95 protein-coding genes and 1 pseudogene (1 of these 96 cut by a window edge) are annotated in these 87,815 nt (G+C 52.9%); 38 read left to right on the top strand and 58 right to left on the bottom strand.

The window, feature by feature from the left end:
* Positions 1–126: 126 nt before the first annotated feature.
* The 7 genes from chbG to osmE form a co-directional block, all read right to left on the bottom strand.
* On the bottom strand, positions 127–876 hold the full coding sequence (gene chbG, locus M2433_RS09735) for a chitin disaccharide deacetylase (RefSeq protein WP_429057167.1): 750 nt from the start codon (positions 874–876) through the stop codon (positions 127–129).
* An 11-nt stretch (positions 877–887) separates the two neighbouring features.
* Entirely contained in the window at positions 888–2,243 is a 1,356-nt protein-coding gene (locus M2433_RS09730; protein ID WP_429057165.1) for a 6-phospho-beta-glucosidase, read from the bottom strand.
* A 110-nt stretch (positions 2,244–2,353) separates the two neighbouring features.
* Positions 2,354–3,172 (bottom strand): transcriptional regulator ChbR, encoded by an 819-nt coding sequence (chbR, locus tag M2433_RS09725; RefSeq protein WP_429057162.1) that lies wholly within the window; start codon positions 3,170–3,172, stop codon positions 2,354–2,356.
* Positions 3,173–3,201: 29 nt separating this feature from the next.
* The gene (gene chbA / locus M2433_RS09720; protein ID WP_047348879.1) at positions 3,202–3,549 is read right to left on the bottom strand and encodes a PTS N,N'-diacetylchitobiose transporter subunit IIA; all 348 of its coding nucleotides are present in this window, start codon (positions 3,547–3,549) and stop codon (positions 3,202–3,204) included.
* 47 nt (positions 3,550–3,596) lie between these two features.
* Positions 3,597–4,955: a PTS N,N'-diacetylchitobiose transporter subunit IIC gene (gene chbC, locus M2433_RS09715; protein WP_047348880.1), complete on the bottom strand. Its 1,359-nt coding sequence runs from the start codon at positions 4,953–4,955 to the stop codon at positions 3,597–3,599.
* Positions 4,956–5,035: 80 nt separating this feature from the next.
* Entirely contained in the window at positions 5,036–5,353 is a 318-nt protein-coding gene (gene chbB / locus M2433_RS09710) for a PTS N,N'-diacetylchitobiose transporter subunit IIB (protein WP_008500676.1), read from the bottom strand.
* 281 nt (positions 5,354–5,634) lie between these two features.
* A complete protein-coding gene (gene osmE / locus M2433_RS09705; RefSeq protein ID WP_010430142.1) occupies positions 5,635–5,979 on the bottom strand; it encodes an osmotically-inducible lipoprotein OsmE in 345 nt (114 codons plus the stop codon).
* Between the two features lie 232 nt (positions 5,980–6,211).
* On the opposite strand from osmE, the gene nadE reads away from it, so the two are divergent.
* Together nadE and cho are read left to right on the top strand one after the other, a co-directional pair.
* Positions 6,212–7,039: an ammonia-dependent NAD(+) synthetase gene (nadE, locus tag M2433_RS09700; RefSeq protein WP_429057158.1), complete on the top strand. Its 828-nt coding sequence runs from the start codon at positions 6,212–6,214 to the stop codon at positions 7,037–7,039.
* A gap of 150 nt (positions 7,040–7,189) precedes the next feature.
* The gene (gene cho / locus M2433_RS09695) at positions 7,190–8,068 is read left to right on the top strand and encodes an excinuclease Cho (protein WP_429057155.1); all 879 of its coding nucleotides are present in this window, start codon (positions 7,190–7,192) and stop codon (positions 8,066–8,068) included.
* On the opposite strand, the gene ves is transcribed toward cho, so the two are convergent.
* From ves to astC, 7 genes are all read right to left on the bottom strand, one after another.
* Positions 8,037–8,603, bottom strand: coding sequence for an environmental stress-induced protein Ves (gene ves / locus M2433_RS09690; RefSeq protein ID WP_429057153.1), 567 nt, complete (start codon positions 8,601–8,603; stop codon positions 8,037–8,039). The two genes, cho and ves, sit on opposite strands and share 32 nt — an antisense overlap.
* Before the next feature lie 297 nt (positions 8,604–8,900).
* Positions 8,901–9,395, bottom strand: a complete 495-nt coding sequence (gene spy / locus M2433_RS09685) for an ATP-independent periplasmic protein-refolding chaperone Spy (RefSeq protein ID WP_429057151.1) — start codon at positions 9,393–9,395, stop codon at positions 8,901–8,903.
* A 338-nt stretch (positions 9,396–9,733) separates the two neighbouring features.
* On the bottom strand, positions 9,734–10,699 hold the full coding sequence (gene astE / locus M2433_RS09680) for a succinylglutamate desuccinylase (protein WP_429057150.1): 966 nt from the start codon (positions 10,697–10,699) through the stop codon (positions 9,734–9,736).
* 9 nt (positions 10,700–10,708) lie between these two features.
* Positions 10,709–12,034, bottom strand: a complete 1,326-nt coding sequence (astB, locus tag M2433_RS09675) for an N-succinylarginine dihydrolase (protein WP_429057148.1) — start codon at positions 12,032–12,034, stop codon at positions 10,709–10,711.
* On the bottom strand, positions 12,021–13,508 hold the full coding sequence (gene astD, locus M2433_RS09670) for a succinylglutamate-semialdehyde dehydrogenase (protein ID WP_429057146.1): 1,488 nt from the start codon (positions 13,506–13,508) through the stop codon (positions 12,021–12,023). The genes astB and astD overlap by 14 nt, the downstream gene beginning before the upstream one ends.
* Positions 13,505–14,539: an arginine N-succinyltransferase gene (astA, locus tag M2433_RS09665; protein ID WP_059310976.1), complete on the bottom strand. Its 1,035-nt coding sequence runs from the start codon at positions 14,537–14,539 to the stop codon at positions 13,505–13,507. The genes astD and astA overlap by 4 nt, the downstream gene beginning before the upstream one ends.
* Positions 14,536–15,756 carry a succinylornithine/acetylornithine transaminase gene (astC, locus tag M2433_RS09660; protein WP_429057143.1) on the bottom strand — a complete coding sequence of 407 codons (1,221 nt, stop codon included), beginning with the start codon at positions 15,754–15,756 and terminating at the stop codon, positions 14,536–14,538. Before astC ends, astA begins: the two co-directional genes overlap by 4 nt.
* Positions 15,757–16,189: 433 nt before the next feature.
* Here astC and xthA point away from each other — a divergent pair, with 433 nt between their 5' ends.
* The 6 genes from xthA (at position 16,190) to M2433_RS09630 (ending at position 22,365) form a co-directional block, all read left to right on the top strand.
* Positions 16,190–16,996 (top strand): exodeoxyribonuclease III, encoded by an 807-nt coding sequence (gene xthA, locus M2433_RS09655; protein WP_032645347.1) that lies wholly within the window; start codon positions 16,190–16,192, stop codon positions 16,994–16,996.
* Between the two features lie 6 nt (positions 16,997–17,002).
* Positions 17,003–17,686 carry a TVP38/TMEM64 family protein gene (locus M2433_RS09650; RefSeq protein WP_429057140.1) on the top strand — a complete coding sequence of 228 codons (684 nt, stop codon included), beginning with the start codon at positions 17,003–17,005 and terminating at the stop codon, positions 17,684–17,686.
* A gap of 15 nt (positions 17,687–17,701) precedes the next feature.
* Positions 17,702–18,862 (top strand): ABC transporter substrate-binding protein, encoded by a 1,161-nt coding sequence (locus M2433_RS09645; protein ID WP_429057182.1) that lies wholly within the window; start codon positions 17,702–17,704, stop codon positions 18,860–18,862.
* Entirely contained in the window at positions 18,835–20,364 is a 1,530-nt protein-coding gene (locus M2433_RS09640) for a thiamine ABC transporter permease (protein WP_429057138.1), read from the top strand. Before M2433_RS09645 ends, M2433_RS09640 begins: the two co-directional genes overlap by 28 nt.
* Positions 20,364–20,984, top strand: a complete 621-nt coding sequence (locus M2433_RS09635; protein ID WP_429057136.1) for an ATP-binding cassette domain-containing protein — start codon at positions 20,364–20,366, stop codon at positions 20,982–20,984. The genes M2433_RS09640 and M2433_RS09635 overlap by 1 nt, the downstream gene beginning before the upstream one ends.
* Positions 20,985–21,057: 73 nt before the next feature.
* Positions 21,058–22,365, top strand: coding sequence for a rhodanese-like domain-containing protein (locus M2433_RS09630; protein ID WP_429057134.1), 1,308 nt, complete (start codon positions 21,058–21,060; stop codon positions 22,363–22,365).
* On the opposite strand, the gene M2433_RS09625 is transcribed toward M2433_RS09630, so the two are convergent.
* Both M2433_RS09625 and M2433_RS09620 read right to left on the bottom strand, forming a co-directional pair.
* Entirely contained in the window at positions 22,362–22,979 is a 618-nt protein-coding gene (locus tag M2433_RS09625) for a CDP-alcohol phosphatidyltransferase family protein (RefSeq protein ID WP_429057131.1), read from the bottom strand. The two genes, M2433_RS09630 and M2433_RS09625, sit on opposite strands and share 4 nt — an antisense overlap.
* The gene (locus M2433_RS09620) at positions 22,972–23,541 is read right to left on the bottom strand and encodes a carboxymuconolactone decarboxylase family protein (RefSeq protein WP_429057128.1); all 570 of its coding nucleotides are present in this window, start codon (positions 23,539–23,541) and stop codon (positions 22,972–22,974) included. Before M2433_RS09620 ends, M2433_RS09625 begins: the two co-directional genes overlap by 8 nt.
* A 75-nt stretch (positions 23,542–23,616) precedes the next feature.
* Here M2433_RS09620 and M2433_RS09615 point away from each other — a divergent pair, with 75 nt between their 5' ends.
* A complete protein-coding gene (locus tag M2433_RS09615; RefSeq protein WP_429057125.1) occupies positions 23,617–24,033 on the top strand; it encodes a pyrimidine (deoxy)nucleoside triphosphate diphosphatase in 417 nt (138 codons plus the stop codon).
* On the opposite strand, the gene M2433_RS09610 is transcribed toward M2433_RS09615, so the two are convergent.
* Complete coding sequence (locus tag M2433_RS09610; protein ID WP_429057123.1) at positions 23,993–24,271, bottom strand: DUF1496 domain-containing protein; 279 nt, start codon at positions 24,269–24,271, stop codon at positions 23,993–23,995. The genes M2433_RS09615 and M2433_RS09610 overlap by 41 nt on opposite strands.
* A 228-nt stretch (positions 24,272–24,499) precedes the next feature.
* Between M2433_RS09610 and gdhA the strand changes: the two genes are divergently transcribed.
* Positions 24,500–25,843 (top strand): NADP-specific glutamate dehydrogenase, encoded by a 1,344-nt coding sequence (gene gdhA / locus M2433_RS09605; protein WP_429057120.1) that lies wholly within the window; start codon positions 24,500–24,502, stop codon positions 25,841–25,843.
* A gap of 115 nt (positions 25,844–25,958) precedes the next feature.
* Here the strand turns inward: gdhA and M2433_RS09600 are convergent, their stop codons facing one another.
* The 3 genes from M2433_RS09600 to M2433_RS09590 form a co-directional block, all read right to left on the bottom strand.
* Positions 25,959–27,869 carry a DNA topoisomerase III gene (locus tag M2433_RS09600; protein WP_429057118.1) on the bottom strand — a complete coding sequence of 637 codons (1,911 nt, stop codon included), beginning with the start codon at positions 27,867–27,869 and terminating at the stop codon, positions 25,959–25,961.
* Between the two features lie 4 nt (positions 27,870–27,873).
* Positions 27,874–28,917 carry a selenide, water dikinase SelD gene (gene selD, locus M2433_RS09595; protein ID WP_429057117.1) on the bottom strand — a complete coding sequence of 348 codons (1,044 nt, stop codon included), beginning with the start codon at positions 28,915–28,917 and terminating at the stop codon, positions 27,874–27,876.
* Positions 28,918–29,033: 116 nt separating this feature from the next.
* Entirely contained in the window at positions 29,034–29,585 is a 552-nt protein-coding gene (locus M2433_RS09590) for an NAD(P)H nitroreductase (RefSeq protein WP_063432173.1), read from the bottom strand.
* A gap of 167 nt (positions 29,586–29,752) precedes the next feature.
* Between M2433_RS09590 and sppA the strand changes: the two genes are divergently transcribed.
* From sppA to M2433_RS09570, 4 genes are all read left to right on the top strand, one after another.
* Positions 29,753–31,609: a signal peptide peptidase SppA gene (gene sppA / locus M2433_RS09585; RefSeq protein ID WP_429057116.1), complete on the top strand. Its 1,857-nt coding sequence runs from the start codon at positions 29,753–29,755 to the stop codon at positions 31,607–31,609.
* 62 nt (positions 31,610–31,671) lie between these two features.
* Positions 31,672–32,688: an asparaginase gene (ansA, locus tag M2433_RS09580; RefSeq protein ID WP_429057113.1), complete on the top strand. Its 1,017-nt coding sequence runs from the start codon at positions 31,672–31,674 to the stop codon at positions 32,686–32,688.
* A gap of 9 nt (positions 32,689–32,697) precedes the next feature.
* Positions 32,698–33,339 (top strand): bifunctional nicotinamidase/pyrazinamidase, encoded by a 642-nt coding sequence (gene pncA, locus M2433_RS09575; protein ID WP_429057111.1) that lies wholly within the window; start codon positions 32,698–32,700, stop codon positions 33,337–33,339.
* A gap of 220 nt (positions 33,340–33,559) precedes the next feature.
* Positions 33,560–34,816 carry a glycoside hydrolase family 18 protein gene (locus M2433_RS09570; RefSeq protein ID WP_429057109.1) on the top strand — a complete coding sequence of 419 codons (1,257 nt, stop codon included), beginning with the start codon at positions 33,560–33,562 and terminating at the stop codon, positions 34,814–34,816.
* 192 nt (positions 34,817–35,008) lie between these two features.
* Here M2433_RS09570 and M2433_RS09565 read toward each other — a convergent pair whose 3' ends face one another.
* Complete coding sequence (locus M2433_RS09565) at positions 35,009–35,272, bottom strand: YeaC family protein (protein WP_196239757.1); 264 nt, start codon at positions 35,270–35,272, stop codon at positions 35,009–35,011.
* 56 nt (positions 35,273–35,328) lie between these two features.
* Positions 35,329–35,742, bottom strand: coding sequence for a peptide-methionine (R)-S-oxide reductase MsrB (msrB, locus tag M2433_RS09560; protein ID WP_029739831.1), 414 nt, complete (start codon positions 35,740–35,742; stop codon positions 35,329–35,331).
* Between the two features lie 340 nt (positions 35,743–36,082).
* On the opposite strand from msrB, the gene gapA reads away from it, so the two are divergent.
* Positions 36,083–37,078 carry a glyceraldehyde-3-phosphate dehydrogenase gene (gapA, locus tag M2433_RS09555; RefSeq protein ID WP_020884442.1) on the top strand — a complete coding sequence of 332 codons (996 nt, stop codon included), beginning with the start codon at positions 36,083–36,085 and terminating at the stop codon, positions 37,076–37,078.
* 74 nt (positions 37,079–37,152) lie between these two features.
* Positions 37,153–38,037 carry a D-hexose-6-phosphate mutarotase gene (locus M2433_RS09550; RefSeq protein WP_429057106.1) on the top strand — a complete coding sequence of 295 codons (885 nt, stop codon included), beginning with the start codon at positions 37,153–37,155 and terminating at the stop codon, positions 38,035–38,037.
* 96 nt (positions 38,038–38,133) lie between these two features.
* Here M2433_RS09550 and M2433_RS09545 read toward each other — a convergent pair whose 3' ends face one another.
* Positions 38,134–38,880, bottom strand: a complete 747-nt coding sequence (locus M2433_RS09545) for a MipA/OmpV family protein (RefSeq protein ID WP_047348908.1) — start codon at positions 38,878–38,880, stop codon at positions 38,134–38,136.
* Positions 38,881–39,311: 431 nt separating this feature from the next.
* On the opposite strand from M2433_RS09545, the gene yeaG reads away from it, so the two are divergent.
* The 3 genes from yeaG (at position 39,312) to M2433_RS09530 (ending at position 43,204) form a co-directional block, all read left to right on the top strand.
* Positions 39,312–41,246, top strand: a complete 1,935-nt coding sequence (yeaG, locus tag M2433_RS09540) for a protein kinase YeaG (RefSeq protein ID WP_047348909.1) — start codon at positions 39,312–39,314, stop codon at positions 41,244–41,246.
* Between the two features lie 74 nt (positions 41,247–41,320).
* Positions 41,321–42,604, top strand: a complete 1,284-nt coding sequence (locus M2433_RS09535) for a YeaH/YhbH family protein (RefSeq protein ID WP_059310993.1) — start codon at positions 41,321–41,323, stop codon at positions 42,602–42,604.
* A 99-nt stretch (positions 42,605–42,703) separates the two neighbouring features.
* Positions 42,704–43,204 (top strand): YbaK/prolyl-tRNA synthetase associated domain-containing protein, encoded by a 501-nt coding sequence (locus M2433_RS09530; protein WP_429057103.1) that lies wholly within the window; start codon positions 42,704–42,706, stop codon positions 43,202–43,204.
* 21 nt (positions 43,205–43,225) lie between these two features.
* Here M2433_RS09530 and yoaI read toward each other — a convergent pair whose 3' ends face one another.
* Positions 43,226–43,330, bottom strand: a complete 105-nt coding sequence (gene yoaI / locus M2433_RS09525) for a small membrane protein YoaI (protein ID WP_235836409.1) — start codon at positions 43,328–43,330, stop codon at positions 43,226–43,228.
* A 288-nt stretch (positions 43,331–43,618) separates the two neighbouring features.
* Between yoaI and M2433_RS09520 the strand changes: the two genes are divergently transcribed.
* The 3 genes from M2433_RS09520 (at position 43,619) to M2433_RS09510 (ending at position 47,556) form a co-directional block, all read left to right on the top strand.
* Positions 43,619–44,950: a glycoside-pentoside-hexuronide (GPH):cation symporter gene (locus tag M2433_RS09520; RefSeq protein ID WP_429057101.1), complete on the top strand. Its 1,332-nt coding sequence runs from the start codon at positions 43,619–43,621 to the stop codon at positions 44,948–44,950.
* A 15-nt stretch (positions 44,951–44,965) separates the two neighbouring features.
* Positions 44,966–47,002, top strand: a complete 2,037-nt coding sequence (locus tag M2433_RS09515) for a glycoside hydrolase family 31 protein (RefSeq protein WP_429057098.1) — start codon at positions 44,966–44,968, stop codon at positions 47,000–47,002.
* A gap of 107 nt (positions 47,003–47,109) precedes the next feature.
* Positions 47,110–47,556, top strand: coding sequence for a DUF441 domain-containing protein (locus tag M2433_RS09510; RefSeq protein WP_024908579.1), 447 nt, complete (start codon positions 47,110–47,112; stop codon positions 47,554–47,556).
* On the opposite strand, the gene M2433_RS09505 is transcribed toward M2433_RS09510, so the two are convergent.
* The gene (locus M2433_RS09505) at positions 47,540–48,331 is read right to left on the bottom strand and encodes an AraC family transcriptional regulator (protein ID WP_059310995.1); all 792 of its coding nucleotides are present in this window, start codon (positions 48,329–48,331) and stop codon (positions 47,540–47,542) included. The two genes, M2433_RS09510 and M2433_RS09505, sit on opposite strands and share 17 nt — an antisense overlap.
* Before the next feature lie 99 nt (positions 48,332–48,430).
* On the opposite strand from M2433_RS09505, the gene M2433_RS09500 reads away from it, so the two are divergent.
* Positions 48,431–49,618, top strand: a complete 1,188-nt coding sequence (locus M2433_RS09500) for a CynX/NimT family MFS transporter (RefSeq protein ID WP_429057096.1) — start codon at positions 48,431–48,433, stop codon at positions 49,616–49,618.
* A 31-nt stretch (positions 49,619–49,649) separates the two neighbouring features.
* Here the strand turns inward: M2433_RS09500 and M2433_RS09495 are convergent, their stop codons facing one another.
* Positions 49,650–50,357: a CTP synthase C-terminal region-related (seleno)protein gene (locus M2433_RS09495; RefSeq protein ID WP_429057094.1), complete on the bottom strand. Its 708-nt coding sequence runs from the start codon at positions 50,355–50,357 to the stop codon at positions 49,650–49,652.
* 101 nt (positions 50,358–50,458) lie between these two features.
* Here M2433_RS09495 and M2433_RS09490 point away from each other — a divergent pair, with 101 nt between their 5' ends.
* Entirely contained in the window at positions 50,459–50,803 is a 345-nt protein-coding gene (locus M2433_RS09490; protein WP_429057092.1) for a DUF488 domain-containing protein, read from the top strand.
* Here the strand turns inward: M2433_RS09490 and M2433_RS09485 are convergent, their stop codons facing one another.
* Positions 50,804–51,109 carry a hypothetical protein gene (locus M2433_RS09485; protein WP_063432102.1) on the bottom strand — a complete coding sequence of 102 codons (306 nt, stop codon included), beginning with the start codon at positions 51,107–51,109 and terminating at the stop codon, positions 50,804–50,806.
* 80 nt (positions 51,110–51,189) lie between these two features.
* The gene (locus M2433_RS09480) at positions 51,190–51,444 is read right to left on the bottom strand and encodes a putative hemolysin (protein ID WP_059311000.1); all 255 of its coding nucleotides are present in this window, start codon (positions 51,442–51,444) and stop codon (positions 51,190–51,192) included.
* Between the two features lie 309 nt (positions 51,445–51,753).
* Here M2433_RS09480 and M2433_RS09475 point away from each other — a divergent pair, with 309 nt between their 5' ends.
* Together M2433_RS09475 and M2433_RS09470 are read left to right on the top strand one after the other, a co-directional pair.
* Complete coding sequence (locus M2433_RS09475; RefSeq protein ID WP_429057177.1) at positions 51,754–52,782, top strand: sensor domain-containing diguanylate cyclase; 1,029 nt, start codon at positions 51,754–51,756, stop codon at positions 52,780–52,782.
* Between the two features lie 45 nt (positions 52,783–52,827).
* Positions 52,828–52,926: a YoaK family small membrane protein gene (locus M2433_RS09470; RefSeq protein ID WP_014883431.1), complete on the top strand. Its 99-nt coding sequence runs from the start codon at positions 52,828–52,830 to the stop codon at positions 52,924–52,926.
* A gap of 130 nt (positions 52,927–53,056) precedes the next feature.
* On the opposite strand, the gene M2433_RS09465 is transcribed toward M2433_RS09470, so the two are convergent.
* From M2433_RS09465 to M2433_RS09455, 3 genes are all read right to left on the bottom strand, one after another.
* Positions 53,057–53,305, bottom strand: coding sequence for a GlsB/YeaQ/YmgE family stress response membrane protein (locus M2433_RS09465; protein WP_047348918.1), 249 nt, complete (start codon positions 53,303–53,305; stop codon positions 53,057–53,059).
* 284 nt (positions 53,306–53,589) lie between these two features.
* Positions 53,590–55,062, bottom strand: a complete 1,473-nt coding sequence (locus M2433_RS09460; protein ID WP_429057089.1) for a sensor domain-containing diguanylate cyclase — start codon at positions 55,060–55,062, stop codon at positions 53,590–53,592.
* 125 nt (positions 55,063–55,187) lie between these two features.
* On the bottom strand, positions 55,188–56,708 hold the full coding sequence (locus tag M2433_RS09455; RefSeq protein WP_429057086.1) for an EAL domain-containing protein: 1,521 nt from the start codon (positions 56,706–56,708) through the stop codon (positions 55,188–55,190).
* A gap of 235 nt (positions 56,709–56,943) precedes the next feature.
* Between M2433_RS09455 and M2433_RS09450 the strand changes: the two genes are divergently transcribed.
* The gene (locus M2433_RS09450; RefSeq protein ID WP_429057084.1) at positions 56,944–58,443 is read left to right on the top strand and encodes an EAL domain-containing protein; all 1,500 of its coding nucleotides are present in this window, start codon (positions 56,944–56,946) and stop codon (positions 58,441–58,443) included.
* 290 nt (positions 58,444–58,733) lie between these two features.
* Here M2433_RS09450 and M2433_RS09445 read toward each other — a convergent pair whose 3' ends face one another.
* The 3 genes and pseudogenes from M2433_RS09445 to M2433_RS09435 form a co-directional block, all read right to left on the bottom strand.
* Positions 58,734–58,979 (bottom strand): DUF2543 family protein, encoded by a 246-nt coding sequence (locus M2433_RS09445; protein ID WP_047348921.1) that lies wholly within the window; start codon positions 58,977–58,979, stop codon positions 58,734–58,736.
* Positions 58,980–59,052: 73 nt separating this feature from the next.
* The gene (locus M2433_RS09440) at positions 59,053–59,400 is read right to left on the bottom strand and encodes a DUF1304 domain-containing protein (RefSeq protein ID WP_429057080.1); all 348 of its coding nucleotides are present in this window, start codon (positions 59,398–59,400) and stop codon (positions 59,053–59,055) included.
* A gap of 78 nt (positions 59,401–59,478) precedes the next feature.
* Positions 59,479–59,649: pseudogene (locus tag M2433_RS09435) on the bottom strand (NADP-dependent isocitrate dehydrogenase); the annotation flags it as partial.
* 494 nt (positions 59,650–60,143) lie between these two features.
* Here M2433_RS09435 and M2433_RS09430 point away from each other — a divergent pair.
* A complete protein-coding gene (locus M2433_RS09430) occupies positions 60,144–60,815 on the top strand; it encodes an SOS response-associated peptidase (RefSeq protein WP_429057079.1) in 672 nt (223 codons plus the stop codon).
* 78 nt (positions 60,816–60,893) lie between these two features.
* Here M2433_RS09430 and M2433_RS09425 read toward each other — a convergent pair whose 3' ends face one another.
* The 16 genes from M2433_RS09425 to M2433_RS09350 all read right to left on the bottom strand — a co-directional run bounded on the left by M2433_RS09425 (position 60,894) and on the right by M2433_RS09350 (position 72,898).
* A complete protein-coding gene (locus M2433_RS09425; protein WP_429057076.1) occupies positions 60,894–61,682 on the bottom strand; it encodes a hypothetical protein in 789 nt (262 codons plus the stop codon).
* 166 nt (positions 61,683–61,848) lie between these two features.
* Positions 61,849–63,117: a Y-family DNA polymerase gene (locus M2433_RS09420; RefSeq protein WP_429057074.1), complete on the bottom strand. Its 1,269-nt coding sequence runs from the start codon at positions 63,115–63,117 to the stop codon at positions 61,849–61,851.
* 2 nt (positions 63,118–63,119) lie between these two features.
* Positions 63,120–63,539, bottom strand: a complete 420-nt coding sequence (locus M2433_RS09415) for a translesion error-prone DNA polymerase V autoproteolytic subunit (RefSeq protein ID WP_059312364.1) — start codon at positions 63,537–63,539, stop codon at positions 63,120–63,122.
* Between the two features lie 170 nt (positions 63,540–63,709).
* On the bottom strand, positions 63,710–64,267 hold the full coding sequence (locus M2433_RS09410) for a recombinase family protein (RefSeq protein WP_429057175.1): 558 nt from the start codon (positions 64,265–64,267) through the stop codon (positions 63,710–63,712).
* A 1,131-nt stretch (positions 64,268–65,398) separates the two neighbouring features.
* A complete protein-coding gene (locus M2433_RS09405; protein WP_429057070.1) occupies positions 65,399–65,902 on the bottom strand; it encodes a hypothetical protein in 504 nt (167 codons plus the stop codon).
* Positions 65,903–66,055: 153 nt separating this feature from the next.
* A complete protein-coding gene (locus M2433_RS09400) occupies positions 66,056–66,568 on the bottom strand; it encodes a hypothetical protein (protein WP_429057068.1) in 513 nt (170 codons plus the stop codon).
* Entirely contained in the window at positions 66,565–67,101 is a 537-nt protein-coding gene (locus M2433_RS09395; RefSeq protein WP_429057065.1) for a lysozyme, read from the bottom strand. Before M2433_RS09395 ends, M2433_RS09400 begins: the two co-directional genes overlap by 4 nt.
* The gene (locus M2433_RS09390) at positions 67,101–67,316 is read right to left on the bottom strand and encodes a class II holin family protein (RefSeq protein WP_000286102.1); all 216 of its coding nucleotides are present in this window, start codon (positions 67,314–67,316) and stop codon (positions 67,101–67,103) included. Before M2433_RS09390 ends, M2433_RS09395 begins: the two co-directional genes overlap by 1 nt.
* 1,107 nt (positions 67,317–68,423) lie before the next feature.
* On the bottom strand, positions 68,424–69,029 hold the full coding sequence (locus tag M2433_RS09385; protein WP_429057062.1) for a hypothetical protein: 606 nt from the start codon (positions 69,027–69,029) through the stop codon (positions 68,424–68,426).
* 12 nt (positions 69,030–69,041) lie between these two features.
* Positions 69,042–70,061, bottom strand: coding sequence for a DUF968 domain-containing protein (locus tag M2433_RS09380; protein ID WP_429057059.1), 1,020 nt, complete (start codon positions 70,059–70,061; stop codon positions 69,042–69,044).
* Positions 70,061–70,429 (bottom strand): RusA family crossover junction endodeoxyribonuclease, encoded by a 369-nt coding sequence (locus M2433_RS09375; protein ID WP_429057056.1) that lies wholly within the window; start codon positions 70,427–70,429, stop codon positions 70,061–70,063. Before M2433_RS09375 ends, M2433_RS09380 begins: the two co-directional genes overlap by 1 nt.
* Entirely contained in the window at positions 70,420–70,620 is a 201-nt protein-coding gene (locus M2433_RS09370; RefSeq protein ID WP_047174588.1) for a hypothetical protein, read from the bottom strand. Before M2433_RS09370 ends, M2433_RS09375 begins: the two co-directional genes overlap by 10 nt.
* A gap of 210 nt (positions 70,621–70,830) precedes the next feature.
* Positions 70,831–71,283, bottom strand: a complete 453-nt coding sequence (locus tag M2433_RS09365) for a hypothetical protein (RefSeq protein WP_248192935.1) — start codon at positions 71,281–71,283, stop codon at positions 70,831–70,833.
* Positions 71,284–71,286: 3 nt separating this feature from the next.
* Entirely contained in the window at positions 71,287–72,033 is a 747-nt protein-coding gene (locus tag M2433_RS09360; RefSeq protein WP_429057054.1) for a hypothetical protein, read from the bottom strand.
* 8 nt (positions 72,034–72,041) lie between these two features.
* A complete protein-coding gene (locus M2433_RS09355) occupies positions 72,042–72,293 on the bottom strand; it encodes a hypothetical protein (protein ID WP_429057051.1) in 252 nt (83 codons plus the stop codon).
* Positions 72,294–72,664: 371 nt separating this feature from the next.
* Entirely contained in the window at positions 72,665–72,898 is a 234-nt protein-coding gene (locus tag M2433_RS09350; RefSeq protein WP_429057049.1) for a DinI-like family protein, read from the bottom strand.
* Between the two features lie 375 nt (positions 72,899–73,273).
* Here M2433_RS09350 and M2433_RS09345 point away from each other — a divergent pair, with 375 nt between their 5' ends.
* Positions 73,274–74,428 (top strand): AlbA family DNA-binding domain-containing protein, encoded by a 1,155-nt coding sequence (locus tag M2433_RS09345; protein ID WP_429057046.1) that lies wholly within the window; start codon positions 73,274–73,276, stop codon positions 74,426–74,428.
* A 331-nt stretch (positions 74,429–74,759) separates the two neighbouring features.
* On the opposite strand, the gene M2433_RS09340 is transcribed toward M2433_RS09345, so the two are convergent.
* From M2433_RS09340 to M2433_RS09320, 5 genes are all read right to left on the bottom strand, one after another.
* The gene (locus M2433_RS09340; RefSeq protein WP_151712191.1) at positions 74,760–75,539 is read right to left on the bottom strand and encodes a DUF3825 domain-containing protein; all 780 of its coding nucleotides are present in this window, start codon (positions 75,537–75,539) and stop codon (positions 74,760–74,762) included.
* A 321-nt stretch (positions 75,540–75,860) separates the two neighbouring features.
* Positions 75,861–76,406 carry a replication protein P gene (locus M2433_RS09335; protein WP_429057044.1) on the bottom strand — a complete coding sequence of 182 codons (546 nt, stop codon included), beginning with the start codon at positions 76,404–76,406 and terminating at the stop codon, positions 75,861–75,863.
* Positions 76,318–77,376: a DnaT-like ssDNA-binding domain-containing protein gene (locus M2433_RS09330; RefSeq protein WP_429057041.1), complete on the bottom strand. Its 1,059-nt coding sequence runs from the start codon at positions 77,374–77,376 to the stop codon at positions 76,318–76,320. Before M2433_RS09330 ends, M2433_RS09335 begins: the two co-directional genes overlap by 89 nt.
* A gap of 36 nt (positions 77,377–77,412) precedes the next feature.
* Positions 77,413–77,967: a toxin YdaT family protein gene (locus M2433_RS09325; protein ID WP_429057038.1), complete on the bottom strand. Its 555-nt coding sequence runs from the start codon at positions 77,965–77,967 to the stop codon at positions 77,413–77,415.
* Positions 77,968–77,970: 3 nt separating this feature from the next.
* Positions 77,971–78,186, bottom strand: a complete 216-nt coding sequence (locus M2433_RS09320) for a helix-turn-helix transcriptional regulator (RefSeq protein ID WP_075210529.1) — start codon at positions 78,184–78,186, stop codon at positions 77,971–77,973.
* Between the two features lie 105 nt (positions 78,187–78,291).
* On the opposite strand from M2433_RS09320, the gene M2433_RS09315 reads away from it, so the two are divergent.
* From M2433_RS09315 to M2433_RS09290, 6 genes are all read left to right on the top strand, one after another.
* On the top strand, positions 78,292–78,672 hold the full coding sequence (locus M2433_RS09315; RefSeq protein WP_429057035.1) for a helix-turn-helix domain-containing protein: 381 nt from the start codon (positions 78,292–78,294) through the stop codon (positions 78,670–78,672).
* Positions 78,673–78,942: 270 nt separating this feature from the next.
* On the top strand, positions 78,943–79,065 hold the full coding sequence (locus tag M2433_RS09310; RefSeq protein WP_259493500.1) for a hypothetical protein: 123 nt from the start codon (positions 78,943–78,945) through the stop codon (positions 79,063–79,065).
* Complete coding sequence (locus tag M2433_RS09305) at positions 79,062–79,244, top strand: DUF1482 family protein (RefSeq protein WP_069597476.1); 183 nt, start codon at positions 79,062–79,064, stop codon at positions 79,242–79,244. Before M2433_RS09310 ends, M2433_RS09305 begins: the two co-directional genes overlap by 4 nt.
* Before the next feature lie 177 nt (positions 79,245–79,421).
* Positions 79,422–81,896, top strand: coding sequence for a 3'-5' exoribonuclease domain-containing protein (locus tag M2433_RS09300; RefSeq protein ID WP_429057031.1), 2,475 nt, complete (start codon positions 79,422–79,424; stop codon positions 81,894–81,896).
* Positions 81,897–81,948: 52 nt separating this feature from the next.
* Positions 81,949–82,194 carry an excisionase gene (locus tag M2433_RS09295; protein WP_071785721.1) on the top strand — a complete coding sequence of 82 codons (246 nt, stop codon included), beginning with the start codon at positions 81,949–81,951 and terminating at the stop codon, positions 82,192–82,194.
* A complete protein-coding gene (locus M2433_RS09290) occupies positions 82,175–83,305 on the top strand; it encodes a phage integrase Arm DNA-binding domain-containing protein (RefSeq protein WP_429057027.1) in 1,131 nt (376 codons plus the stop codon). The genes M2433_RS09295 and M2433_RS09290 overlap by 20 nt, the downstream gene beginning before the upstream one ends.
* Here the strand turns inward: M2433_RS09290 and M2433_RS09285 are convergent.
* The 3 genes from M2433_RS09285 to icd form a co-directional block, all read right to left on the bottom strand.
* Positions 83,302–84,036 (bottom strand): hypothetical protein, encoded by a 735-nt coding sequence (locus M2433_RS09285; RefSeq protein WP_316370915.1) that lies wholly within the window; start codon positions 84,034–84,036, stop codon positions 83,302–83,304. The genes M2433_RS09290 and M2433_RS09285 overlap by 4 nt on opposite strands.
* 1 nt (position 84,037) lies before the next feature.
* Entirely contained in the window at positions 84,038–84,856 is an 819-nt protein-coding gene (locus M2433_RS09280) for a hypothetical protein (protein WP_316370916.1), read from the bottom strand.
* Positions 84,857–85,008: 152 nt separating this feature from the next.
* Positions 85,009–86,259 (bottom strand): NADP-dependent isocitrate dehydrogenase, encoded by a 1,251-nt coding sequence (icd, locus tag M2433_RS09275; protein ID WP_003857898.1) that lies wholly within the window; start codon positions 86,257–86,259, stop codon positions 85,009–85,011.
* Positions 86,260–86,376: 117 nt separating this feature from the next.
* On the opposite strand from icd, the gene rluE reads away from it, so the two are divergent.
* The 3 genes in view from rluE to mnmA are tightly spaced (at most 40 nt apart) and all read left to right on the top strand, a layout consistent with a single transcriptional unit that may run on beyond the window.
* A complete protein-coding gene (rluE, locus tag M2433_RS09270) occupies positions 86,377–87,030 on the top strand; it encodes a 23S rRNA pseudouridine(2457) synthase RluE (protein WP_063955926.1) in 654 nt (217 codons plus the stop codon).
* Positions 87,031–87,039: 9 nt separating this feature from the next.
* A complete protein-coding gene (locus M2433_RS09265) occupies positions 87,040–87,513 on the top strand; it encodes an NUDIX hydrolase (protein WP_429057021.1) in 474 nt (157 codons plus the stop codon).
* Between the two features lie 40 nt (positions 87,514–87,553).
* Positions 87,554–87,815 carry the start of a tRNA 2-thiouridine(34) synthase MnmA gene (mnmA, locus tag M2433_RS09260; RefSeq protein ID WP_429057020.1) on the top strand. Its footprint extends 851 nt past the window's final position, so the window shows 262 of its 1,113 coding nt (coding positions 1–262); the start codon lies at positions 87,554–87,556; its stop codon lies off the right edge, out of view.

The following is an 87,815-nucleotide window of genomic DNA, read 5'->3' as shown; positions in this document are numbered from 1 at the left end:
GACCTGAAGAAAAAGTCGATCACCATGGGTAAAGGATGTTAAAAAGTGTTCACCATGTCCCCGAACACCTGTCTACCATGTCCCCGGACCGTACATGGGGAGAGGGTTAGGGTGAGGGGAAATTTCTCACAGATCCCTGAACGTCCCCAACCGATACCCGCGCTCGGCAATCGCGTATTTCAGCGAAGCCGACGTCAGCACGTCCAGCTCTGCCAGACGCGGCCAGCAGTAGGCGCTCTTACGCACGGTGTTATCAACAAACGCCGGGTGCGCCATCACTTCCACCGACGTTTCACCGCGGGCAGCGGAATCATCCAGCACCTTCAGGAACAGCGCTTCGTCGATCTCCTCGCCATAAAACGCGCTGCTGAACCCCTGCGTTGTGGCAACAGTGACCTCCGGCAAGCCGCGCACCTCGCGATCCACGCGCATTGCGACGCCTTTGCGCTGTGCAAACGCTGCGACAATCGGGAAAATCGCCGGGATCATATGCACGTGGTGATGGCTGTCGATGTGCGTCGGCGCCTGACCAAACACGTCAACAAAGCGGTTGAACTGACACTCCAGCTCGCGGGCAATCTCTTCAAGCGGCAGCGCGCCCTGCTCCGCCAGTTCCCAAATCCATTTGCCCAGCTGTCCGTCGCGCGTCAGGCCTGGCATCGGCGAAAGCGGCATCCCGAGCGTCAGTACAAAATGCATGCCGACGCCCAGCGCTGGCACTTCGCGGCTCAGCTGCGCCGCGTGCTCCACCGCTTCACCATTGACCATCGCCGTTGTCGAGGTCACCACGCCCCGGCGGCAGGCTTCAATAATGCCGTAGTTCTGACCTTTCGAGAGGCCAAAATCATCCGCATTAACGATCAGCAGGTTTTCCATAGTGCATCCTCTTATGGCTGTTTGAACTTCAGCTTCTCGATCGTGGCGGCAAAGTTCGGCAACCATTTCTCATGCGCCAGAATCATCTCGCTGGCCAGCCGCTCCGCATCGCGGTCGGAATGCACCAGCGGGCTGAGGTTCAGCGCCAGCAGCACGTCATTGAGTTCGCCGCTTAGCGCCGCGTTGCTGGCAGCCACTTCAAAGCCTTTAATGGTGTGGATCAGACCCATGACCTTATCATCAAAATGGGTGATGTGCGGATGAGGTTTTGCGCCGTCGCGCCCCAGGATGCAGGTCATCTCAACGGCCCAGTCAGCCGGAATGTTGTCGATATGGCCGTGATGCGGCACGTTAACGTAGTGCTCCGCCTGCTTGTCATTGTAAATGGCGTTAATGACTTCACATGCGGCATCGGAATAGTAGGCCCCGCCGCGCTGCTCCAGCTCTTTCGGTTTGACGTTCAGGTTCGGATCTTTGTACAAATCGAACAGCTGCTTCTCAACTTTCTGCACGACCTGAGCGCGCGCGCCGCCCTTATAGTACTCGCCCATTTCGATGGCCAGCATCTCTTTCTGCTTGAAGTAGTACAGCAGATAGGAGCACGGCAACAGATTCAGCGAACGGATCAGCCCTTCGCTGAACGGCAGATCGAAGATGTTTTTCACCGACGCCGCCGTCAGGCGACCGGAGGCCACGCCGTCGAGCAGTTCGGCAAAGCGCGATTTTCCATTCACGATGACATCTTTAATAAACACCATGTGGTTCAGGCCGAACAGATCGATGGAGAGATCGTCGCTGTCGCTCAGCGCCAGCACGTCACGGATAAACATCTTCATGCCAATTGGAATATTGCAGACGCCGATAAAGCGTTTGAAGCCGGTATGACGATACACCGCCTCGGTGACCATCCCGGCCGGGTTGGTGAAGTTAATCACCCACGCGTTCGGGCAAATCTCTTCCACGTCTTTGATAATGTCGAAAATCACGGGAATGGTACGCAGACCTTTGAACAGGCCGCCCGCGCCGTTGGTCTCCTGCCCGAGGTAGCCGTGGCTCAACGGGATCCGCTCGTCCAGCTCGCGCGCTTTAAGCTGGCCCACGCGCAGCTGGGTGGTGACAAAGTCTGCATCCTTCAGCGCCAGACGACGATCGAGGGTTTTGTGCACGGTCAGCGGCACGCCGGCTTTCTCAACCATACGCTGACACAGGTCAAAAATGATATTCAGTTTTTCCTGACCTTCCTCAACGTCAACCAGCCATAATTCGCTGACCGGCAGTTCGTGATAACGTTTCAGGAAACCTTCCAGTAATTCCGGGGTATAGCTGCTGCCGCCACCAATGGTTACGACTTTTAATTTCTTCTGCATAATATCTCCCTTAGCGTATCAGGTTAATCGCCTGCAAGGTATAGCGTACTCTTCCCGCTATTTGGGCAAGCCATTAAAGCAATATTTTTTGGCGGATAACCCGCCGAAAGTTAATTAATTACCGTTAAATTCTTCCGGTAACTGTTCGGTGTAAATGACGTAAATTTCTTAAAGGTTTTAATAAACAGGCTGGGACTGCTGTATCCTGACTCATAGGCAATATCGGTGACAGAATAGTTGGTAATTTCCAGCTGTTTTTTGGCAAAGTTAATGCGGATTTCATTAATAATCTGCACGGGCGTTTTACGATAATAACGCTGCGTCGCGCGGGTCAGATATTCCTGAGATTTACCCGAGAGGGAGACCATATTGTCCAGCGCATTTTCGCTGAACTGGCCCTTATCGTGCATCAGCTCAACGGTGCTGCGCAGCCACTGCGGAATATCATCCGTCACCTGCTGCTCTTCACGATGATGGCGCAGTCGGTTCATCACATAGAAGGTTACCGTTTCAATAAACTCATCAAATTCATTGTCGCGGAAGTTAAGCGAGGCGATAACCGTTTCAATCCAGGTCATAAACTCGTTTTTGACCCGATAGACCTGTGATGCCACAAAGCAGAACGGCACCAGCGGCAGGTAGTGCTTCTCAAAGAAGCGTCTGCTGACACCCACGTTCAGAATGCGGGTCGCACCAAATTCGTAAAAGCTCTGGTGATGGGAGCCCATCGGCAGGAAGACAAAATCCCCTCGCTCGAGCAGAACGCGCTTGCCGTTGATCTCCTGGTAGTAGCGACCGGTCAGAACAATCGTGAACTCGTAGTAGTCATGCTGGTGCAGACCGCTGGCGCTCTCCGTTTTGTTGTAGATAACCACGTGAAAATTCTTGCCATTAAACAGCTGCTGCTCAAGTGCGGTTTTAATTTCCATCGTGCTGACCTCCTGCTACTCAGTCTGACTTACTGCATCTTCTCGTGAAGCTCGATTAGCTCCGCCACCAGCTCACGCGCAAGCATAGACGTCATCAGGTGATCCTGCGCGTGGACCAGCACCAGACTGACCTTCATTTTCCCTTCTCCCTGGTCACCTTCAATCAGCTTTGTCTGCACCAGGTGCGCTTCATTCAGCGCCGTACGGGACTGGTCCATCATGGTTTTCGCGGCGGCGAAATCCCCCTGCTTGGCCTGCTTGAGTGCGGCATATGCCAGGCTGCGGGCCTGCCCGGAGTTGATGATAAGACCCATCACCACTTCTTCGAGATCGTTCTCTGCAGTTTCTTCTGCAACAATACTGTCCAAATCTAACATTTTTAAGCTCCTTGTGGCTGGCGCGGGTTGCCCCGCGCCGGTCAATCTTAGAATTTCAGTGAGAGGGCAATATCCTCTTCGCTCTCTTCTTCATCGATGATGGTGGCGGCTTTGTTCGCAATCGCCACAAACGGCATGTAGAGCAGGGTTGCAATCCCGAGGTTGAATATCGCCAGCAGGAAGGCTGCAACGCTACCGTTGGTGTTGAAGAAGGCGCCCAGACCCGCCGGCATGGTCCACGGCGCAATGTTGGTGACCGGTGGAATGATGCCCATGTAATACGCCGTCAGGGTAATAGCGGCCAGCAGCGGCTGAACCAGGATGAACGGGATGAACATCACCGGGTTCATGATGATTGGCAGACCGAACAGAATCGGTTCGTTAATCTGGAAGATGCCTGACGGCAGCGCCAGTTTAGCCACCTGACGGTAGTCAGCGCGACGAGAGACAATAAAGACCGCGATGATCAGACCCAAGGTCGCCCCGGTACCACCCAGGAAGATATAGGAGTCAAGCATCGGCTTCGCCCACACATGGAAGGTTTTACCCGCTGCCAGCGCCGCGTCAACGGAGCCGTACTGCTGGTAAAGCGCAACGTTTTCCAGTGCCCATGGGGTCATAATCCCGCTGTCCAGCGCGGCCAGTGCCAGTGAACCATGCACGCCGAAGAACCACAGCAGAGAGGTGAAAATCACATACGCCCAACCGACCACGCCACCCATCGCCGCCAGCGGCGTAGAGATAGAGTCCATGATGATCTGGTGGAAGTTCGTGCCCCAGTGAGAAAGCGCCCAGGCAATAATCCCCATAATGGAGAGAATAATGAAGCCTGGAATCAACGCGGAAAATGAACGAGATACGGAAGCGGGTACGCTGTCCGGCAGGCGGATAACCCAGTTTCGACGGATAATAAAGGTGAACATCTCCGCCACCACCAGACCGATAACAATACCGGAGATGATGTTAGCCCCACCCAGCCAGTTGGCGCCCACGGCATAGGCTTCACCGACGCTGTAAGGGGTTACGGTCATAAAGGCAGCAACGGATAATAACCCGGCGGCCAGCGGATCCACTTTCCGCTCTTCTGCCAGCGCCATCCCAATAAAGAAAGGCGCCATCAGCGACATAATACCCAACGTACCGTTATAGACGTTGCCGCCGATGGCTTTTAAACCGTTAAGGGTTTCAATAGTGGACGCGTCTAACCGAATTCCTAATGAATAAAAGAAGGAACCTTCACCAAAGCTCAGAAAAACGTTGTTAATTAAAACGAACATGGCCCCGGCCAGCGTCAACGGCATTAATTTAATAAAGCCGTTTTTGATGGCATTAACGTGAGGCTGCTTTCCTATTTTAACAGCAAAAGGAAGGAGTACCTTTTCAAGTGAAGCGATGACTTTACTCATAGGAAAATACCCTTAAATGCCGCAACAGAGGTTACGGCGTAATTGTGTGTGAAATAACTCTTTGACGGGAAAAATAAAAATTAATTAGCAGCTTTTTTAATGGCTGCCACAGCAGCTTTCAGTACACCTAAACCATCAATCTTGCCGTACAGCCCCGAGTCGATCACCTCGACCGGTTTATTGGGTAACAGTCGTTGAATTTCGGGCAACATATAGGCAATTTGCGGCCCCAGTAAAACAACGTCGGCGGTCTGGCCTTTTTCGCCCGCCAGCGTCTCTGGAAACGCTTCAATCACCACAGGAACTTCATACTTTTCAGCCTGCGCACGCATCTTTGACACCAGAAGCGAGGTTGACATGCCCGCTGAGCAGAACAGGTAGATATGTTTCTTTTCCATCGTAATTTCCCTCTTGTATGACTACCTGCCATCGCGCTATCACTCGACTCGCTGTCCCGGCAGACAGGTAGCTTGCGTACTGTTGTTTATCGTTGGAGTGAGTATACGCAATGGTACAGACAGGGGATAATTCTGGATAGACTTAAATTGTCTCTCATTGACCTGGCTTGTTGACTACCTTCACATTTCGGGCAAATAATTCGCGCAAAGAAATAAGATTTACGTATGCATAAAAAAACCGGCCTATGGGCCGGTTTGTTAACATACTCAGGTAAGCAGCGTTACTGCGCCTTAGGTGCCTGCGGATCGGTATCGTATTCAGCACAGGTCTGATAGCCGGAGTTAATCACATGACCGGTATCATCCAGGGCGACAAAGTAGGTTTCTGCCTTACCATCACGTTGACCCAGGATATAGGTCTGGCAGGTCCCTTTCGCATGAATCATCGTCACTTCGGAAGAAGGTTTACCGGCAATCGCCGCCACCTGTGAACGGGTCATCCCTTTTTTGACGTCTTTCACTACGGGCTGCGTAAACTGATCCTTGGTACGATCGTAAGCCGTACACCCTGCCAGCATAGTCAGTACCGCCGCTGCGCTAAGAATTCCTGCTACGTTCTTGTTCATATTCCGTCCTCTTGTTTATCAGCGTGTTATCTAAGCATGGGATAAAAAGTACTATTGTTCAACTTTGTGATTTGCGCCAGACGAATTTCGGAAAATTCTAATAAAACAACGATAACCTGCTAAAACGGCGCAAATTAGCGCACTCGAAACTGTGATCCTTGTCGTTTCTCGCCCAAAGGGTTAGTTTTAACAGTTAACACATTCCGTTTATGTACTGCATATGGAGGGCGTGATGGCTCTGCAACAAGAGATTATTCAGGCACTGGGCGCGAAGCCCACGGTAGATGCAAACGAAGAGATCCGCCGCAGCGTGGATTTTTTAAAATCGTACTTAAAAAAGAACGCTTTCCTGAAGTCCCTGGTGCTGGGCATCAGCGGGGGTCAGGACTCTACCCTGACCGGTAAACTCTGCCAGATGGCAATTTCAGAGCTGCGCGACGAGACGGGCGATGAGGCGCTGCAGTTTATCGCGGTACGTCTTCCTTATGGCGTACAGGCAGACGAGCAGGATTGCCAGGACGCCATTGCCTTCATCCAGCCTGACCGCGTGCTTACCGTCAATATTAAAGGTTCGGTGCTGGCAAGCGAGCAGGCGCTGCGCGAAGCGGGCATTGAGCTGAGCGATTTTGTTCGCGGCAACGAGAAAGCCCGCGAGCGCATGAAAGCGCAGTACAGCATCGCCGGAATGACCAAAGGCGTCGTCGTCGGCACCGACCATGCGGCGGAAGCGATCACCGGTTTCTTTACCAAATACGGCGACGGCGGCACCGACATCAACCCGATCTTCCGCCTCAACAAGCGCCAGGGCAAGCAGCTGCTTGCCGCGCTGGGCTGCCCCGAGCATCTTTATAAGAAAGCACCGACGGCGGATCTGGAGGACGATCGTCCTTCCCTGCCGGATGAAGCGGCCCTTGGCGTCACCTATGATAACATTGATGATTACCTGGAAGGCAAAAAGCTGGATGACGGTACCGCGAAGATTATCGAAGGCTGGTATCTGAAAACCGAGCACAAGCGCCATACGCCGATTACGGTGTTTGACGACTTCTGGAAGAAATAAAAGCAAAACGGTAACCCTGGTTACCGTTTTTTGTGTTTGCCCCTCTCTCCCTTGGGAGAGGGTTGGGGTGAGGGCATCAGGCCATCCGGCTCTTTTTTAACCACCACACACCTGCTACACTGTATACCTGAACAGTATATGGAGCAGTATGTGAGCAGGCGTCAATCCGCCCCGCGTCTTGAGTTTGAAGCGGCGGCTATCTACGAATATCCCGAGCACCTTCGCCCCTGGCTTGAGGCCTTACCTAAACAGCCGGGCGTGTATATCTTTCACGGCGAAAGCGACACTCTGCCGCTCTATATTGGCAAAAGCGTTAATATTCGCAGCCGGGTGTTATCCCATCTGCGTACGCCGGACGAGGCCGCCATGCTGCGGCAGTCGCGACGCATCACCTGGTTCCAGACGGCGGGAGAAATGGGCGCGTTATTGCTGGAAGCGCGTTTGATCAAAGAACAACAACCGCTGTTCAACAAGCGCCTGCGCCGCAATCGTCAGCTCTGCTCCCTGCAGATAACCGCCGGCAAACCGCAGGTTGTCTACGCGCGCGAGGTCGATTTTTCGCATGCCCCAAATCTCTATGGGCTGTTCGCGAATAAGCGCGCGGCACTTCAGGCGCTGCAAACCCTGGCAGACGATCTACAGCTTTGCTACAGCCTTTTAGGCCTGGAGGCGACCACCCGCGGGCGCGCCTGTTTCCGCTCCGCGCTGAAGCGCTGCGCGGGCGCCTGCTGCGGGAAAGAGAGCGTTGAGGCGCATCACGCCCGGCTCCTCGCAGGTCTGGCGACCATCAGCGTGAACTGCTGGCCCTGGGAAGGCGCCGTTGCGCTAAAAGAAGTGGGTGAAGCGATGACCCAGTACCACATCGTCAACAACTGGTTCTGGCTGGGCGCCGTCGACAATATCAACGACGCGGCAACCCTGTTGCGCACCCCCGCCGGATTTGACCACGATGGCTACAAAATTCTCTGTAAACCTGTTTTAGCCGGTAAGTTTGAGGTCATTGAGCTGAATGGCCTGGCAGCCACGTGATTTCGCTGAACAACAGGGTGCCCTGGGACTCCAGCAGACGCAAAGTATGGCTCCCCTCCTCCCAGCAGGCACCCTGATCGGCTGTCAGCAATTTATCGCCCAGCTGCCACGCACCGCTTAACACGAAAACCACGCCCCCGCGTGAGCCAAAGGTGGTAAAGGTACGGTCGGCAACGCGCACCTTCGCCTGACAGCAGTCGCGGCGGGTCATGATGTTGAAGTCCATCGCCATCTTTCCATCCGAAAGCAGCGCCTTTACCGGCAGGTCGCCGGCAAAGCTGTAGGGCTGATGGTGCTTCAGGGTATGAAAGAACGCCTGACCGGCATCGAGCGTCACCTCCCCTCCTTCCAGCAAGGTAATCACCCGATCGACGCCGGGAAAAGAGGAAAATTCGCCGTTGCTGGCGATAGTCGCGATACTGGCACGCCAGTGAAAATCGCGCGTTGCGGGAGGGAAACAACAAATTTCGCGCGTTTCGCCAGCACCGTTGCGCCAGAGGCTGACCGGCATCTTACGGATATCAAAGAACTCCATCACCACTCCTGAATGGCACAACCCGTGCCAGGGCAAGGATATCGCTATCGTTGCTGTCTTGTTTGTTATCGTTGGGTATTCACAGACACAGTATCGGCAGCAGAGCGGACAGGCCTTAGCAGAACGTTAAAAAAAATTCTAACGCCATGACTCTACAAACATTCTCTGACGCGACCACAGGAGAATACCGCGCTGGCGGCGGCAGACAAGAGGGCTGGAAAGAAAAACCGCCGGTCCTGTCCACAGCGGTTGCGCTTTTGTGGACAGGATCCCGGCGGTCTTAAGAGAGTGAACCGATTATTCGGTTGGTGCTGGCATTTTACCTTCCATCGCCGGACGTTCTGTCAGACGCTTCTCAAAATTCGCATTAAATTGCTTTTTCTGTTCCGGAGTCAGAATGTTGTAGATCTTGTTCTGGGTTTCCATGTGCGCCAGCATGCGGGCTTTGTGCTGCTCGGCCATTTTGTCGATCTGCGCTTCGGCTTTTGCCTTATCGAAGCTGTCGCTGGCGATGATGTCATGCATCGCACGACGTTCTTCAAGCGGAGGACGTTTCATCTCGTCGCGCTCGCCTTTCCTGATGTCGCGGATCTGCTGCTTCTGCGCATCCGTCAGGTTGAGATCCTTAAACATCATCATCTCGTTGTGCATACCCGGCTTGCCTTTATGATGCATCATCATTTTGCCTTCAGCAGGCGCGGCAGCGGTGGTCGCGGTATCTGCGGCGAACGCCATGCTGGTAGCGCCCAGAGCCAGGGTAGAAGCAACAAACAGTGCAGTAAACTTACGCATAATTTATTTCCTTTCTTTCAGTTATTCTTCGGCGCTGTGCCGTGTTGACGAGATTAACTTTACGGGGTTTATCGTCAATTAGTCAGAGCAACGGTAAAACAATGAAAGTGTAAAAAACAAATTTTCGCCAAATGTGGAGGAAATAAGGATAAAGCGTGGAGAGTTGCAACAAAAAATATTCAAGGCGATGATTTTAAAGAAATTTAGCAGAAGTATAGCGAAGTGAAGATTAATAATAAAGCAATTCACCAGGAATATTCCGCAAAAGAAGGGTGAGCGCTTCAATCGTTAAGAAAAAAGGTTGTATTTCCCCTCCCGGATGACGAGAGGGGAAACGTTCAGGTTATTTTTTCCAGCATCAATCCGGCCCGCAGGCCAAACGCCACGGTGGGGTTAGGGAATAAAACATACTCGGTTGTTTTGTGCACCTCGTAACGCTCTTCGCCATCTTCCGCCAGCAGCGCCCCTTTGCGGAACGGCGTGAAGTTCAGGGTGTGCGCGGCCATATGAAGCAGGAAGGCGTCGCTGCGGCGCGTGATCTGCTGTACGACCCGATACCGCTCAACGTGCTGTTGCGCGTGCTCGGGAGTCGTTCCGGCCAGCAGCGCCCGAAGGGCAAGGTGCGTTGGCGCAAAGCGGGACAGATCGTTCTGGCCGAACGGCAGCGCTTTTCCCAGCTCCAGCGTGCAGGCCAGCGCGCCGAAATTTTCACAGGTAAAGTGGGTAAACGTCCCGCCCGGCGACTGATGAAATACCAGCGCCTCCAGCCCGGCGTCACCCAGCCAGCTCAGGAACGCTTCATCCCACGGCTGATTGCGCTGCGGCAGGACGCCAAAGCGGACATGGTAAGAGGCGCGGATCGCCGTATGCAGATCGAGATGCCAGCGCGCGGGCCCCGCCTCGGCAAAAAACGCGGTCACAACGTTCTCCAGCCACTGTGCCCGCGCCGTTTCGTCACTCTGCGGAAACTGCGACCAGCGCCCGCCGAACATGCGGTTAATGTCGCTCACCAGATACCGCTTGTTTTGCGCCAGCGCAGGCGGGTTTCCGAGCACCACCAGCACGCGGTACTTGAGCGCAATCTCACCTCGATACAGCGCGCGCAGCAGCAGGTTAACAATCTCAACGGGCGCCGTTTCATTCCCGTGAATGCCCGTTGAAAGCAGCAGCGACAGCGCGCTTTTTGCGTCCGGCGTCAGCTCAAGCACCCCGCGTCCCAGCCAGCGCCAGCGAAATGAGGGGCCCTCCCCCTCGCGCTGTTCCGGCGTTTCGTCGGCCAGGGTCAGCGCCAGTAAATTTTCCATACCCACTCCTTAGCGCTGGAACGGATAAACCGATCCCAGCTGCAGGATTGATGTTAACGCGTCCAGCGCCTCGCGCCCTTCGCGCAGCAGCTGCGGGTCGACCAGGTCGGCCTGCGTTAGCCGGTCGCGATAGTAGCGTTCGACCCAGTCATTCAGCCGCGTAAAGAGCGTATCGTTCATCATGACCGCCGGGTTCACCGCCTGCATTTCGTCCTGGGTTAACACCACGCGCAGACGTAAACAGGCCGGACCGCCGCCGTTAGCCATGCTTTCACGCAGGTCAAACACGCGCAGCTCGTCAATCGGGTTATCGGCTTTCACCAGCTCCGTCAGGTATCGCCACACTCCTTTATGATCCTGCGACTCCTGCGGCAGGACCAGCATCATGCTGCCGTCGTCGCGGCTCAGCAGCTGGCTATTGAACAGATACGTTTCGACCGCATCCTGCACGCTGACCGCCCGCGTTGGCACCTGAATCGGCATAAAGCCGGGCACGCGTTCACGCAGCGTGGCGAGCAGCTTCTCCTGATGGGCAAACGCCTGCTCGTGGCAGAACAGCACCTGCCGGTTAGAGACGGCAATCACGTCGTTATGGAACACGCCCTGGTCGATCACCTGCGGGTTTTGCTGGGCAAAAATCACCTGTGAAGGATTGACCTGGTTCAGGCGGGCGACCGCCTGGCTGGCCGCCAGCGTCTGGCGGGCGGGATAGCGAACAGGGGCGGAATGACCGCCCTCCTCGCGCCCGTAGATAAACAGCTGCACGCCGGGATCGCCGTAATCGCTCCCCAGACGGTTATGGTTGGCTGCGCCTTCGTCGCCAAACATCGCCACCTGCGGCAGGGCCTGATGCACCTCAAAATGGGCGTCATGATTAAAAATGGCGCGCAGCACGCGCTCGGTGGTTTCCGCTTCGGTGGCGCGGTGGAATTTATTGTTCAGGTTCGCCACCGTCAGATGGACTTTGCCATCCAGCGTATCGGCTGACGGCGCGACGGTCGCGGCGTTTGCTACCCACATCGAGGAGGCGGAGCTTGCCGCAGAGAGCAGGTGCGGCGTCTGCGTGCCTGCTTTTTCGACCACCTGCTCATCGCTGCCGGTGAAGCCGAGCTGGCGTAACACCGCCACGTTCGGGCGCTCCTGCGGCGGAATAACCGCCTGCGGGAAGCCGGCATCCGCCAGCGCCTTCATTTTCAGCAGCCCCTGCTTCGCCGCCAGCTTCGGGTTGGAGACCTGAAAGCGGTGCTTCGTCGAGGCTTCATTACCAAAGGAGAGACCGGCATAGTGGTGCGTCAGCCCCACCAGCCCGTCAAAGTTGACCTCACGCGCTTTCATGACGATCCCCTCCGGTAAAGTCCAGTCCCGGGTTGAGCGTTTCCGGCAGCGTCAGCGCCGGGGTTTCCAGGCTCGCCATTGGCCATGCGCAGTAGTCCGCGGCATACCACGCGCTGGCGCGATGGTTGCCCGACGCGCCCACGCCGCCGAATGGCGCGGTGCTCGCCGCCCCGGTAAGCGGCTTGTTCCAGTTAACAATCCCGGCGCGCGCTTCCAGCAGCAGCTGTTCAAACTTCTCGCGATGCGGCGAAATCAGCCCGCTCGACAGGCCGTAGCGGGTGTTATTGGCCATTGCAATCGCCGCATCAAAATCGTCATAGCGCCAGACGCACAGCAGCGGGCCAAAGACCTCTTCATCCGGCACGTTGCTCGCCCCGCTCATCTCAACGATGCCCGGCGTCAGCAGCGAGGTACCCGGCTGAGCCTGCTTCGGCTCGAGTAAGGTTTTCCCGCCCCGCGCGACGTGGTCCTGCCAGGCCTTGAGCACGTTCAGCGCGGCCTGCTCGGAAATCAGCCCACCGATAAACGGCTGCGGGTCGGCGTCCCACGCGGCTGGCACCAGACGCGCGCTCACCTCGACCAGGCGTTTCAGGAAAGCATCCCCCTGCGCGCCTCTTTTCACCAGCAGACGGCGGGCACAGGTGCAACGCTGTCCGGCGGTAATAAAGGCGGACTGAATCGTCAGGTGCACCGCGGCGTCGATATCGTCAGGGTCTTCCACAATCAGCGGGTTGTTGCCGCCCATCTCCAGCGCCAGAATTTTCTCCGGCTGCCCCGCCAGCTGGCGATGCAGCTGATAGCCCGTACCGGCGCTGCCGGTAAACAGCAGGCCGTCGATATCGCTCAGCGCGCTCAGCGCCTGACCGGTTTCGCGCCCGCCCTGCACCAGATTCAGCACGCCCGGCGGCAGGCCAGCCTGTTCCCACAGCTTCACCACCGCCTCGCCGGTAAGCGGCGTTAGCTCACTCGGTTTGAAGATAACGGTATTGCCCGCCAGCAGCGCGGGCACAATGTGGCCATTCGGCAGATGTCCCGGGAAGTTGTACGGACCAAACACCGCGAGCACGCCGTGCGGACGGTGGCGCAGCGTGGCCGCACCGTCCGGCATGTCGGTGTGCTGTTCGCCGGTGCGGGTGTGGTACGCCTTCACCGAAATGGCGATTTTATTGATCATCGCCGTCACTTCCGTTGCCGCTTCCCAGCGCGGCTTGCTGGTTTCTGAGGCGATGACGCGCGTCAGTTCGGCTTTGTTCGCCTCCAGCAGCCCGGCAAATTTTTCTACCATCGCCAGGCGCACGGCGAAGGGCTGTTTTGCCCACGCCGGAAACGCGCGGCGAGCGGCATGGCAGGCCTGTTCAACCTGCGCGGCGCTGGCGTCATGCCCCTTCCAGAGCACCTCTTTTCCAACCGGATTGGTCTTTACGCGCTGCTCGCCTTCGCCCGTGACCCAGTCACCGTTAATCCATAATGTCATGCTGTTTTCTCCTCAGGGCAGAGACGCACCAGGCGAACCGTATCGCCGGCGTTACATTTCAGGGCATCCAGTTCTGCAGCCGTCAGCACCAGACGTTCACATTTCGGGTTGGTACGCACCAGCATGGCGCGAAAGTTGGCGTAATTTTCGTTCGACACCAGGCACGCCGGCCAGTCACCCGGCGCGGGCTGACCTTCAGCAACCTCAACCAGCCGGCTTTTACGGATTGCGCGTACGCGGTCGATATCGCATTCAAGCGTTGGCCCACCGTCAAAGATGTCCACGTAGTTACGGTAGCGGAAGCCCTCTTTCTCCAGCACCGCGCGGGCAGGCGCGGTTTGCGGATGCACTTCGCCGATCACCGCCTGCGCTTCCGGCGTTAAGAAATGGGTATAGATAGGATGCTTCGGCATCAGCTCCGCGATAAACGCTTTCTGACCGGTGCCGCAGAGATAGTCCGCCCGGCTGAACTCCATCGAGAAGAAGCGCTCGCCCAGGCTCTCCCAGAACGGCGAGTAGCCTGTATCGTCGATCACGCCGCGCATCTCAGCGACCACTTTTTCGTTAAAGCGATCGCGGAAGGCGGCCATAAACATAAAGCGCGATTTGGAGAGCAGATAGCCGTTGCCCTCTTTGCGCCACGCCGGGTCAAGGAACAGCGTGCAGAGCTCGCTGGCGCCCGTGTGGTCATTGCAGAGAAACAGCGTGGGCAGCGCGTTATAGACGTTCAGCTCTTTCGAGGCGTGAACCATGGTGCCGACGCGGTAGTTGTACCACGGGTCGTTAAGCCCGACGGCCACTTCGATGGCGCAGATCCCGGCCACGGTCCCCGTGTCGGTGTCTTCCAGCACGAACACATACCCCTGTTCGCTTTTTGGCAACGTCCCCTGCCAGGTTTGCAGGGCGCGCTCGATGCGCGCCGACAGCGTTTTTTCATCGGCAGGAAGCGAGGTCAGCCCGCCTCCCGTCTTACCGGCAAGCTGCATGAGCCCGGCAATATCGCCGCGCTCAACGGGACGGATGACCATCATGATGACACCCCGGACTTCACCTGTTCACACGCCAGCGCAAAACGATCCAGACCGGTTTGCACCTCTTCCTCACTGACAATCAGCGCAGGGGCAAAACGCACCACGTTGGCACCGGCAATCAGCACCATCACGCCCATTTTTGCCGCTTCCTGTGAAATAAGTTTAGCTTTCCCGGCAAACTCAGGGGTGAGCTCGCAGCCAATTAACAGCCCCAGCCCGCGAATTTCTTTAAACATTCCCGTTTTGCCGTTGATGGCATTCAGGCGTTCAACAAACCAGTCGTGACGCTGCTTAACGCCCTTCAACACTTCAGGGGTGTTAATGATGTCGAGAACCTGTCCGGCAACGGCGGTTGCCAGCGGGTTGCCGCCGTAGGTGGTGCCATGGGTGCCCACGGTCATCACGCTGGCGAATTTATCGGTAGTCAGCATCGCCCCTATCGGGAAGCCGCCGCCCAGCGCCTTGGCGGTAGACAGGACGTCCGGCGTGACGCCGTAGTGCATATAGGCATACAGCTCGCCGGTGCGGCCCACGCCGGTCTGCACTTCATCGAAAATCAGCACCGCATTGTGGCGATCGCACAGCTCGCGCAGCCCCTGCAGGAACGCTTTTTGCGCCGGAAGGACGCCGCCCTCGCCCTGCATCGGCTCAACAATCACCGCGCAGGTGGTGTCGTTAATCAGCTCGCTGGCGGACTGCAGATCGTTAAAGACGCCGTGATGAATATCCGGCGGGAGCGGTGCGAAATCCTGCGAGTAGGAAGGCTGACCGCCTGCGCTCACGGTAAACAGCGTGCGTCCGTGAAATGCATTTTTAAACGCCACAATCCCGCTCTTGTGCGTGCCAAACTTGTCGTGCGCGTATTTGCGCGCCAGCTTCAGCGCCGCTTCGTTGGCTTCCGCCCCCGAGTTACAGAAGAAGACTTTTTCGGCAAACGTCGCGTCGATCAGCTTTTTCGCCAGGCGCAGCGCGGGCTCGTTGGTAAAGCCGTTCCCTGTATGCCAGAACTTCGCGGCCTGGTCGTTCAGCGCCTGACGCAGCGCCGGGTGCGCATGACCCAGCGCGTTCACCGCAATCCCACCTGCAAAGTCGATATACTCTTTACCCTGCTGGTCCCACAGGCGCGAGCCTTCCCCACGAACCGGAATAAAAGCCGCCGGCGCGTAAACCGGCATCATCCATTCATCGAAATTTTCACGCGTAATTGACAGAGACATAGCGACCTCATCCGGTAAATAAAAAGTTATTTGAATGTTAAATAATTGAGTGTTTGCATTGTGAATGTAGATTGCAGCCTTCGTGCCAGCCAGCGATAAAAATGCATAAACGACTTGGGGTAACAGAATATCAATGAGTTACAACATGGTGTTATTCACTATTAATGCATAAAAAGTGAATATTTTTACGACAAGCGGCGCTTTGCCGCATGAAAATCAGAAAGAGTATGCACAGGCCAAATATAATTCTGGAATTGTGATCGCTCGCGAAATTTATCGGTCATTTACGCCCTGTTTGAGGGCGAAGCGCGTCAAAATGGTGCAAATATTGCACCACCGGCATTATCTGTCGCAGTTATTGGTCGATCCCCGTAACAGTTGACGCAAATTCTGCTACCATCCTTGCACTATTCACCTTGCACTGGCAGCGACTATGAAATTTGTCTCTTTTAATATCAACGGCCTGCGTGCCCGCCCTCATCAGCTTGAAGCTATCGTTGAGCAACATCAGCCAGATGTGATCGGCCTGCAGGAGACCAAGGTTCACGACGATATGTTCCCCCTCGAAGAGGTGGCAAAACTCGGTTACAACGTCTTTTATCACGGTCAGAAAGGGCATTATGGCGTCGCGCTGCTCACCAAAGCGCCGCCGGTTTCCGTGCGTCGCGGCTTCCCGGGCGACGGTGAAGAGGCGCAGCGCCGCATCATCATGGCGGAAGTACCCTCTGCGCTCGGGAATATCACGGTCATTAACGGCTATTTCCCGCAGGGTGAGAGCCGTGATCACGAGACCAAATTCCCGGCCAAGGCGAAGTTTTATCAGGATTTGCAGGACTTCCTGACAACCGAACTCAAAAAAGAGAATCCGGTCCTGATCATGGGCGATATGAATATTAGCCCGACGGATCTGGATATCGGTATTGGTGAAGAGAACCGCAAACGCTGGTTGCGTACCGGTAAATGCTCCTTCCTGCCGGAAGAGCGCGAATGGATGGAGCGCCTGCTGGGCTGGGGCCTGGTGGATACCTTCCGCAATGCCAACCCGGAAACGCAGGACCGCTTCTCGTGGTTTGACTACCGTTCAAAAGGCTTCGACGACAACCGCGGCCTGCGTATCGATCTCCTGCTGGCCAGCTCGCCGCTGGCGGAGCGCTGCATTGAAACCGGGATCGACTACGATATCCGCAGCATGGAAAAACCGTCCGATCACGCGCCGGTGTGGGCTAAATTCAAGCTGTAATGACGCGTGAACGGTCGAAAAATCGTTTTCCTGTGCGCCCTTGTGGGCGCATTTATTCTGACGTTTGTCCTGCTTCCCCCGGGCACCCTCTCTCTGGAAGGGATTAAAACTCACCAGCAGGCATTACTCTCCCACGTCGACCGCGCGCCATTACAAAGCGCGCTGATCTTTTTTGCGCTTTATGTGCTGGTCTCCGCCCTGTCGATACCCGGCGCGGCGATCCTGACCCTGCTGGGCGGTGCGCTGTTTAGCCTGTGGGAAGCCACCCTGCTGGTCTCGTTTGCCTCGACGCTCGGGGCCACGCTTGCGATGCTGGCCAGCCGTTATCTGCTGCGGGATTGGGTGCAGCGCCGGTTTGCCCGGCAGATGATAACGGTCAACGCCGGCATGGCGCATGACGGTGCGCGCTATCTTTTTGCCCTGCGCCTGATGCCGCTGTTTCCTTTTTTCCTGGTGAATTTGCTGATGGGGCTGACCCGCATTGGAGTCTGCCGCTACTGGTGGGTCAGCCAGGTCGCCATGCTGCCCGCCACGGTTATCTTTCTGAACGCCGGGCGCGAGCTGGGAAAAGTGTCCTCGCTCCGCGATATTTTGTCGCCGGGCATGATATTCGCCTTTACACTACTGGGGTTATTACCGCTGGTCACTCGCCGGCTGTTTTCCCGTAACCCCTCTTCCTTCAAAAAGTGAGGCATTATGCGCCGTGTGCGTTTTTGCGCGTTTCTGACCGGCCTGCTGCTGGCAGCCCCCCTCTGTGCCGCCGACGGATGGCACGCAATCCAACAACAGGCCAAAGGCCAGACCGTCTGGTTTAACGCCTGGGGCGGCGATCCGGCGGTCAACCGCTATCTGGAGTGGGTCAGCGGTGAGATGCAAACGCACTACGCCATTACCCTCAAAATCGTCCCGCTGGCGGACGCTGCCGATGCGGTAAAACGGATCCAGGCGGAAGCCGCCGCAGGGCGTAAAACCAACGGCTCAGTCGACCTGCTGTGGGTCAACGGGGAAAACTTCCGCACGTTAAAAGAGGCTAACCTGCTGCAGACCGGATGGGCACAGATGCTGCCAAACTGGCGCTATGTCGATACCCGCAAACCCGTAACGGAAGATTTTGCCCTTCCCACCGACGGGGCGGAGTCGCCGTGGGGCGGCGCGCAGCTAACCTTTATCGCCCGCAAAGCCAGCATGCCGACGCCGCCGGAGGATCCTCAGGCGCTGCTGTCTTACGCGCAGCAGCACCCGGGCAAGATCAGCTATCCTCGCCCACCTGATTTTACCGGCACGGCATTTCTCGAGCAGCTGCTTCTGACGCTCACCGCTCGCCCACAGGCGCTGCAAAAGGCACCCGATAGCACCTTTGTCGAGGTGACGGCACCGCTCTGGGATTATCTGGACAAACTCCACCCGCTGCTGTGGCGAGAAGGAAAAGACTTTCCCCCCTCACCTGCGCGCATGGATGCCCTGCTTGCCAGCGGCAGTCTGAACCTGTCGCTGACCTTTAACCCGGCGCATGCGCAGCAAAAAGTCGCTCGCGGCGAACTGCCCGCCGACAGCTACAGCTTTGGTTTCCACGGCGGAACGATTGGCAACGTCCATTTTGTGGCGATTCCGGCGAATGCCAGCGCGAGCGCAGGCGCAAAGGTGGTCGCCAATTTCCTGCTTTCACCCCAGGCGCAGATCCGCAAAGCCGACCCGGCCGTCTGGGGAGACCCGAGCGTGCTGGATGCCAGCACCTTGCCAGAAGATGAAGCAAAACAGCTGATGGCCCACACGCCAAAGGGCCTGCCTAAGATGCTTGCAGAGCCGCAGTCCGCCTGGGTAAACGCGCTGGAGCAGGAATGGCTGCGTCGTTACGGCACCCGCTAAGCGGGCTTGTCTGGCTGGCGATGGCGGTAATCTATCTGCCAATCCTGCCCGCCGGCGCCATGCTGCTGGCGCCGGCATTTTCCGTGAGAAGCTGGCAGCTGCTGCTCAACGACCCGCAGCTGCCTCAGGCAACCGTCGCCACGCTGGTATCCACGCTCATCGCCACGCTGGGTGCCTTGCTGATTGCCCTACTTCTCGTCAGCCTTTTCTGGCCCGGCAAGCGCTGGCGACGCCTCACCACGCGCCTGCCGTGGCTGCTGGCAATCCCCCACGTGGCGTTCGCCACCAGCGCGTTACTGCTGTTTGCCGAGGGCGGTCTGTTTTATCAGATTTGTACCGTCTGTACGGCTCCGTTTGACCGCTATGGCACCGGGCTGGGCGTGACGCTTGCCGTCAAAGAGAGCGCGTTTGTGCTGTGGGCGATTTACGCCGTGCTGCCGGAAAAACGGCTTGCACAGCAGAAGGTCGTCCTGCAGACCTTCGGTTACGGACGCTTTCAGGTACTTAACTGGCTGATCCTTCCGGCGATCGCCCCCGTCCTCGGGGCGGTGATGCTGGCGGTACTGGCGTGGTCGCTGTCGGTCGTGGATGTGGCGATCGTTCTCGGTCCAGGAAACCCGCCTACCCTGGCCGTGCTGGCCTGGCAGTGGCTGAGCCAGGGCGACGCCCAGCAGCAGGCAAAAGGGACGCTGCTGTGCCTGCTTATCCTTTTGCTGCTCGCCGCGCTGGCCGCCCTGGGGTACGGCCTGTGGAAGGCATGGCGCCGAACGGTTCCGGACCTCAGCGGGACGCGCCGCAGGTCTCAGCGCGTTCTGCCTGAACGTGCACTCAGCGGCTTTCTGCCCGCGTGCGGCGCAGCGTGCGCCGCGGTGCTGTTCATGCTGGCGCAGCGGGACGACGTGGGCCCCGTGGGGACCAGCCTTTCCTTCGGCCTGCTTTCAAGCCTGATCGCCCTGGTCGTCTGCGTTCTCTGGCTGGAGTGGGGGCCGCAGCGCGGCGCGGCGTGGGTGTGGCTGCCGCTCGCCCTTCCGGCACTGCCGCTCGTCACCGGCCAGTACGCGATGGCGTTGCGTCTGGGACTCGACGGGCACTACGCCGCCGTGCTCTGGAGCCATCTCCTGTGGGTGCTACCGTGGATGCTGCTGGTACTGCAGCCCGCCTGGCGCCGGATCGATCCCCGGCTTATCCTTACCGCCAGAACGCTCGGCTGGCGGCGGGCAAAAATCTTCTGCCTGCTGAAATGCCCGCTGCTGCTGCGCCCTGCGCTGCTGGCCTTTGCCACCGGTTTTTCCGTCAGCATGGCGCAATACATGCCGACGCTGTGGCTGGGCGCGGGGCGTTTCGCCACGCTGACCACCGAGACCGTCGCGCTCAGCAGCGGGGGCAGCATCCCGGTTCTGGCGAACCGGGCGCTGGGGTTACTGCTGGTCACGGGCGCGGTGTTTGGCCTTGCCGCACTGCTATCACGGCTCGCGAGCCGCTACCGACAAGGATTACGTTAATGCTGAAGGTAAACCATCTCACCATCGAACCGCTTTTCCGCGAGGTCAATTTTTGCGTTCCTCGCGGGGAGATTGTCACCCTGATGGGCCCCTCCGGCAGCGGGAAATCAACCCTTTTTGCCTGGATGGTCGGCGCACTGTCGGACGATTTTCAGGCACGGGGCGAACTGTGGCTCGACGCGCGCCGCTGCGACGGTCTTCCCGTGGAGTCTCGCGGGCTGGGCATTCTCTTTCAGGACGCGCTGCTCTTTGACCCTTTCAGCGTCGGGCAAAATTTGCTGCTGGCGTTGCCTGAGCGGATCGTCGGGCGCGCCCGTCGGGAAGCGGTCGAGCAGGCGCTGGATTCCGCCGGGCTTGGCGACCGTTACGCCAGCGATCCGGCGACCCTCTCCGGCGGGGAACGCGCCCGGGTCAGCCTGCTGCGCGCCCTGCTCGCTGAGCCGCAGGCGCTGCTGCTGGATGAACCGTTCAGCCGCCTCGATAAAGCGTTACGGGCGTCATTCCGGGCATGGGTATTTGACGCCGTCCGCGCGCGCGATATTCCGGTGGTGCTGGTCACGCACGATGAGGACGATATTCCGCCGGGCGGCGAGCTGATTGAGATTTCTCGCTGGCAATAATGTGCTAACGCAATGTTTTCCGTTTCGGGAGAGACGACAATGCCCCCCTCTTTAATTGACGTCAGGTTATTCGATGAAACGTGTTTCTCAACTGACCGCGCTGGCCGTGCTCTGTGGCCTCGCTTCTTTTTCCTCTCTGGCGGCTGATATGCCCAACGCGATGACGCTGTCTCAGCTTCAGGCACAGCACGGCACGCCTGTTGATACCCGGCCCAGCGCCTTCTATAACGGCTGGCCACAGACTTTCCGCGCGCCTTCCGGGCATGAACCCGCCGCACTCAACCTTTCTGCCACCTGGCTTGACAGCATGAGCGACGAGCAGCTTGCGCTATGGGCAAAACAGCATCAGTTGACCCCTGCAACGGCCATCGCCCTGTACGGTAACGACAGGGATAACCAGGCGGTGAAAGCCCGTCTGGAAAAAGCCGGATACCGCCACGTTTCGCTGCTCAGCGATGCTTTGCAGACTCCCGGCCGTCTTCAGCGTCTGCCGCACTTTGAACAGCTGGTTTACCCGGAGTGGCTCCATCGCCTGCAGCAAGGGGAACGTATTACCGCCGCACCATCAGCCGACTGGAAGATTATAGAAGCCGGCTGGGGGGCGCCTAAATTTTATCTGCTGGGCCATATTCCCGGGGCGGGCTACATCGACACCAACGAGGTGGAAAGCGAACCGCTGTGGAATAAAGTCTCTGACGACAAGCTGAAAGCGATGCTGGAGAAACACGGGATCCGCCATGACACCACCGTTATTCTGTATGGTCGCGACGTTTACGCCGCCGCGCGTGTGGCCCAGATAATGCTATACGCCGGCGTGAAAGATGTACGTCTTCTGGACGGCGGCTGGAAGGCATGGTCTGATTCGGGACTGCTGGTGCAGGGCGGTGTGCCCGGCCCCGTCAAACCCGCCCCCGATTTTGGCGCGCCGATCCCCGGCCAGCCGCAGCTGATGGTGGATATGGAACAGGCGCGCAAGATGCTGCACCGCCAGGATGCCTCCCTGGTCAGCATTCGCTCGTGGCCGGAGTTCATCGGTGAAACCAGCGGCTACAGCTACATCAAGCCAAAAGGTGAAATTGCCGGGGCCCGCTGGGGCCACGCAGGCAGCGATGCCACCCACATGGAGGACTTCCATAACCCGGATGGCACCATGCGCAGCGCTGACGATATTGCCGCCATGTGGAAGCGCTGGAATATTCTGCCGGAGCAGCACGTCGCGTTTTACTGCGGCACCGGCTGGCGGGCGTCAGAAACCTTTATGTACGCCCGGGCGATGGGCTGGAAGAACGTCGCCGTTTATGACGGCGGCTGGTACGAATGGAGCAGCCACCCGCAGAACCCGGTGACTACCGGTGAGCGCGGGCCCGAAAGCGCCCTTTAAGCGTGACGTGACTTAAGCGTCACATAGCCGCTCCAGATGCGCGTTGTGGTGGTCAGCCAGCACAGCGCGCCAAAGACCCACGCAAACAGCGCAAAGTGCGCCGGAAACAGGCAGCACAGCACAAACAGCGCGATGGTCTCCGTCCCCTCCGTTAACCCGCCGATGTAATAAAACGACTTGTGCGCATAGCCGGGGTTGTCGATGTCGTGCTTCGCGGCCAGCGCCGCAAACGCCAGAAAGCTGCTGCCGGTGCCGATAAACGCAAACAGCAGCCAGGCGGCAGGCAGCGCATTCTCCGCGGGCGCAGCCAGCGCAAAGCCAAACGGCACCAGGGCGTAGAACAGAAAATCGAGCGCGATATCGAGAAATCCCCCCGCATCCGTCAGCCCTCTCCGGCGCGCCAGCGCGCCGTCCAGACCATCCAGCAGGCGGTTAAGCACGATGGCGACAAGCGCAGCCGGGTACCAGCCGAGGGCCAGAAACGGCAGCGTCAGGACGCCGACGGCAAACCCGGTCAGGGTTAATCCGTCGGGCGTGATGCCCGGCCTGTCCAGCACGGACACCAGACCATTCAGAACCGGTTTTATCCGCGGGTGCAGGTGGCGATCAAGCATGGGGAGTCTCGTTAAGCGTGGCGCACAGGCCCTGAGCGGGAATGTCCAGGGCGGCGTTAAAGCGGGCGGAGAGATTCTGAAACGCAATGAGCGCCGTCATCTCGGTAATGGCATCATCCGTGAAGTGGCGTTTCAGCGCCGTTCTGATTGCCTCATCCGCCCGGGGCGGCGTGGCGGTCACCGCCTCGGCGTAGGCCAGCGCAGCGCGCTCTTGCTCGGTGAATAAGGCCGAATCATGCCAGTTCCCCACGGCCTGAACTTTATCCAGCGCACCGCAGCGCTCGGCCAGCCGCAGGCTGTTGGCATCAATACAAAACGCGCAGTGACAGAGTTGCGACACCCGCGTCATGAGGAGTGAACGCAGCACGGGCGTCAGGCGCGCGCGGCGACGCTCCAGATACCCGACAAACAGCGCCACCAGCCAGAAAAGACGCGGCATGCGCCCCCACCAGCGGGTGGGGTTAAGCACGGCGCCAAAGTGTTTTTTCTGCATGGCGGCAATCGGTTTTAAACTCGCCGGAAGGGCTGGGATGGGCTCGACCCAGGTGGACGTCTCTTTCACCGGATTCTCCTGATGGCTGGACTCTGACAAAGGGCACGATAATATGGTGCTTTACGTTATCAAGTATTGACGCCCATGCTAAAAACAATCGATGTCGTTGCGGCCATCATCGAAAAAGACGACAAAATTTTACTGGCGCAGCGCCCTGCCCACGCTGACCAACCCGGAATGTGGGAATTTGCAGGCGGAAAAGTAGAAGCCGGAGAGACGCAGCCCGAGGCGCTTGTTCGCGAACTGTGGGAAGAACTCGGCATTAGGGCGCAGCCGGGGCAGTACGTGGCAAGCCACCAGCGGGAAGTCTCGCAGCGGATAATCAACCTGCATGCCTGGCACGTGCCCGCTTTTAGCGGCGAGCTCGCGGCGCACTACCACAGCGCGCTGGTGTGGTGTACGCCTGACGACGCGCTCGGCTACGCCTTAGCCCCCGCGGATATTCCGCTGCTGGAAACGTTTATGGTTTTACGCGGCGCCAGACCAGCGGGTTCGTGCTGATGGCGCGCTCGTCGCGCTGGCACTGCAGCAGAATGCCGTCCGCTTTCACAACGGCCCCTTCCGAGTAGTTCTGATTCTGATAGATGCAGCACTGATTGCAGGGCTGCACCGTTTGGTTCTGGCCGCTGGAGCTAAAAACTTCCGGCGGCACGTTCACTTCTACATCCGGGCGAATGCGGTCAGCCTGCGCGCCTGCGGTAAAGAACAAGCATAACGCGGTAAGTACATAACGGTTCATAGACACATTTTCCTGTTGTTCCTTGATAATGACTATAACGGTAAACGCGAGCGGAACCTTTAATTTATCTCGTCATCGCTTTTAGTTATGACCCGGCCCGGGTCATTAATTTCCCTTTCGGCATACATTTCTGCTTGCTTCACAAAGCGGTACGGGTGGTATAGTCAAAAAAACAACACAAATCGCATAAGTCATATACAAACATTATTATAAGAGGTTCTTATATCTATGGATCAGACACGCTCTCTGGAAAGTTTCCTTGCCCATGTTCAGCAGCGCGACCCGCACCAAAGCGAGTTTGCCCAGGCCGTTCGTGAAGTGATGACCACCCTGTGGCCCTTCCTTGAAGAAAACCCGCGCTATCGTCAGATGTCTGTGCTTGAACGCCTGGTCGAGCCAGAGCGCGTGATCCAGTTCCGCGTGGCCTGGGTGGACGATCGTAATCAGGTTCAGGTTAACCGCGCGTGGCGCGTGCAGTTTAACTCCGCCATCGGCCCGTTTAAGGGTGGAATGCGCTTCCACCCTTCCGTGAACCTGTCGATTTTAAAATTCCTCGGCTTCGAACAGACGTTTAAAAACGCGCTGACCACCCTGCCGATGGGCGGCGGTAAAGGCGGAAGTGATTTCGATCCCAAAGGCAAAAGCGAAGGCGAAGTCATGCGTTTCTGCCAGGCGCTGATGACCGAACTCTATCGCCATCTGGGCCCGGATACCGACGTACCGGCGGGAGATATCGGCGTGGGTGCCCGCGAAGTGGGCTTTATGGCCGGGATGATGAAAAAGCTCTCCAACAACAGCGCCTGCGTCTTCACCGGCAAAGGGTTGTCCTTTGGCGGCAGCCTGATCCGCCCTGAAGCCACGGGCTACGGCCTGGTCTATTTCACCGAGGCCATGCTCAAGCGCCACGGTTTAGGCTTCGAAGGCATGCGCGTGGCGGTGTCCGGCTCCGGTAACGTGGCGCAGTACGCTATCGAAAAAGCAATGCAGTTCGGCGCTCGCGTGGTAACAGCGTCAGACTCCAGAGGCACGGTGGTGGATGAAGCCGGCTTTACGGCGGAGAAGCTGGCGCGCCTGTGCGACATTAAAGCCAGCCGCGATGGCCGTCTTTCAGACTATGCCGCGGAGTTGGGTCTGACGTATCTGGAAGGCAAACAGCCGTGGGGCGTGCCGGTGGATATCGCCCTGCCGTGCGCCACGCAGAACGAACTGGACGTGGACGCCGCGCGTACACTGATTAGCAACGGCGTGAAGGCGGTGGCGGAAGGGGCAAATATGCCGACCACCATCGAAGCGACCAATCTGTTCCTGGACGCGGGCGTGCTGTTTGCGCCGGGCAAGGCCGCCAACGCGGGCGGCGTGGCGACCTCCGGCCTGGAGATGGCGCAAAACGCCGCGCGTCTCGGCTGGAAGGCGGAGAAAGTGGATGCACGCCTGCACCATATCATGCTGGATATCCACCACGCCTGCGTGGAGTACGGCGGTGAAGCGTCGCAAACCAACTACGTGCGCGGTGCGAATATCGCCGGGTTCGTGAAGGTGGCGGATGCGATGATTGGGCAGGGTGTGATTTAAGTTTTCGCTGCGTCCTCGCCCTGTAGGCCCGGTAAGGCGTCGCCGCCACCGGGCTTTTTTTAGGCCGCAGAGCTGCCTTTCGCCGGGTGGCGGCCAGGCCTTACCCGGCCGACGGTTAAGAGGCTGCCGCGCTCTTTTTCTTTTTAAACGGTTTCTTCGCACCACCTGGTGCAACCATACCTCTGAACCGCTTCACAGGCGTGCTGCGCGCCTGATCGATCAGCTGGTAAAGCGTCCCCACCAGCGGCTGCATAAAGTCCTGATAGCGGCACTGCTTTTCGCTTATCTGCGTCAGCACCGATTCCCAGTGCGCCGTCATGTCCGGCCTGGCGGCCAGCTCCGGCAGCGAATGAATCAGCGCGCGTCCCGGCTCTGTCGAATGGATATAGCGTCCTTTTTTCTCGAGAAAACCGCGCTTAAAGAGCAGCTCGATGATCCCCGCGCGGGTTGCTTCCGTACCGAGACCGTCGGTGGCGCGCAGGATCTTCTTCAGATCTTTATCCTGCACGAACCGGGCGATCCCGGTCATGGCCGACAGCAGCGTCGCATCCGTGAAATGGCGCGGCGGCTGGGTCTGACGCTCCACCACTTCCCCTTTCTCGCACAGCAGCTCATCGTCTTTGGCAACGACCGGCAGCGGCGTACCGTCGTTCTCTTCGTCACGCTCTTTGTTGCCCAGCAGCGTGCGCCAGCCTGCTTCCGCGAGGAAGCGCGCTTTGGCAATAAACTTCCCTTTCGCGATTTCCAGCTCGATCACGCACTTGCGGAACACCGCGTCCGGGCAGAACTGCATCAGATACTGGCGGGCAACCAGGTTATAGACCTTCGCTTCATTCTCGGTCAGGTTGACGCTGCTGGCGCGGGCCGTGGGAATAATCGCGTGGTGGGCATCCACCTTTTTGTCATCCCAGCAGCGGTTATGGGTGTCCGGGTTTACCGCCGGTTGCGGGAGCAGATCCGGCGCGTGCACGCTAATGGCGTTCATCACCGAATGGCGTCCGGCAAAGTGCTCTTCCGGCAGATAGCGGCTGTCGGAACGCGGGTAGGTGATAAGCTTATGCGTTTCGTAGAGCTTCTGGCAGATATCCAGCACGTTCTGCGCGCTCAATCCAAACTTTTTGGCCGCCTCAATCTGAAGTGCAGACAGCGAAAACGGCAGCGGCGCGGGTTCTGATTCCCGTTTATCGTTATAGCTGGTGACGATAGCGGGCTGACCGGTAATGCGGTTAACCACGTGCTCCGCCAGCGGACGGTGCAGCAGGCGCCCCTCTTCATCCTGATACGATTCACAGGCGTCGCTCGGCTGCCAGACCGCGGTAAAGCGTTCGTCTTTCGGCGTGACGATATGCGCTTTCACTTCAAAGAAATCTTTGGCGACGAAGTTCTCAATCTCTTCGTCGCGACGCACCACCAGCCCCAGCACCGGCGTCTGCACGCGGCCCACGGAGAGCACGCCCTGATAGCCTGCGTTACGACCAAGAATAGTGTAGGCGCGGGTCATGTTGATACCGTACAGCCAGTCCGCGCGCGCGCGCGCCAGCGCGGAGACGCACAGCGGGATAAATTCGCTGTTGGCGCGAAGGCGCGAGATCGCACGTTCAACGGCCTGCGGGTTGAGGTCGTTGATCAGGCAGCGCTGAACCTGCTGGCGCTTTTCCGGCGCCAGCTCGAGATAGTCCAGCACTTCATCCACCAACAGCTGTCCTTCCCTGTCCGGGTCACCCGCGTGAACGATTTCAGCGGCTTCATGCAGGAAGCGCTTGATCACGTTCAGCTGTTTGGTGACCGAAGGCCGGGGCTGCAGGCGCCATTTTTCAGGCACGATGGGCAGATCGTTCAAGTTCCAGCGGGCGTAGCGGCTGTCGTAGACATCCGGCTGCGCCTGCTCAAGCAGGTGACCAATACACCAGGTGACCACCTGCCCGTTACCGCACTCGATAAAGCCGTCGCCCTTGCGATGCGGTTTCGGCAGCACGTCGGCGATGGCGCGGGCCAGGCTCGGCTTTTCGGCAATAAACAACCGCATCGAATTAACGGATCTCAATCATCGGTCGGCCACCGCGGGCGGTGACCAGCTCGCCGATCGCCGTCAGGGTAATGCCAAACTCGGCGGCCGTCGCCTGCACCTCGGCTTCGGACTCCGGCGTGACCGCCAGCAGCAGGCCGCCGGAGGTTTGCGGATCGCACAGCAGGTTGCGCCATTCTTCCGGCATTTCGCCCATCAGATGGCCATAGCTGGCGAAGTTGCGCTGGGTACCGCCCGGGACCGCGCCCTGCGCAATGTACTCTTCCACGCCCGGCAGCTTCGGCACGTCCTGATACCAGAGCTGCGCCTGCACGCCCGCCCCCTGACACACTTCGGAGAGGTGTCCCAGCAGACCAAAACCGGTCACGTCGGTCATCGCCTTCACGCCGTCGATATTGGCGAAAGCGGCACCCGCGAGGTTCATCTGGCACATGACTTCTGTCGCCAGACCTTTGTGTTCCGGTTTCAGCAGGGATTTTTTCTCAGCGGTGGTCAGCACGCCAATGCCCAGCGGCTTGGTGAGGAATAGCTTGCAGCCCGCCTGCGCGGTGCTGTTGCGCTTGACGCGTTCGGTCGGCACCACGCCGGTGACGGCCAGGCCGAAGATAGGCTCCGGCGCATCGATAGAGTGACCACCGGCCAGCGCAATCCCCGCCTGCTGGCAGGCAAAACGCCCGCCATCAATCACCTCACGGGCAATTTCCGGTGCGAGAGTGTTGACTGGCCAGCCCAGAATAGCGATGGCCATAATCGGCTTTCCGCCCATGGCGAAGATGTCGCTGATGGCGTTGGTGGCCGCAATACGCCCGAAATCGAACGGGTTGTCGACAATCGGCATAAAGAAGTCGGTGGTACTGATAATGCTGGTGCCGTTACCTAAGTCATAAACTGCAGCATCGTCGCGCGTTTCGTTGCCGACAAGCAGGTTCGGGTCGACAAACTTCGCCTGTTCACTGTGCAGGATGGTCTCCAGCACTTTCGGGGAAATTTTACAACCGCAACCGGCTCCGTGGCTGTATTGCGTTAAACGAATGGTTTGCTCGCTCATGGACGTCTCCTGTCATCTCAATCGCGCTATGGTAGCGCTCATTCCATAAAGAGGTAAGTATGACTGTCTGAATTCTGCGGCAGATGCTCAGAATCCAGACAGTTTAGCGCGGGTTATCAGAAACGGCTGACGAAAGGCGTGGTGTCCGGCACGCTGATGGTGCTGGAGGCTTTAAGCTGCGGGGTACCGAGATAGAGGAAACCGACAATTTTGTCATGCTCGCCGCAGCCAAAACCGTCACGGACCACCGGGCTTTCGGTCAGCGGACCGGTGCGCCAGATACCGTTAAACCCTTGTGCAACGGCGGCCATTTGCATCGCCATCACGGCACAGCCTGCGGACATTTCCTGTTCCCAGACCGGCACCTTATGGTCAGCCTGGCATTTTGCCACGACGGTGACGATCATTGGGGCGCGGAACGGGGCATTGCGCGCCTTGTCGATCCCTTTCTCATCCTGCCCCGCGGCCACCGCGCCCTGCTCCAGCAGCTGACTGAAACGATCGCGCCCTTCGCCTTCAATCACAAAGAAGTGCCACGGCTGCAGCGTGCCGTGATCGGGGGCACGCATACCGGCACGCAGAATGTTCTCCATCTGCTCGCCTGCCGGGGCAGGTTCGGCCAGGCGGGAAGCGCTACGGCGGTTAACAAGCAGTTCAAGTGCGTCCATTGGTTAACTCCTTTCTTGAGATTTACTCACAAAATTAACACGACGGCAGATTTTGTTACAGCCTGGCAGGCGATTCCTGCTGACAAGTGGCGGTTGGGTCATTACGATAACCCAACATTACCGTCCTGTGGCGACGGAAACAGTCATTTTCTGGTTAGGGAGAATACATGCGAACCCTTTGGCGAATCATTGCCGGTTTCTTTAAATGGACGTGGAGACTGCTCAACTTCGTCCGCAACCTGGTGATGAATATCTTCTTCATCTTCCTGGTGCTGGTTTGCGCGGGCATCTGGATGCACATCAGCAGTGCAAATCAGGCGCAGCATTCAACGCGCGGCGCGCTATTACTCGATATCACCGGCGTGATTGTTGATAAGCCGTCCACCAGCAGTCGCCTGAGCGTGATTGGTCGCCAGCTGTTTGGCGCAACCTCAGACCGCCTGCAGGAAAACTCCCTGTTCGATATCGTCGATACCATCCGCCAGGCCAAAGACGACCGGAACATCACCGGGATCGTGCTGGATCTGAAAGATTTTGCCGGAGGCGATCAGCCTTCAATGCAGTACATCGGTAAAGCGCTGCGCGAATTCCGCGACAGCGGCAAGCCGGTGATTGCCGTGGGCGACAGCTACAGCCAGGGGCAATATTACCTGGCGAGCTTTGCCAACAAAATCTGGCTCTCCCCGCAGGGTACGGTCGATCTGCACGGCTTTGCCACCAACGGCCTGTACTACAAGTCTCTGCTCGACAAGCTGAAGGTCACCACCCACGTCTTCCGCGTCGGGACCTATAAATCTGCGGTTGAGCCGTTTATCCGCGACGATATGTCCCCTGCCGCCCGTGAAGCGGACAGCCGCTGGATTGGCGAACTGTGGCAGAACTATCTGGGCACCGTTGCCGCTAACCGTCAGATTACGCCTGAGCAGGTGTTCCCGGGCGCGCAGGGCGTGCTGGAGGGCCTGCGCAAGGTTGACGGTGATACCGCGAAATATGCGCTCGATAACAAACTGGTTGATGCCCTGGGCACCAGCGCCGAGATTGAAAAATCCCTGAGCAAACAGTTTGGCTGGAGCAAAGAGGACAAAAATTACAGCGCCATCAGCATGTATGATTACTCGACGAAAAAACCGGATGAGAACGGTGACAGCGTTGCGGTCGTCTTTGCGAACGGTGCCATCATGGACGGTCAGGAGACCCCGGGGAACGTGGGCGGCGATACTACCGCGTCGCAAATCCGCGATGCTCGCCTCGATCCGAAAGTGAAAGCGATTGTCCTGCGGGTGAACAGCCCTGGCGGCAGCGTCAGCGCCTCTGAGGTGATCCGCGCTGAACTGGCTGCGGCGCGTGCCGCCGGCAAGCCGGTAGTCGTATCCATGGGCGGAATGGCCGCCTCCGGGGGGTACTGGATCTCAACGCCAGCCAACTACATCGTGGCCAACCCAAGCACGCTGACCGGCTCGATTGGCATCTTCGGGGTCATCAACACCGTAGAAAACAGCCTGGATTCTCTGGGCGTGCATACCGATGGCGTTGCGACCTCCCCGCTGGCGGATGTGTCGGTGACAAAATCCCTGCCGCCGGAAGTCTCTGAGATGATGCAGCTCAGCATTGAGAATGGCTATAAACGCTTTATCACCCTCGTGGCGGATTCGCGTAAAAAGACGCCTGAGCAGATCGATCAGATTGCACAGGGCCACGTCTGGACCGGCCAGGATGCGAAGAGCAACGGTCTGGTTGACAGCCTGGGCGACTTCGATGACGCGGTGAAGAAAGCCGCCGAGTTGGCGAAGCTCAAGCAGTGGCATATCGAGTATTACCAGGACGAGCCGTCGTTCTTCGATATGGTCATGGACAGCATGTCCGGCTCGGTACGCGCCATGCTGCCGGAGGCGATGCAGGCTTACCTGCCTGCGCCGGTTGCCACGGCGGCGAAAGCGATGAAGGCGGAAAGCGATAAGCTCGCGGCCTTTAACGATCCGCAGAGTCGTTACGCGTTTTGCCTGACCTGCGCGAACGTCCGTTAAAACCGTCCCCTCTTCCCGCGAAGAGGGGATTTTTTTCTTTTGAAGAACAAGAACTCACACCCATGCAGAAGAAATCGATTTATGTAGCCTACACTGGCGGTACCATCGGTATGCAGCGCTCTGAAAACGGCTATATCCCTGTCTCCGGCCATCTTCAACGTCAGCTTGCGCTGATGCCAGAATTCCACCGTCCGGAAATGCCTGACTTTACTATCCACGAGTACGAGCCGCTGATGGACTCCTCCGACATGACGCCGGAAGACTGGCAGCACATCGCGGATGACATTAAAGCCCATTACGATAAGTACGATGGCTTCGTGATCCTGCACGGTACAGACACCATGGCCTTTACCGCCTCGGCGCTCTCCTTCATGCTGGAGAACCTGAGCAAGCCGGTTATCGTGACGGGCTCGCAAATTCCGCTGGCGGAGCTGCGCTCGGACGGTCAGATCAACCTGCTTAACTCCCTGTACGTTGCGGCGAACTACCCGATTAACGAAGTATCGCTGTTCTTTAACAACCGCCTCTATCGCGGGAACCGCACCACCAAAGCCCATGCCGATGGTTTTGACGCCTTCGCCTCGCCGAACCTACAGCCTCTGCTGGAAGCGGGTATTCATATCCGTCGTCTGGGAACGCCGCCTGCGCCAAACACCGCCGGCGAGCTGATTGTGCATCCGATCACGCCACAACCGATTGGCGTGGTGACCATCTACCCGGGTATCTCGGCGGACGTGGTGCGTAACTTCCTGCGACAGCCGGTGAAAGCGCTGATTTTGCGCTCCTATGGCGTGGGCAATGCGCCGCAGAACGGCGAATTCCTGAAAGAGCTTCAGGAAGCCAGCGAGCGCGGAATTGTGGTGGTGAATCTAACGCAGTGTATGTCCGGTAAAGTCAACATGGGCGGCTATGCCACCGGCAACGCGCTGGCGCATGCGGGAGTGATCAGCGGCTTCGATATGACCGTTGAGGCAACGCTGACTAAACTTCACTATTTACTGAGTCAGGATCTGGATATTCAGTCCATTCGCCGCGCGATGATGCAAAACCTGCGCGGCGAACTGACGCCTGACGAATAAGGAGGTCTCATGAAGCAACGCGCCCTGCTCCTGGTCGATTTGCAAAATGATTTCTGCGCGGGCGGTGCGCTGGCCGTCGCCGAAGGTGACAGCACCGTTGACGTGGCAAACACGCTGATTGACTGGTGCAAATCCCGCGGTGAAGCGGTTGTCGCAAGCCAGGACTGGCACCCGGCTAACCACGGCAGCTTTGCCAGCCAGCACAGCGTTGAGCCTTTCACTCTGGGTGAACTCGACGGATTGCCGCAAACCTTCTGGCCGGATCACTGCGTACAGCAGACGGAAGGCGCTGAGCTGCATCCGCTCCTGAACCATAAAGCCATCGACGCGGTGTTCCATAAAGGTGAAAACCCGGCTATCGACAGCTATAGCGCGTTTTTTGATAACGGGCATCGCCAGAAAACGGCGCTGGACGCGTGGTTACGTCACCATGAAATCACGGAGCTGATTGTGCTGGGTCTGGCAACGGATTACTGCGTGAAGTTTACCGTGCTGGACGCGCTCCAGCTAGGCTATACCGTCAGCGTTATCACCGACGGCTGCCGCGGGGTGAACATTCAGCCGCATGACAGCGCCCAGGCGTTTATGGATATGGCAGCGGAAGGCGCAACGCTGTATACGCTCGAAGACTGGTTCGAAACGCAGGCATAAGCCTTTCTAGCCGGGTGGCGCTGCGCTTACCCGGCCTACAAAACCCGCAGAAAGTAGGCCGGGTAAGGCGAAGCCGCCACCCGGCATTTCTTCCCCAATCCCCATAAAGTGAACTCCCTCGCATCCTCAGCGCAGCGGCAATGCTATTCTCGTCAGGCTGTTTTTTCGCCACGCCTTTTCCGTGGCGTGGTTAATTTTATTATGTCAAAGAGGAACTTGTATGAAACGTATGCCTTTGCTGGCAGCATTGCCCCTGCTGTGCGCTTCCGTTGCTTCTGCCAGTACCCTGATGTCCGTGGGCTACTTTAACGGCGGAGGTGACGTCACCGCCGGACCGGGTGGCGATATCAATAAGCTGGACGTCCGTCAGATTACCCACCTGAACTACTCGTTTGGTCTGGTCTATAACGATGAAAAAGACGAAACCAACGCCGCGCTGAAAGATCCGGCGAAGCTGCATCAGATCTGGCTGTCACCCAAAGTCGCCTCCGACCTCGCGTTAATCCCGATCCTGCGTAAGCAAAATCCACATCTCAAAGTCCTGCTCTCCGTTGGCGGCTGGGGCGCCCGTGGCTTCTCCGGCGCGGCGGCCACCAAAGAGAGTCGCGCGGTGTTTATCCGCTCCGCGCAGGAGATTGTCGACAAATACGGCCTGGACGGAATCGATCTCGACTGGGAGTACCCGGTGAACGGTGCCTGGGGGCTGGTTGCAAGCCAGCCCGCCGATCGGGATAACTTCACCGCCCTGCTGAAAGAGTTGCGCGCCGCCTTCGGGCACAAAAAGCTGGTGACCATAGCGGTGGGCGCCAATGCGGAAAGTCCGAAAAGCTGGGTGGATGTCAAAGCCATCGCTCCCCTGCTCGACTACATCAACCTGATGACCTACGACATGGCGTACGGTACGCAGTACTTCAACGCCAACCTTTATGACTCCAGCGCCTGGCCGACGGTGGCCGCCGCGGACAAATACAGCGTGGATTTTGTGGTGAACAACTATCTGGCCGCTGGGCTGAAGCCGCAGCAGATGAACCTCGGAATCGGTTTCTATGGCCGCGTGCCAAAACGCGCGGTGGAACCGGGCATTGACTGGACGAAACCCGACGCGCAAAAAAATCCGGTCACGCAGCCCTACTTCGGTTCCCATGAGATTGAGTTGTTCAGATCGCTCGGCTATGACCTGACCAAAGATACCTACGTGAAGTACAACGATATCGTGAAGAAGCTGCTGAACGATCCGCAACAGCGCTTTACCGAGCACTGGGACGACCAGGCAAAAGTCCCATGGCTGTCGGTGAAAGATGCCGACGGCAACGCGCTGTTTGCGATTTCGTATGAGAATCCGCGTTCCGTTGCGATCAAAGCGGACTACATCAAAGAGAAAGGTCTTGCCGGGGCAATGTTCTGGGAGTACGGCGCGGATGACGAAAACCGGCTAGCGAAGCAGCTGGCGGAGTCGCTCGGGATCCCGCACAAGTAGTGAAGTAATCAAACCCTCTCCCTGTGGGCTGAGGGTTCCCCACAAAATAATGCCTGCACGGACAACCCCCTCTCCCTTGAGGGAGAGGGCTGGGGTGAGGGGGAACATACGGCTCTGGTGGTCATTACGTTCACTTCATGTTCCTTGCCACTCTGTAACGACATGACCTGTGGGAGAGGGCTGAGTGCACCGTTATTGCATTTTCATCGTCGCAATCGGCTTCGGCGTGATGCCGAAGTCCTCTTTCAGCTCACGCTTGCTCTTCATCACCATCTGACCCTGGGTGTCGATCGTCATGTGCTGCGCGTCGGTGTTATTGCGCGCCTGCCACAGCATCACCAGCTGCAGGCTGTTCTCTTTTTGCTCCGGCGTCAGCGCAACGCCGTCGGGCCATTTTCCCAGCTCCACGGCGGTCACCAGACGCTGATAAATCTCCGGCGTCATGCCGCTAATCATGTCATCAATATTCACAATCGCGCCCTTTCAAAGGAATAATTTGCTGAATCGTTTTTTCAACCCTTAACCTGGTCGCCGTTTTCGTCGTCAGTGAAGCTCATTGAGGCCGAATTCACGCAAAAACGCTCGCCCGTTGGCTGAGGGCCATCCGGGAAGACGTGCCCAAGGTGCGCATCGCAGTTACCGCAGCGAATTTCCGTGCGCACCATGCCGTGCGACGAGTCGGTCAGGTAGCGGATTGCCTCATCGCTCACCGGCTCGTAAAAGCTCGGCCAGCCGCAGCCAGAATCAAATTTCGTTTGTGAATTGAACAGAGGAGCATCACAGACCAGGCAGTGGTAGACGCCGTCTCGCTTGTTGTGCAGTAAACGCCCGGTAAACGGCGGCTCCGTTCCGTGATTCTGCGTCACGTAAAACTGCATTTCTGTGAGGTTTTTTTTCAAATCATCAGGGTTACGTTGGTTCGACATATGCTTACATCTCGCTGTAGAAACAGACATCTTTAACCCGGATTCTAACAAAACATTAACACCCTTGCGTGCACTTTTGTTCTAAACTTATGTGTCGCGAAAAGGCGGTCAGGCAATTGTGATCGTGTTCACATTTTTATCCTGCGAGGACTTTAAAATTCCGGGCGCAGCCCCCATGTGGTTGCAAGCTCAAAGGGAAAGTGAGGCGAGTCAGTCGCACAAACGTTAGTCACAGGATTGATTTGTCGCAATGATTGACACGATTCCGCTTGACGCTGCGTAAGGTTTTTGTAATTTTACAGGCAACCTTTTATTCACTAACAAATAGCTGGTGGAATATATGACTATCAAAGTAGGTATCAACGGTTTTGGCCGTATCGGCCGTATTGTTTTCCGTGCTGCTCAGAAACGTTCTGACATCGAAATCGTTGGTATCAACGATCTCCTGGACGCTGAATACATGGCGTACATGCTGAAGTACGACTCAACTCACGGTCGTTTCGACGGCACCGTTGAAGTGAAAGACGGCCACCTGGTTGTTAACGGTAAAACCATCCGCGTTACTGCTGAGAAAGACCCAGCTAACCTGAAATGGAACGAAATCGGTGTTGACGTTGTTGCTGAAGCTACCGGTATCTTCCTGACCGACGAAACCGCGCGTAAACACATCACCGCGGGTGCGAAAAAAGTTGTTCTGACTGGTCCTTCCAAAGACAACACCCCTATGTTCGTTCGCGGTGCAAACTTCGAAACTTACGCTGGCCAGGACATCGTTTCCAACGCATCCTGCACCACCAACTGCCTGGCTCCGCTGGCTAAAGTTATCAACGACAACTTCGGCATCGTTGAAGGTCTGATGACTACCGTTCACGCGACCACCGCTACTCAGAAAACCGTTGACGGCCCGTCTCACAAAGACTGGCGTGGCGGCCGTGGCGCGGCTCAGAACATCATCCCATCCTCTACCGGTGCTGCTAAAGCAGTAGGTAAAGTACTGCCAGAACTGAATGGCAAACTGACAGGTATGGCGTTCCGCGTTCCAACTCCTAACGTATCCGTTGTTGACCTGACCGTTCGTCTGGAAAAAGCTGCTTCTTATGAAGAAATTAAGAAAGCAATCAAAGCTGCTTCCGAAGGCGCAATGAAAGGCGTTCTGGGCTACACCGAAGACGACGTTGTATCTACCGATTTCAACGGCGAAGTGTGCACTTCCGTGTTCGATGCTAAAGCAGGTATCGCACTGAACGACAACTTCGTTAAACTGGTATCCTGGTACGACAACGAAACCGGCTACTCTAACAAAGTACTGGACCTGATCGCTCACATCTCCAAATAAGTTGAGATGAGTGTTTGATCCAAAAAGGCGACTTCGGTCGCCTTTTTTATTGTTTTTAGACAGAGGATTGCTTAATGATTAATAAAATTTTTGCACTTCCGGTAGTCGAACAACTTACCCCTGTGCTCTCCCGCCGTCTGATTGACGGTGCCGATGTTATCGTCGTTGACCATCCACGCGTGAAAGCCTCCGTGGCGCTGAACGGCGCTCACCTGCTCTCCTGGAAACCGGAAGGTGAAGCCGAGGGTTTGTGGCTGAGCGATGCGACCTCTTTCAAAAAAGGGGCGGCGATCCGCGGTGGCGTACCGATCTGCTGGCCGTGGTTCGGCCCTTCCGCACAGCAGGGTTTGCCTTCTCACGGGTTTGCCCGTAACCAGCAGTGGGCCCTGAAAGCGCATAATGAAGATGAAAACGGCGCAGTGCTGACCTTTGAACTGCAGGCAAATGATGAAACCCGCGCCCTCTGGCCGCACGATTTCACCCTGTACGCCCGCTTTAAGCTGAGCAAAACCTGCGAAATCGAACTGGAAGCCCACGGTGAGTTCGAAACCACCGCTGCCCTGCACACCTACTTCAACGTGGGTGATATCAGCGCAGTGAAGGTGAGCGGCCTTGGCGATACCTTTATCGACAAAGTGGATAACGCTAAAGAAGGGAAGCTGAGCGACGGGGTACAAACGTTCCCTGACCGTACCGATCGCGTCTATCTGCACCCGGAAGCCTGCAGTGTGATCCACGACGGTGCCCTGAACCGTGGAATTGAAGTGGTTCATCATCATCACAGCGACGTGGTGGGCTGGAACCCGGGTCCGGCACTTTCTGTCAGCATGGCCGACATGACGGATGAGGGTTATAAAACGTTTGTCTGCGTGGAAACCGCCTGCGTGAGCACCCCGCAAAAAGCGAGCGACGAAAAACCGTCTCGTTTAGGGCAGACGATTAAAATCGTGAAGCGCTAAGGCATTTCGCCTCCCCTGCTTCACTGCACCATACCAAAGCAAACGGGGCGCAAGCGCCCCGTTTTGATGCACTGAGTGCATGATTTCAGTGCGCAATCAGAACTTGTAGGTCACACCGACAGAGAAAATGCCTGCCCAGGATTTATCGACCATCGGGCTGTCTTTCACTTCATCGCTCAGGCGCTCATAGCGACCGGTTCCGTATACGCTCCAGTCACCGAGGAAGTTATAGCTCGCGGTCAGCTCCAGGTAGGGATCCCAGCCGTCATCAGCGCTATAGCTTTTCAGACCACTGCGGCGAGACTCGTTTTTAGACACGCCGTAATAGTAGTCGTTGTAGTTCTCGCTGTTGTACTGCACGCCGATACCTGGCGTCAGGGTCAACGCACCGTTGGTGTAGCGATATAACCACGCCAGATCCCAGATAAAGCCGTTGCTGTTATCCAGCGTATCACCCGCAAGGGCCGTACGCAGGAAGCCATACTGGGTGTTATGCACATATGAGAGACCGGCCATCATGGTGCTTTTACGCTTGTCGAGCTGGCGAAGCGCGTGGCTGTCGCTGTCTCCCGGCTTGAAGTGCGTTGGGTCGTAGTAGGCCATGATGGAGAGCTTATCGGCCGTATCGTTCCAGAGATAGTAGCCGCCGCCTAAGCCGCGGAACCAGAAGTTATCGCCTTCATAGGTGACAACCGGAACGGGATAAACATCACGGTCATACTGCTTGTACGGGCTGTTAATCACACCAGCGCCCGCGCCAACCGTCCACTGACTTTCCGCCTGTGCGGTGCTCACTGCGGTCGCGGCAAGGATGCCCAATGCCAGAAGTTTGAGTTTGGTCACAATCCATTCTTTCCTGTAGTCAAATAATCAGCGAGTGAAGTGTAACCGCCATTCCCGTACATCCCAAAATTTTTTGCCTGCTAATCAGTCTGATTAACCTCTTATCTTTAACTTTTCAGATGACAGCCCGCTTTCATTTATATGACCACCGCATGAAAAAGGGGCTTTTGCCTTAGAACCACAGTGGAAATTTTTGGATGAGTTATTGATATGTCATTGAAAGTAGATTTTATCGGCATGCAAGTTTTGCAAATGCCATCTACGCTTTAATTTAAGAAGAGTTTTCCTGAACACCCTGCGGTTCTTAGCGTCTGACCTGGCACACAGGTTGCTGCTCTGGCAGTGAGGTGCGAGAGATTCTCTTCCGGGAGCCTCCACTACTCATACGAACGGCTCTTATCCTGTGCTAAAAAACGAAAGGACGGCATGCCATGAATATATTCGATCACTATCGCCAGCGCTATGAAGCTGCCAAGGACGAAGAGTTCACCCTGCAGGAGTTTCTTACCATCTGTCGGCAAGATCGCAGTGCCTATGCCAATGCGGCAGAACGGCTATTGATGGCTATTGGTGAGCCAAACATGGTTGATACTGCCCTGGAACCCCGGCTTTCCCGTCTCTTTTCGAATCGGGTCGTCGCCCGATACCCGGCGTTTGAAGAGTTCTATGGTATGGAAGATGCCATTGAACAGATAGTCTCCTATCTGAAGCATGCCGCTCAGGGTCTGGAAGAGAAGAAACAGATCCTCTATTTACTCGGCCCGGTGGGTGGCGGTAAATCGTCTCTGGCTGAACGCCTGAAGTCGCTGATGCAGCGCGTCCCTATCTATGTGCTGAGCGCTAACGGCGAGCGCAGCCCGGTGAACGACCATCCGCTGTGCCTGTTTAATCCGCAGGAAGATGCGCAAATTCTGGATAAAGAGTATGGCATCCCGCGTCGCTATCTCGGCACCATCATGTCGCCGTGGGCGGCTAAACGCCTGCACGAGTTTGGTGGCGACATCACCAAGTTCCGCGTGGTGAAAGTCTGGCCATCCATTCTCGAACAGATCGCCATCGCCAAAACCGAACCCGGTGATGAGAACAACCAGGACATCTCGGCTCTGGTGGGTAAAGTCGACATCCGTAAGCTGGAAAACTTCGCGCAGAATGACCCGGATGCCTACGGTTACTCCGGCGCGCTGTGCCGCGCTAACCAGGGGATTATGGAATTCGTCGAGATGTTTAAAGCGCCGATCAAAGTGCTGCATCCTCTGCTGACGGCGACCCAGGAAGGAAACTACAACGGGACGGAAGGTATCTCCGCCCTGCCGTTTAACGGAATTATTCTCGCTCACTCGAATGAATCCGAATGGGTGACCTTCCGTAATAACAAAAACAATGAGGCCTTCCTTGACCGTGTTTACATCGTCAAAGTGCCTTATTGCCTGCGAATCTCCGAAGAGATCAAAATTTACGAGAAACTGCTTAACCACAGTGAGCTGGTGCATGCTCCGTGCGCGCCGGGCACCCTGGAAACGCTGTCTCGCTTCTCCATCCTTTCGCGCCTCAAAGAGCCGGAAAACTCCAGCATCTACTCGAAAATGCGCGTCTATGACGGTGAGAGCCTGAAGGACACCGACCCGAAAGCGAAGTCGTATCAGGAATACCGCGACTACGCAGGGGTCGATGAAGGGATGAACGGCCTGTCCACGCGTTTCGCGTTTAAGATCCTCTCCCGCGTCTTTAACTTCGACCACGCGGAAGTGGCGGCCAACCCGGTTCACCTGTTCTACGTCCTGGAGCAGCAGATAGAACGCGAGCAGTTCCCGCAGGAGCAGGCTGAACGCTACCTTGAGTTCCTGAAAGGTTACCTGATCCCGAAATACGCCGAGTTCATTGGCAAAGAGATCCAGACGGCCTACCTGGAATCCTATTCAGAATACGGGCAGAACATTTTCGACCGTTATGTCACCTATGCTGACTTCTGGATCCAGGATCAGGAGTACCGCGACCCGGATACCGGCCAGCTGTTTGACCGAGAATCCCTGAACGCCGAGCTGGAGAAAATCGAGAAGCCTGCCGGGATCAGCAACCCGAAAGACTTCCGTAACGAGATTGTGAACTTCGTCCTGCGCGCCAGAGCGCACAACAACGGGCGCAATCCAAACTGGACCAGCTACGAGAAGCTGCGCACGGTCATTGAGAAGAAAATGTTCTCCAATACCGAAGAGCTGTTGCCGGTGATTTCGTTTAACACCAAAACCTCAACCGATGAACAGAAAAAGCACGACGATTTTGTCGACCGTATGATGGAAAAAGGCTACACCCGCAAGCAGGTTCGCCTGCTCTGCGAATGGTATCTGCGCGTGCGTAAATCGTCCTAAAACAAGTGCCCGGCAGCGTTTAGCACCTGCCGGGCCTACAAAATGCAAGTTGGCAAATGCAGTACGGGGGGTATATGACCTGGTTTATTGACCGGCGTCTTAACGGCAAAAACAAGAGCACGGTGAACCGCCAGCGCTTCTTGCGTCGTTATAAAGCGCAAATTAAACAGTCTATCTCCGAGGCCATCAACAAACGCTCGGTGACCGACGTCGACAGCGGCGAATCTGTCTCCATCCCCACCGATGACATCAGCGAACCGATGTTTCATCAGGGGCGAGGCGGCCTGCGCCATCGCGTACATCCAGGTAATGACCACTTCGTTCAGAACGACAGAATTGAGCGTCCTCAGGGCGGTGGCGGTGGTTCAGGAAGCGGTCAGGGACAGGCCAGCCAGGACGGTGAAGGCCAGGACGAATTTGTCTTCCAGATCTCGAAAGATGAATATCTCGACCTGCTGTTTGAAGACCTGGCGCTGCCGAATCTGAAAAAGAATCAGCATCGCCAGCTTAATGAATATAAAACCCACCGCGCGGGCTATACCGCCAACGGCGTGCCCGCCAATATCAGCGTCGTGCGTTCGTTGCAGAATTCACTGGCGCGGCGCACGGCCATGACGGCAGGGAAACGTCGTGAACTGCGCGAGCTGGAGAGCAATCTGAAGGTGGTGGAAAACACCGAGCCGGCGCAACTGCTGGAAGAGGAGCGCCTGCGTAAGGAGATCGCGGAGCTGCGGGCGAAGATCGAACGGGTCCCGTTTATCGACACCTTCGACCTGCGCTACAAGAACTACGAAAAACGTCCGGAACCCTCCAGCCAGGCGGTGATGTTCTGCCTGATGGACGTCTCCGGCTCAATGGACCAGGCCACCAAAGACATGGCGAAGCGTTTTTATATTCTGCTCTATCTGTTCCTGAGCAGAACCTATAAGAACGTCGAGGTGGTCTATATTCGCCACCATACGCAGGCTAAAGAGGTGGATGAACACGAGTTCTTCTACTCGCAGGAGACAGGGGGCACCATCGTCTCCAGCGCGCTGAAGCTGATGGATGAGGTGGTGAAAGAGCGTTATGACCCGGCACAGTGGAACATTTATGCTGCGCAGGCGTCGGATGGCGACAACTGGGCTGATGACTCACCGCTGTGTCACGACATTCTGGCGAAGAAAATTCTGCCGGTAGTGCGCTACTACAGCTATATCGAAATCACCCGCCGCGCGCACCAGACCCTGTGGCGGGAGTATGAACATCTGCAGTCGATGTTCGATAACTTTGCCATGCAGCATATCCGTGACCAGGATGATATTTACCCCGTGTTCAGGGAGCTATTCCACAAGCAGTCTGCGACCAGCAACGCATAATCCAACAGCCAGCGAACTCGCTGGCTGTTCTCTTTCGACCCCGTTCATCCCGTGCTAATGTAGAACGCTGCATACTGGATTATCACCGGGAAAATCGTTATGACTGATGACGTTATTGGAACAGAAACCCACCAGCAACTGATCGCCTTACTCACCGAGCAGGGCGCGCGTTTTCGCGTCATGGAGCACGAGGCGGTCGGGAAATGTGAAGCGGTAAGCGAAATTCGCGGAACCGATCTGCGGCAAGGCGCAAAAGCCCTGGTCTGCAAGGTGAAGGGAAACGGTGTGAAAAAACACGTTCTGGCGATCCTGGCCGCCGATCTGCAGGCTGACCTGAGCCAGCTTGCCAGCCATTTTGGCGGGCTGAAGGCCTCCCTCGCCAGTCCGGCCGAAGTCGATGCCCTGACCGCCTGCGTTTTCGGCGCTATCCCGCCCTTTAGCTTCCATCCTGATTTGGCACTGGTTGCCGACCCGCTGCTGTTCGAGCGTTTTGACGAAATCGCGTTTAATGCCGGCCTGCTGGAAAAATCGGTGATTATGGATACCCAGGACTACCTGCGTATTGCGCGTCCTGAACTGGTGACGTTCCGTAAAGGATAGTCATAACGGCTGGCAAAACGGTCAGCCATTTTTTTCCAGAAAAAGCACCGACGCGATAAGAATAACGGCTATCGTCAAAAATGATGAAGAGATAATCAGCGTTTCAATAAACATTTGATCGTTCATGATGCGATCCCATTTGCCCCGTTTAGCCTTTTTTACCCCCTTAGAATGACAATAAAATGACAGCCACCGGTCTGAAGGGTGAATTTGTAGAGGCTGAAACGATTCGTTTAAAATAAATATCACCTCTGCAAAAATCGCTTTCATTCTCACCATTATGTTACCGGTATCACGAAAAGGTGTTTCCGTAACGTCATTGCCAAATCTCGCAATTGTTAACGACCGTAGCGTGGTTAAACATGCTAATCAGCACGTCTCATAAATAAGCCTTACACGAGCCAGGTGATTAACATGACCGATAAGATTACCCGCAAAGAAAAAATCAGCTATGGGCTGGGAGATATGGCCAGCCATATTGGGCTGGATAACGTCATTATATTTTTAACGTTTTATTATACGGACGTTGTGGGATTACCGGCAGCGTTTGTGGGGACGATGTTCCTGCTGGCCCGAACCGCGGACGCAATTATCGACCCGGCGATGGGCTATATTGCCGACCGCACCCGCACGCGCTGGGGAAAATTCCGACCGTGGATGCTGTGGCTGGCGCTGCCGTTTGGCGCAAGCTGCCTGCTCACCTACGCCGTGCCGGTGTCTCTCGATCTGCACGGTAAGATGATCTTCGCCACCGTCAGCTACACGTTGATGATGATCATGTACACCGCAATCAATATTCCCTACTGCTCAATGGGCGCGGTAATAACCCCTGATAACGACGCGCGTATTTCCCTGCAGTCATATCGTTTTTTCCTGGCGACGCTCGGCGGCGCACTCTCAACGTTCTTTATGATGCCGCTGGCAGAGTTTTTAGGAGGGGACGATAAATTACTGGGCTACCGCTGGGCAATGGCAATTATGGCTACGGTCGCCGTGATTATGTTCTGGATCTGTTTTGCCAATACCCGGGAGCGAATTAAAGCCCCCGCTACGCATAATAATTATCTGGCGGAGCTACGGGATTTATTACGGAACGACCAGTGGCGCGTTGTCGCGGTGCTGGTATTAACCAATATTGGTTTTGGGGTTATTCGACTCGGCGCAATGATGTATTTCGTCACCTATTATCTCGGCAGCGCCAGCTATTTTATGTGGATGCTGGGTGCGCATATTCTGGGGAAAGCCGCCGGCAGCGCGCTGGCAAAACGTCTTACGCACAGCTACAGCAAAGTGCAAATGTTTGGCTACTGCTCCGTCCTGGCGGGCGTGCTCAGCATTGCGCTGTTCTTCGTGCCGAAATCTGTCTTCCTTCTGGTTCCTCTGACCTTCATCGTCTCCACGCTCTATCAGGCCACCACCACGCTAATGTGGGTGATGATGGCGGACGTCGCCGACTACGGCGAATGGAAGCAGGGTAAACGCATGGACGGCGTGATCTTCTCGACGTTCCTGGCCGTGCTCAAGCTGGGCATGGCGATCAGCGGAGCCATTGTTGGCTGGACGCTAGGATCCAGCGGCTATGTGCCAAACGCCCCGGAGCAAACGGCGACCGCGATGTACTGCATTATCGCCCTCTTTACCATCGTTCCTGGCGCGCTGTCGCTCTGCGCGTTCACCACGCTGCGCTGGTACAAACTCGATGACAGCACGATGAAATCCATCCATCTTGCCAAACACAGTGTTTAAAAGGACGCCCTATCCATGAGTGAGCTGATTCAACATTCCAACAGTATTGAATGGCGTTTTGAACGCCAGATCCTGCGCATCGAACCCTGGGGACAAAACAGCCTGCGCGTCCGGGCGACCTGCTCTCCGGCGTTAAGTGACGCACAGCACGCGCTGCTGTCTGCGGCTCCCTGCTCTGCCGACATTACTGCTGAAGCCGAAAGCCTGACGCTTCGCAACGGCAACATCACCGCGACGCTGAACCTCAAGGGGCAACTTGCATTCTACAACCAGCGCGGCGAACTGCTGCTGGAGGAGATGTGGCGGCAGCGGTCAACGGTAGGCATCGGTGCCAGTGAAAAGAGTCAGGATAAGTACGTCAGCGCCCTGAAGCTGGATGGGCGAGAATTCAAGCCGCTGGCGGGCGGGAAATATCAACTCACGGTGCGTTTTGAATCACGCCCCGACGAACGCCTCTACGGCATGGGTCAGTATCAACAGCCGTGGCTGGATCTGAAAGGCTGCACGCTGGAGCTGGCGCAGCGTAACTCTCAGGCCAGCGTGCCCTTTGTGCAGTCCAGCCTTGGCTACGGCCTGCTGTGGAACAACCCGGCGATCGGCGAGGCCAGCTTTGCCAAAAACCAGACCGAATGGCGCGCCCGCGTCACGGGTGAGATGGATTACTGGATCACCGCAGCCGACACGATTGCCGATATTACCCGTCAGTACGTTAAGGCGACGGGGACCCCACCACAGGCTCCGGCCTTTATCAGCGGACTGTGGCAGTGCAAATTGCGCTACCGCACGCAGCAGGAAGTGCTGGAGGTGGCCCGGGAGTATCGCCGCCGCAGCCTGCCGCTTTCGGTAATGGTCATTGACTTCTTCCACTGGCCAAATCAGGGCACATGGTGCTTTGATCCTGTCGACTGGCCCAATCCTAAGGGCATGGTCGACGAGCTACGCGAGCTGGGTATTGCGCTGATGGTATCCGTCTGGCCTACGGTTGAGGCGCGCAGCCCACTCTATCCGGTGATGAAGGCCAAAGGGTGGCTGGTCAGCAGCGAGCGCGGGGTGCAGGTCAATCTGGACTTCATGGGCAATACCACCTTCTTTGACGCCACGCATCCCGAGGCCCGGCAGTTTGTCTGGGATACGGTGAAGAAAAATTACTACGACCTGGAGATCAAACTGTTCTGGCTGGACGAGGCGGAGCCCGAATACCGCGCCTACGACTTTGATAATTATCGCTACTACGCTGGCCCGGTCCTGGAAGTGGGAAACCGCTACCCGCGCGATTTTGCCCAAGGGTTTTATGATGGGCTGCAGGCCAGCGGCGAAACCGAAATCGTGAACCTGGTTCGCTGCGCCTGGGCAGGCAGCCAGCGCTACGGCGTATTGGCCTGGTCGGGGGACATCCACTCCTCCTTCCACGCGTTTCGCAACCAGCTCGCCGCCGGGCTAAACATGGGGCTGGCGGGGATCCCCTGGTGGACCACCGATATCGGCGGTTTCCAGGGCGGGAACGTCAACGACCCGGCGTTCCACGAGCTGCTGATCCGCTGGTTCCAGTGGGCGGTGTTTACCCCCGTGCTGCGCATGCACGGCTATCGTGAACCGCAGATCCAGCCGCCGGAGCGCTATCGCGACGGTATACCGCAGTGTAACAGCGGTTCACCGAATGAACTGTGGAGCTATGGAGAAGCCAACTTCGCTATCATGCAGCGCTGGCTCTCCGTACGCGAGAAGCTGCGTCCCTATATTGATGCGTTATACGAGAATGCCCACCGGCAGGGCGACCCGCTTATGCGCCCCCTGTTCTGGCATTACCCACAGGAAACACAAAGCTGGGAAACGGAGGATCAGTATCTGTTTGGCGAAGATTTGCTGGTTGCGCCGGTGATGCATGCCGGCCAGCGCGAGCGCGAGGTCTGGCTCCCGGCAGGGAACGGCTGGCTGGCGCTTAACGGCGAGCGCTACGCGGGGGGCGAGCGCATTACGGTACCGGCAGCGCTGGAAACCATTCCGGTCTTTATTCGCGAAGGCAGTCCGCTGGTGCAAACGCTGCTGAGCTGACGATGGGCAAGTGCCCAAAAAAAGAGGTTTTTTTTGACAAAGGCCTGTTTGCTCACGCATTTGCGCGTACAGTAAGCAGGCTTACTTTTTTTGGCAAGGACCTCTGCATGTTTGACCCTACTCTGCTCATTCTCCTGGCGCTCGCCGCGCTCGGCTTTGTTAGCCATAACACCACCGTGGCCATTTCTATTCTGGTGCTGATTATCGTGCGCGTGACCCCGTTAAATACCTTTTTCCCGTGGATAGAAAAACAGGGCCTGACCATTGGGATAATCATTTTAACCATTGGGGTGATGGCGCCCATCGCCAGCGGTACGCTTCCCGCCTCAACGCTGCTGCACTCGTTTGTAAACTGGAAATCGCTGGTGGCGATCGCGGTGGGGATTTTCGTCTCGTGGCTGGGCGGACGCGGCGTCACGCTGATGAGTAGCCAGCCCTCGCTGGTGGCGGGTCTGCTGGTGGGCACCGTGCTGGGTGTGGCGCTCTTTCGCGGCGTTCCGGTGGGCCCGCTGATTGCAGCAGGCCTGGTCTCGCTGTTTATTGGGAAGTCGTAGTCAGGCTGGCCATGTAACGCGCAGGCGTCTGACCCAATCCCTTCTTGAACATGGTGATAAACGCGGTGGTCGAGTCATAGCCCAGTGACTGTGCCACCTGCTGTACCGATTTCCCACCAATCAAATGCTGTAACGCCACAATCAGCTGCAGCTGGTGACGCCAGCGGCGAAAGCTTAAGCCGGTCTCTTTCACCACCAGCCGCGCCAGGTTGCGTTCACTCATGGCAAAGTGGCTCGCCCACTGCGCCAGCGTCTGCCAGGCCGCGGGCTCTTCCGCCATCTTCTCGCTCATCAGCCGGATTTTTGGATGGGGCGAAACGGGCAGCTGCAGATGCTCCTGACGCTGGAGCGGCAGCTCGTCAAACAGGACGTCCACCAGGCGCGAGGTGGCCGCAAGCTGCAGCTGTTCACGCGATTTTTCCGCGAGCGACAAAATTAGCTCCCGCACCAGCGGGGAGATTTTCAGGGTGCAGCAGCGCTCCGGCAAGCTGGCAGCCCCCGGTTCAATGAACAAAAAGCAGAGCTGCGCTCCCGGCGTGGCCCTGTTGCTGTGCGGCATCTGGCCGGGGATCCAGACGGCGTACTGGGGCGGCACCATCAGCATGGCATTTTCCACTTCGCAGGTGATCGCGCCGCCGAGGGCCAGAATCATCTGTCCCTTACGGTGATGATGAAGCGGAATATATTGTTCCTCCGCCACCACGCGAATGCGAAATGCGACGGCCGCATCGTGCTGGCTATCGGGATCGTAGCCGTCCAGTCCCAGGCCAATCATCAGGTTGTCCGATATGAGCGATAAACTGTCATTTTAGCCTGATTTCAACCGCTGAGAAAATCGGTATTGTGTGCGCTCGCTTGAACGTATGAGAACATAATGACTACTGCTATTCGCACTTCAGGAAAACATGGCGCGCTGCTGATCGCAGGTATCCTGATGATTGCCACCACGCTTCGCGTCACCTTCACCGGGGCAGCCCCGCTGCTCGATACTATTCGTCTTGATTATGGCTTAACCACGGCGCAAACCGGTTTGCTGACTACCCTGCCGCTGCTGGCCTTCGCCCTTGTCTCGCCGCTTGCAGCCGGCGTGGCCCGGCGTATCGGCATGGAGCGCAGCCTGTTTATTGCCCTGCTGCTGATTTGCGCCGGAATTGCCCTGCGCTCCCTGCCTTCCGCCGCCCTGCTTTTCATCGGAACGGCGGTCATCGGCTGCGGGATAGCGCTGGGGAATGTGCTGTTACCCGGATTAATTAAGCGTGACTTTCCAGGCCAGGTGGCGAAACTCACCGGAGCCTATTCCCTGACGATGGGTGTCTCGGCGGCGCTCGGCTCGGCGCTGATTGTTCCCCTGGCGCAGGGGGCGGCAGGCTGGCATGGCGCACTGCTGATGCTAATGGTGTTTCCGCTTGTGGCACTGCTGCTCTGGCTGCCGCAGTGGCGACAGAAGCATGTCGCGACGGTAACCGGCGCTGGCGCGCTGCATAACCGCGCGATCTGGCGCTCAGCCCTCGCGTGGCAGGTGACGCTCTTTTTGGGAATCAACTCGCTGATTTACTACGTCATCATCGGCTGGCTGCCGGCAATATTGCTCAGCCACGGCTACAGCGAAGCGCAGGCCGGCTCGGTGCATGGTCTTTTACAGCTGGCTACGGCCGTGCCTGGACTTGCCGTTCCGCTGATCCTCCTGCGTCTGAAAGATCAGCGGGGGATCGCCGGCGCGGTGGCGTTGATGTGCGCAGTAAGCGCGGCGGGGCTGTGGTTTATGCCTGACATGGCGGTGATGTGGACGCTGGTGTTTGGCTTTGGCTCCGGGGCAACGATGATCCTCGGCCTGACGTTCATCGGCCTGCGCGCCAGCTCTGCACACCAGGCTGCGGCGCTGTCCGGAATGGCACAGTCGATTGGCTACCTGCTCGCCGCCTGCGGTCCCCCGCTGATGGGGAAAATTCACGATACCGCAGGAGACTGGCAAATCCCACTTCTGGTCTGCGCGCTGGCCGCCGTGATAATGGCCATCTGCGGCGTGTTAGCCGGGCGAGACCGGGAGATCGCGCCCCGTTAAATCCAGAGGCAGACCATCGGGTCTGCTTTTTTTACCCGCGCGCCGCGCGCAGCATCGCCTGCACCAGCACGACCGGACGCCCTTCCAGCGCGGCACGCTCATGCTGGAATAAGGTGATCACGAAGAACGGGTGCGTAACCAGTTCTGCGGCACGAATCTCTCCCTGCTCATCCCAACCCGTAACATGCATATCGCCGCTTTCCAGCGCCTGTGCAAACGCCGGCGACACGCCATAGTTACAGTGATACCCCTCTACAATTTCCGGCCTGCCGTAGGCTTTCGCGATCAGCGTATTATTACGCAGCTCAATGGCATCGGTTTTCTCCACCAGCGAGCAGGTCAGCGGCGCAATCACCATGGTGCCTTCGGTATCCGTCTCGGCATGTGCCGCATCCGCCCAGCCCAATACATTTCGGGCATACTCAATCAGCGCGTGCTGGAACCCACCACAGGTGCCAAGGAACGGAATGCTGTTTTCACGGGCGTAGCGCGCGGCGATAAAAGCGGCTTCCGTGTTTTTATAGGGGCTTGCAGGAACCAGCCATATAGCATCGTAGCCCACCAGATCCTCAGGGCTCGTCAGCTCCGTGGTGGCAAGCCAGTCGTAATCGGCGGTGAGGTCAAGCACTGCGGCGGCGTCGTCAATGGCCAGTGGGATCGCCTGATGCGCAATAACATCGGGATTGTAATCGCCTACCAGCGCAATGCGCAGCGTCGTTTTAACCGGGAGGTGTTCCATGAAAGGTTCCTTATGCCAGAGAATTATCAGATAACATAAGGAACCTCAGACTACCGATCTTCTGCAATTATCACAATACCTTAAATTGGGAGGGTGGAATTATGATTCAGTGCAAACGCGTATACGAACAGGCAGGTCCGGACGACGGTTATCGGGTTCTGGTGGACAAACTGTGGCCGCGCGGCGTTAAAAAAACGGACCTCGCCTATGATGAGTGGTGTAAAGTACTCACGCCATCGAATGAACTACGCAAGGCCTTTCACAGCGAAACTATTGATTTCGCCGCCTTCAGTCAGGCGTATCGGGAAGAGCTGGCGCAGCATACGGACGAGGGAGTGCGCCTGGCGGCGCGGGCAAAAAAACAGACCGTCACCCTGCTCTTTGCCGCCAAAAACACGGAGCAAAATCACGCCCTGGTATTAGCCGACTGGCTGCGCCATCTGTAATCAGCCGATGGTCAGCGCATCCACAATTTGCGGTGCTTCATCCGGGGTGAGCGGCATCAGATGTTCGGGGCGAACAAACGCAAACCCGTGCTGATTGTCAAACGCGTAAACATCACCCGTCACCAGCCAAAGCGCGCGATCTGCGGTAGCGGGTAATTGCGTCATGACGCCGTTGACCGGGTTAACGAAACGCATTCCGGGCTGGCAAAGGCCAAACAATTCAACAGATTTACCAATATTGCGACGACCAGACGCCGTGCGGGCACCCACGATCATCGCCATGCTGCCCGGTTTAAGCTGAAACATACTTCTCTCACGATAACGGTAGCCAGGAACTGGCTAAGAATAATCCTAAAGAGAAGTGTATCGCAGGTAATATGACTTTGTCATCTGGTGGGTTGCGGACGATCGCGACGATAGAGCGTCCATTCATCGATCACTTCGCCGCCCGGTAATTTGCACTCGGTACGGACGCCCTGCGGGCTCTGAACCGGGATCTGTTCCCCGCCTTTCTCCAGGCAGTACACGGAGGCCGGGTTCGCCATACCGATAGCGTGTGGTGGTTTCGGCGCATCAGGCGGCGTTGTTTTTGTGGTACAGGCGACTAAGGGCAAGGCCAGCGCCAGAAGCAGAAATCTCATCACTTTGATCCTTTTGACATCATTACAGGTTAAGGGTAACGGGTCAGCGCCGCTTTCTCCATGATTTCTCCATTTTAACTGCACTTTTCAACACTATAGTGTGGCATGTTCTCGATATGACCAGAGAACATCATTCCGTAATCAAGATGTCTTTGCCCCGGTCTCAACAACGGGGCCTTTTTTCTCGCCCGCTGCCCTCCCGCTGCATATATTAAATTTTCTGTATTCATGTTTTACTATGCCCGAAGTCTAAAAAGTCAGCATAACATGCAGATGCAGACGTCTTCTGCCTGGGAGTCACTCTACGTCATGTCGGATATTATCCTTGCCCGTGTTTCAGAAACCCTCGCCACTGAACAATCCCTTGAAAGTCTCGTTCGTCAGCTGCTGGAGATGCTGGAGATAGTGACCGACATGGAGTCGACTTATCTCACTAAGGTCGATATCAAAGCCCGGCTGCAGCATATTCTCTATGCCCGCAACAGCAAGCAGATGGAGATCCCCGAGGGGTTGAGCGTTCCCTGGGATGAAACGCTCTGCAAGCGCGCGCTGGATAGCGACACGCTGTTCAGCAACGACGTGCCCGAACGTTGGCCCGAGTGTGAAGCCGCAAAAGCGCTTGGCATTACCACCTACATGAGCATCCCCGTTCATCTTGCCGATGGTTCTCTGTACGGAACGCTCTGCGCCACCAGCACGGCCAGGAAACCGCTCAGCGAGCGCGGTGAGCAAGTGCTGAGATTATTCGCCGGTTTAATTGGCCAGTACATCCAGAAAGAATCGCTGGTCACCCAGCTTCGCGAAGCCAATGCAGCCCTCATTGCGCACTCTTATACCGATGCCCTGACCGGGTTGCCCAACCGTCGCGCGCTGTTTGAAGATCTGACGACCCTGTTTTCTCTGGCGCGGCACCTTAAGCGTAACGCCATCATCGCGTTTATCGATCTGGATGATTTCAAACTGATAAACGATCGTTACGGGCACGAAGCGGGCGACCAGTTCCTGATTGAAGTGGGCAAGCGGTTGACGGAAGAGAAGCAGCAGGACGATATCATTGGCCGGCTGGGCGGTGATGAGTTTCTGGTGGCTTCGCTGAGCCAGTCCCACGATAAGGGAGATAACGCGCAGGTCACCCTGCTCAGAACGCGCCTCAGCGCCTGCATTGCCGGTGAATACTGGCTGGGCAGCGTTAATCTCATCTATCCCGGTGCCAGCCTTGGCGTTATCGAAGTGGACCCAGGCGTAACCGATCCGGACACGGCGCTACGCGACGCGGATGCCGCGATGTATCAGGATAAGAAAGGAAAAAGCAAAACACGCTTTCTCGGTATGGATTAACCCCGTACACTCTACGGCGTGATTGAAACCGAAACAGGTGATGATATGAGAATAGGGATCCTCTTCCCGGTCGTTATTTTTATAACGGCGGTGGTTTTTTTAGCATGGTTTTTTGTCGGTGGTTACGCGGCGCCAGGGGCATAAATGAGAAAAACGACCCTCATTATGCTGATCGTTGCCATTGCGGCATTTGCCGGCACGCAGCTTGGCTGGTGGTAAACCCCAATACGTAAAAAGGCCGCCATCTGGCAGCCTTTTTCAACGCTTTTAAGCCTTAGCTTTTGATTTTTCGGTAGATAAACAGAACAACCAGTGCACCGATCACCGCGACGGCGAAGCTGCCGAAGTTAAAGCCATCAACCTTGCCAAAACCGAACAGCGTACTGATCCAGCCGCCAACTACCGCGCCGACAACACCCAGTATTACGGTAACGATAAACCCACCGCCATCTTTGCCCGGCATGATCCACTTCGCCAGAATACCCGCAATAAGCCCAAAGATAATCCAGGATAAAATTCCCATAACTTTCCTCTCTGTATGGTTTTTGTCATTAAATCAACGACACAAAAAAGAATAGCACAGGATTTGAGAAAGGAAATTTGTGATAAGCATCACACCGAGAGAGTGCGTAATTATTCATCAACGAAATGAACGTTCCACATAAACTGTGGGGTTGCATCTTTTATTGAGAAAGATTATCTTTCTCAACACTGAATGGTTGAGTGAAACGCTCAGGTATTCAGTACGACATTGCTCACATTGCTTCCAGTATTTCTTGCCCACTCCTGAGTGGGCTTTTTTTTCGTTCATACCCCAACAAATGCGTACCGGTTACGCCCGGCGCGTTTTGCCTGGTAGAGCGCCCGATCCGCGGCAATAATAATGTCCTGCTGGTTGCCTGCGATATCGACAGCACGTGCTGTTGAAATCCCAACGCTTACCGTCACCCGTCCGAATGGGCTGAAAGCATGGGCAATGTGCAGCGAGAACACATTGCGAATAATCGTCTGCGCCAGGCGAAGCGCCTCCTGAATATCCGTATCAGGTAAAATCAGCGCAAACTCCTCTCCGCCATATCGCGCCACAATCTGATTATCGCGGGTGAGGCTCTCCCTGAGGCTGTTTCCGAGCAATGCCAGACACCGGTCCCCTTCCGGATGACCGTAGTTATCGTTGTATTTTTTGAAGTAGTCTACATCCACGATCAACATCGAAATTGGCGCATCATGTGCGGCACAGAGCGCGATTTCCGAGAGGATTTTTTCATCAAAAATGCGACGGTTGTACAGCCCGGTCAGCGCATCCTCAGAGGCGATAATCTTCAGCGCTTTGTTATCCCGTGTTTTTCGGGATAAGTCGGAATACAGGAAGTAAGACGCGAAGATGAGTATCGCGGTGAAGACGAAAATGAGCACCGCCAGCTGAATCGCCTGCTTGCGCCAGGGTGCGAGGGCTTCATCAATACTGACGGCCACGGTGGTGACCAGCCCGTAGCGTTTATTTTTCTCATAGGCATAAATGCGCTCGATTTTATCAAACCGGGAAATGGAGCTGGCTATCCCTGTATTTTGTACCTTGAGATATTTCCTGAAGAGAGGTGAATCAGAAACAATCGTGCCAATATAGGTATTTTTAAAGGGATAACGGACCAGCAGCACGCCTGCCTGCGTCGTTAAGCCAATAACGCCCGAGTGACCGATATTAATCTGCCCGTAGAGCGCGAGAAAATTTTCGATACCCAGCGTCACCACCACGACACCGTTAAATGCCCCAGTGTCGGTTTCAAGGCGCCGGCTAATGGTGATAACCCATTTACCATTGGTTCTGCTTACCACGGGCTCACCAATAAAAATCTGCTGACTTTTATTTTCCTGGTGAAAGATAAAAAACTCTCTGTCCGAGCCTTTACGGGGCCCGGTAAAACTTTCATGCAATGCGGTAAAGATATCGCCCTGCGCATCGTAAACAACCACATTATTAATCTGGGTAAGAAGATTATCCTGATTATTTATCATCCGCTGAATATGGGTCGCCTGCTGCGGGGTCATACCATAAATTTCGATTATGTCGGAGACGGTAGCAATTAACATTTCACTCTGGCGCATGATCCCCTCAGTATAGACATCAAGGGTATGGCTCAGGTTAGCGACGCTGGTATTAATTTGCTGGATTGACTGCTGTCTGGACGTGGCAATTTGGACGGCAAGCGACAGCGAGATGATCAATGAGACAATGATGACGGTAATGGTTGTTGTGTAAAAAGTATTTTTCACATGCACGAGCTATTCCACCTTATCACGCCTGACATCCCTGGCTGACAACTCTTGTCACTGTAACAAAGCTCCGGATAAGAGGAAAATGAATTGCACTTAAGCATACAACAGAAGCTCGTCTTAATTTTGTTTTACAAACTTACCGTCTCCCGAGGCTTAGATAAAATGACTTTAATAAAGTCTATATAGGAGACGGGTTTACCAAAATAATAACCCTGCAACAGGGTAATCTCATTACGGTTGAGATACTCCAGCTGCTCCTTCGTTTCGACGCCTTCAGCTACAATGCGCAACGAAAGTTTTTTCGCGAGGTCTATGACGCAGTCCAGCAGGATCGTTGAATCCTTCTCCTCTGAAACCCGGTTCACAAAGCTCTTATCGATTTTAATATAGTCAATGGCAAGCGCATTAAGGCACGACAGCCCGGAATAGCCCGTACCAAAGTCATCCAGCGCGATGACAAAACCTGAGTTATGAAGCGTGTTGAGGCTTTTCACCAGATGAGGATTATCGATCAACGGTTCACGCTCGGTTACCTCAAGAACCAGCTTAACTTCTTTACCCTGAAACCCTTTCCCGAAGACGCGGCAGTCACCAATAAACGAAGGGGCATTGATGTGTCTGGCGCTGATGTTTACCCCGATATGAAACCCATCCGGTAGCTTAGGCAAAAGCGGCTTAAGCTGAGTAACCACTTTCGCCATTAACCCTTTGGTCAGAGGGATAATTAAACCGCTACGTTCGGCAATCGGAATAAAGACGTCCGGCGGAATAAAGCCTGATTTTGGATGCTTCCATCTTGCGAGCACTTCAACGCCATACAACCCGCCGGTATCACCGTTCACGATCGGTTGATAATAAGGAACGATTTCACCGTGCAAAATGGCTCTCCGCAAATCATCTTCAAATGAGGTGCTTTTCCCCTTGTAACGCTGGATTAAAATGCCCACCGCTACGGATAACGCGAGAATAAGCAGTATCAGGCTCCATCCCTGGTGCAGCAGTCGCGTCAGGCTAAAAAAGGCAGGAGGTTGCCAGGCCAGGCTAAAGGGGAATAGCGTTGATGCCGTTAGCGCCCCTGCCCACGAGGCCGCTTTCCAGGCGGTGACATCACCGTTGCGCGCAAGCATTCTTTCACCGACAACGAGCCCCAGGTCAACGCTGTTGGACGCATTTGCAATAACGTCCTGCAAATGTGCCTCACTGACGCTGACAATGACGCGCCCGCCCGCAATGGGCATCTGGAACAGGAGCACCGGAACACCGTTCACCCGTCGATTGCCGGGTAACAGCATTAATTTTTCGTCAGGTAGCATCTCCGGGTGAGTTATCAATACGCCATTTCCGGGAAGGGAAGTACAGATGATTTTACCCTGCTGCTGGATCATGATGGCGCGCAAATGCGGTTTAAGCGCCGCTTCTGTCCCCAACGCCAGCTGTCCGCTACTGGTACACCCTTGAGCCGCAACCCGCTTCGCCGTGGTGGCCGCACTGGTGGCTTCAGCAAGAATGTTTTCTATTTTTTGGGTGCTTACGGTGGCGGTGTGAATATTATTAAGTTTCGCCATCTGCCATAGCTGCCAGTTAACGATCAGTATGCCGCTCAAAAAGAGAAACAGGGCACTAAGAATGGGAATAGTCACGTTGCGCACGATGTTTTCCTTAAGAGAAAAAACAAGCATGGATGTTCTGGAAGAAGAGCCTGAGGCTAACCCGGCGTTGCTATAACAATGAAAAAAGCTTAGCTGAGATTTGTCTTAAAAAACTGATGATTTCGTATGAGTTCATCCTGCTGAATGTACTCACCTGCCGTGGCTATCAGGCTTGTACCTTGCCCAGGCTGTGTTAAGATTTGTGAAATCAGGGAGCGGACAGGATAACTGGAAAATGAAAAAACTCATTGCCGTTGCTATCGTTTCAACGCTTCTGGTCCTCCTGTCTCTTTATGCGGTCAATGCGGTTATTGTGGGTCAGCAAAAGAGCAAACAGCTTGAGATATCGCGCACCCTTTTACATTATTCAGAAGATTTGTCCCAAAGCGTGGCGCTGGCCCTTAAAAGTATTACAACGCAGGGGTGTGATAAAAGCAGCCTTGATAGCTACAGACAAATAAAGCTTAATAGCCTCTATTTCGGCGATATCGGTTTTATTGAGAAGGGGAAAATAGCCTGTACCGCCTTTTGGGGTAAACTCGCGACGCCCGTTGCACTTCCTGCAGAGCTGCATAAAACGCCGAGGGGCTTTCTGCTGGCGCAGTTTTCCAGAAAAGATTTTTTCACAGGCAATGCGGCAATTTATAATAATATTATTATCTTCACCTCCCGCTATGCTTACGATAAGTTCACCCCGGTTACGGCAAGCTATTCACTGAGTACCACCACCAAAGACTTCGGCAGAACCTTTTTTTCGACCACTCCTCAGTTAAAGCAGCAGAGCTGGCTGCATTCGAGGTTGTTTACCCTGACCCTGACGCAGTGCAGCCCCATCTGGGACCTGTGTGTCATTGTGAAGCATCACGACGCAGGGCTGGCCTCGTTACCCCCGTTTATCTTTACGCTGCTCGCGGTCATTCTCTATTGTATCTGGGCTGCGATAACGCTATTTATCTTCCGTATCTATGAAGACCGTTTTTCGCTGGAGCGCACGCTGATCAAGGCCGTCATTACGAATACCATCTGCGTTAACTACCAGCCTATTATTCGCATTCACGATCAAAAAATAGTCGGCGTAGAAGTTCTGTCGAGATGGCGCGATCAAAAGCACGGTGACGTTTCTCCGGAGCTTTTCATTCCGTTAATTAAGAAGATCGGTCTGTATAAAAAATATTATAATAACATTATTGAAAAATCCCTTTCTGAAATTGCCCCGCTTGCGATTAAGCATCAGCTGATTGTCTCAATCAACGTCGGGCGAAAGGAAATTGAAGATGGACAATTCATTAACGTTTTGCGCCGGGTCTGTTTAGCCCATCACCTTCCCCTTTCCCTGATAAAGGTTGAGCTTTCTGAGAAGGCCATTTCCGCTGCGGATATCCTCGAGGGATTCTGTCAGGAGCTGAAATCTCTTGGCGTAAAAATATCAATCGATGATTTTGGCGTGCAAAATTCAAACCTCGCCAGGCTGTCACTGCTTGAATATGATGAAATCAAAATCGATAAGTCGCTGGTGGATGGCATCAGTGAGCATTATAAGCAAAACATATTTGTAATCTTTAGCGATGCCCTTGCAAGATTGAATAAGACCCTGGTTTTTGAGGGAGTGGAGAATGAAATACAGTATCGCTTTATTGCTGACAGATATCCCGATGCGCTGATTCAGGGCTGGTATTTTTCTAAGTCACTCACCCGGAGCGAGCTGGCGAAGCGGCTCACCGGGGTCGCGCCGTAACCCGAAGCCCGGCGCGCCCGTATTTTTTCTGCCCGGGCGTTTCTATTTTATTCGCAAAAACATATAGTCGTCACAATCAGACGGTAGATTACCCTGAAGCACACTCTTATTTGGTTAAAAACGTGAAATTATCCTTACTTTTCCCAGTGGTACTCTTTTTTCTGATCGTTATTTTCGCGCTGTTTATCGACACTCCCGCTTCGCATATTCTGCGAAAAAAATGCATGTGGTCCGATAGCGTGATGCTGAGCTGTCTGGCAAAGCATCAGCATAATGGTTTTTAAGGCAGGTTATTCATTGCCCCATTGATTGAGGAAGTTCGCAATATCATCAATGCGGGCAGCGCGGATCCCGGCCTCCGCGGCCATCTCCTGCTGGGCTTCCTCGCTAATTTCCTCATTATTCGCTAAACGGGTGAGCAGCAGCTGGAAATAATGTGCCAGCGCGTCGCGCTCTGACTCACCGACCTGCTCTGCGGCTTCCGTCGCGTACTCATCGGCAATGTCATAATATTTCAGTGGGATATCGTTGTTCATCGCAGTCTCTTCTCAACCTGTATGGGTCAAGTCATGAGTATATCGGACGCCCTGGCTCAACCAAAGCATTGCTTCAGATGAGCAACGCAAGCAGCGCTGCGAACGCGGGCAAAGCCTGCACATACAAAATTTTTCGGCTGGCGGTCACTGCACCAAATACACCGGCAATTAACACGCAGGTCAGGAAGAAGATGGCCACCTGAATGCCCTTTTCGCCGAGCCAGAGGCTCCAGAGCAGACCTGCCGCCAGAAAACCGTTATACAGCCCCTGATTCGCGGCCAGCACGCGGGTATCGCGCGCAAAGTCGGGACGCAGATTAAAGGCCTTGTGCCCGGTTTTGGTGTTCCACAGGAACATTTCCAGCACAAGGATATAGAGATGAATTAACGCAACAACCGTGATAAGAACCGTGGCTAACATCGTGCTGTCTCCCGCAGGCAGAGGCAAAAAAAAACGGGAACCCTCAGGCTCCCGTTCCGGTATAACCCAGAAACTGGATTACATGTTCGCGATAATCGCGTCGCCAAACTCTGAACATTTCAGCAGCTTAGCGCCTTCCATCAGACGTTCGAAGTCATAAGTTACGGTTTTCGCGTTGATCGCGCCTTCCATACCTTTAACGATCAGGTCTGCGGCTTCGAACCATTCCATATGACGCAGCAGTATTTCATGAAATCAATCATGACGCATTGATTTTTAAGTAAAAAAATCAGAAATAATGCTCTCGTCACATATTTTTAGCAATAGGCTAACCAGTTGATTGTATTTAATTATTTCTGGGTTTTGATAACCACTTTTCGGTTGAAGACATTATCCTCCTCTTGAATATGCTAAATCGAAAAGGTTTTTTAAACCCCTTATGTGATTCTTTAAAATCCGTTGGTTAGATTTTTTTCCTAACATATCCATCTGTTTCACTTCTGATTTAACGGTGATGGCTAGTGTTTATGTTAGGAAAGAAATTGATTACTAAACGCCCATAGTCCGCTCTTGAAGTCATATTGAAAACTATGCGTAGCTCCTTTCCTGTTTCGCCACTCATCGCTTCACGCCTTTCTATCTGATCTGCATAATCGCCACGAATCCGTTTGTAAGACTTAACCAGCGCGCTGATTTTTCTCCCTGCCCTATACTTTCAGTCTGACATCCGACTGGAGGTTTCTATGTGTGGACGTTTTGCACAAGCCCAAACCCGTGAAGAATATCTGTCGTACTTGGCCGATGAAGCCGATCGCGACATTGCCTATGACCCTGAGCCTATTGGCCGATACAACGTCGCGCCCGGCACCAAAGTCCTGCTGCTGAGCGAACGAGACGAGCAGCTGCATCTCGATCCGGTTCTGTGGTCCTACGCGCCAGGGTGGTGGGATAAAGCGCCACTGATTAACGCGCGCGTCGAAACCGCGGCCACCAGCCGTATGTTCAAACCTCTCTGGCAGCATGGCCGGGCGATCTGTTTTGCGGATGGTTGGTTCGAATGGAAAAAGGAAGGCGACAAGAAACAGCCCTACTTCATCCACCGTGCTGACGGCCAGCCCATTTTCATGGCGGCAATCGGCAGCACACCGTTTGAGCGCGGCGATGAAGCGGAAGGATTTCTGATAGTGACGTCTGCAGCTGACAAAGGCCTGGTCGATATTCACGACCGCCGGCCGCTTGTTCTGTCACCTGAAGCTGCGCGCGAATGGATGCTTCAGGATGTAGTGGGGAAAGAAGCTGAAGAGATAGCGGCCGACGGTGCAGTGCCTGCCGACAAGTTTGTCTGGCACGCCGTGACGCGTGCCGTGGGAAATGTGAAGAATCAGGGTCCAGAGTTAATCGAGGCTGTCCCCTGAACCTTATTAGGAGTAATCATTTTACTATGACCGAATAACGAGCACATGACGAGACATGCATTAAAGATAACATTTTTATTAAGCCTTGGGATTATTTTTTTTACTTTTTTCCTTGGCAAAAGTGAAATAGCTGCTGTTAAGATATTCATACCATTCTTCAAAAGTTTGATTTTTTCCTTGCTTAGAATAGGGAATGCCATTCTTAAATACTTGGCCGTTAATTAGATAATGAGAGACTCTAATTTTGAGTTCGCCATCAAAAGAATAAAAATTATTTAAAACTGAAGATTTTTTATTTTCACCAATAAAATAAAAAAGAACATAGTGATTTGTTTTTGAAAGTTCTAATAGTTTTTCAAATGTGTCTCTTTCAGGAGAGTGCGTACGAATAACTTCGATAATTATGTTAGGGCATACAGCAGTAGGGAAAAATTTGTTTACATCCCTTCCACCGATATCAGGTTGAATATAGGTTCCATCATGGAATGCGTTACGGGCATTCGCTTCCTTAAACCATTTGTATTGACTACCATTTGGCGAGATAAAAAAAACTTGTTCCTCAGGTTTGTTATCACTCCCGAAAACATACGTAGAGATCGTTATTTTATTTATCTCGCCAGAATTTAAATTCTCATGCAATGCATTTACGCAATTGTTGTGTGTTGGATTGTTCTCTGCCTTACCTAACTGCACACCGAAAGATTGCCCCCCCATTTTTCTAAAATGCGGAGACTCTGCATTTCTAACAGGAATGACAATACAATCATTGGCATCAACAAGAGGCTCCCCCTTCATCTTCGGATATACATGAGAGTCAAGGATGTCTTTATCTGAATAATCTACACCTGAAATTAGTCCTCTTGGCATTTGCTCTCCTTAGGCTTAACTAGAACGAACTCACTCTGACTTCAAGAGGATATTACTAAAAGCCTCATAATAATCAACAGAAATGTTCTTAGTTTTATTCAATTGTGCTTATATCACTTTAAACAGACATTAGAAAAACTCATTTTTGGGCATAATATGAAACTATTTATCTTACTTTAAGAAGATCTGAATATCTTGTAGTGTATCGTGGAGAAAGCATTTCTCGCTTCATCTGCCACTGCTGCTGTATGCCCTGGCCTGCAAAGTAGAGTGTGCCTTTTCCATCTTTAGCGTTCAGGTGATCGAGAACTTCCATCAACTTATGGCTTCCGGCCCGCGGCGCGTTCTCATCGAACAGGTTGAGCTGGGCCACCCCCTGACTGAAGAAGTCACCCAGCATGATGCCGGCTTTCTGGTACCGGTGGCCATCCTTCCAGATTTTGTCCAGACAATTTACCGCGGCGTTGATAATGTCGCGGGAATCTTGAGTGGGGGTAAGAAGTTTCATGGAGGCACAGTTACCGTAATACGGCTCGTTAAGCGCAAAGGGAGAGGTTTTCACGAACGCAGAGATAAAGCGGCAATACTGATGCTCGCCGCGAAGCTTTTCGGCGCCACGCGCTGCATAACTGCAGATAGCCTGGCGCATCTGTTCGTACTCGGTGACGCGTTCGCCGAATGACCGACTGCAGACGATTTCCTGCTTTGCTGGCGCAAACTCCTCCAGATCAAGACAACGCTCGCCGCGCAGCTCCCGGACCGTTCGCTCGAGTACCACGTTAAAGTGTTTACGGATAATCCATGTGCTTTGTTCTGAGAGGTCCAGAGCCGTTTTGATGCCCATGGCGTTCAACTTCTTACTAATGCGCCTGCCGACGCCCCAGACGTCCTCCACCGGAACCAGAGCAAGCAGTCGGCGCTGACGATCGAGATTGGATAGGTCCACTACCCCGCCCGTTTGCCGCTGCCATTTTTTGGCGGCATGGTTTGCGAGCTTAGCGAGGGTTTTGGTCTGCGCGATGCCGACCCCAACTGTCAGGTGCGTACGCTTGAGAACCGTAGAACGGATTTCTTTGCCGAAGTCAGTCAGGTCCCGGCAGTTGCGAACGCCAGTCAGGTCGCAAAAAGCTTCATCGATACTGTAAATTTCGACGCGGGGGCTCATTTCCTCAAGCGTCGTCATTACCCGGTTCGACATGTCTGCGTACAGCTCGTAGTTACTGCTGAAGCAAACAACGCCAGCACGCCGGAAAAGCTCCTTTTGTTTGAAGAAAGGCTCACCCATGGTGATTCCGGCGGCTTTGGCCTCGGCGCTGCGCGCAATTACGCAGCCATCATTATTCGAGAGAACGACAACCGGGCGCCCCCTCAAATCAGGCCGAAACACCGTCTCGCATGATGCGTAGAACGAATTCACATCACAGAGCGCGAACATGTTCAGCTCGCCGATTTAACGATGAAAGTCACGACGCCGAAAACGTCCAGCGTATCTTCACTGCCTACAACAATCGGACTGTAGGCGCTATTCATTGGAATGAGTTGGACTGTCGGGCGTAGCTGCAGGCGTTTAACAGTAAATTCCCCTTCCACCGCGGCGATGACAATGTCACCGTGCTCAGCTGTGCGCGAGCTGTCCACCACCAGCAGATCACCATCGCTGATCCCAGCTTCTATCATTGAGTCGCCGGCCGCCTTAACGAAATATGTTGAGCTAGGGTGGGAAACCAGTAACTCATTGAGATCGATACGCTGTTCAACGTAATCTGCCGCAGGGCTTGGGAAGCCACACTGCACTAAGTCACTGAAAAGCGGGACAGCAATAATTTCTCGCAGTTCTGTTGGCCTGATGAATTCCATTGCACACCTCAAATACTGTTTTTATATACAGTAGTTTTATTTGTAAGTGTCCGCAAGATGCAGGCCCTACCGTCACTGCTTAAAGCTTCGCCGTTTCGTTTCTAAGTTTCTCTCTCGTTTCGAATTATGGCTTTTGTAAATTTTGTGGCAGTAATTCTATGTGAGTAAATTTAAGCCGATTTTGAAACGGGGAATTTTTTATAAAGCGTGCATACGGCCACGTCATAAATAATCGCGACCTGCTTCCTTTCAACCCCATTAGCAATAAGCCTCCCGGCCTGCGCCCATTGTTCGGCTGTTAACTTCGGACGCCTGCCGCCAATCCGCCCCTTTTCCCTCGCAACCGCCAAACCTGCCCGGGTGCGCTCCACAATCAACTCCCTCTCCATTTCCGCCAGGGCTGACATGATATGAAAGATGAAGCGGCCCATCGGGCTTGATGTGTCGATGCTGTCAGTGAGGCTCTTAAAGTGAATGCCTCGCTGCCGGAGTTCGTCCACCAGCAGCACCAGATTCCGCATGCTGCGCCCAAGGCGGTCCAGCTTCCAAACTACCAGCGTATCACCCTCATTCAATGCCCTAAGAAGCTTTTTGAGTGCTGGCCGGTTTGCCACTGTTCCGCTCATTTTTTCTTCGAAAATCTGTTCACATCCTACGCGTTCGAGTGCTTGCCGCTGAAGATCAGTATTTTGGTCATTTGTTGACACCCTTACATAGCCAATTTGCATATTTTTCACCCAATAAATTCTGCAAAAAAATCAGGTGAAGTTATCGGCCTGGCCGCTCAAGAGCAATCTATAAAACGTCGGTTTAGGAAGTAGCGCGACAAAGGACGCAGGAACCGCTGCCGGGAATGTTATGCAAGTGGGAGCATTTGGGCTCGGTATGCAAACCCCAACCTACTTAGACGCCACGGGTAATCCTGTGTCCGGTTTTTTTTCTGTTCAGGCTGGCGTTTCGCATAATCCGGCAGGCAATATACCCAGCAAAGACAGATAATTAGTAAGAAGAAGAACGGAAAAGGCAAAATCCTGAAAATTTTCATAAATAGCGAGAACCTGCGAGGTCGCCGCCCCGTAACATCTTAGATAGTCGGAAAGGACCCATATAGCCTCAGACGCCTTGGGGGGACAGTCATATCCTCGGGTGGGGATATCGTAGTTACTATCCGCCACAGGGGATAATATAAGGTAATTCCTAAAACTTGCCGCTTACGCTTGTTAAATCAGCCATGGCGTCCATCCTTAAGATTCTCTGAACTGGCTCCTACCAATACCAGAGAAAGCAACTCCTTAGAGTAAGAAGCACTATAGAAATATTTGCCGGCCCTCACCCTGAGGGCTTTTTTTTCGAAAAAAAAGCCAGTTCGGACAGAACTGGCTGGGTCTAGCAGTAAGTAGGTAGCACATCACACTTAGCTCGATTTTTAGGCTATTCCATTAGTCTCTCATTCAGTTGCCGGGTGCCTCCCGGTGAATTTGCCACAGTCTGCAAATCCGCAAACGTTAGGTGCAACAGTGACTGCTTGCCCCACCGCATAGGGGGATTCAGCCGAATGATAAAGATATCGATTCACTTGTGTATATTGAAATTAGTACACAACTTCATTTTTGGTAGGCGTATCAGATAAAAAAAGCAAATGGTTACAAGCGCAATCATAACTCATGAAATTAGTAATGACTTATAAATCACAATATAAAGCATTTTAACTTATAACTGAGATTTCTCTTAGGCTTTGCTTTAAAGTCCGAGCCTCCTTGAAACGAAGACCGCTTTGGTCTCCCTTCCGAAATGTTGGATTTCAGTTCGGAAGGGAAATTTTTTCGAACCATGACATATTCTGAAGAACGCCTTAGGGTTCACTTTCTAAGTCTCTCTAGGAGGTCTATTTCGAAAGCACCTGTGCTTTTGCATTCTACTGGCTTGACTTTATCATTTCCGTCCGCAGTTACGAGTCCAGCAGACCCTGTGACTGACACTGCGACATTCGATCCTTCTCCTGCACTCCATACCTGCGTGACTACACGATAACGCTCCTGAATGTTTTGAGTCTGCTTAACCTCTGTGCAATCGAGAATCAAGGAAGCAAGTTCGACATTTTCCCCGACTGCTGCAACGATCCCAATGGTTTGGTCATTCACAACAGGGGTCATCCCTCTTTGTTGATAGTAAAGTTGAACTGCGTTAATCAGCTCATCAGGCTTTCGGTTGCCAATTTTTATTTCGGGTGCAGAAGTCGACGTTTCTGACGCATCAACACTCTGCGCAGGATTACTTGACTGCCCTCCTGCTTTCACAGGGCCATAAACATTTATGCAGCCAGTAAGGAAAAAAGGAATGAGGTAATGCGCAACCTTCAACATAACATTCACCGATAATAAAGAGTGGTGCACGCAGAAAGCTGGGAGCATAAAATTACCAGCATAAAAATTTTATATTTCATCACAGAGCTCCATATTGAATGTAATGCTTATACAGGACTATTTATGGTGTAAAGAAAACCGCTTTGAACGTCGTTAACGATTTCGCTCAATCTGCCTAATACCAGCGAAATTGTTATTGCCTTTTTCAATTACAGCCAGCAACGGCTTAATCCAGAGCACAGCCTGGCAGTACGTTATTGAGCCGGCGGCAGCGGTACTACCATCGGCTGTGTCAGGTTCGTCGGTATCGGGGTGCATTGCGCTGGAACGTAGACGGTACGCGTATTCGAGCAACCCACCAGCAATATCAGCAGGAACAGGCAGATCACAGGTTTTTTCACGACGGAGAATCTCCCGGTACTTGATGGTGGTTTCTTCGGTGCTGGTGTCGATCAGAGAATTAAGTCTGCTGGCATGTTCTGCAACCTGATTGAACCGGCTAAAGTTGAATGCCTGGATGGCGATCACCTGCCCCTGCAAAGAGTTGTCACTTCGCAGAACGTCGTTATCGCTCTGAAGGCTACTGGCGATTGAGCAACTCTTAACGAGAGCGACCGAAAGGCCAGCAATCACGACAACGCCGATAAGACCCGGATTTATTTTCATTGGTCCAGCCCCCAGCACGTCAGCGCACTTTCCTGATCGCGCCGCTCGACCTGCCCATAACAGCCATTCTTCTGGCCTCTAGTCAGGCGGCAATCTCGTCCACCGTCCTTAATCCACCAGCGAATTGCCTCGCATGCACCTATGTGGTCCCCTGCATTGATGCGCCGATAGAATGTCGAAGGGAAGCATTTACCGGGACCAATGTTGTACGGGCAGAAGGATGCGATACCCACCTTCTGCGGCTCTGTAAGAGTTGCTTCGATATTGCGGTCAACCCAGGCTAATGCCTTATCGCGTTCAATAGCGTTAATCTTTCGACACTGTTCCTCACTGGCCGTCATACCTTTAACAACACGCCTGCCATCGATGACGGTTACGCCGTGACATAAAGACCAGACCCCACCCGGATCAACAACGGCCACCAGCGCATTGCCTTCTTTCTCGCTGATGAACTGATCGAAAATGAGTGGAGCACATGCACCTGACGCGATTAGCGCCAGCACTGCTGCGCTGAGTTTGGCTTTGTTCGACATTATTCACCCCGCGCAGCTTTGCGGCGATCCGCTTTGATTTGGAAGTACAGGCTCGTCAACCACGTCAGCAAACCAAACATGAGGCTACCGAGCACACCAATGGCCGCCCATTGTGATGGGGAGACTTTATCGAGGAGCTGAAGTAACCAGTATCCGGTCCCCCCTCCAGATGCGCCGTATGCAATACCCGTTGTAATTTTTTCCATTCGATACATGCTCTCACCTCGCGAGCTTGCGGGTGTTGAATTTAGGGAATAAAAAAGGCCGCCTTAAGGCAGCCTGTAATGTTTGAATAGGATTCAGAGAGGTGGTGGTATTGGACCTTTTAGAACGACGGCTTCACCGTTATGGCAAAGATCGAAGCCATGTGTCAGGTGCCAAACTCCACTGACGATCTTACCAGTCAGCATGTCTTCGGTTTGACCATGCGAAAAGTAAGCAATCTGGACACAGTCATTGTGTCTTATCCAATAATATCCTTCTTTCATAATTCACCTCTTAAATTGTTTCATTAAGAAGTGTATATGGCGATTTGGGACGAAGTGGACGCGAAAGTGTGTTTTTTTGAGAGTGTGATGCCGAGTGCCTCCCGGTGACTTATCTCTGGTTATCGAAGTCGCACGCATACCTGCAGATAGCAGTTAACCAGGCGCCCCACCGCTTAGGGGAATTCATCACATGCATAACTTAATCAAGATGTATTCATCCGGTCAATGAGTGATTTACGTTGTAAAAAAAAGCCTGCTCGGACAAGCAGGCGTAAGGAGCTAAGTTGGCAATAACTCAGGGTGTGGTGCCGGGTGCCTCCCGGTGGAAATGTTTACAGCATTCATTTCCGCGCGCTGGTTGGACACTCTGGAGAAATGTCCTGCTGAATCGCCCCTCCGCTTAGGGGGATCCACCACAAAATCGCTTTCAGAAACATCCATTCCGCAGGATGCTTAAGAAGCATATGCATGAGTTGGAAAATTCACAACGCAATCAGACAAATATATTCATTAAGGGCTACAGGAAGTGGGCCTTTAATGTTTTCGGCCTCTACGTTATGACACTGTCATCGCCTTGCGTTAGAAATATTGAAAATCGATTGAAGAGCGACGATATGACAGGGGTACTGATGCTATGCACCTCGCGAATACCCCTGTCGTATCGCCGTAAAGCAAAAGCCCCGACTGGCGGGGCTTTCGATATATTCAAATTGTCGCTTAAGTTCGCTGCCATCGCGGCGCAGCTCTGCCAAGCATGAATGAATTATCTAAATTCCTGGCTCGTTATCAATACATAAATTGAAATTGAGCACGAAAAGCCAAAAAACTAATAACTTATCTCTGTTCAGCCAGGAGTTTCCGCGTAGATAAAAAGACCTTCGCCCTGAATATTTCCAGGCACCAGCGTACACGTTTTCTCGCCTCCCAGTCCGTTAACCACGGCGCGACCGACTGTAATTCCCGCGTAATATCTGAGATTTTTTTGCGTGTGGTGTAGTACTGCAGGCCGACGATATAAACAGGATCATTTACATCAAGCGCCTGCAGAACTGACTGCTCGACAAAATCAACGTCATCATCGTGAATGGCTTCATCAATGATGCTGGTGGCTGGCTGTGGCCACAAAATGGCGTGAGCGCGATTTAGCGCCTGCGGCCCTCTAAATCCTTCTGCTCGAGCCTGTTCCAGTGCAGCTGTAAAGCGAGACAAAGCCTTATCCGACCATCGCCCGCCCTTAAGAACATCCCAGCATGCATGAGCGCGAGGCAAGCGAGGTGCTGTTCCACCGCTTACCCCGTCTCCCCATGTTGTCAGCAATGATTTAATCCAGGCCGACTGGATACTTGTAAGAAGCATGCTTTTACCCAGCCAGCTTTTACGCGGCGCACTCGCTGCTCTACCCAGCGCTTCAATATGGTTACGGCGTTGACGTGGTGTCATCCTGTTCTCTCCTTACGCCAGAACGCCGAGCGCATAGGCCCGGTCCAGCACTCTAATGATCATTTCCAGCTGCGAGCCATATTTGCGCTCGAATGCCAGGCGGTCGTTATGCAGTTCGGTATGATGTTTGCGGCAAAGTGGAATGGAGAATATGTCGTGCGCTTTAGTTGCCATGCCACCCTGCCCCCACCCGATTAAGTGATGCGGGTCGTCTGATTGCTGCTGGCAGCATTCGCAGGGCAGTGTTTTCACCCAATTCAGATAATTGCGACTTTCCCAGCGCAGACGCTTTGGTCGACGCATGAAAGACTGAGGCGGCGCTGGATCCACCATCACGCCCACCAGCGGTTCTGTCAGCGCATCAGGTAGGTCGACCGCTGAAACTAATTCCCCAAGGATGCTGGTGGCCGCTACTTCGGGAATTATGTCACTTTCTCGTCCAATACGACTTTCTTCACGCATACAAAGAGCTTCACGAACGCATGATTCTGAAAGTGCATCCGTAACTTCTTTACGAACTGCCCACCAGCAGAGCTCTGCAAGTGAGATCTCCCGGCTTTTGTCCAGGCAGAGATGAATGCGGACAGAATCCAAAACAAAGGCAATTACATTTCTGCGTGCCAGCTCTGCCAATGCTTCGGTACGCTGCTCTCGCAAGTGATTATCGCAATAGCCACAAAGCAGGATGGATCCTGGCTCATGGTGCATGATGGTTAGTTCGTGGTAGTGGTAATCGCTATGAGCGTATTGGCAATCGCCGCCGTCGTACTTCAGCAACCAGTAATCAAGCCCGCTTATACCACCAGCAGCAGCCAGAACCTGTTCATTCAAAAAGAAGCTTCGCAGCTGCTCGTTTTCAGCCAGTGGCTGCCGCGCATCCGAAACGCGACCAGTTTGATACCCGGCCATACTTTCTGGCTGGCGCTCGATTAACACTCTTCCTGCGGTGAACAACTCCATCAGCTCTCTTCCTGGCTTCAAAAGTACGACACCCAGCTCCCTAGCAATCACAGGTCGAAGAAGCGCACGCATCACTCGCTCTCCCTAATAATGATCTGCCCGTTCTCGCCCCAGAGCTTTGTTATCCTTGAATCCCAGATATGCGTGTCGTCCTCGAAGAGCGCATCCATCAGAGACTTCATCAGGTTATCAAGATCGGGTTTACCCTGATGGGGCTGCCCGTTCATCTCTGCTCGCTTCTTTTTGCTCCAGCTATTCGGCATCGGAAGAACGAAGGTAACGTGTGAATTTGACTCTGGCATGTAAATGCCCAGCAGCCGGACGTGATCGCAAAAGGCCCGGTAACGCATAACTTCAGGGCGCTTTTTCCATTTGTCTGCACGCGTCATGCGTGGCTTACCAATCGGAAGGATGTTGTAGACGGTCACGATCACCCCCATGCCCGGGAACGCATACTTTGCGCCGTCTTAGCTGAGGATTTTTGCTGAGGTAGTAATGCGCTGACTATCCAAAGACGAGGGTCAATATCGAGACTTTTCTCGACGGGGACGCCTTTAGACTTATAGCGAGCCACCAGCTCATTGGCTTCTTCGGTTGTCAGCCCGGTGTGAGTGAACCAACTTTTCTTCATGCCGCCTCCTGCAGGAGTGACATCAAAAGAAAATTGCTGGCCCTTTGAAGGGTCAGTAATGATTTATTCTTGTTTGGTTTTTGCGCCATGGTTTCTCTCCATTGGCGCAGCAGGCATAGGGTGTTCAGCCCTATAAAATGATACTATCAAAATTATAAATCGAGGATCAAGGTCGAAAGTTGACATTAGCAATAATAGTAGATAAATGAATCAAAGGATACGTGAGATCGCTCCTCCATGTGCACGTTCGTATACGTCAGACAATTCCATTAGAATTGTTTTGATTTCAATAGAATTAAGTTCTTCCGAGTTTTTATAAGACATTCCAATATGCGGATACGTCGCGTCAAAAAAATAAGTTCTATCTTCTGTACTAACATTAACTTCTTGCACATCAATACAAAGATATAATGCCGGCTTTGTTTTTGAAAGCTTTATTAATTTATGAACATGTGCTACCTTGCTTTCCTTGCCATCTTTATTAGAATGATAAAATGAAAGATAAAAATCATCCTTTTCTAATATTTCAAAACACTCTAAATCGATTACTCCGTCGCCTGAATAACCACCTTCCATGATATATCGCCAAACGCTCTTGTCACTGCACGCAATCACTTCTGGAATTAATGAAAAATCGACACCATTGATAGCATGACAACTCATAAATTACTCCATTAATCTGAAAAGAGATAGGATTTGATCAGAATTCTCATGGTGCTTACCAAATTTAGCAATACCTGTTATTGTAATTACACCTTTTCTTTTTCTTGCATAAGAAAAATCTATCTCAAAATTGTCTTTTACAAGAATATTTAAAGTTCCTGCATTATGAATTGATTTCTTATAGATAATCCCAAAATACCCTGTCTTATCATCAATGTAGACTTTAATGTTACGTTTAACAGAAAATGCAGGTACATACCGTAAAAACTCCATAAAAGACTTAGCTGCTGTATAAAGATGCTCATGGCTAAGCTCACGACGCCTTTCTGTTACCTTTTCTTTGTGTCGAGTTATTGCATTTTTAATATATTCTAAAAAAACCCCAGAATCTTTAAAATCTACAGATAAATTATGAGTGATATTACAAAGATTATCGAAGCGCTGAGTGCAATTTTCGAAAAAAACTAGACTAGAATTACATTCATTAGACTCATATGCAAATTCTTGATGAGACAAGTCATCAAGAAGTTTAATATTTTCTAATGCACTTGCCCATTCATGCCATTTAGAATCATTAATGTATGATTCGCACATAAAATACGAAGATTGGGTATCATAGAATTCCTTGACCTCCATTCGAGTAATGTCAGATTGCAAAAATAATGACAAATCTTCATTACGATGCTCAATTACTTCTATAGGCACAGTATAAGAAATATCAATAAATTCATCACATATCTTTTCTTTCATGACACACCTTAACTTTCAATAAATTTAGTTAGGTTTTTTACTATCTGTTGGGCATGACCTTTAGTTAACGCTATAGAATAAAAGCAGTATTTCCCACTCCCATCATTATGATGATCCAGTAAATCCATGAAACAAATATCTGATGCAATCCCAAATCTCATGCCTAAAGGCATAACAGGAGGATTGTTTCTAGGAGCTTCATTATTTTCATTTACATTTGTATTTGTATTTGCATTTATGTTTACGTTTGTATCAGACATTTATGCACTCCGTTGTATAATCTAAGGGCTTACTCTTCTAAGTGAGTATATCACTTTACTGGGTAATGCAATACACGTTAAGGTGCTTATTAGGTTTTTTGTTCCACGACGGGGGGTATCCGATATCCTAAATTTTTGAGAATCTGCGTAAAGAGTGTCGGTGTTCCCACTATCTCATCATCCTGTAACGGCATGAATGACACCTCATCCCCGCGTCTGTACATGAGTGCACGACCACTATCAGGAAATGAGTGCAGTCGCGCAACGATAACCCCATCGTTGCACCTGATGACCGCATAGCCCTTGTTTGGTAATTCTTCTTTTTGTTCCACCAATCTCCCCTCCAAACTGGAAAATTTCTGCATGCTGTATCAATAAAACCAGTCGTCTGCACTTTCCCAGGTCTGCTGGAGGATTTCCTCAATCTTCTTCTTAACCTCCTTCTTGCCACCGTAAACACTTAAGCCATCCGAGCCTGCACGACGTATGACCAGACTGCACACATCAAAGTGATTCTGGAGTCGTTTTAATAATTCTGTTTCCAGCACCGGGAGAGCGCCCTTAGGAAGTTCTTTAGTATGATCAATGGTTACTTCAACTTTCATAAATTCCTCCGCCCCTGCAGCTGTATATCCATACAGTACACCGCTATATGTGTTTGATCAACGCTTTAACCGCACGAAATGCGAATACAAAGCTCAACTGTTGAAAAAAAGACTCTATAAGCGACCTTTGAAAAATCCGATAACTTATTGATTTTAGCAAACTCAGTATTGAGAGCGAGCAACAAGTTCAGCGCTTAGCAACTTGAAAATTAGAACGGTCGCATCAGTTGTAGGTCCACTTTTCGCCAATTACATCTGTGCTAATAACAGTTTGCGTGGCTCAACGTAGAGCAGATCAACGCTGTTCTTCATACCTAACACTCGTACGGCGATTTATTTATAATGTGTTTATAAAACCAAAGCATGGGAACAAAAATGCACAATTTATTAAGTATGCTGCGCTATAAGAGCGAGGGAACTGATATTGACTTCAAATCTGCCCAGTACCGCTTTACCAATGGCTCTGAGAACGATAAATCAGAACTACTTAAAGATATTCTCGCTATAGCTAACTCCTGGCGTGATGGCACTGGATATATCCTGTTGGGGTTCAAAGATCAGCGTCCCAATCCTGCGGAGGTAGTTGGAATCCATGAAACTATTGATGACTCTCGAATCCAGCAGTTCGTGAACAGCAAGGTGAAGCCGAAGCTTACATTCAGCTATGAGGAACATCTGTATGAAGGCAAGACCATCGGCATCATTTCAATCCCAAAACAGAAACGCCCATTTTATCTCACGAGTCCTTACGGAAAACTCAAAAGCAATGTTGTTTATGTCCGAAGAGGAAGCAGCACTGATGAAGCCGAACCTGTCGAAACCATCGCGATGGGGCATGAAGACAATGGTCGTGCAGAGATGAAAATCGAGCTATCCCTGCGGACACCTGATAATGACACTCTTCCCCTCAACTTTACCCACACTTACCTTCATTTCACTGAGGAATTTCCAGACTACGAAAGGCCCTCAAAATCATTAGGGCCTTTTGACATGCCCGATATTTCAAGCATTTACATGGACAACAGGGATTTCTTCCGCGAATACGCAGAGTACATGCGAATAAATAAAGCGCTTACTGTGCTTAGACTAGTACTTCTCAATCGGTCTGGCGTGCAGTTGTCCAACGCCAAAATTGAACTAACTATTGAGACAACAGATTCCCATGTGCAGGTAATCCCAGAAAGTGATTTGCCTGAAAAGCCAAACCCTACCAGGAACATACTAAACAGCGGGACCTTTAAAGGCGGTCCATTGTTTAACAGAGATAACAGTCTAGAGATAATTGAAGGTGCCCAGATTCCTGAATGCCACATTCGCTTAGGATCTCTATTACCTGGGGAGCAAGCTAGTTCGGAGTTAATTGCAATTTTGCCGGAAGGTCCCGGGCGTATTCGCATTTGCTTGCGTGTTTTAGGCGGTGAATTAGCCACGCCGATTGAGCAGGAGTTTGCAATTGAGACAACAGGTGAGCATCTCTCCTTGGACTTTAAGGGTTTTAAGGATTACATCATCTCTGAAAAAGCGAAGTGATTGTTAGTGAATGGCCTGAACCAAGTTGATTGACACGCGGCATTGCTAGCAAGTTCCATTGCGACTCAATTATGACCGTATGCTCATCGCTAAAAAGTGCCTGTCAAGGAGGGTAAATCCCTCCTCACAACTCAGCCATACAAAAAACCTTAACGTACAATGCTTCCATTTCTCAAACAGAGTTCTTTTGCACCCTGTTACCACGGTACAGAAGAGTTCCCCATCTGCGGAATCTTTGAAAAACCACCTTAGGGGGTGGTTTTTATGTTTTGAGACAAAGATATGCTGCAACTGAAAAACAAGTCAATAAAACCATATCATGTTGTGATTACTATATTTTATCAGCAGACAGCCAGCTGCTTAGAGGTTTCACTATCAACCTAGCATTGTTATATGCCATCTCTAACGTCAGGCAAGTTCTAGACGTATAAAACTGTTGCCCCTCAGACTTGTACACAACAAGAGCCAGATCTGGATTTGCACCTGAGTATGTTAGATGTAATGGGATGAGTAACTGGATATTTCCACCATAGTATTGTGGAACCGCAATGGTGTAATTTGTTTTAAGTCTGTTTACAGTGGTTTTTATCGCACCATCTAAAATAGTTCTCACTTGCATTTCAGGCATGGATTTAAAGTTAGCAGGAAACCTATCTATATTGTCGGATATTATGTGGGCTATGTCAGCCTTTATCTCGATGTGCGGATTGAATATGAAGTTCTCAGGATTTTTAAAGTAATCAGCGACTTGGGGTGTATTATTAAACTTGTCAGTTATGTTTCTATGACTTATCTTGAAAAAACCCTTAAAGAAGTAGGGTTGTTTTGATTTAGGGTTTTTATTTTTCTCAAAGAAAGCGACTATCTCCTCCCAGTTGCTTGTAACAAGGCCGGTGTTAAAACATGCATGAACGTTTCCAGCTGAGAAGACGATCTTCTTCTCATCATTAATTTTACTAAAGGTATGAAATATATAGTTCTTTAAAATGGAGTTCTTACCACTTCCAGTCGAGAAGTCCCAGTTCTCTTTATCGGCAAGATTTTCTGCTAGATCTTTTATACTGTCTTCAAATTTAGGGAAATAAGCAAATTTAAAAAGCTCAATGTCCATTGTGTTCTCCAAAAAAAATGCCACCGGTTAACCGATGGCATTCTATATGATAAAGAATATTTTTGCTTGATTACCAAGCGATCTTGGATAGACCCAAGCGTCTTTGTAAACTCCATACAGTGTAATGCATAGCAAATGATGCTGTCAAAGGGGTTTTGGAATCAACAAAACACCACTAGGCGATAAAGAAATTTATAGATGTAAATCAATGCATTAGGCATTAAATGCATTCCTCATTGTGGCATAAGTTCGGTTGGTAGCGCACGAACACTACTACTTGTAGTGTTTGGGTTAATTGTTTGGTCATTGGTCAATACTCGATTAGTTGGTTAAACCTGCCGCTTTACGGCGCTTGTATTCTTCCATCAGCAGCTGTGCCGGAGTTGATCCTGCCGGATGCTGCGGTGCAGCAAGCTGGCGACGAATTTGTGGAACCGACAGCCCGTTGCTTACGTGCTTCGTCCATTTGGTTAATAACTTCTCAGCAAGTTTTTTAAGTTCCTCCTCAGTCATCTGACGCTCTACGCCAGTTCTGCGCATTTCGATGCAGATGTGGTACAGCACCGGCTGTGGCCACGGATATTTGTCGCTGCCCGAATAAAGGTAAGACTCGTTGCGCCAGCGGCGATATTCAGTCATCACGCGGTCAGATGTAAGACCGAACGGATTAGCTCCAATTTCTGAAACCAGCGAAACAAACTCAGCAAGATCCGGAGGCCAGGTATTTCCAACTGCGCAACGGTCCATGCATCGCTGACAGACCAGTTTTATCTGTGCTTCAGTCATCGAACCTATCTGAGCTATCCAGAGGCCCGTAGGTTCTGCCCCATTCTTCTGCGTCCAGCGGTTCGAGAAGATTTCCCCCATCACCTGCCATAACCGCCACGCTGTCTCCGTCGCCATCAAGTCCGTTCCGGCGTCGCCACTCTGCGTGTGCTGACTGTATTTGCTGGACAGCTCGGGATGCTGCTGGCTGTGGTCGAACTGATGCATTCTCGGTACCTCCCGTTTGTGGTGCTTTCAGAACCTTTGCTCGATCCAGGTGGCGAGCGAACTTCTGCTCCCACTGAATTTGATGAAACACTTTCCCTTCGGCTTGCCAGTAAGCGATGAAGATGCTCAGCTCGGCTTCGATATTTATGCCCGCCTTGATCGGCATGCCCCACAGATTTGCCTGTCGAGCAAAGTCGGCTGTTGGATTCCAGTTTTTAAACATCCGGAATTTGCCGAATGGCTGCTGTTGCCCATTTCCGATACCTGGCTGATCCGGATAATTAGGAATGACAGGTTCGACCAGTTCTCTATGTGAGGGGTTTAGATCTTTATGGTTCCTTGGTAGATTCCGTGTCCCGTTTTTGGGACTGTTTAAAGGGAAAAACGGTACTCTTTGGTTAAAATCCGAACTGTTAACAATCCCGTTTTTGGTACCCTTATTACCTGAAACAGTCCCGTTAATGGCACTGTTTGTATTAACAGTTCCGTTTTCGGTACGGTTCAAATCAACCGTCCCGTTTTTGGGTTCCTTTAAAGAGTTCCGGTTTTGGGTCTGTTCGACATCGGGGATGCTTTCCTCAATACCGACCAGCTTGTACACAGGAATTTGCTTTGTCCTGCCGCGCCGTTCACCTGTGTCAACAACCAGGCCGATTTCCTGCAGGTGCTGTAAGCCTGCAAGCACTGTCTTTCTGTCCATCTCAGTAGCCTCTGCAAGCGCAGCGACAGATGGATAAGCGCACAAGTCAGCGCCGCACATATCAGCCAGCCAGGTCAGGATCGCCTTACTGGAGGATTTTCCGGTCTTAACTTTCTTGGCCCACCGCATTGCATCAATGCTCATGAAGCCTCCGGGTTGAATTCATTGGTCAAAACTCGATTAAAAAAATTGCGGCGCTACGGCGCTGATGCTCGCCAGTAGTGGTCCCGCCGCGTCAGCAGGTAACATATTGAATAAAGCTATTGCCGCTTCGCGGATCTCCTTCTCAAGCTTTTGCAGCGGAGCGCCTAGCAACTTCGCCTGATGCGCCTCACTGCATTCTTTGATAGCGCTCGCCACCAGCTCAGCTTCCGTACTGGCATTACTGAGGCCATGCTTTCTGGCGATCTCAATGGGCATAGCGGCGACGATTGCCCCCGACAGTTGCATGACGTAAGCGGTGTATTTTTCCGAGCCACCTTCGTTTTTCAGATACCGGAATAAATTCTGCTTGTTGACCGCAATACCGCGGCCCCCTTCCATCGCCCACTGCTCTGCCACCAACTGAGAGATTTTTTCCTGCGCCTGGCCGGGCAAAGTAGATTCCCACTCCCGGACTGCTTCAAATATTCGTCGGCAGCTAATTTGCCCCCTGCGTTTCATATGGAAATGATTTTCGGATTTCAAAGAAGCATTGGTCATGTTGATATGATGTTCATACGTTATGTATTGCATTCTTCACTCCTTAGGGAGGATTGGTGGAAATACACTATCGAGAGTGCATTGAGACCCGAGTTCATTAAATTTTTCTACAATACGTCGGCAATCATTCAGGTTTGGCTTGCGAGTCCCATTTTCATAATTAGAGATACGTGATTGACGCCACCCGAACATCAGAGCTAGCTGTTCCTGTGTTAAACCGAGAGATAGTCTCTCGCTCGCTATTTTGTTCATATTGGACCTCTTGGTTTTAGATAGATTGGATTAAACACGTATCGTGTTTCATTGTCAACACGATTTGTTTTTGAGCAATAACACGCTTCGTGGTAAAACGATTTTATGAATACAAATGAACGTATTGCTGCGCGGCTAAAGCAGACCAGAGAGCAAAAAGGCTTATCTCAAAAGACACTCGCAGAATTGTGTGGGTGGGCTCAATCACGTATAGGCAACTATGAATCTGCAAGCAGAGCTATTGGTATTGATGATGCTATAGCGTTGGCCAAAGCATTGAGGATCCCTCCGGCAGAACTTGTCTTTGGACCCGAATCTACTCAAGAGTGGCTTTCTCCTCAACATAGGAGACTGCTCGACTTGTTTGATCAGTTGCCAGAAGCCGAGCAAGAACGAATGATCGATTTGTTCCAAGTTCGTTTGAAAGAAATTGATGAATATGTTGAAAAGTATCTTCGAGGTCGCTTCAAATCTACAGAAGATTAGATTGCCATAGAGTCTACTGAACCAGCCTGCAGGCTGGTTTTTTTGTGCCCATAAATTCCCTTTCCTGAAAATCCCACCTGGCAAAACACATCATGTGTTGACATTAAATCACATTATGAGTTTAACTATAAACACAGCAACGTCATCAAGGCAGGACGCCCACGAAGTAGCTGCCGGCGGCATACGAAACACCGGATGAGATGGCAAGACAATCGCGCAGCAGGTTTACCGTTCCGCCAGCCTGGCGTTAAAGGCACACAGGAGTTAACCATGATCGATTTCGCACGCAAAAAAGCTGGCTGCCAAGCCGTACGCTTAAATCTGTTTGAAGTTCTGGTTCGTAAGCTTTGCTACTTACTGGCCCAAAAAGGCAATCCAGAGCTAAAAGTATGAGCTCGTTATTTGCTCTGATCGTTACCGTCTGTGCCCTCACCGGGGAATGCTCAGACATCATGCTCGGTGTATATCAAACCGAATCTGGCTGTGATGCAGCTGCCAAAGAGCAGCACATTAAAGGAGAGTGTTACCCATATAAACCGGCTGGAGACCAACAGCCTGCTTTCAAATTTTAATCGAGTTATGACCAATGGCTGTTACCAGCCCCCTAAAAGCACAAAACCCGCGCAAGGCGGGTTAAGTACCCGGTCAGCCGACCAAAGCTTTCCGGAATCGAGTTTTGACCAATGACCACTACCCAAGGCGGCAATCACTAGCTGCGGGTATCTTACAACCAAAATTAAGGACCCGATATGGAATTCTTTCATTTAATCAAGGCAACGCAGAAATCCGGCAAAGAAGATGCCGTTATCTGGTTCACGGCTAAATCAGAAGTGCGAGCCAATTTGCAGTTGGATGTAGAGCTGGAAGATGCTGGCATTGAAACCGGCCGGGGCAAGGATTATAGCAAGCCTGTCCGTACCGATTTCCCTGTTTACAACGACCTGCCGGAAGAAAGCACAGTGGATTACACCTGGTGCAAACGCTACGTACTCCAGGACGATGGACGCACCTGGCTGCCAAAGGCTGGTGCTGAGTCTACTGGAGCCGTGGACAACAACACTGCTGCTCCGGAAGCGACCACTACAGTTGAAAAGAGTGTCCCGCTTGAAAACCGCACTCCAGCAGTACGTTTTGCCGTTCACCTGACCAGCGACAAGTATCAATCACACATCACAAAAGAGCAGCAGCTGGCTGCCAGCGAAATGTCACTGGATGAAGGTAACACCTATCTTCAGAACCTGCTGCTGGCGAAGAGCGACATCCCTGAAGTTGCCGAACTCAGCCTGAACGCTGAGTGGAAACTCGTTCAGGCGATTAAGCAGGTATTCGCGCCAGATGAAACGCACGAAACTGAAGATATCGCTGCATTCATGGCTGACTGGGCTAAAGCAGATGCCAGCGATCGCAACCAATTAGTGGAAGCCTGGCGCAGCGGCAAATTTACCCATGTGAAATCTGAAAGCACCAGCGACACTGGCGTTATAGCAGATCAGGGTCTTGAACCTGATAACGGTATCCAGATTGACGAGAATGATGACGAGACCACACGTTATCCAGTCGTTCGCATGCCCTTTCGCAAGCATCTACTCGCCCAGTTCACCTCCGACGAACTGCGCCACCACATTACACGCGATGAATACGAAGGTATCAGCGCGCTGGAGATGGACACTGACAATAGCTATGTCCAGAACCTGCTGCTGGCGGCAGAAAACTGCGAACAGGTTAAGGGTTACGACACCAAAGACCTGTGGCGCTATACCGACGCCATTCGCAAAGTGTTCAGCCACGAAAAGCGTCACGAACTCGCTTTGGTTCTCCGATTCACCAGAATCTGGGCGGCGACTGATTACATAGACCGCGGCCTGCTGGTACAAGAATGGGCCAAAGGCAATCGCATTGCAGAAATACAGCGTACTGAAAGCGGTACGAATGCTGGCGGAGGCAACAAGACCGACAGAAACCCTGACCTTAAACATGATCTCGACACTCTCGATTTAGAGATTGCGCTGGCTACGTTACCAATGGATTTCAACATTTATGATATCCCAGGTGGTGTTTTCCGTCGGGCAAAAGAGATCGTTAGTAAAAAAGAAAGTCCATTCAAAGAATGGTCTCGAGCTCTTCGCGCAACTCCGGGGGTTTTGGATTACTCCCGTGCAGCTATCTTTGCACTTATCCGCAGCGCTCACCCAGAGCATTACCTGTATCCGGCACGTCTCAGCGGATTCATTAACGCGAACCTGACTGAAAGCGATCATTCTGCTCCATCAGACGAAACTCTTGCGGCTGCGCGCCATAACCCTGAGGTGAGCTGGGCAAACGAGATAGTGACTGATTCTGCTTTTGAAACTGGCGGTCAGAATGAAGATGCACAAGTCGACGGCGGCACACTGCCGGTTCTCGAAAAAGTTGGTAATGGTCTTTTTTCTATTGAAGGGCTGGCCACCAGCAACGCTGTAATCGACCAACAAAATACCGCGGCGGAGTACGTTGATAATGTGCAGATGGAAGAAACTGGCAATGATGAAACCACGGACGGTACTGCGTTATCAGAAGGCACGGAAAAAACTATCTCAAGCGCAAGCGCTACTGAAACTTATAGCAGCACAACTGCCATAAATAATGATTCCGGTCATCATAATTATACCGAGCCTGAAATCCTCTATACACACCTTATGATCGATATTGAAGCTTTTGGTAAAAAAGCTGATTCACCAGTCGTATCTATCGGGGCCGTGTTCTTTGATCCATCTACAGCTAATACCGGATCGGAATTTTACAAAGTGATTAGCCTAGAATCTTCCATGGCCAGCGGCGGGGTTCCGGATGCATCTACCATAATATTCTGGCTTAAAGCTTCGCCTGAGGCTCGTTCTGAGTTAGTGATGGATGATGCTATTCCGCTCGATGATGCCTTACTGCAGCTAAATGAGTTTATAGCCGAGAATGCGCCTGACGGCCCTGATTCTGTACAGGTATGGGGGAATGGTGCCACTTATGACAACGTCCTGCTTGAAGCATCTTATGACCGGGCGGGGATCCCCTGCCCGTGGAAGTTCTGGAATAACCGGGATGTAAGAACCATTGTCGAGTTGGGTAAAGCCGTTGGCTGCAAGCCTCGCTATGAGATCCCATTTGAGGGAGAACCTCACAAGGCTATTTCGGATGCGCTTCATCAGGTCAAATACGTGTCAGCAATCTGGCAGCGTCTGACAGAACACTGATTTTTTAATTTCAGAATATGGCCCGAATATGGGCCATTATGAGGTAAATCGCATGCTTCAAATGCTGACTTTAGAAGAATGGGCTGCGGAAAAATACCGGAGTAATCCTCCAAGTCTGAATACTTTACGCCGATACGCTAAAGAGAGCATGTTCACTCCCCCGGCCACCAAAGAAGGGAGATATTGGCGGGTAAGAGAAGATGCCGAGATTACAGGTAATTTAACCCAGCCCGTAATTAAAAAATCTGATTCGCCTATGCTTCAAAGGATACTGTCTGATGGCTGCCCGACCACGTAAAAACAACGTCAAGATACCTAATCTTTATCCGCTCTACAGTCGTAAGGTAAAAAAAATCTACTGGCGCTATAAGCATCCTGTTACTGGTAAATTTCATAGCCTCGGAACTAACGAGGCTGAAGCAACAGCAATAGCAATAGAAGCTAATGCGCGACTAGCTGAACAGCGTACCAGGCAGGTTTTGGCAATAAGTGACAAGATCGCCACCAGCAAAGGAAAAGCGATATCAACGAATACATGGTTGGATCGTTATTGGAAAATTCAGGATGAAAGACTGGAGAATGGTGATATCAAGCCGAACACTCATAAGCAAAAGGCTAAACCAGTAGCCCTACTTCGTGAGAGCGTAGGAATGAAATTGATTTCATCCGTCGATGTTCGGGATGTTGCCCAGATACTGGAGTCCTATGTTGCAGAAGGTCAACCGAGAATGGCCCAGGTAATCCGCTCTGTTTTAATCGATGTTTTCAAGGAAGCCCAACATTATGGCGAAGTACCGCCGGGTTATAACCCGGCTCTTGCTACAAAGCAACCACGCCGGCGGATTACCCGACAGCGTCTTAGCCTCGACGAATGGCAAAAGATTTTCGAGATAGCTGATGCCCACCATCAGTATATGGGCAATGCAATGCTATTGGCGCTAGTTACGGGTCAGCGGCTCGGGGATATTTCCAACATGAAGTTTAGCGATATTTGGGATGACCATCTGCATGTCGTACAGGAGAAGACGGGAAGCAAGCTAGCGATCCCTCTATCCCTCAGACTTAATGCGATTGACTGGAGTTTGAGGGATGTAGTTGCGCGTTGCCGTGACTATGCCGTTAGTCCATACCTTATCCATTTCTTCCGGGCGACCTCAATGGCAGAACGAGGTGCACAGGTGAAGTCGAACACAATAACAATGAATTTTAGTAAGGCCCGTGATAAAGCAGGGATAAATTGGGGAGATGGCACTCCAGCAACGTTTCACGAACAACGATCTTTAGCAGAGCGACTTTACGAAGCTCAGGGTATAGATACCCAAAAACTTCTAGGTCATAAATCACCTGCGCAAACTCAAAGATATCATGATGATAGGGGGAAGGATTGGCAGGAGATTAAATTAATTTAATAGAAATTTTTCACATTTGTAAAATCTGTGATGTAGGAATCCAGACCTTTTCGTTTAAAAAAACCATAATTTTCGAAGTCTTTAGTTATTTTCCAATCACCGAATACATAACTTAGACATACTAAATGCAGGAATTTTATAGGCATGGTATAGTTTGCGATCTCATAATATCTCTCTTTATATTTTTCAGGGCATGATTCATTAGTGAATTTAAACAGAATATAAAAACTACGGACAGCAGAGAATATAGCCATGGAAGAATCAGTATCAAATCTAGAAAACATCTCTTTTAATTCTTCTGCATTATTCGATTTACATGCATTTATCAAGTATTTTTCTAAATAAACCACCGCATTTGCGTCCGTATATTTTTTCTTATTTTTACCATTTATTTGGAGTGCATCAAACTCTCTTCTCGAAACTGCAGCTAAGCTATAAAATGACGATTCAAAAGAGCGTAGATCATCCATCTCTTTTTGTCTCTCTGAGTCCTCGTGCATATGTTTGTTCTGTTTTATTATGCTTTCATTTGCCTCTTTTTGAAGATTAATTGATTTGATCAACATAATCATCGTAAAAAAAGTTAAAATTGGGTTGGTAACACCGCCAACAAAATCTCCAAATGTCCCCCACTCTGACTTATCTATCGGAAAACCATTGAATGGATCAAATTTTGAGAAATAAATTAACCAAGTAACCAGTATTACTAAAAATGCGATATATCTGATCATGTTAATCCAATACTACCCTATGAAGACTATATTTTTTGATATCACCAAGAAAGTTTCTGATAGCTGTAACCTCTAAGCGTAAACGAGTAAAGTTCGCATTATCAGTGTTGACATCTAAATTTCTTGAAAGTTTGCGTCTTTGCTCCAAAGGAAATTCTCTCCAAAGCGAAAAAGGTTCAAAACTAACAGATTCGGAATCTTCTTCAAGAATAAGTCTTCCCGTTCCAGTTAAACGGTTAAATCTAGTAATCGAGGCCTCAATAAAAATTCGTTCGGGATCAGCACGCTCAATAGTTAAATTCTCAAGAGTAGAATTGTCATAACTGACTAGATTCGTTCTTCTCCGTTTCAATTCTACTTTATAATTTTGTTCCTCAATCGGCTTATGGAGTTTAAGTAAGGGTCCATAAAGTCTTTTCATTAACGATCTATAATCCGGTTCAAGTTCTTCAACAATTCTTGAGGCTCTCTTATAACTGAAATTATACGGTGTCAAAAGAGGTCTTGTAAGATAATAGGACATGACATCGAGAAATGCTCCCTCTCCAATTGCCTCATAATTTCTTTTTTGCTCGTCCCCAGTGATCTTGAGCATGAACCGTTGCCTGAAAGATCCTTCATAACTTGTACGAAATGATGCTGTAATACCCTCTATGGAAGGGATTTTTGTAACCACTTCTCGGTTAAGGATAGTATTAGTGAGAACGGTAACAATTTCAGAGGTACCTTCAAGCGCTTTGGAACCATAGTAAAAATCCAACTCAGTGAATCGCTCTTCACCATCGCTTACAACTACTTCCATGGGAACATGAATTTCCATTTTCTAATTCCATATATTAACCATGTAATGAATATGTCTTAACTTGATTAGTTTTGACAACTTATTTTGATAAAATTTTGATAACCGTTCGAAAACTAATAATAAAAACGGGAACCAGTCGGCTCCCGCTTTTGTTTAACCCAGAGTCTGGATTACATATTCGCGATAATCGCGTCACCAAACTCTGAACATTTCAGCAACTTAGCGCCTTCCATCAGACGTTCGAAGTCGTAAGTTACGGTTTTTGCGTTAATCGCACCTTCCATACCTTTGACGATCAGGTCTGCGGCTTCGAACCATTCCATATGACGCAGCATCATCTCTGCGGACAGGATGATAGAGCCTGGGTTCACTTTGTCCTGGCCTGCGTATTTTGGCGCAGTACCGTGGGTCGCTTCGAACAGCGCGCACTCGTCACCGATGTTCGCGCCAGGGGCGATACCGATACCGCCAACCTGCGCTGCCAGGGCGTCAGAGATGTAGTCACCGTTCAGGTTCATACAGGCAATGACGTCGTATTCCGCAGGACGCAGCAGAATCTGCTGCAGGAACGCATCGGCGATCACATCTTTAATGATGATCTCTTTGCCGGTGTTCGGGTTCTTAATTTTCTGCCATGGGCCGCCGTCGATCAGCTCGCCGCCGAACTCTTCGGTCGCCAACTGGTAGCCCCAGTCTTTGAACGCGCCTTCGGTGAACTTCATGATGTTGCCTTTGTGAACCAGGGTCACAGAGTCGCGGTCGTTGGTGATCGCATATTCGATCGCCGCACGCACCAGACGCTTGGTCCCTTCTTCGGAGCACGGCTTAATGCCGATACCGCAATGTTCAGGGAAGCGAATTTTCTTCACGCCCATCTCTTCGCGCAGGAATTTAATCACTTTTTCTGCATCAGCAGAGTCAGCTTTCCATTCGATACCCGCGTAGATGTCTTCTGAGTTTTCGCGGAAGATAACCATATCGGTCAGTTCAGGATGCTTAACCGGGCTTGGGGTGCCCTGATAGTAACGAACCGGACGCAGACACACGTACAGGTCCAGCTCCTGACGCAGTGCCACGTTCAGGGAACGGATACCGCCGCCAACTGGCGTCGTCAGTGGGCCTTTAATAGCAACGCGGTAGTCGCGGATCAGGTCCAGCGTTTCTGCTGGCAGCCAGACGTCCTGGCCATAAACTTGAGTAGATTTCTCACCGGTGTAAATTTCCATCCAGGAAATTTTACGCTCGCCTTTGTAGGCTTTCTCAACAGCGGCATCAACCACTTTCAGCATTGCCGGGGTAACGTCTACACCGATACCGTCACCTTCGATGAACGGGATAATCGGATTGTGAGGAACGTTAATCTTGCCGTTTTGCAGGGTGATCTTTTTACCTTCCGCCGGAACAACTACTTTGCTTTCCATTAACCTCTCCTTCGAGCGCTTCTGGTTGTTACTGATCTTATGTTAATAAATTGTAATGAGCCCTTCGATAGTACCTGATTGTCCTGCGCCATGAAAGGTCTTCGTTATTAGGCTATAATGCGGCAATTGATAACGCCTGAAAATACCATGAAGAAAACTTCTTTTACAAAACACCGGGTTGAGCGATTCAGCTCGCGACAAGCCACCAGAAGACCGAAAGAAACCCAGCCGACGCGGGTGATTCTGTTTAATAAACCCTACGATGTATTGCCGCAGTTCACCGATGAAGCCGGGCGCAGCACGCTGAAAGATTATATCCCCGTTCAGGGCGTTTATGCGGCCGGGCGACTGGACCGCGACAGCGAGGGACTGTTGGTCTTAACCAACGACGGTGCTTTGCAGGCGAAGCTCACGCAGCCGGGCAAACGTACCGGCAAAATATACTTTGTACAGGTTGAAGGCGAGCCGGATGACGAGACGCTGGCTAAGCTGCGCAACGGCGTGACCTTAAACGACGGTCCAACCCTGCCGGCAGGTATTGAACGCGTGAATGAACCGGAGTGGCTGTGGCCGCGTAACCCGCCCATCCGTGAGCGCAAATCGATTCCGACAAGCTGGCTCAAAATCACCCTTTATGAAGGCCGCAACCGTCAGGTTCGGCGCATGACCGCACACGTCGGCTTCCCTACCCTGCGTCTGATTCGCTATGCCATGGGCAATTACACCCTGGAAACGCTGGCAAACGGCGAGTGGCGGGACGTTACCTCTTAAGGAGTTACTATGTTTAAACCTCATGTCACGGTAGCCTGCGTGGTCCACGCCCAGGGTAAATTCCTTGTGGTTGAAGAGAGCATTAATGGCAAAGCGCTGTGGAATCAGCCTGCCGGGCACCTTGAAGCCAATGAAACCTTGCTGCAGGCAGCGAAACGCGAACTGTGGGAAGAGACCGGGATTCACGCTGAGCCCCAGCACTTCATCCGTATGCACCAGTGGATTGCACCCGACAGCACCCCGTTCCTGCGCTTTTTATTTGCCGTTGAGCTTAGCGAAACGTGCGCCACAGCGCCGCATGATGACGATATCGACCGCTGTCTGTGGGTCACCGCTGACGAGATCCTGAACGCGCCAAACCTGCGCTCGCCGCTGGTTGCGGAAAGCATTCGCTGCTGGCAATCTGCCGGGCGCTTACCGCTCGATGTCATCGGCGCTTTTAACTGGCCGTTTACAGAGGGTGTCAACGGTGGGGGGGCGTGATAGAATACGCCGCCTTGAAGTTCAATGTCGTGAGTATTCCATGTCAGATAACAGCCAGAAAAAAGTAATCGTCGGCATGTCCGGCGGTGTCGATTCCTCCGTTTCCGCCTACCTGTTACAGCAACAGGGCTATAAGGTGGAGGGCCTGTTCATGAAGAACTGGGAGGAAGATGATGGCGAGGAATATTGCACTGCCGCAGCGGATCTTGCCGACGCGCAGGCCGTGTGCGATAAGCTCGGCATTGAACTGCACACCGTTAACTTTGCCGCAGAATACTGGGACAACGTTTTTGAACTGTTCC

Source organism: Enterobacter sp. AC1, assembly GCF_050434705.1.
GTDB classification, from domain to species: Bacteria; Pseudomonadota; Gammaproteobacteria; order Enterobacterales; family Enterobacteriaceae; genus Enterobacter; species Enterobacter cloacae_L.
The sequence above is the reverse complement of the archived record's forward strand: the minus strand, read 5'-3'. Positions and strand labels throughout refer to the sequence as shown.

Excerpts from the sequence above, each read along its gene's own strand:
- M2433_RS09285 (WP_316370915.1), bottom strand. The coding sequence starts at position 84,036 with ATGATCAGATATATCGCATTTTTAGTAATACTGGTTACTTGGTTAATT.
- M2433_RS09315 (WP_429057035.1), top strand. The coding sequence starts at position 78,292 with ATGAATACAAATGAACGTATTGCTGCGCGGCTAAAGCAGACCAGAGAG.
- M2433_RS09385 (WP_429057062.1), bottom strand. The coding sequence starts at position 69,029 with ATGACACCACGTCAACGCCGTAACCATATTGAAGCGCTGGGTAGAGCA.
- M2433_RS09365 (WP_248192935.1), bottom strand. The coding sequence starts at position 71,283 with ATGAGTTGTCATGCTATCAATGGTGTCGATTTTTCATTAATTCCAGAA.
- M2433_RS09505 (WP_059310995.1), bottom strand. The coding sequence starts at position 48,331 with ATGATTGGCCTGGGACTGGACGGCTACGATCCCGATAGCCAGCACGAT.
- M2433_RS09470 (WP_014883431.1), top strand. The coding sequence starts at position 52,828 with ATGAGAATAGGGATCCTCTTCCCGGTCGTTATTTTTATAACGGCGGTG.
- M2433_RS09440 (WP_429057080.1), bottom strand. The coding sequence starts at position 59,400 with ATGTTAGCCACGGTTCTTATCACGGTTGTTGCGTTAATTCATCTCTAT.
- M2433_RS09635 (WP_429057136.1), top strand. The coding sequence starts at position 20,364 with ATGCTGAAGGTAAACCATCTCACCATCGAACCGCTTTTCCGCGAGGTC.
- M2433_RS09570 (WP_429057109.1), top strand. The coding sequence starts at position 33,560 with ATGAAACGTATGCCTTTGCTGGCAGCATTGCCCCTGCTGTGCGCTTCC.
- M2433_RS09480 (WP_059311000.1), bottom strand. The coding sequence starts at position 51,444 with ATGAGATTTCTGCTTCTGGCGCTGGCCTTGCCCTTAGTCGCCTGTACC.
- M2433_RS09400 (WP_429057068.1), bottom strand. The coding sequence starts at position 66,568 with ATGAAAATAAATCCGGGTCTTATCGGCGTTGTCGTGATTGCTGGCCTT.
- chbG (WP_429057167.1), bottom strand. The coding sequence starts at position 876 with ATGGAAAACCTGCTGATCGTTAATGCGGATGATTTTGGCCTCTCGAAA.
- M2433_RS09625 (WP_429057131.1), bottom strand. The coding sequence starts at position 22,979 with ATGCTTGATCGCCACCTGCACCCGCGGATAAAACCGGTTCTGAATGGT.
- M2433_RS09495 (WP_429057094.1), bottom strand. The coding sequence starts at position 50,357 with ATGGAACACCTCCCGGTTAAAACGACGCTGCGCATTGCGCTGGTAGGC.
- M2433_RS09425 (WP_429057076.1), bottom strand. The coding sequence starts at position 61,682 with ATGCCAAGAGGACTAATTTCAGGTGTAGATTATTCAGATAAAGACATC.
- M2433_RS09415 (WP_059312364.1), bottom strand. The coding sequence starts at position 63,539 with ATGGAATTCATCAGGCCAACAGAACTGCGAGAAATTATTGCTGTCCCG.
- M2433_RS09730 (WP_429057165.1), bottom strand. The coding sequence starts at position 2,243 with ATGCAGAAGAAATTAAAAGTCGTAACCATTGGTGGCGGCAGCAGCTAT.
- yeaG (WP_047348909.1), top strand. The coding sequence starts at position 39,312 with ATGAATATATTCGATCACTATCGCCAGCGCTATGAAGCTGCCAAGGAC.
- osmE (WP_010430142.1), bottom strand. The coding sequence starts at position 5,979 with ATGAACAAGAACGTAGCAGGAATTCTTAGCGCAGCGGCGGTACTGACT.
- M2433_RS09280 (WP_316370916.1), bottom strand. The coding sequence starts at position 84,856 with ATGGAAATTCATGTTCCCATGGAAGTAGTTGTAAGCGATGGTGAAGAG.
- icd (WP_003857898.1), bottom strand. The coding sequence starts at position 86,259 with ATGGAAAGCAAAGTAGTTGTTCCGGCGGAAGGTAAAAAGATCACCCTG.
- M2433_RS09615 (WP_429057125.1), top strand. The coding sequence starts at position 23,617 with ATGCTAAAAACAATCGATGTCGTTGCGGCCATCATCGAAAAAGACGAC.
- ansA (WP_429057113.1), top strand. The coding sequence starts at position 31,672 with ATGCAGAAGAAATCGATTTATGTAGCCTACACTGGCGGTACCATCGGT.
- M2433_RS09325 (WP_429057038.1), bottom strand. The coding sequence starts at position 77,967 with ATGCAATACATAACGTATGAACATCATATCAACATGACCAATGCTTCT.
- astD (WP_429057146.1), bottom strand. The coding sequence starts at position 13,508 with ATGACATTATGGATTAACGGTGACTGGGTCACGGGCGAAGGCGAGCAG.
- M2433_RS09380 (WP_429057059.1), bottom strand. The coding sequence starts at position 70,061 with ATGCGTGCGCTTCTTCGACCTGTGATTGCTAGGGAGCTGGGTGTCGTA.
- M2433_RS09535 (WP_059310993.1), top strand. The coding sequence starts at position 41,321 with ATGACCTGGTTTATTGACCGGCGTCTTAACGGCAAAAACAAGAGCACG.
- M2433_RS09490 (WP_429057092.1), top strand. The coding sequence starts at position 50,459 with ATGATTCAGTGCAAACGCGTATACGAACAGGCAGGTCCGGACGACGGT.
- M2433_RS09310 (WP_259493500.1), top strand. The coding sequence starts at position 78,943 with ATGATCGATTTCGCACGCAAAAAAGCTGGCTGCCAAGCCGTACGCTTA.
- msrB (WP_029739831.1), bottom strand. The coding sequence starts at position 35,742 with ATGTCGAACCAACGTAACCCTGATGATTTGAAAAAAAACCTCACAGAA.
- M2433_RS09530 (WP_429057103.1), top strand. The coding sequence starts at position 42,704 with ATGACTGATGACGTTATTGGAACAGAAACCCACCAGCAACTGATCGCC.
- astC (WP_429057143.1), bottom strand. The coding sequence starts at position 15,756 with ATGTCTCTGTCAATTACGCGTGAAAATTTCGATGAATGGATGATGCCG.
- M2433_RS09550 (WP_429057106.1), top strand. The coding sequence starts at position 37,153 with ATGATTAATAAAATTTTTGCACTTCCGGTAGTCGAACAACTTACCCCT.
- chbB (WP_008500676.1), bottom strand. The coding sequence starts at position 5,353 with ATGGAAAAGAAACATATCTACCTGTTCTGCTCAGCGGGCATGTCAACC.
- M2433_RS09375 (WP_429057056.1), bottom strand. The coding sequence starts at position 70,429 with ATGGGGGTGATCGTGACCGTCTACAACATCCTTCCGATTGGTAAGCCA.
- spy (WP_429057151.1), bottom strand. The coding sequence starts at position 9,395 with ATGCGTAAGTTTACTGCACTGTTTGTTGCTTCTACCCTGGCTCTGGGC.
- M2433_RS09510 (WP_024908579.1), top strand. The coding sequence starts at position 47,110 with ATGTTTGACCCTACTCTGCTCATTCTCCTGGCGCTCGCCGCGCTCGGC.
- rluE (WP_063955926.1), top strand. The coding sequence starts at position 86,377 with ATGCGGCAATTGATAACGCCTGAAAATACCATGAAGAAAACTTCTTTT.
- chbA (WP_047348879.1), bottom strand. The coding sequence starts at position 3,549 with ATGTTAGATTTGGACAGTATTGTTGCAGAAGAAACTGCAGAGAACGAT.
- M2433_RS09350 (WP_429057049.1), bottom strand. The coding sequence starts at position 72,898 with ATGAAAGTTGAAGTAACCATTGATCATACTAAAGAACTTCCTAAGGGC.
- gdhA (WP_429057120.1), top strand. The coding sequence starts at position 24,500 with ATGGATCAGACACGCTCTCTGGAAAGTTTCCTTGCCCATGTTCAGCAG.
- sppA (WP_429057116.1), top strand. The coding sequence starts at position 29,753 with ATGCGAACCCTTTGGCGAATCATTGCCGGTTTCTTTAAATGGACGTGG.
- M2433_RS09330 (WP_429057041.1), bottom strand. The coding sequence starts at position 77,376 with ATGAGCATTGATGCAATGCGGTGGGCCAAGAAAGTTAAGACCGGAAAA.
- pncA (WP_429057111.1), top strand. The coding sequence starts at position 32,698 with ATGAAGCAACGCGCCCTGCTCCTGGTCGATTTGCAAAATGATTTCTGC.
- xthA (WP_032645347.1), top strand. The coding sequence starts at position 16,190 with ATGAAATTTGTCTCTTTTAATATCAACGGCCTGCGTGCCCGCCCTCAT.
- M2433_RS09405 (WP_429057070.1), bottom strand. The coding sequence starts at position 65,902 with ATGTTGAAGGTTGCGCATTACCTCATTCCTTTTTTCCTTACTGGCTGC.
- M2433_RS09300 (WP_429057031.1), top strand. The coding sequence starts at position 79,422 with ATGGAATTCTTTCATTTAATCAAGGCAACGCAGAAATCCGGCAAAGAA.
- astB (WP_429057148.1), bottom strand. The coding sequence starts at position 12,034 with ATGAAAGCGCGTGAGGTCAACTTTGACGGGCTGGTGGGGCTGACGCAC.
- chbC (WP_047348880.1), bottom strand. The coding sequence starts at position 4,955 with ATGAGTAAAGTCATCGCTTCACTTGAAAAGGTACTCCTTCCTTTTGCT.
- M2433_RS09335 (WP_429057044.1), bottom strand. The coding sequence starts at position 76,406 with ATGGGGGAAATCTTCTCGAACCGCTGGACGCAGAAGAATGGGGCAGAA.
- M2433_RS09390 (WP_000286102.1), bottom strand. The coding sequence starts at position 67,316 with ATGTATCGAATGGAAAAAATTACAACGGGTATTGCATACGGCGCATCT.
- M2433_RS09305 (WP_069597476.1), top strand. The coding sequence starts at position 79,062 with ATGAGCTCGTTATTTGCTCTGATCGTTACCGTCTGTGCCCTCACCGGG.
- M2433_RS09500 (WP_429057096.1), top strand. The coding sequence starts at position 48,431 with ATGACTACTGCTATTCGCACTTCAGGAAAACATGGCGCGCTGCTGATC.
- M2433_RS09340 (WP_151712191.1), bottom strand. The coding sequence starts at position 75,539 with ATGGACATTGAGCTTTTTAAATTTGCTTATTTCCCTAAATTTGAAGAC.
- M2433_RS09445 (WP_047348921.1), bottom strand. The coding sequence starts at position 58,979 with ATGAACAACGATATCCCACTGAAATATTATGACATTGCCGATGAGTAC.
- M2433_RS09360 (WP_429057054.1), bottom strand. The coding sequence starts at position 72,033 with ATGAAAGAAAAGATATGTGATGAATTTATTGATATTTCTTATACTGTG.
- ves (WP_429057153.1), bottom strand. The coding sequence starts at position 8,603 with ATGGAGTTCTTTGATATCCGTAAGATGCCGGTCAGCCTCTGGCGCAAC.
- M2433_RS09520 (WP_429057101.1), top strand. The coding sequence starts at position 43,619 with ATGACCGATAAGATTACCCGCAAAGAAAAAATCAGCTATGGGCTGGGA.
- M2433_RS09265 (WP_429057021.1), top strand. The coding sequence starts at position 87,040 with ATGTTTAAACCTCATGTCACGGTAGCCTGCGTGGTCCACGCCCAGGGT.
- M2433_RS09395 (WP_429057065.1), bottom strand. The coding sequence starts at position 67,101 with ATGTCGAACAAAGCCAAACTCAGCGCAGCAGTGCTGGCGCTAATCGCG.
- M2433_RS09345 (WP_429057046.1), top strand. The coding sequence starts at position 73,274 with ATGCACAATTTATTAAGTATGCTGCGCTATAAGAGCGAGGGAACTGAT.
- M2433_RS09590 (WP_063432173.1), bottom strand. The coding sequence starts at position 29,585 with ATGGACGCACTTGAACTGCTTGTTAACCGCCGTAGCGCTTCCCGCCTG.
- M2433_RS09515 (WP_429057098.1), top strand. The coding sequence starts at position 44,966 with ATGAGTGAGCTGATTCAACATTCCAACAGTATTGAATGGCGTTTTGAA.
- M2433_RS09295 (WP_071785721.1), top strand. The coding sequence starts at position 81,949 with ATGCTTCAAATGCTGACTTTAGAAGAATGGGCTGCGGAAAAATACCGG.
- M2433_RS09320 (WP_075210529.1), bottom strand. The coding sequence starts at position 78,186 with ATGAACAAAATAGCGAGCGAGAGACTATCTCTCGGTTTAACACAGGAA.
- M2433_RS09610 (WP_429057123.1), bottom strand. The coding sequence starts at position 24,271 with ATGAACCGTTATGTACTTACCGCGTTATGCTTGTTCTTTACCGCAGGC.
- M2433_RS09290 (WP_429057027.1), top strand. The coding sequence starts at position 82,175 with ATGGCTGCCCGACCACGTAAAAACAACGTCAAGATACCTAATCTTTAT.
- M2433_RS09485 (WP_063432102.1), bottom strand. The coding sequence starts at position 51,109 with ATGTTTCAGCTTAAACCGGGCAGCATGGCGATGATCGTGGGTGCCCGC.
- selD (WP_429057117.1), bottom strand. The coding sequence starts at position 28,917 with ATGAGCGAGCAAACCATTCGTTTAACGCAATACAGCCACGGAGCCGGT.
- nadE (WP_429057158.1), top strand. The coding sequence starts at position 6,212 with ATGGCTCTGCAACAAGAGATTATTCAGGCACTGGGCGCGAAGCCCACG.
- M2433_RS09450 (WP_429057084.1), top strand. The coding sequence starts at position 56,944 with ATGAAAAAACTCATTGCCGTTGCTATCGTTTCAACGCTTCTGGTCCTC.
- astE (WP_429057150.1), bottom strand. The coding sequence starts at position 10,699 with ATGGAAAATTTACTGGCGCTGACCCTGGCCGACGAAACGCCGGAACAG.
- chbR (WP_429057162.1), bottom strand. The coding sequence starts at position 3,172 with ATGGAAATTAAAACCGCACTTGAGCAGCAGCTGTTTAATGGCAAGAAT.
- yoaI (WP_235836409.1), bottom strand. The coding sequence starts at position 43,330 with ATGAACGATCAAATGTTTATTGAAACGCTGATTATCTCTTCATCATTT.
- M2433_RS09565 (WP_196239757.1), bottom strand. The coding sequence starts at position 35,272 with ATGATTAGCGGCATGACGCCGGAGATTTATCAGCGTCTGGTGACCGCC.
- M2433_RS09630 (WP_429057134.1), top strand. The coding sequence starts at position 21,058 with ATGAAACGTGTTTCTCAACTGACCGCGCTGGCCGTGCTCTGTGGCCTC.
- M2433_RS09475 (WP_429057177.1), top strand. The coding sequence starts at position 51,754 with ATGTCGGATATTATCCTTGCCCGTGTTTCAGAAACCCTCGCCACTGAA.
- M2433_RS09370 (WP_047174588.1), bottom strand. The coding sequence starts at position 70,620 with ATGAAGAAAAGTTGGTTCACTCACACCGGGCTGACAACCGAAGAAGCC.
- astA (WP_059310976.1), bottom strand. The coding sequence starts at position 14,539 with ATGATGGTCATCCGTCCCGTTGAGCGCGGCGATATTGCCGGGCTCATG.
- M2433_RS09465 (WP_047348918.1), bottom strand. The coding sequence starts at position 53,305 with ATGGGAATTTTATCCTGGATTATCTTTGGGCTTATTGCGGGTATTCTG.
- M2433_RS09430 (WP_429057079.1), top strand. The coding sequence starts at position 60,144 with ATGTGTGGACGTTTTGCACAAGCCCAAACCCGTGAAGAATATCTGTCG.
- gapA (WP_020884442.1), top strand. The coding sequence starts at position 36,083 with ATGACTATCAAAGTAGGTATCAACGGTTTTGGCCGTATCGGCCGTATT.
- M2433_RS09640 (WP_429057138.1), top strand. The coding sequence starts at position 18,835 with ATGGCTGCGTCGTTACGGCACCCGCTAAGCGGGCTTGTCTGGCTGGCG.
- M2433_RS09355 (WP_429057051.1), bottom strand. The coding sequence starts at position 72,293 with ATGTCTGATACAAACGTAAACATAAATGCAAATACAAATACAAATGTA.
- M2433_RS09600 (WP_429057118.1), bottom strand. The coding sequence starts at position 27,869 with ATGCGGTTGTTTATTGCCGAAAAGCCGAGCCTGGCCCGCGCCATCGCC.
- M2433_RS09410 (WP_429057175.1), bottom strand. The coding sequence starts at position 64,267 with ATGCAAATTGGCTATGTAAGGGTGTCAACAAATGACCAAAATACTGAT.
- M2433_RS09420 (WP_429057074.1), bottom strand. The coding sequence starts at position 63,117 with ATGTTCGCGCTCTGTGATGTGAATTCGTTCTACGCATCATGCGAGACG.